General features: G+C 65.3%; 87 protein-coding genes and 4 pseudogenes. 55 read left to right on the top strand and 36 right to left on the bottom strand.

Features of this window, described 5'->3' with window-relative positions; translation table 11 throughout:
* Both A5686_RS19065 and A5686_RS19060 read right to left on the bottom strand, forming a co-directional pair.
* Positions 1-991: hypothetical protein (locus A5686_RS19065; protein WP_156750136.1), on the bottom strand; the 991-nt coding region annotated here is incomplete at its 3' end.
* Positions 992-1,221: 230 nt separating this feature from the next.
* A complete protein-coding gene (locus tag A5686_RS19060) occupies positions 1,222-2,628 on the bottom strand; it encodes an aldehyde dehydrogenase family protein (RefSeq protein ID WP_067937500.1) in 1,407 nt (468 codons plus the stop codon).
* A gap of 214 nt (positions 2,629-2,842) precedes the next feature.
* Between A5686_RS19060 and A5686_RS19055 the strand changes: the two genes are divergently transcribed.
* Complete coding sequence (locus tag A5686_RS19055; protein ID WP_067937498.1) at positions 2,843-3,763, top strand: YgcG family protein; 921 nt, start codon at positions 2,843-2,845, stop codon at positions 3,761-3,763.
* On the opposite strand, the gene A5686_RS19050 is transcribed toward A5686_RS19055, so the two are convergent.
* Both A5686_RS19050 and A5686_RS19045 read right to left on the bottom strand, forming a co-directional pair.
* A complete protein-coding gene (locus A5686_RS19050) occupies positions 3,753-4,454 on the bottom strand; it encodes a Type 1 glutamine amidotransferase-like domain-containing protein (RefSeq protein ID WP_067937495.1) in 702 nt (233 codons plus the stop codon). The genes A5686_RS19055 and A5686_RS19050 overlap by 11 nt on opposite strands.
* On the bottom strand, positions 4,451-13,555 hold the full coding sequence (locus tag A5686_RS19045; protein WP_067937527.1) for a BTAD domain-containing putative transcriptional regulator: 9,105 nt from the start codon (positions 13,553-13,555) through the stop codon (positions 4,451-4,453). Before A5686_RS19045 ends, A5686_RS19050 begins: the two co-directional genes overlap by 4 nt.
* Before the next feature lie 239 nt (positions 13,556-13,794).
* Here A5686_RS19045 and A5686_RS19040 point away from each other — a divergent pair, with 239 nt between their 5' ends.
* The 7 genes and pseudogenes from A5686_RS19040 (at position 13,795) to A5686_RS19015 (ending at position 19,395) form a co-directional block, all read left to right on the top strand.
* A complete protein-coding gene (locus A5686_RS19040; RefSeq protein ID WP_067937493.1) occupies positions 13,795-16,365 on the top strand; it encodes a SpoIIE family protein phosphatase in 2,571 nt (856 codons plus the stop codon).
* Positions 16,365-16,691, top strand: coding sequence for an STAS domain-containing protein (locus A5686_RS19035; protein ID WP_067937491.1), 327 nt, complete (start codon positions 16,365-16,367; stop codon positions 16,689-16,691). The genes A5686_RS19040 and A5686_RS19035 overlap by 1 nt, the downstream gene beginning before the upstream one ends.
* Positions 16,692-16,898: 207 nt before the next feature.
* Positions 16,899-17,390, top strand: coding sequence for a DUF3060 domain-containing protein (locus A5686_RS19030; protein WP_067937489.1), 492 nt, complete (start codon positions 16,899-16,901; stop codon positions 17,388-17,390).
* Between the two features lie 76 nt (positions 17,391-17,466).
* A complete protein-coding gene (locus A5686_RS19025; RefSeq protein WP_067937525.1) occupies positions 17,467-17,898 on the top strand; it encodes a nitroreductase family deazaflavin-dependent oxidoreductase in 432 nt (143 codons plus the stop codon).
* A gap of 131 nt (positions 17,899-18,029) precedes the next feature.
* Positions 18,030-18,311, top strand: coding sequence for a hypothetical protein (locus A5686_RS27695; protein WP_197520635.1), 282 nt, complete (start codon positions 18,030-18,032; stop codon positions 18,309-18,311).
* A 65-nt stretch (positions 18,312-18,376) separates the two neighbouring features.
* Positions 18,377-18,763: pseudogene (locus tag A5686_RS19020) on the top strand (SAM-dependent methyltransferase); the annotation flags it as partial.
* Positions 18,760-19,395: a class I SAM-dependent methyltransferase gene (locus tag A5686_RS19015; RefSeq protein ID WP_067937487.1), complete on the top strand. Its 636-nt coding sequence runs from the start codon at positions 18,760-18,762 to the stop codon at positions 19,393-19,395. The pseudogene A5686_RS19020 and the gene A5686_RS19015, both read left to right, overlap by 4 nt.
* A 95-nt stretch (positions 19,396-19,490) precedes the next feature.
* Here A5686_RS19015 and A5686_RS26845 read toward each other — a convergent pair whose 3' ends face one another.
* Positions 19,491-20,180: a chitin-binding protein gene (locus A5686_RS26845; protein WP_082947714.1), complete on the bottom strand. Its 690-nt coding sequence runs from the start codon at positions 20,178-20,180 to the stop codon at positions 19,491-19,493.
* 312 nt (positions 20,181-20,492) lie between these two features.
* Here A5686_RS26845 and A5686_RS19005 point away from each other — a divergent pair, with 312 nt between their 5' ends.
* The 3 genes from A5686_RS19005 (at position 20,493) to A5686_RS18995 (ending at position 23,705) form a co-directional block, all read left to right on the top strand.
* Positions 20,493-21,206, top strand: a complete 714-nt coding sequence (locus tag A5686_RS19005; RefSeq protein WP_067937523.1) for a VIT family protein — start codon at positions 20,493-20,495, stop codon at positions 21,204-21,206.
* Positions 21,207-21,317: 111 nt separating this feature from the next.
* Positions 21,318-22,160: a thioesterase family protein gene (locus A5686_RS19000; RefSeq protein ID WP_067937483.1), complete on the top strand. Its 843-nt coding sequence runs from the start codon at positions 21,318-21,320 to the stop codon at positions 22,158-22,160.
* A 12-nt stretch (positions 22,161-22,172) separates the two neighbouring features.
* The gene (locus A5686_RS18995; RefSeq protein WP_067937481.1) at positions 22,173-23,705 is read left to right on the top strand and encodes a class I adenylate-forming enzyme family protein; all 1,533 of its coding nucleotides are present in this window, start codon (positions 22,173-22,175) and stop codon (positions 23,703-23,705) included.
* An 88-nt stretch (positions 23,706-23,793) separates the two neighbouring features.
* Here the strand turns inward: A5686_RS18995 and A5686_RS18990 are convergent, their stop codons facing one another.
* The gene (locus tag A5686_RS18990) at positions 23,794-24,414 is read right to left on the bottom strand and encodes a TIGR03085 family metal-binding protein (protein ID WP_067937479.1); all 621 of its coding nucleotides are present in this window, start codon (positions 24,412-24,414) and stop codon (positions 23,794-23,796) included.
* A 103-nt stretch (positions 24,415-24,517) separates the two neighbouring features.
* Between A5686_RS18990 and htpG the strand changes: the two genes are divergently transcribed.
* Both htpG and A5686_RS18980 read left to right on the top strand, forming a co-directional pair.
* Complete coding sequence (gene htpG, locus A5686_RS18985; protein WP_067937477.1) at positions 24,518-26,464, top strand: molecular chaperone HtpG; 1,947 nt, start codon at positions 24,518-24,520, stop codon at positions 26,462-26,464.
* A 69-nt stretch (positions 26,465-26,533) separates the two neighbouring features.
* Positions 26,534-26,749 carry a hypothetical protein gene (locus A5686_RS18980; protein WP_067937476.1) on the top strand — a complete coding sequence of 72 codons (216 nt, stop codon included), beginning with the start codon at positions 26,534-26,536 and terminating at the stop codon, positions 26,747-26,749.
* Positions 26,750-26,788: 39 nt separating this feature from the next.
* On the opposite strand, the gene A5686_RS18975 is transcribed toward A5686_RS18980, so the two are convergent.
* Positions 26,789-27,250, bottom strand: coding sequence for a hypothetical protein (locus A5686_RS18975; protein ID WP_067937474.1), 462 nt, complete (start codon positions 27,248-27,250; stop codon positions 26,789-26,791).
* A 132-nt stretch (positions 27,251-27,382) separates the two neighbouring features.
* On the opposite strand from A5686_RS18975, the gene A5686_RS18970 reads away from it, so the two are divergent.
* The gene (locus A5686_RS18970) at positions 27,383-28,405 is read left to right on the top strand and encodes a TIGR03617 family F420-dependent LLM class oxidoreductase (protein WP_067937472.1); all 1,023 of its coding nucleotides are present in this window, start codon (positions 27,383-27,385) and stop codon (positions 28,403-28,405) included.
* On the opposite strand, the gene A5686_RS18965 is transcribed toward A5686_RS18970, so the two are convergent.
* The 3 genes and pseudogenes from A5686_RS18965 to A5686_RS18955 all read right to left on the bottom strand — a co-directional run bounded on the left by A5686_RS18965 (position 28,395) and on the right by A5686_RS18955 (position 32,096).
* Positions 28,395-30,080, bottom strand: a complete 1,686-nt coding sequence (locus tag A5686_RS18965) for an NRAMP family divalent metal transporter (RefSeq protein WP_067937470.1) — start codon at positions 30,078-30,080, stop codon at positions 28,395-28,397. The two genes, A5686_RS18970 and A5686_RS18965, sit on opposite strands and share 11 nt — an antisense overlap.
* The gene (locus A5686_RS18960; RefSeq protein WP_067937468.1) at positions 30,077-31,417 is read right to left on the bottom strand and encodes a magnesium transporter MgtE N-terminal domain-containing protein; all 1,341 of its coding nucleotides are present in this window, start codon (positions 31,415-31,417) and stop codon (positions 30,077-30,079) included. The genes A5686_RS18965 and A5686_RS18960 overlap by 4 nt, the downstream gene beginning before the upstream one ends.
* Positions 31,418-31,704: 287 nt before the next feature.
* Positions 31,705-32,096: pseudogene (locus A5686_RS18955) on the bottom strand (hypothetical protein).
* Between the two features lie 239 nt (positions 32,097-32,335).
* On the opposite strand from A5686_RS18955, the gene A5686_RS18950 reads away from it, so the two are divergent.
* Positions 32,336-33,511 carry a thiolase family protein gene (locus A5686_RS18950; protein ID WP_067937465.1) on the top strand — a complete coding sequence of 392 codons (1,176 nt, stop codon included), beginning with the start codon at positions 32,336-32,338 and terminating at the stop codon, positions 33,509-33,511.
* Between the two features lie 29 nt (positions 33,512-33,540).
* Here A5686_RS18950 and A5686_RS18945 read toward each other — a convergent pair whose 3' ends face one another.
* The gene (locus A5686_RS18945; RefSeq protein WP_067937521.1) at positions 33,541-34,131 is read right to left on the bottom strand and encodes a hypothetical protein; all 591 of its coding nucleotides are present in this window, start codon (positions 34,129-34,131) and stop codon (positions 33,541-33,543) included.
* 148 nt (positions 34,132-34,279) lie between these two features.
* On the opposite strand from A5686_RS18945, the gene A5686_RS18940 reads away from it, so the two are divergent.
* Both A5686_RS18940 and A5686_RS18935 read left to right on the top strand, forming a co-directional pair.
* Complete coding sequence (locus tag A5686_RS18940) at positions 34,280-35,008, top strand: 3'(2'),5'-bisphosphate nucleotidase CysQ (RefSeq protein ID WP_067937463.1); 729 nt, start codon at positions 34,280-34,282, stop codon at positions 35,006-35,008.
* A gap of 198 nt (positions 35,009-35,206) precedes the next feature.
* Positions 35,207-36,238, top strand: coding sequence for an amidohydrolase family protein (locus tag A5686_RS18935; RefSeq protein WP_067937519.1), 1,032 nt, complete (start codon positions 35,207-35,209; stop codon positions 36,236-36,238).
* Positions 36,239-36,245: 7 nt separating this feature from the next.
* Here the strand turns inward: A5686_RS18935 and A5686_RS18930 are convergent, their stop codons facing one another.
* Complete coding sequence (locus A5686_RS18930) at positions 36,246-37,151, bottom strand: haloalkane dehalogenase (RefSeq protein WP_067937461.1); 906 nt, start codon at positions 37,149-37,151, stop codon at positions 36,246-36,248.
* 111 nt (positions 37,152-37,262) lie between these two features.
* Between A5686_RS18930 and A5686_RS18925 the strand changes: the two genes are divergently transcribed.
* A complete protein-coding gene (locus A5686_RS18925) occupies positions 37,263-37,991 on the top strand; it encodes a DUF2652 domain-containing protein (RefSeq protein WP_067937460.1) in 729 nt (242 codons plus the stop codon).
* A gap of 30 nt (positions 37,992-38,021) precedes the next feature.
* On the opposite strand, the gene A5686_RS18920 is transcribed toward A5686_RS18925, so the two are convergent.
* Together A5686_RS18920 and A5686_RS18915 are read right to left on the bottom strand one after the other, a co-directional pair.
* A complete protein-coding gene (locus A5686_RS18920; RefSeq protein WP_067937456.1) occupies positions 38,022-39,227 on the bottom strand; it encodes a MalY/PatB family protein in 1,206 nt (401 codons plus the stop codon).
* A 23-nt stretch (positions 39,228-39,250) separates the two neighbouring features.
* Entirely contained in the window at positions 39,251-40,348 is a 1,098-nt protein-coding gene (locus tag A5686_RS18915; protein ID WP_067937454.1) for a dihydrodipicolinate reductase, read from the bottom strand.
* Between the two features lie 378 nt (positions 40,349-40,726).
* On the opposite strand from A5686_RS18915, the gene A5686_RS18910 reads away from it, so the two are divergent.
* Positions 40,727-41,701 (top strand): LLM class flavin-dependent oxidoreductase, encoded by a 975-nt coding sequence (locus tag A5686_RS18910; protein ID WP_067937452.1) that lies wholly within the window; start codon positions 40,727-40,729, stop codon positions 41,699-41,701.
* 30 nt (positions 41,702-41,731) lie between these two features.
* On the opposite strand, the gene A5686_RS18905 is transcribed toward A5686_RS18910, so the two are convergent.
* Complete coding sequence (locus tag A5686_RS18905; protein WP_067937450.1) at positions 41,732-42,517, bottom strand: spirocyclase AveC family protein; 786 nt, start codon at positions 42,515-42,517, stop codon at positions 41,732-41,734.
* A gap of 195 nt (positions 42,518-42,712) precedes the next feature.
* Here A5686_RS18905 and A5686_RS18900 point away from each other — a divergent pair, with 195 nt between their 5' ends.
* Complete coding sequence (locus A5686_RS18900) at positions 42,713-43,375, top strand: TetR/AcrR family transcriptional regulator (RefSeq protein ID WP_067937449.1); 663 nt, start codon at positions 42,713-42,715, stop codon at positions 43,373-43,375.
* Positions 43,376-43,401: 26 nt separating this feature from the next.
* Positions 43,402-44,598: a cytochrome P450 gene (locus A5686_RS18895; protein WP_067937447.1), complete on the top strand. Its 1,197-nt coding sequence runs from the start codon at positions 43,402-43,404 to the stop codon at positions 44,596-44,598.
* 53 nt (positions 44,599-44,651) lie between these two features.
* Here A5686_RS18895 and A5686_RS18890 read toward each other — a convergent pair whose 3' ends face one another.
* Both A5686_RS18890 and A5686_RS18885 read right to left on the bottom strand, forming a co-directional pair.
* A complete protein-coding gene (locus A5686_RS18890; RefSeq protein ID WP_067937517.1) occupies positions 44,652-45,641 on the bottom strand; it encodes an alpha/beta fold hydrolase in 990 nt (329 codons plus the stop codon).
* Positions 45,642-45,709: 68 nt separating this feature from the next.
* Positions 45,710-46,603 (bottom strand): alpha/beta hydrolase, encoded by an 894-nt coding sequence (locus A5686_RS18885; protein ID WP_082947713.1) that lies wholly within the window; start codon positions 46,601-46,603, stop codon positions 45,710-45,712.
* Positions 46,604-47,013: 410 nt separating this feature from the next.
* On the opposite strand from A5686_RS18885, the gene A5686_RS18880 reads away from it, so the two are divergent.
* The 4 genes from A5686_RS18880 (at position 47,014) to A5686_RS18865 (ending at position 51,555) form a co-directional block, all read left to right on the top strand.
* The gene (locus A5686_RS18880) at positions 47,014-48,339 is read left to right on the top strand and encodes an aromatic ring-hydroxylating dioxygenase subunit alpha (protein ID WP_197520634.1); all 1,326 of its coding nucleotides are present in this window, start codon (positions 47,014-47,016) and stop codon (positions 48,337-48,339) included.
* Positions 48,336-48,866 (top strand): 3-phenylpropionate/cinnamic acid dioxygenase subunit beta, encoded by a 531-nt coding sequence (locus tag A5686_RS18875; RefSeq protein WP_197520633.1) that lies wholly within the window; start codon positions 48,336-48,338, stop codon positions 48,864-48,866. Before A5686_RS18880 ends, A5686_RS18875 begins: the two co-directional genes overlap by 4 nt.
* Positions 48,867-49,474: 608 nt before the next feature.
* Positions 49,475-50,782 (top strand): lipase family protein, encoded by a 1,308-nt coding sequence (locus tag A5686_RS18870; protein ID WP_082947710.1) that lies wholly within the window; start codon positions 49,475-49,477, stop codon positions 50,780-50,782.
* A 5-nt stretch (positions 50,783-50,787) separates the two neighbouring features.
* Positions 50,788-51,555: an SDR family oxidoreductase gene (locus A5686_RS18865; protein WP_067937443.1), complete on the top strand. Its 768-nt coding sequence runs from the start codon at positions 50,788-50,790 to the stop codon at positions 51,553-51,555.
* On the opposite strand, the gene A5686_RS18860 is transcribed toward A5686_RS18865, so the two are convergent.
* Both A5686_RS18860 and A5686_RS18855 read right to left on the bottom strand, forming a co-directional pair.
* Positions 51,545-52,699, bottom strand: coding sequence for a S9 family peptidase (locus tag A5686_RS18860; protein WP_067937441.1), 1,155 nt, complete (start codon positions 52,697-52,699; stop codon positions 51,545-51,547). The two genes, A5686_RS18865 and A5686_RS18860, sit on opposite strands and share 11 nt — an antisense overlap.
* 190 nt (positions 52,700-52,889) lie before the next feature.
* Positions 52,890-53,951, bottom strand: a complete 1,062-nt coding sequence (locus A5686_RS18855) for a LuxR C-terminal-related transcriptional regulator (RefSeq protein WP_067937437.1) — start codon at positions 53,949-53,951, stop codon at positions 52,890-52,892.
* 240 nt (positions 53,952-54,191) lie between these two features.
* On the opposite strand from A5686_RS18855, the gene A5686_RS18850 reads away from it, so the two are divergent.
* The 9 genes from A5686_RS18850 (at position 54,192) to A5686_RS18810 (ending at position 62,044) form a co-directional block, all read left to right on the top strand.
* Positions 54,192-54,791 carry an amino acid synthesis family protein gene (locus tag A5686_RS18850; RefSeq protein ID WP_067937433.1) on the top strand — a complete coding sequence of 200 codons (600 nt, stop codon included), beginning with the start codon at positions 54,192-54,194 and terminating at the stop codon, positions 54,789-54,791.
* Positions 54,788-56,029, top strand: coding sequence for an amidohydrolase family protein (locus tag A5686_RS18845; protein WP_067937431.1), 1,242 nt, complete (start codon positions 54,788-54,790; stop codon positions 56,027-56,029). The genes A5686_RS18850 and A5686_RS18845 overlap by 4 nt, the downstream gene beginning before the upstream one ends.
* A gap of 6 nt (positions 56,030-56,035) precedes the next feature.
* Entirely contained in the window at positions 56,036-56,239 is a 204-nt protein-coding gene (locus A5686_RS18840; RefSeq protein ID WP_067937429.1) for a ferredoxin, read from the top strand.
* Between the two features lie 3 nt (positions 56,240-56,242).
* Entirely contained in the window at positions 56,243-57,418 is a 1,176-nt protein-coding gene (locus A5686_RS18835) for an NAD(P)/FAD-dependent oxidoreductase (protein WP_082947707.1), read from the top strand.
* Positions 57,419-57,522: 104 nt separating this feature from the next.
* Positions 57,523-57,774: a hypothetical protein gene (locus A5686_RS18830; RefSeq protein ID WP_197520632.1), complete on the top strand. Its 252-nt coding sequence runs from the start codon at positions 57,523-57,525 to the stop codon at positions 57,772-57,774.
* 11 nt (positions 57,775-57,785) lie between these two features.
* Positions 57,786-58,619, top strand: coding sequence for a hypothetical protein (locus A5686_RS18825; protein WP_067937424.1), 834 nt, complete (start codon positions 57,786-57,788; stop codon positions 58,617-58,619).
* A 25-nt stretch (positions 58,620-58,644) separates the two neighbouring features.
* The gene (locus A5686_RS18820) at positions 58,645-59,679 is read left to right on the top strand and encodes a dihydrodipicolinate synthase family protein (RefSeq protein WP_067937422.1); all 1,035 of its coding nucleotides are present in this window, start codon (positions 58,645-58,647) and stop codon (positions 59,677-59,679) included.
* A gap of 107 nt (positions 59,680-59,786) precedes the next feature.
* On the top strand, positions 59,787-60,566 hold the full coding sequence (locus A5686_RS18815; protein WP_067937420.1) for an SDR family NAD(P)-dependent oxidoreductase: 780 nt from the start codon (positions 59,787-59,789) through the stop codon (positions 60,564-60,566).
* Positions 60,563-62,044, top strand: coding sequence for an NAD-dependent succinate-semialdehyde dehydrogenase (locus tag A5686_RS18810; RefSeq protein ID WP_067937417.1), 1,482 nt, complete (start codon positions 60,563-60,565; stop codon positions 62,042-62,044). The genes A5686_RS18815 and A5686_RS18810 overlap by 4 nt, the downstream gene beginning before the upstream one ends.
* Before the next feature lie 60 nt (positions 62,045-62,104).
* Here A5686_RS18810 and A5686_RS18805 read toward each other — a convergent pair whose 3' ends face one another.
* Entirely contained in the window at positions 62,105-62,632 is a 528-nt protein-coding gene (locus A5686_RS18805) for a lipoprotein LpqH (protein WP_067937415.1), read from the bottom strand.
* A 127-nt stretch (positions 62,633-62,759) separates the two neighbouring features.
* Here A5686_RS18805 and A5686_RS18800 point away from each other — a divergent pair, with 127 nt between their 5' ends.
* From A5686_RS18800 to A5686_RS18790, 3 genes and pseudogenes are all read left to right on the top strand, one after another.
* A complete protein-coding gene (locus A5686_RS18800) occupies positions 62,760-63,113 on the top strand; it encodes a helix-turn-helix transcriptional regulator (protein ID WP_067937413.1) in 354 nt (117 codons plus the stop codon).
* Positions 63,101-64,150, top strand: a pseudogene (arsB, locus tag A5686_RS18795) (ACR3 family arsenite efflux transporter); the annotation flags it as partial. The gene A5686_RS18800 and the pseudogene arsB, both read left to right, overlap by 13 nt.
* 44 nt (positions 64,151-64,194) lie before the next feature.
* Positions 64,195-64,608 carry an ArsI/CadI family heavy metal resistance metalloenzyme gene (locus A5686_RS18790; protein ID WP_067937511.1) on the top strand — a complete coding sequence of 138 codons (414 nt, stop codon included), beginning with the start codon at positions 64,195-64,197 and terminating at the stop codon, positions 64,606-64,608.
* Between the two features lie 14 nt (positions 64,609-64,622).
* On the opposite strand, the gene A5686_RS18785 is transcribed toward A5686_RS18790, so the two are convergent.
* Genes A5686_RS18785 through A5686_RS18775 form a run of 3 tightly spaced genes read right to left on the bottom strand, consistent with a single transcriptional unit; the run spans position 64,623 to position 67,005 of the window.
* Positions 64,623-65,351: a hypothetical protein gene (locus A5686_RS18785; RefSeq protein ID WP_067937409.1), complete on the bottom strand. Its 729-nt coding sequence runs from the start codon at positions 65,349-65,351 to the stop codon at positions 64,623-64,625.
* Positions 65,348-66,226 carry an LLM class F420-dependent oxidoreductase gene (locus A5686_RS18780; RefSeq protein WP_067937407.1) on the bottom strand — a complete coding sequence of 293 codons (879 nt, stop codon included), beginning with the start codon at positions 66,224-66,226 and terminating at the stop codon, positions 65,348-65,350. Before A5686_RS18780 ends, A5686_RS18785 begins: the two co-directional genes overlap by 4 nt.
* Entirely contained in the window at positions 66,223-67,005 is a 783-nt protein-coding gene (locus A5686_RS18775; RefSeq protein ID WP_067937405.1) for an SDR family NAD(P)-dependent oxidoreductase, read from the bottom strand. Before A5686_RS18775 ends, A5686_RS18780 begins: the two co-directional genes overlap by 4 nt.
* A gap of 260 nt (positions 67,006-67,265) precedes the next feature.
* Here A5686_RS18775 and A5686_RS18770 point away from each other — a divergent pair, with 260 nt between their 5' ends.
* The gene (locus A5686_RS18770; protein ID WP_082947704.1) at positions 67,266-68,162 is read left to right on the top strand and encodes a hypothetical protein; all 897 of its coding nucleotides are present in this window, start codon (positions 67,266-67,268) and stop codon (positions 68,160-68,162) included.
* Between the two features lie 3 nt (positions 68,163-68,165).
* Here A5686_RS18770 and A5686_RS18760 read toward each other — a convergent pair whose 3' ends face one another.
* Positions 68,166-69,020, bottom strand: a complete 855-nt coding sequence (locus tag A5686_RS18760; RefSeq protein WP_067937401.1) for a sulfurtransferase — start codon at positions 69,018-69,020, stop codon at positions 68,166-68,168.
* A 111-nt stretch (positions 69,021-69,131) separates the two neighbouring features.
* Between A5686_RS18760 and A5686_RS18755 the strand changes: the two genes are divergently transcribed.
* A complete protein-coding gene (locus A5686_RS18755; protein WP_067937399.1) occupies positions 69,132-70,214 on the top strand; it encodes a hypothetical protein in 1,083 nt (360 codons plus the stop codon).
* A gap of 89 nt (positions 70,215-70,303) precedes the next feature.
* A complete protein-coding gene (locus A5686_RS18750) occupies positions 70,304-70,672 on the top strand; it encodes a hypothetical protein (protein ID WP_231986418.1) in 369 nt (122 codons plus the stop codon).
* 3 nt (positions 70,673-70,675) lie between these two features.
* Here A5686_RS18750 and A5686_RS18745 read toward each other — a convergent pair whose 3' ends face one another.
* The 3 genes from A5686_RS18745 to A5686_RS18735 all read right to left on the bottom strand — a co-directional run bounded on the left by A5686_RS18745 (position 70,676) and on the right by A5686_RS18735 (position 75,008).
* A complete protein-coding gene (locus A5686_RS18745) occupies positions 70,676-71,821 on the bottom strand; it encodes a glycosyltransferase (protein WP_067937397.1) in 1,146 nt (381 codons plus the stop codon).
* Between the two features lie 355 nt (positions 71,822-72,176).
* On the bottom strand, positions 72,177-73,367 hold the full coding sequence (locus A5686_RS18740) for an AAA family ATPase (RefSeq protein WP_067937395.1): 1,191 nt from the start codon (positions 73,365-73,367) through the stop codon (positions 72,177-72,179).
* A 33-nt stretch (positions 73,368-73,400) separates the two neighbouring features.
* Complete coding sequence (locus A5686_RS18735; RefSeq protein ID WP_067937394.1) at positions 73,401-75,008, bottom strand: Na+/H+ antiporter; 1,608 nt, start codon at positions 75,006-75,008, stop codon at positions 73,401-73,403.
* Between the two features lie 100 nt (positions 75,009-75,108).
* Here A5686_RS18735 and A5686_RS18730 point away from each other — a divergent pair, with 100 nt between their 5' ends.
* Positions 75,109-75,543, top strand: a complete 435-nt coding sequence (locus tag A5686_RS18730) for a protease inhibitor I42 family protein (RefSeq protein WP_067937392.1) — start codon at positions 75,109-75,111, stop codon at positions 75,541-75,543.
* Between the two features lie 38 nt (positions 75,544-75,581).
* A complete protein-coding gene (locus A5686_RS18725) occupies positions 75,582-76,061 on the top strand; it encodes a hypothetical protein (protein WP_067937390.1) in 480 nt (159 codons plus the stop codon).
* A gap of 3 nt (positions 76,062-76,064) precedes the next feature.
* Here A5686_RS18725 and A5686_RS18720 read toward each other — a convergent pair whose 3' ends face one another.
* A complete protein-coding gene (locus A5686_RS18720; protein WP_067937388.1) occupies positions 76,065-77,357 on the bottom strand; it encodes an alpha/beta hydrolase in 1,293 nt (430 codons plus the stop codon).
* 195 nt (positions 77,358-77,552) lie between these two features.
* Here A5686_RS18720 and A5686_RS18715 point away from each other — a divergent pair, with 195 nt between their 5' ends.
* Entirely contained in the window at positions 77,553-77,909 is a 357-nt protein-coding gene (locus tag A5686_RS18715) for a type II toxin-antitoxin system HicB family antitoxin (RefSeq protein ID WP_067937386.1), read from the top strand.
* Between the two features lie 8 nt (positions 77,910-77,917).
* Here the strand turns inward: A5686_RS18715 and fdxA are convergent, their stop codons facing one another.
* The gene (gene fdxA / locus A5686_RS18710) at positions 77,918-78,244 is read right to left on the bottom strand and encodes a ferredoxin (RefSeq protein ID WP_007770504.1); all 327 of its coding nucleotides are present in this window, start codon (positions 78,242-78,244) and stop codon (positions 77,918-77,920) included.
* A 276-nt stretch (positions 78,245-78,520) separates the two neighbouring features.
* Here fdxA and A5686_RS18705 point away from each other — a divergent pair, with 276 nt between their 5' ends.
* Complete coding sequence (locus tag A5686_RS18705) at positions 78,521-79,504, top strand: LysR family transcriptional regulator (protein ID WP_067937385.1); 984 nt, start codon at positions 78,521-78,523, stop codon at positions 79,502-79,504.
* Here the strand turns inward: A5686_RS18705 and A5686_RS18700 are convergent.
* The 3 genes from A5686_RS18700 to A5686_RS18690 form a co-directional block, all read right to left on the bottom strand.
* On the bottom strand, positions 79,468-80,184 hold the full coding sequence (locus A5686_RS18700) for a sirohydrochlorin chelatase (protein ID WP_067937383.1): 717 nt from the start codon (positions 80,182-80,184) through the stop codon (positions 79,468-79,470). The two genes, A5686_RS18705 and A5686_RS18700, sit on opposite strands and share 37 nt — an antisense overlap.
* A 7-nt stretch (positions 80,185-80,191) precedes the next feature.
* Positions 80,192-81,859 carry a nitrite/sulfite reductase gene (locus A5686_RS18695; RefSeq protein ID WP_067937381.1) on the bottom strand — a complete coding sequence of 556 codons (1,668 nt, stop codon included), beginning with the start codon at positions 81,857-81,859 and terminating at the stop codon, positions 80,192-80,194.
* A gap of 245 nt (positions 81,860-82,104) precedes the next feature.
* Complete coding sequence (locus tag A5686_RS18690; RefSeq protein WP_067937379.1) at positions 82,105-83,493, bottom strand: FAD-binding oxidoreductase; 1,389 nt, start codon at positions 83,491-83,493, stop codon at positions 82,105-82,107.
* A 247-nt stretch (positions 83,494-83,740) separates the two neighbouring features.
* Here A5686_RS18690 and A5686_RS18685 point away from each other — a divergent pair, with 247 nt between their 5' ends.
* Entirely contained in the window at positions 83,741-85,219 is a 1,479-nt protein-coding gene (locus A5686_RS18685; protein WP_067937377.1) for a protein kinase, read from the top strand.
* A 206-nt stretch (positions 85,220-85,425) separates the two neighbouring features.
* On the opposite strand, the gene A5686_RS18680 is transcribed toward A5686_RS18685, so the two are convergent.
* The gene (locus tag A5686_RS18680) at positions 85,426-85,872 is read right to left on the bottom strand and encodes a DUF1707 domain-containing protein (RefSeq protein WP_067937375.1); all 447 of its coding nucleotides are present in this window, start codon (positions 85,870-85,872) and stop codon (positions 85,426-85,428) included.
* Between the two features lie 63 nt (positions 85,873-85,935).
* Between A5686_RS18680 and A5686_RS18675 the strand changes: the two genes are divergently transcribed.
* Positions 85,936-86,544, top strand: coding sequence for a TetR/AcrR family transcriptional regulator (locus tag A5686_RS18675; protein ID WP_369829724.1), 609 nt, complete (start codon positions 85,936-85,938; stop codon positions 86,542-86,544).
* A 65-nt stretch (positions 86,545-86,609) separates the two neighbouring features.
* A complete protein-coding gene (locus A5686_RS18670; RefSeq protein WP_067937373.1) occupies positions 86,610-87,944 on the top strand; it encodes an adenylate/guanylate cyclase domain-containing protein in 1,335 nt (444 codons plus the stop codon).
* 7 nt (positions 87,945-87,951) lie between these two features.
* On the opposite strand, the gene A5686_RS18665 is transcribed toward A5686_RS18670, so the two are convergent.
* Positions 87,952-89,220, bottom strand: coding sequence for a cytochrome P450 (locus A5686_RS18665; protein WP_067937372.1), 1,269 nt, complete (start codon positions 89,218-89,220; stop codon positions 87,952-87,954).
* Between the two features lie 147 nt (positions 89,221-89,367).
* Between A5686_RS18665 and A5686_RS18660 the strand changes: the two genes are divergently transcribed.
* The 7 genes from A5686_RS18660 (at position 89,368) to A5686_RS18625 (ending at position 97,538) form a co-directional block, all read left to right on the top strand.
* Complete coding sequence (locus tag A5686_RS18660) at positions 89,368-89,820, top strand: VOC family protein (protein ID WP_067937370.1); 453 nt, start codon at positions 89,368-89,370, stop codon at positions 89,818-89,820.
* Positions 89,821-89,936: 116 nt separating this feature from the next.
* Positions 89,937-90,311, top strand: coding sequence for a hypothetical protein (locus tag A5686_RS18655; protein WP_067937369.1), 375 nt, complete (start codon positions 89,937-89,939; stop codon positions 90,309-90,311).
* Positions 90,312-90,674: 363 nt separating this feature from the next.
* A complete protein-coding gene (locus A5686_RS18650; protein ID WP_067937365.1) occupies positions 90,675-93,776 on the top strand; it encodes a DUF3427 domain-containing protein in 3,102 nt (1,033 codons plus the stop codon).
* A gap of 1,211 nt (positions 93,777-94,987) precedes the next feature.
* The gene (locus A5686_RS18640; RefSeq protein ID WP_067937363.1) at positions 94,988-95,662 is read left to right on the top strand and encodes a C39 family peptidase; all 675 of its coding nucleotides are present in this window, start codon (positions 94,988-94,990) and stop codon (positions 95,660-95,662) included.
* Between the two features lie 199 nt (positions 95,663-95,861).
* Positions 95,862-96,380 carry a carboxymuconolactone decarboxylase family protein gene (locus A5686_RS18635; protein ID WP_197520631.1) on the top strand — a complete coding sequence of 173 codons (519 nt, stop codon included), beginning with the start codon at positions 95,862-95,864 and terminating at the stop codon, positions 96,378-96,380.
* On the top strand, positions 96,377-96,937 hold the full coding sequence (locus A5686_RS18630; RefSeq protein ID WP_067937361.1) for a carboxymuconolactone decarboxylase family protein: 561 nt from the start codon (positions 96,377-96,379) through the stop codon (positions 96,935-96,937). Before A5686_RS18635 ends, A5686_RS18630 begins: the two co-directional genes overlap by 4 nt.
* 64 nt (positions 96,938-97,001) lie before the next feature.
* Positions 97,002-97,538, top strand: coding sequence for a TetR/AcrR family transcriptional regulator (locus A5686_RS18625; RefSeq protein ID WP_197520636.1), 537 nt, complete (start codon positions 97,002-97,004; stop codon positions 97,536-97,538).
* Here A5686_RS18625 and A5686_RS18620 read toward each other — a convergent pair.
* Entirely contained in the window at positions 97,518-98,687 is a 1,170-nt protein-coding gene (locus A5686_RS18620; RefSeq protein ID WP_067937357.1) for an acyl-CoA dehydrogenase, read from the bottom strand. The genes A5686_RS18625 and A5686_RS18620 overlap by 21 nt on opposite strands.
* 176 nt (positions 98,688-98,863) lie before the next feature.
* On the opposite strand from A5686_RS18620, the gene A5686_RS18615 reads away from it, so the two are divergent.
* The gene (locus A5686_RS18615) at positions 98,864-99,643 is read left to right on the top strand and encodes an Rv3717 family N-acetylmuramoyl-L-alanine amidase (protein WP_197520630.1); all 780 of its coding nucleotides are present in this window, start codon (positions 98,864-98,866) and stop codon (positions 99,641-99,643) included.
* A 7-nt stretch (positions 99,644-99,650) separates the two neighbouring features.
* Here A5686_RS18615 and A5686_RS18610 read toward each other — a convergent pair.
* Positions 99,651-99,770 (bottom strand): annotated as a pseudogene (locus A5686_RS18610) (cutinase family protein); the annotation flags it as partial.

The following is a 99,770-nucleotide window of genomic DNA, read 5'->3' as shown; positions in this document are numbered from 1 at the left end:
CGCCGCCGACAAACAATGCCAACACGCTCAGCGCCACCAAAAACGGTCGGGTTGCCCGCTGCTCACCCGGCGCAGCACCGAAGCCCGCCAGCGATTCGTCGTCGCCGAGAAACGGTGGATAGGCGCCGGTGGCGAACGCACCAGCGGGTTCGCCCGCCTCTGCGGGATCGGCGCTATAAGCCAACGCGGGCGCACCGCGTTCCACGGTGGCAACGCCGTCCGCGAAGCCGAGAGCCACCGCATGCGGAACGGGCGAGCCCGTCGCGGGATCCTGCGCGTAAGCGATCGCTGCGGTCGACGACGAAAACAGCGGCGGATGTGCCGATGCCAGCGCCGCGCCCCTGGCCAACGCCAGCTCCGGCTCTTCCGGTGTGCTCAAGACAAGGGAACTGGCTGCCTGCAATTGCTCCCGGATTGCGGCGATGTCAACACCGTCGCTGCCGACGACTAACAAACCGTCTGGCCGCTGTTCCATCGTCGCGGCATCCGCGGCCATCGCGGTTAAGGCGGTCAACGCTTCATATTCGTCGTCGGGGAGTTCCTGGCGGCGCACACCGGCGACCGAACCGTCGGCACTGTCGACCACAGCCATCGTCGCCGTGGATGGCTCAACAAACAACAACGCGGTGTGCGCGTATCCGGTCGCGCTGCCCACCGTCTGGGTCAACGCGGCCGCGGCCAGAAAGGCCGAGACGAGCATGACTTTCTCGAGCCGCTGACCAGACAGCAACTCTTGCAGGGCGGCGGCCTCGGTGGCGTCGGTCCACGTCACGCCGATCGAAGCCAGCTGGCAACCGCTATCAGCCGCTGCTTCCCGCGTTCCCAGAATCGCCGAGACAACCTGATGCGGCGCCGTCTGATTTGACCGATCTTGAACAGCGGGCACTTCGAACCCGTCGGTGTCGACCGTGGCGCCATCGGCGTTTTCCCCTTCGACCACGACCATATGGACCGCTGTGGGCGTCATCGACACACCGAGTACGGTTTCCACCGCCCCTCCCACCTGGCTTGAAGCGGACCCTGCTCGACATCCAGCGTATCCCTCGTTGCGCCATCCAAACCCAAGCGTCGTCGTCAAGGGTCGAGGCGATGGCCTGGAGGTGACCTCCGGACGCGGCCTCTCACCGTGCGCAACTGCGGTCGGGAAACGCCGCGCGGGTGGGGAGTCGGCTTGGTGGACAAGCGAAATGGTGCTTGCGGGATCCTGCGGCGTCGACCCCGTCAGAGGCCGATGTAGACGGCCTTGGTGTTGAAGTAGGCTTCGATGCCCTTACGGCCGCGCTCGCCGCCCCAACCCGACTGCTTGTGCCCGCTGATCGGCATCGACGGGTCGGCCGCGAGCGAGGAGTTCACCCAAATCTGGCCCGCGCGAAGCTCATTCACGACACGGTGGGCGCGAGACAGGTTCTCGGTCCAGATGGAGCCGGCGAGCCCGTAGTGCGTGTCGTTCGCGGCGGCGATCGCCTCGTCCTCGTCGTCGAACGGGATGACACAGCCGACCGGGCCGAATATCTCCTCTTTGATGAGCCGCATGTCCGGGGTGGTGTTGGTGATGATCGTCGCCTCGTAGAAGTAGCCCTTGCGGTCCAACGGCTTGCCACCGGTGATCACCTGCGCGCCGCCGGCCACGCCGTCGTTGACGATGCCTTCCACGCGTTTGCGCTGCTTCTCGCTGATCAGCGGTCCCAGCACCGAATCGGGGTCATCGCTGCCGCCCATCGGCAGCATCCGCGCGAGTCCGGCGAGGCCCTCGACCACCTGGTCATAGATGCCGCGCTGAACATACATACGCGAGGTGCAGGAGCAGTTCTGCCCCGAGCCGGCGAGCAGTCCCATGCCGGCCCCCATGATCGCCTTGTCCAAGTTGGCGTCGTCGAACATGATCAGCGGTGACTTGCCGCCGAGTTCGAGCGTCAGGCGCTTGAGGTTGCCCGCGGCCGCCTTGACGATCAGCCGCCCGACCTCCGTCGACCCGGTGAAGGAGATCTTGTCGACGTCCGGATGCGCGGTGAGCGCCGCACCGGTGGTCTCGCCGTAGCCGGTGATGACGTTCAGCACACCGTCGGGTAGGCCCGCCTCGCGGAAGATCTCTTCCAACTTCAGCGCGGTGAGCGGCGTTTCCTCGGCGGGCTTGAGAACCGCGCTGCATCCCGCGGCGAGTGCCGGCGCGACCTTGAGCATCGCGACGAAAAACGGCCCGTTCCAAGGGATGATCAGGCCGACGACTCCGACGGGCTCGAGCTGAGTGAAGGTGTGGTAGGTCTCCCACGTGCCGAGCAGGCCGTCGGAGACGAGATTGGCCGACTCACCGTGAATCTTGCCGACCCAGCCGGCGTAGTACTTCAGCATCTCCACCGACACCGGGATGATGTGACGCGCGGCGGTCGTGTTCATGCCGTTGTCTTGTGCCTCGAGCGCGGCGAGCTCCTCGGTACGGTCCTCGATGATGCGCGCGGCGCGGAAGAGGACGTTCGCGCGGTGCGACGCGGGCGCCTTGCGCCAGACCCCCGACTCGAAGGTCTCCCGTGCCCGGGCTACCGCCGCGTCGACCGCCGCCTGGTCGGAATCGGGGACTTCCGCGATCTGCTCCTCGGTAGACGGGTTGAAGACCGCAATGGTGTTACTCAATGTTCCTCATAGCCCTTCACTCGCGGAAATGCTGCCGTCGCGCGAGAGAGGTTACGCGCGTAACCAGAGGGTGTCCAGCACGCCCGGGGGCCCTGCCAGGGACGAGGCGGGGCGGATTCCGCTGGTCAACGAGGTGCTCGCAGCGAGTGCTCAACCCGCCGGGCGGACGCTAGCTACGTCCGCGCCGCCGTGAATTGGCGGCTAGATTACCCCTATGCGGGTTTTTCGCCTGTTCGGCGTAGTCCTGACGATCCTCACAGCGGCGTTGTTGTGGGCAACCCCTGCCGATGCGCAACCGCCGTCCAAGCTCACCGATCGCATCACTGACAGCACCGGGGTGTTGGCGGCGTCCGACCGGGCAGCGGTCAGCGCCGCCATCGACCGGCTCAACCGCGACCGTCACATTCAACTGTGGGTGGTCTACGTCGACAACTTCAACAGGTTCAAACCCGACAACTGGGCCGACCGGACCCGCAGTGCCAGCGCGATGGGCGACCATGACGCGCTGCTGGCCGTGGCCACGAACACCAAATCGTGCGCGTTCAGCGTGCCGCCACAGATCCTCACAGCGGCCGAGTCGAACAAACTGCGAACCACCCAGATTGAACCGGTACTGGGCGCTAAAGACTGGAGCGGTGCTGCGGTCGCCGCGGCCGACGGGTTGGACAAGTCGTCGAGCGCGTCTGAGCCGGCAAGCTCGTCGAAGCCGGTCTGGCCGCTGATCGCGATCGCCGTGATCGTGGTCGTGCTTATCCTCGCGTTCCTCCTGCTGCTGATACTGTTGCGCGCGCGCCGCCGCCGGCGCGCCGCCCGGGGCAGTGGCCAGTTGGACATTGGCGGGGGCGATCATTCGACGCAGCGGGCGTTGTCCACCGCGGAGGCCAGAGTGCGTCAAATCTCCGACTATGTCGCCAGGTATCGCTCCAACATCGGCAGTGAGGCCCAAGCCCGGTTGGACGAGGCGAAACGGCACTTGGCCGCTGCGCACGGCACGGAAACGGGAAACGACACCGATGCCATCGCGTACGCCAACAGGGCATCGACACTGGCCGCTCAAGCGCAGACGCTGGCGAATGCCGACGTCGTGGAAGCCCACCGCACGCCACGACGACGCGGCAAGGCGTCTACCCGCTGACCGGCAGGATCAATTCGGAGCGCACCCCGCCAGCGCTCTCGAACGTCAATCTATGTGCGGGACGGCGCAGGGCCTCGACGTTGCCATCCGGGTGGGCGATAACTCCGCCGCCGGTGGGAATTCCGAGCCCCGTGACAGATCCCTTCAGTGTCTGAATCGCCCGCGAGAGCTGCGCCCACGCGGTCCGCTCGTCGTGCGCGTCGATGACCAGGGGGACCAGATCGAACACGCCGAATAACTCCGTCCCGTCGGTGTCCGAAGTCTCAACGATTCCGTAACGCCCAAGCTGGACGGCACCGGCCGAAATGCCCGCTACGACGGCTCCTTTGGTGTGCCGGTCAAGGATCACCTCTGTCATGCCGGTTTCCTCGAACGTGTTCCAGCCGAGTCGCGCATCGCCGCCCGCGAGGACGATCAAGCGGGCTCGCTCCAGGAATGCGCGGTCGTCCGGGCCGAAGGACGAATCGATCATCCGACGCTCGGTGATTCCCACGGCATCGATTGCGGCTTCGAAGATTTCGTAGAACTCGGGACGATCCCCGTTGGAGGCGCCGATGTAGGCGGCGCTCAGCGGCGCGTCCTGAGCCAATCCATCGAGGGCGGTTTCGAGCAGCAGTCTGCCGTCACGCCTCCAGAACAGCAGCTGACTGTCCGCCAGCAGATAGAGCGGCTGCCGTTGTGGCGCCGTCACTTCGGTTGAGCTTCGCCGGTGAGTTCATCGAACCTCGCGAGCGCCGCGTCGAGGTCCGCCTCGTCGAAGACCTCGCAGCGGTTGATCAGGTCACCGTCCAGAGTCAGAACGTTAGCCTCGAGCCACTCGGCGTCGAAGCCGTCCGGCGACGTCCCATGCGTCGACTGGGTGACGACTGCTCCAAGGTTGCTCAGCCGATGCACCGCATCGACGTAGATCTTGGCTTGCGGCATCACCTGCCATGTGGCATGGATGTAGGGAACCAGGTCGCCGGGCGAAAACGCTCGCCCTCGCCGGTGGTCAACATTCACCCAGCCGGGTGTGGTCGCGGGAAGCTTGTGTTCGTTGAACGCGGCGAAACCCCGCAACAGAGTCGACCACGTATGCGCATAGGCGACCGCTTCTCCTGCCAGGTAACGTGTTTCGAGTTCAGCGAAGGCGGTTTCGAAGTCGTCGGGGTCGAAAATGACGACAGCCACACATTGGTTGCGGTCGTTGACCTGCACGACGGAAAGCGCCGCAGCTTGGAAGGCTGCGGGCAGCGAATCTTGGCTTACGAAGGTGAAACGGAAGAGCGCGAGGCGCTCTCCCCGGATCGCGACGACCGCCGCTCGCATATCAGAAGTCCAAACCTCGGCGGTGGCATGCCAATTCGCCATCTCGACCTCGCGACCGCGTCGGATTCCGGCGTTTATGCCCCGACGGCGGTCGTCCGAGCAAAAGTCTTCATCGATCAGCTCTGCCATGGCATCCCAGTCGCGAGCCGTAAAGTCCGCCAGGAACTGCTCGATCACCCGGGTCGCGGCATTGTCCAGCCGCGATGGCGGCCGGGTGAGCTCGTCGAGCCGCGCGTTCGCGGCGTCTAAATCGGTCTCGTCGAACACCTCACAGCGAGTGAGTCGGTCGCCATCGACAACGAGAAGCATGAGCATGCGCCATTCGACGCTTAAGCCGTCCGGCGAGGACCCGTGTGCGCAGTTGGTGATCACCGCGCCACAACTGTTGATTTGGTGAACGGTTTCGATGTGGACTTTGAAATCCGGGGTGAGATCGAAGAGGGTGTGAATGGCTGAAGTCATGTCGCCGGCGGCGAATGGTGTGCCTCGTCGATGGTCGATGGTCACCCAGTCCGCGGCGGGATATTCGTGCCGGTTGAACATCGCGTGTACGCCGGCAATCACCGACCACGTGTCTGAATGAGCGGCCGCTTCGCCAGCGATGTATCGGGCCTCCAGTTCGTCAAATGCCGCGTCAATGTCGTTCAGGTCGAACACGATGCGTGCTACGGCGCGGCCTTCGGTGTCGAGCTCCAGAATGTCCAAATCGATGGAGTGGAACCCATCGGGTCCTTGGCCGCGCGCGGTGGTTCGGAGGCGACTGAGGACAAGCCGCTCGCCGCGGGTCGCGACGATTTCTGATGTCAGGTCGATTCCGGCGTCATCCAGCCCCGCGATTTCGGCGATCACAGCGGCCGGCCCTTCTCGGACGCCGGAATTGATCACGTGACGACGGTCGTCACTCCAAACGTTGTCGCCCATCAGTTCGGTTACCGCGCGCCAGTCGCGAGCCGCATAGTACGACTTGAATTGCTCATACAGCCGGCTTGCCGCATTTTCCGGATGTCGTCGCGCCGGCGCCTGCATTGCCTCAAAGCGGTCAAGGGCAGCCGACAGGTCCGGCTCGTCGAAGACTTCCAGGCGGTCGATCAGGTCACCTTCGATCGTCAGCAGACTCACCACTCGCCACTCGGCGTGAAAGCCCTCATCCGAGGTTTCCTGTGACACAGAGGTGACCACAGCGCCGAGGTCATTCAGCCGGTGCACCGCCTCGACGGAATTGCTCAAGTCGGGTGTGGCATTCCAATTGGCCAGTAGCGCAGACCCCTCACCGGGCGCAAACGATATTCCTCGCCGGTGATCGACGTTCGACCAGTCGACTGTCGTCAGCGGATGCTCACGCCGATTGAGCGCGGCGTAGGCGCGAGTGATCACCGACCAGGTATGGGCATGAGGTGCGGCTTCGCCTGCGATGTAGCGTTTTTCGAGTTCCTCGGTGGCGTCGTCGATGTCATCGGTGTCGAACACGACCCGGGCTGCGATCCGGTTTTCGGCATCGACCTCGACGAGACCGAGCACCTCGCTGTGGAAAGCCTTCGGCCCGTGCTCGGGGCCCAAGAACCGGGTTCGTGCGAGCAGAAGGCGCTCACCTCGGATCGCGATGACGTCGGGCACCATGTTCCTGATGCCGACATCAGCCCACGCCCGCATATTTGCGATATCGACGTCTCGACCCACTTGGACTCCCGCGCCCACGACTCGACGACGATCGTCACTCGAAAAGTCGTCGGCGGTCATTTCGGCGATCGCGCCCCAGTCGCGTGCCGCGAAGTATGCCAGGAAGCGGTCGCTGATTTTGCTTGCTTGATTTTCCAGTCGTCGCGTTCGTGGCTGCAGCTGATCGAACCTAGCGAGGGCAGCCTCGAGATCTGACTCGTCGAAAAGCTCGCAGCGGTTGACCATGTCGCCTTCGAATGTGACCAAAATGAGTTCCCGCCACTCGGCGTTGAAACCCTCTTGCGAGCTTCCGCGCACCACGTGGGTGACGACGGCACCGAAGCTGTCCAGCCGATGCACCGCCTCGACGTAGCCCTTGACGTCGGGTGCGATTTCCCACGTGGCGTGCAAGTATGCAGTCAGTTCACCGGGGGCGAATGCTCTCGCTCGTCGGTGATCGACATTCGCGCAGTCGGACGTCAATCGGAGGTGTTGGCTGTTCGCTGCGGCATACGTCTCTACTACGACCGACCACGAATGTGAGTAAGGTGCGGCTTCGCCTGCACCATAACGAGAATCGAGTTCGGCGATGGCGGCATCGAAATCGTCAATGTCGAAGACGACGACTGCAGCGATTCTCTCGCCCGCGTCCATTTCGACAACCTGAAGGACGTCGACCTGAACCGCCTCGTCGTCGCTCGCCCCGTGGAAGCGCATCAAGATAAGGCGTTCACCCCGGGTGGCAATGCTTGTCGACGCGATCTTCGTCAGCAACCCGACGTCTGTGGCCGCCCGTAGGTCTTCGATCGCGGCCTTCCGACCGCGCCGGACCCCGGCATTCACCACCCGACGGCGATCGTCGTGGTGGTAATCCTCGGCGAACCAAATGCCTGCCGCGTCCCAATCGCGATCCGCGAATAGCGCCTGGACGCGCTTGTACACGCGGCTTACCGCGTTGTCCAGTTGCGGCGCCGGCCGGGTCAGTTGTTCGAATTTGGCGATCGCGGCGTCGAGATCCGATTCGTCGAAAACCTCTGTGCGGTTGATCATGTCGCCGCCGACCGTGAAAACGGCAATCCCGCGCCACTCTGCGAGCAAGCCCTCTTTCGAGGTCTCGTGCGCCGCATAGGTGACGACCGCGGCCACGTCGCTCAGCCGATGCACTTGCTCGACATAGACGTTGATTCTTTGCTCGGAATCCAATCCCGCGCTGATGTATGCGTTCACATCGCCGGGCCCGAACGCGGTCTCCCGTCGATGGTCGATGTTGACGCAGTCCGGCCTGGTCATCGGCAACTCGTGCTTGTTGAGCGCGGCATAACTAGCCGCGACGACGGACCACGTTTGCGCGTGGGTGGCCCCTTCGCCGCTGAGGTATTGAGCGTCCAGCTCGGCGATGGCGGCGTCGAAGTCCTCTGGGTCGTACGAGACGACGGTCGCGATTCGGTTGTCGGCGTCAACCTCCACGACGTGGAGGGCCTCGTTTCGGATCGACTCGGGGTCGGGGCCGGAGGCGCGACTTCGCGCGAGCACCAGACGTTCTCCGCGGATCGCAATCGCGTTCACCATCGAGATCGTGAATCCGACTTCCGCGGCCGCTCGAAGGTCTCTGATCACGTCATGTCGACCGTGCTGGGTTTCGGCGCCGACGATTCGTCGGTGATCGATTCCGACGTAGTTGTCGGCGACCGTCTGCGCCATGGTATCCCAGTCGCGAGCCGCGAAGTGCGACCACACGTGCTCGAATACGTGCGCGGCCGTGTTTTTTAATCGCGGTGCCGGCCGGCTGAGTTGTTCGAATCTTGCGATCGCGGAGTCGAGGTCGGCGTCGTCGAACATCTCGCAGCGGTTGACCATGTCGCCCTGGACCGTCGAAAGGGCAAGGTGCCGCCATTCGGCGTCGAAGCCCTCATGCGAAACGCCATGCGACGCAGCGCTGCAGACCGCTCCGAGATCGGTCAACCGGTGCACAACCGCGACGTACGGTCGGATCTCTTGCCCGATGTCCCACCCGGCACGGATGTATGCGGGAAGCTCACCGGGCGCAAACGCAGTGGTCCGTCGATGGTCCATAGTCACGCAATCAGATGTCAGCGCGGGGAATTCGTGCCGCCTGATCGAGGCGTAAGTTCCCGCGATCACCGACCACGTGTGCGCGTGCGGCCCCGCTTCGCCAGCGAGATACCGGGCATCGAGTTCGGCGATGGCAGCGTCGAAGTCGTCGAGGTCGAACGCGGCCATCGCCGCGATCCGGTCGTCGGCGTCGAGTTCGACGATTTGGAGGAAGTCGACGCGGAATGTCTCCGATTCCAAGGTGCTTCGCGCGTAGTGGGCACGGGTGAGGGCCAGGCGCGCCCCACGGGTTGCAATGGTCTCCGAACCCGCATCCGTCACGTGTATGTCGGCGGCCGACCGGTAGTCTTCGATCGCAGCATCCGGGCCGGGTCGGATCCCGGAACCTACCACCGAACGACGATCGTCGCCGCAGTAGTCGTCGGTGAGGAGCTGGGTTATCGCGTCCCAGTCGCGGGCTTTGAAATACGCGTGCAGGCGCTCGTATGCGCGCGTCGCGGCATTTTCCAGCTGAAGCGTTTGCGAATGCTCGTGCTCGAGTCGAGCGTAGGCCGCGTCGAGTTCGGCCATCGCGGCGTCCATGTCTTCGACGTCGAACCACACCTGTCGCACGACTTGGCCATTCTCGTCGATGGCGTATAGCTGCAGAAGCTCGTCGTGCGGCGCTCCGGGACTCTCGTCGACAGCGCTCGTGATCAATCGAGACAGAGCCAGCCGCTCGCCTCGCGCAGCGATCATGACATGGTCGATACGCGTGACGCCGGCTTCGAGATCACGCCTCATCTCACGTCGCACCGCGTCCGATGGGAGGGCCACGCCGACGATCTTCCGCCGATTCTCGATCGAGACATTTGGTGCGAACAGCCGCTCGAACTCATCCCAGTCCTTGCGACGAACAGCGGCCATGACGCGTTCACCCACTCGCACGCATTCGCTGTCCAGCTCGACAACGGGCGCAACGGGGGGAGCCGGGGTAGGCGGCTGAGCCGGCTCGCCGAGAATTTGCCGCGCCATGTCCACCAGCGCGGCAGCGCCTTTCCGCTCATACAAATCGATCGCTTGCTCGGCGGCGGCGCGCGCTCCCGCGACGTCACCGGCGGCGCCTAGAACCGTCGCCAGCGTCAGGCATGCGTCGCCGTGATCGACCAGTGCGTCGGTGCGTTCGGCCAGACTGACCGCTTCCTCGGCGACCCGTCGAGCCGCTTGGAAATCATCTTTGCGCGCCAGCAGGTGTGCCCGAAGCGTCCGCCAGGCGATCGACGCCTTGAGTGCGTGGCCGGCGAGACGCTCACTCTCCGCGCACAATTCGCCCGCCTCGTCCTCGCGGTCTAGAGCTAGACATGCGCGGCCCAACAGCGCGGCGGTTTCGGCGGTGTCGGCGTCCAGCCCCATCCGGCGAAAGCCGTTGCAGGCCTTGCGCAGATGCGGCTCCGCGGCGGCAGCATCGTTTCCGATGAGTTCGACGATGCCGGCGAATTGGTCAACTTCCAGCAGCGCGTGGCGCAGGCCGAGCTCGGTGAGGGTGCGGCGGGCCGAGTCGATCATGCGCCGGGCGGCAGGCGTACGGCCGCGGAACGCCTCCAACACGGCTTGGCACCGCGTGGAGGTGGCCTCCACGGCGGGGGAGTCGGTCGTGATACGCAGCAGCCGGACCACGTCAAGACACCTTCCACCCGCGCGCGGAACCGGATTGGGGCCCCACAGCGCCGCGAGCGGAGCACCGGCCAATACGGCGTTCACCCGGCGGTGTTCACGCGCCCGCCGCGCCGCCGTGAGGGCATCGTCCAGGGCAATTTCGCAATCGCCGATCCGCCCAAGACGGTTGAGGCAACCCGCGCGAACGGTGTGCGCCTTGGCTTCTCCTGCGGCGTCGTCCAGTTCGGCCAGCTTGGTGGCGGCCGCCCCCAAGGCGACTTCGACGTCGTCCAATCGCTCGGGGTGAATCAACATCGACAATTGGCCTTCGAAGCATGTCGCCCACGCTGCTAGCCGGGCCGAATCCGTTGCCGCGGCTTGTAATCGAGAGACCGCACCGACCGCGGAAACCACGTCGCCCGCGGCTAGCAAAGCCTCGCAGCGCGCAACCAATAGTTCAACGGTCTGGTCGTCGCGGTCGGGAAGCTCGTCGTCAATGTCCTCGAGCGCGTGCAGCGCGTGATCGTAAAGGTCGGCGGCACCCTCGTAGGCGAGTCGCGCCATCGCCTGGTCAGCGGCACGCCGGCAGTAGAAGGCGGCCTTGGCCGCGTTTCCCGCCCAAGCGCATTCGAAATAGTGGTGGGCCAGTTCGGCCAGCAGCTCATCGTCGGCGCCGGGCAGCGTCTCGAGTGTCGTGGCGATGCGCTGGTGCAGTCGCATGCGGCGCACGGACGCCAGCTCGGCGAGCAATGATTGGCGGACGATGGCGTGGTTGAACCGGAAGTACCCGCCGGGCTCTTCGATGACGATGCCGGCCTGGCGTGCTTCGTCGAACGCGTCGATGAGGTCACTTCCTACCACCCGCTCTACCAGCTCCAGAGCAAACCGGCTGCCGACGACCGCGGCCGCGGCAAGGGCCTTGTTGGTATCGGCGGGGAGTCGAGAAAGCCTGCGGCTCACTGCTTCCCGCACACCTTGGGGCAGGGTGCTCTGGTCCCACACGCCGCCACTCTCATCGACATGGCGCAAGGCCTCAATGAGGAAGAAGGGGTTACCGCCTGTGACAGAGGCCAATGCGTGGGCGAGTTCGTCGTCGTCGTATCCCGCCTCCGCGACATAGGCCGTCACGTCGTCTTCGCCGAGCCCGCTGAGCGTTAGCCGGTCGGCCGTCCCGTCGCGGTGCAGGTCGGCGAGCGTCGCGGCGAGGGGATGCGAGCGGTCGAGGTCGGTGCTGCGGTAGGTGCCGACGACTTGCACGCGGGCATGGTCGCCGAATCGCAGCAGATGCCGCAACAAGAGCAGCGTCGGTTTGGCTGCCCAGTGCAGATCGTCGACGATCATCACCACCGGCGCGCTCTCGGAAGCGGTTTCCAGCAGCGCGACGACGGCATCGAACAGGGCGTAGCGCTCGGTGTCGGGGTCGGCGTGTGCCGGGGACGTGAGGTCGGGGAGGATGTCGGCCAACCCGGGCACGATTGACAGCAACGCTTCGACGCCGCGCAGCCCTCTGAGCCGGTCAGCGCCCACGCACGGTGCTAGCGAACGCAGCGCTTCGGCGAACGGCTGATAAGGGGCCCCGAGATCTTCGTCGCACCGGCCGTACAGCACGACCGCTCCTTGCGCGTAAGCCTGTTGCGCCCATTCACCGGCCAGGCGCGTCTTGCCGACGCCGGGTTCGCCGGCGATCAATACCGCACGCACACCACCGGCGAGCGCCGTCTGCCACGCCGAAAGCAGCCCTTCGAGTTCGCGGCCACGACCTACGAATGGACCCGCGCCGACGAGTACGGCCGGGACGTTGGGCCGCTCCATCGGCGGTACGGGCGCCTGCGATTGCGGTTGGTCCGCACCGGTCTCCAATCGCAATTCGAAAACATGCTCGGGCCGCGCGAGGTTTTTCAGTTGACGCATCCCGAGGTCGGTGAGCATGACATCATCGGCCAGCGAGTCGATGACGAGCTCGGCGGTGGCACCGGAGCACAGGATTTGGCCGCCCTCGGCCAGGGACCTCAATCGCGCGACCCGGTTGACCGCTCGGCCGAAGTAATCGCCGTCGCGAAGCTCGACCTCGCCGGTGTGCAGCGCCATGCGGACACGGATGGGGTCCGGCGACCCCCACGGCTCGTGGGCAATCGCGTCCTGCAGCTCGATTGCCGCCGCGACGCCCGCGGAAGGTCGGTCGAAGACCGAAAATGTCGCGTCACCCTCCCCGCGGGTCTTTATCAGCCGACCGCCACGTGACGTGACGACCTGTTCGACCAGCTCATCGTGGCGTGCCAGCGCCACCGCCATGGCATCGGCATCCGCCTCCCACGCCGCCGTCGACCCCTCGATGTCCGTGAGCAAGAATGTGACGGCGCGCATCACCGACGGAACATGTTGTGTTACAGCGATATCCAGCGAGGCGTCCTGAGTGACGATCGCGGCCTCGAGCCGGCGAAGTTCTGGCCCAGGATCGACCCCCAGGTCGTCGGCGAGCAGCGATCGAGCCCGTTGATAGGCACCGAGGGCCTCACCTTGCCGGCCGGCGCGGTACAGGGCGAGCATCAGCTGACCCCATCGCCTCTCCCGCAGCGGAGCGTCAGCCACCGCTCCCTCGAGATCACCGATGACTTCCGCGGCGCGACCGGTATCCAGCAGCGCGTCGGCTCGCTCCTCGACCAGCGCGGCGTGGCTCTCGATCCATCGCGTCTTTTCAGACGTGCCGCGCCGACCGTCGGGCAGTTCGGGAATTCCGCGCCAGAGGGCAAGGGCCTCCTCGAACCGGGCCAACGCCTGGCTCGTGTCGCCCGCCGTGGCGGCCTCGCGTCCCAGCCGGGCCGCCGCCTTGTAGCGCGCGGCATCAACCTCGCTTTCGGCGAGAATCCAACCCGCCCCCTGGGTCACCACGAAGCCGTCGCCGAGGGTGCGACGCAGCGAAGAGATGTGGGTCTGCAGGGCCTTGGCGGCGGTGCGCGGCGGATCCTGGCCCCAGAGCAGCTCTACGAGCGTGTCCGCTGGCACGACGGAACCGCTGTGCAATCCGAGCATCGTGAGAATGGCGCGGGGTTTCGCGCCCGGTATGACGACGGACGCTCCGCCTCGCCGGACCTGGAGAGGTCCCAAAACGCCCAGTTCCACCGATGAAAGCGTACTCACGTCAGCTATCTTCGGCGGCACAATTCAATACCTGGTCAAGATCGGGTAAAGCCCCGCTGCCTGCAGTTCATTGAGTGCCAGCAACGCTGCATGACCTCGGTGGATGGCGGCCAGCTATTGAGCCGGTGCTCGCCCATCAGTGGCTGAAACGGCCGCCGTGGCGCTGGACCCATCCAGATACCGAACAGTCGCGTTCGCCCGACCGTTTACCGTTGGTATCTATGGACAGCGACCAGGGCGAGTCCGCTTTCACCTGGCAGGGCCGGCGCGACCTGGCGAGCCGGATGCATGATCAGCTCGACGAGCTGGTGGCGGCGCGCGACCAGATGGAACAACTCGTGCGGGTCATCGTCGAGATCGGCTCCGATCTGGACCTGGACGTGACGCTGCGTCGAGTCCTCGATGCCGCGATGGAGCTGACCGAAGCCCGCTACGCCGCCCTGGGTATCCGCGCCCCCGACGGGGCGCTCGTGTCTTTCGTGCATTCCGGAATCGACGTTGAGACCGCCCGGCGGCTTGGCGATCTTCCGGTGGGCGATGGCATGCGCATCGATGATCTGAGCACCCATCCGGCCACCGCCGACCTGGCCGGACACGAACCGCCGATGCATGCGCTGCTCGGCATCCCGATTACCGTGCGGGCGGCCAACTTCGGCAGCCTGTACCTGGCCGACGACCGGCCAGGCCGGGTCTTCTCCGACACGCAGGAAGGCGCCGTGCGCGCCATGGCCACGGCGGCGGCCGCCGCCATCGACAACGCGCGGCTCTTCGAGCGCGAACGCGAAGCGGCGAAATGGACTAGGGCCAGCCGCGAGATCACCACCGCGTTGCTGTCCGGTGACCCGCAGACCGGGCCGTTGCAGCTCATCGTCAACCGCGCGCTGGAGCTGGCCGGCGCTGAGCAGGCCATCCTGCTGGTGCCCAGGGAGGCCGATTTGCCCGTCGACCAGGTCGACACTCTGGTTGTCGCGGCGACCGCGGGCCGGTATTCCTCGGAGGTAATCGGACGACAAGTTCCGATGGACGGTTCGACCACCGGGGGCGTGGCCCGCCGCGGCATCCCGCTGATCACCGATTCCTTTCAATACCCGATCGAGGGCTTCACCGACGTCGGCGAACGCTCCGCGATCGTCATGCCGCTGATCGCGGACGAAGTCGTGCTCGGAGTCATCGCCGTCGCACGTGACCCGCACCAGCCCGCGTTCGGTAACGATTACCTCGACCTGGTCAGTGACTTCGCAAGGCACGCGGCGATCGCCTTGGCGTTGGCGGCGGGCCGCGAACACGCGCTCAACCAGGAATTGGCCCAAGCCGACACCGTCGATGACGCGGTGCGGGCCGCCGCCGAGGAACTGCGCCGGCTCTGGCGGGCGCGGCGCGTTCTGGCCGTCACCTTCCCGAGCCAAAGTCCCTCCACCGGAACCGTTTTCGGCGCACCGCGGGTGGTATCGGTGGGCGAGTCTGCGCAGTGGGACGATTTGCCGCCGCCCATGCAGGAGGTGCTCGGCGCTTTGCGCGACGGCGACCTGCTCACCCCCCATGCGGCGCAGCCCGGAACCGCGGGCATTGCGCTGCAGCACCCCGAAGGCGTGCTGGTCGTATGGATGGACCTGATCGCCCAGCGCCCATTCACCCTCGAGGACCAGACCTTGCTCACCGTCCTGGCCGCCCGCCTCGGCCAAGGTTTGCAGCGGGTGTACCAGGTAGATCAGCAGCGCGAGACCGCGCTGGCGCTGCAGCACGCGATCCTGGGCCCCTCCGATCTGCCCGACGGTTTCGCTGTGCGTTATCAGGCCGCGACTCGGCCCCTCCAGGTCGGCGGTGACTGGTACGACATCGTCGAGCTGGACGATGGACGCATCGCGTTGATCGTCGGCGACTGCGTCGGCCATGGCCTGGCCGCCGCCAGCGTGATGGGCCAGGTACGCAGTGCCTGCCGCGCGCTGCTGTTCGAAAACCCAAGTCCCGGTGCGGCTCTCGCGGGGATGGACCGCTTTGCCGCGCGGCTGCCCGGCGCGCAGTGCACCACCGCGGTGTGTGCGGTGCTTACCCCCGAGACGGGTGAATTGGTCTACTCGAGTGCCGGTCATCCGCCGCCCATCCTGGTACATGGAGACGGCAGCACCGAGATTCTCGACGATGGCCACACGATCGCCTTGGGGATACGAGGAAACTGGATTCGCCCGGAAGCCCGTGTCACCATCCCGGCACGTTCGACGCTGTTGCTCTACACCGACGGCCTAGTCGAACGTCGCCGGGTTCCGCTCGACCATGGCATCTCCCGCGTCGCGGCCGTCGCGCAGGATTCCCGCGCCTTGAGACTGGAGGACGTGGCGAACCAGGTCATGTCCCGTCTCGCGCCGCACAGCGGATACCAGGACGACGTTGTGCTGCTGCTCTACCGCCACCCGGCCCCGTTGGAGCTGACGTTTCCCGCAGACGTCAGCCAACTCGCGCCCACCCGTACTGCCCTGCGCAACTGGTTGACCCGGGCCCGGTTGGACCCCGATCAAGCCCTGAACGTGCTCGTCGCCGCCGGGGAAGCCGTCGCGAATGCCATCGAGCACGGTCATCGCCATAGACCGCAGGGCACAATTCGTCTGGGCGCGATCGCACTCGGTGACGAGCTCGAGTTGACCATCACCGACACCGGCTCGTGGAAGGCTCCGCAACCGGCTTCGTATCCTCATCGCGGCCGGGGCATCCCGCTGATGCGAAGCCTCATGCGCGATGTCGACATACGTCCGGATACCGATGGCACCACCGTCCATCTATCTACGAGGATCATCTGATGACCACCCCGCTCACGCTCGACACCGCGCGCGGCAGCGACGGGAAATTCGTGCTGGTCGCCGCAGGGGAAATCGACCTGAGCAATATCGACGCGTTCAGTCAGGCCTTGGCCAGCGCCGCGACCGAGGCCACCGGCGGCGACGGAGCGTTGCTCGTCGACCTCAGCGCGGTGGAGTACCTGGACAGCGCGGCCATCAATGCCTTGGCCGCTAACGCCGATCGGATCGAGCTGGTCGCGCACCCCGTCCTGATCCCAGTCCTCAAGGTCAGCGGCCTCACCGAACTGACCACCATCGAACCCGCAGCGCCGACAGCGGGGCAGTGACACACCGGCGAAAGTCATGTTCGCCGCTTGGTGATTTTTGCCCGTACGCGGAGTGCGTTGCCGGGATGCCGCGCTCACAGGCAGCGGTGACGCGTTGCGGCCAGCTGGCTGACCAGCTTTGGTGGATCGCTGTCGGGTTCACAAGCACGGCGGAGACGCGCTAGCGTTAACGCCTCACAGTGGGCCAATTCGAAGGACTGAATCTATATGTCCGCGATGATGATTCGGGCACCCTTCATTGCGGCGACGGTAATCCTCGGCGGGGCTGCCGGCGCGGCGCCGGGCGACCATGCGCCGATAGCGGGCATCGTGCTGATGGGGGGTGCCGCGACTTCGCCCGCGGGGGTGGTCGCTTCCCCGGTGGGACGCTGGCCTGCGCCCCTTGACGTCGCACCCGCAAAAATCGACAAGAGCGTCGCGACCGTCGCCTATGACTGCGGGAATCAGTCTCCGATCAATGTCGTGAGCATCGACTCCAACGTCACCTTGACCGGGTCGTGTGGCGAGGTCGATGTCAGCGGCTCTGCTAACACGGTGAACCTGCAGACGGTCGCCATCATCAAGGCCAGCGGTTCGGGCAACCACATCACCTGGCAGCAAGGGCCGGGTGGAGCGTTTCCGCAAATCAGCAACCCGAGCGGGAGCAACAGCATCGTGGGCCCCGCCGGCATACAAGCGCTGCCGGCCAGCGGCGGGTGAGAGTCGAATAATCTTGCCGCACAGCCTAAGTCCAGCGACGGTGGCGGACAGTCGCGCAGCGTGCCACGATGGCGAGATGGCTGACGACGCGTTGAGCCCGGAACGGGAGTTCAACGAGCAGAACATCGAAGAGTTCCGCCGCAATGGCGGAAAAGTCGGCGGGCAATTCGAGGGTTTCCCGCTGCTGCTGCTGACTTCGACTGGTGCGCGAAGCGGCGCCCAACGGGTCAACCCGGTCGCCTACTTCGATATCGACGGCAAAATTTATGTCGTCGGCTCCGCGGCGGGCCGGGACAACAACCCCAGCTGGGTACACAACATTCGCGCCAACCCTCGCGTGTCTGTCGAGATCGGCTCGGAACCCGCGAAGCCCGCGACCGCGCGCGAATTGTCGCGTGACCAACGGGATTCGATCTATCCGGTGGTGGTCGAGCGCGCCCCCGGGTTCGGCGAATATCAGCAACGCACCGATCGGCTCATCCCGGTCTTCGAATTGGTCACCGACTGAAGACACGGCACGCCAACGGCGTCCATGCCCGCCAATCGAGCACCTCAACGGGTTTATTGCCGCACAATGATGGGCGCGGGTGTTGGGCCGGATGCGACCATCACGCCCCGAACGATGAAGTGAGGTCGGCGATGAGACATTACCTGCGGAGTTGTGTGATCGGCGCGGTGGCTTTCGCGTTGGCCGGGTTGCCGGTGACGGTGCTCACCACGTCGGCGATCAGCCGCGCCGACGGCGAATGCGCCCCCGGTTGGGGCTGGAGCGTCGATCTGAATGAGTGTGTGTTCTTGGCCCCGCTCGCTAACGGCCCGGGCGGACCCGGGGGCCCGGGTGGACCCGGGGGACCGGGTGGACCTGGTGGGCCCGGGGGACCGGCGGGACCGGCGGGCCCCGGACACCCCGGACCGCGCTAGGAATCCGCCATCCGGCGGCAACGCGACATTCGGCCGGCGAACCAGCTGGGCGCCGGCACATGGGAACCGCGGAGGGACTCTTCGGGTATTTGCCGCCGGAGGCGCAAGATCGTCTGTTGGACAACATCACCGCACTCAGCGCGGACGGCAGCAGGCTGGCGTGCGAAGCTATTCCGGACATGTCAGAGGTAGACACCGAGAAAGCCCACGAGATGATGAGCAGGGCCACCGCGAAGTGGCGAGAGCACGGCTTCGACCTGGAATTCGGCGAGCTCGGCTACCAGGGCGAGCGCAACGACGTCGCCGTCTATCTGGACAACCTGGGTTGGCGTTCGGACAGCATCCGGATGAGTGAGCTGTTGGCCGAATCCGGTCTCGATGCGATTCCGCAGACCAACGACTCCGTATCGGTGGCCGACACCATCTACTACGCCTCGGTGCTGAGCAGATGACCGCCCCGCAGCGACGAGGGCTCAACAACGCCGTCACGCGGATGTGGAGTTTCCTCGCGCCGGCTTACGATCTGCCCTTCTTGCAACGGTGGGTATACCGACCGCCGCACAACGAGGTGATTGCCCAGCTGCGCAACCATGGCGCCCGCAAGATCGCTGATATAGCCTGCGGCACAGGCATCTTGACCGACCGAATCGAGCGTGAACTACACCCCGACGAGATCTACGGCGTCGACATGTCCGACGGCATGCTCGGCCAGGCTCGTGCCCGATCGGATCGGGTGCACTGGATGCGCGGTCCGGCCGAGCGGCTTCCGTTCGACGACGGCGCCCTCGATGCGGTCGTGACGACCTCGGCCTTCCACTTCTTCGATCAACCGGCGGCGTTGCGTGAATTCCACCGTGTGCTGGCTCCGGGCGGTCTGGTGGCCGTCTCGGCGCTGAGCACGAGGCAACCGCGGCTGCAGTCATCCGCGAACTCTCGATGGAAGCCCCAGCACAACACGTCCGCGCCCGAGATGCGGACGTTGTTCGAGGAGGCCGGCTTCGTCATCACGGACCAATATCGGATCCCGCGACCTGTGTGGACGGCGCTGGTGTCCGACTTGCTGACGGTCGGCACCAAAAGTTAGAGCCGGCATGGGGCGTGAAGCCGCTCGGCGCCATCGCATATAGCGACAACGCCCGCTTCGCCGATTGGCGAAGCGGGCGTCTTGTCAGCTATCGATCACAGCGGGATCCACACTCCGAAGAGCCAGAAGCCCCACTGGTTGAACCCAGGATCCCAGATTGGGGTTTCCTGGTAGCCCCAGTAGTTGATCGGGCCGTAGTCCCAGTGCCCACCGGGTGGCGGTAGCGGTCGATCCCACGCCGGCCGGGGCGGCGCACCCGGCCCCCACGGGCCGGGCCCCTCGCCCCACGGCGCCCCGTGGAAGTAACCACGCTGGGCATCTCCGTGCCACGGACCGCCAGGGTGAGGATCGGGTCCACCGAATCCGTTGGGGGCACCGGGGTGATCGCCCGGACCGCTCGGGCCGCCGGGGCGATCAGCGGGTCCACCGGGGCCGCCGGGGTGCTCCGCGGGACCGCCGGGACCACCTGGCTGTTCCGCGGGACCGCCAGGACCACCTGGGCCACCGGGGTGCTCCGCGGGACCGCCGGGTCCACCTGGGCCGCCATGCGGTCCACCAGGACCACCCGGACCACCGGGCCCGCCGGGACCGCCGGGATCATTGGGACCGGCAGGAGCCGGCCCGCCATGGTTACCGCCAGGACCACCCGCAGGCGAGGCGCCGTGACCACCCGGAGGCTGTGGTGCACCGGGAGCAGCGTTGGCGAACCCGGCGCCCATTCCCAAGGCCGCAGCGCTGAGCGCTCCGGCGATGGTCACCCCTCCGACAAGTTGCTTCAACTTCATAATTCTTCACCTATCCACTAGGGATTACGTACAAGGAAGTTCCTTGGAACACCCCCCTTACAATCCCGACGCTAAATAGGCTTTCTATGGATCAGCTGTGACTCGCCCGTGCAGAACTTTTGGCGGCCGTCCAACGAACGTTGCAATGTCGTGCATGTCGCAGCCAAGCTCGTCCAGACGCCCCGTGGCCGCCCCAGCTTCATTACCAGCTTCTTGACGGCGGATCGACGCTGTCGTCGGGCGGCACGCGGACGTGTTTGGCAAGGCTTCGTTGGCTAGTCCGGCGGGGTTTTCCTCTATATGGTTGCGGCCGTGTCGACTGCGTCACATCCGCACGAACCCCACGTCGGTTCGGTGTCGTCGAAGCTGAATTGGTTGCGCGCGGGCGTCCTGGGCGCCAATGACGGGATCGTCTCAACCGCGGGCATCGTCGTGGGGGTCGCGGCGGCCACCGTCGATCGTGCCCCGATACTCACCGCCGGCAGCGCCGGACTGGTCGCGGGCGCAGTGTCGATGGCGCTGGGCGAGTACGTCTCCGTCAGCACCCAGCGCGACACGGAGAAGGCCCTCTTGCGCCAGGAGCGCCGCGAATTGCGCGAGGATCCCGTCGCCGAATTGGACGAGCTCGCCACGCTCTACGAGGGGAAAGGCCTGACGCCGGCCACCGCTCGCACCGTGGCCGAGGAACTCACCGACCACAATCCGCTGCTCGCCCATGCCGAGGTCGAACTGGGCATCAACCCCGAGGAGTTGACGAATCCCTGGCAGGCGGCATCGTCGTCGGCGCTCTCGTTCGCGATTGGGGCACTGTTGCCGTTGATCGCAATCCTGGTCCCGCCGACGACGTGGCGAGTCCCGGTCACCGTCGTCGCGGTACTCACGGCGCTGGTGATCACCGGGGCGGTCTCGGCCGGACTGGGCGGCGCGCCGAAGGGCCGTGCGGTGCTGCGCAACGCCATAGGCGGCAGTCTTGCGTTGGCGATCACCTACCTGATCGGCCATCTGGTGGGCGCCGCAATCGGCTGAGCGTCGGGGGTGTCGCGACGGTGCGTACCCAGCGACTGGAAGCGCAACTGTAACATTCACAGTTGCGGTCCTCAGCAGAGCCCGCAATCCCATCACACGGAGGGGCATGCAGTGGCCGAGCCCGATATCGTGCCGGATGAAGCTCAATGGGCGGAACCGATGCCGTACTTCGTGCGCGACGAAAATCATTTCCTGCCAACCAGAATCGCGCGCGGGGGATGGGGTCCATCGCTGAGCGGCCACGTGGTCGGCGGACTGTTGGCGTGGGCGGTCGAGGACGCTGCTCACGATGCGCAACTGCAACCGGCGCGGTTGACGGTCGACCTGCCACGCCCAACCGCACTGGCGCCCCTCGAGGTGCACACCCAGGTGGTGCAGGACCGGCGCCGATTACGGCTGATCGAAGCCGTGATCATCCAGGACGGCGCCCCGGTCGCACAGGCGAGCGCATTGTTTTTGCGCCGCGGCAGGCAGCCCGAGGGGCACATCTGGTCACCGCCGGTGCAGATGCCACCGATCCCGCTGGACGAGACCTATTCCACGCTGTTCATGCGGACCTACAACTGGGGTTCCGAGGCACAGAACCCCGATCCGGACTGGCCTCAGACGGACGGCCCGAAATACACATGGATACACGAGACACGCCCATTGATCGACGAGGAACCACTCACCGCCTTCACTCGCGCGGCGATGGCTGGTGACATCACGGCTTCGATTGCCAACTGGGGCACCAACTCCCTGCAATTCATCAACGTCGACTACACCCTTACGCTCACCCGACCGCCCGCGGGCGACCACATCGGGCTGGCCTCGCTGACGCACCACAGTCACGACGGGGTGGCCAGCGGCTCGGCGGTCGTGGTGGACGCGAACGGGCCGATCGGTACCGGGGTGTCCGTCGCGATCGCGCATTCGGGGTTTCGTCCGCGGTCCACTGATCCATCGGCCGGCTGAGGGAGGCGCGCAGTGACGTTCTGGGCGTTGATCGGCGATGCGGCGCAGCGGGGATCGAGCCGAACGCTTCTGGCCGACGAGTACGGTCGCAGCCTGACGGCTCGTCAGCTGCACGACGCGGCGTGCTCGACCGCCGCCGCCCTCGCCGAACGGGGAATCCGCGCGGGAAACGTCGTGTCCTGGCAGCTGCCCACCACGCTGGAGACCATGGTGGTGATGGCCGCACTGGCCCGACTCGGTGCGGTGCAGAATCCGATCATCCCGATTCTGCGCGAAAGCGAAGTCGGTTTCATCACTGGCCAGCTGGATACCGAATTTTTTGTGGTGCCCGAGTTTTGGCGCGGTTTCGATCACGGCGGCTTGGCCCGGGAATTGTCCGGGGACAAGGGCTTTGAAGTCATCACCCTTGAACTGGCAACACCCCCAGCCGCCGGTGAGCTGCGGCTGCCCGGCGCCGCCGTCGACGCCCTTCCGGCCCCGCCAAGTTCCGCCGACGACGCTCGCTGGGTCTTCTACTCCTCGGGGACCACCGCGGCCCCCAAGGGGATCCGTCATACCGACACGTCGGTCATCGCCGGGTCGGCCGGAGTGGTGGGCATGGTGGGAGCCAACAGCAGCGACGTGGATCCGGTCGCGTTCCCGGTCGCCCACATCGGTGGGGCCGCGATGCTGGCCACCGCGCTGCTGACCGGCATGCGGTTGGCGCTTTTCGAGGCGTTCGATCCGGCCACCACCCCATGGGCCATCGCCGCGCACAACCCGACATTCCTGGGCACCGCGACCCCATTCTTCGTTGCCTTCCTCGAAGCCCAACGGGCGCAAGCCGATGGGCCGCTGTTTCCGTTGGTCCGGGGCTGCCTCGCCGGGGGTGCGCCCGTCACCGCCGAACTGGGACGCCAGGTCCGCGAAACCTTCGGCCTGGCCGGAATCGCGAACGCCTGGGGGATGACCGAGTTTCCGTGCGCCACCTCGCCACCACTGACCGCTGCACCCGAAGTGCTCGACCATACCGTCGGCCCGCCAGTGCCCGGGGTCAAGGTACGCGTGGTCGACGGCCACGGCGTCGAAGCGGGCACCGGACAGGAAGGGGAGCTGCGGCTCAAGGGGCCCCAGTGCTTCCTCGGCTACGCCGACCCGACGCTTGACGCCGACGCGTTCGATAGCGACGGCTGGTTGCGCACAGGCGATCTCGGCCTGATCGATGCCGACGGCAATGTCCGCGTCACGGGCCGTACCAAGGACGCGATCGTCCGCAATGCGGAGAACATCTCGGCCCTGGAAATCGAGAATGCGCTGGCCACCCACCCCGCCGTCGCCGAAGTCGCCGTCATCGGAATTCCCGACCCGCGCACCGGCGAACGCGTCTGCGCCGTCGTGGTCCCTGCGACGGCCGGTGGTGTTTCCTTGGAATCCCTTGTGCGGCATTGCCAATCACGGGGTCTCAGCCGGCACAAACATCCCGAGCACCTGGTTGTCGTCGAAACGTTGCCGCGCAATCAAATCGGCAAGGTGATCAAGAAGGACCTGCGCGCGGCCTTTGGGTGACGCGTGCGGCGCACTCGATAGCGCATGCCCTAGCGGGTCTTAAAATGCGGTGACGATGCCTGCACACCGCGCGCCCTACAGCGGACGCCTAGAGCCCCTTGGGCGCATCGCGGACGGCCTGCACCGCGGCGGCGTCGCCGTCGAATTCGACCCGGGCCTGTCGTCCGACCGCGAACAGCAGCAGCTCCTCGGGCGCACCGGTCACGGTCACCGCCGGCCCCTGACCCACGGTGAGCAGCGTCTTGCCCTCCGGGGTGCGCAGCGCCACGCGGCCGGGCGTCTTGGCGAGTGTGACCCGGGCCATCAGCGGCAGGGTGCGCCTCAACGACTTGCTCAGCGCGGGCTCCAACGAGCGCGGCTGCCAGCCCGGCTGCGCGCGGCGCACATCCTCGTGGTGGATGAACATCTCGGCCACATTGGCCACCGGGTCGAGCAGTCTGAGTGGCGAGTAGACCGGCGGGCCGGCGGTCAGCTTGCCCACCAGCTCGTCCCAACCGTTTCGCTCGGCCACCTGGTTCTGCACCTTCTCCGTGTGAGAGGCGAAGAAGGGGAACAGGATGCCGGGCGCCGCGTCGGGTCGGTATTCACGGATTACCAGGTGGGCGGCCAAGTCCCGCGTCTTCCATCCCTCGCACAGGGTGGGCGCATCCGGCCCAACGCCGCGCATGGTTTCCACCAGGGCGGCACGTTCGCGTCGAGCAACAGACATCCGTTCAGCCTAGAGCGATCGCCCCCGGACAGCACGGGTCCACCGCACACCACTCGCCGGCGGCTCGGTAAATTTGGTTTGTCATGTTGTCGAAAGGAATCGCATGAGCGCGCAAGTTGAGCAGTTGGAGTTTCAGGCAGAGGCTCGCCAGCTGCTGGATTTGATGGTCCACTCCGTCTACTCCAACAAGGACTCGTTCCTGCGGGAGCTGATCTCCAACGCCTCCGATGCTCTGGACAAGCTGCGGCTTGAGGCGTTCCGGAACAAGGACCTCGACGTCGACACCTCCGACCTGCACATCGAGATCGACGTCGACAAGGACGCGCGCACGCTGACCGTCCGCGACAACGGCATCGGGATGACGCGCGCCGAAGTGGTCGATCTGATCGGCACGCTGGCCAAGTCCGGCACCGCCGAGCTGCGCAAACAACTGCGCGAGGCCAAGAACGCCGCGGCCTCCGAGGAACTCATCGGCCAGTTCGGAATCGGTTTCTATTCGAGCTTCATGGTCGCCGACAAGGTGGAACTGCTCACCCGCAAGGCCGGGGAGAGCGAGGCCACCAAGTGGGAATCGAGCGGCGAGGGCACCTACACCATCGAATCGGTCGACGACGCCCCACAGGGAACGTCGGTCACCCTGCACCTCAAGCCCGAGGACGCCGAGGACGAACTGCACGACTACACGGCGGAGTTCAAGATCAGGAGCCTGGTCAAGAAGTACTCCGACTTCATCGCGTGGCCGATCCGGATGGAGGTCGTGCGACGGGAACCGGCCGCCTCGGACGAAGAAGGAGAGAGCGGCGAGGAGACGGTCACCATCGAGACCGAGACCCTCAACTCGATGAAGGCCCTGTGGGCCAGGCCCAAAGAAGAGGTCTCCGAGGAGGAGTACAAGGAGTTTTACAAGCACATCGCGCACGCCTGGGACGACCCGCTCGAGGTCATCTCGATGCGGGCCGAAGGCACGTTCGAGTATCAGGCACTGCTGTTCATCCCGTCGCACGCCCCGTTCGATCTGTTCAACCGGGACGCCCACACCGGGATCCAGCTGTATGTCAAACGTGTGTTCATCATGGGCGATTGCGACGAGCTCATGCCCGAATACCTGCGCTTCATCAAGGGGGTCGTTGATGCGCAGGACATGTCGCTCAACGTGTCGCGCGAGATTCTGCAACAGGATCGGCAGATCAAGGCCATCCGGCGCCGGTTGACCAAGAAGCTCCTCTCCACGATCAAGGATCTGCAGTCCGAGCGCCCGGACGACTATCGCACCTTCTGGACCCAATTCGGCCGGGTCGTCAAGGAGGGCCTGCTGAACGACTTCGACAACCGGGAGACGCTGTTGGCGCTCTCCTCATTCGCCTCGACGCACAACGAGGAGGAAGCCACCACGCTCGCCCAGTACGTGGAGCGCATGAAGGAGGGCCAGACGCAGATCTTCTACGCCACGGGGGAGTCGCGTCAGCAGATCCTGAAGTCGCCGCACCTGGAGGCCTTCAAAGCCAAGGGCTACGAGGTGCTCCTGCTCACCGACCCGGTCGACGAGGTCTGGGTGGGAAGCGTGACCGAGTTCGACGGCAAGCCGCTGCAGTCCATCGCCAAGGGCGAGGTGGACCTCAGCGCCGACGATGACGAGAGCGAGGCCGAGCGCGAGGAGCAGCAGAAGGAATTCGCCGACCTGCTGACCTGGCTGAAGGAGACCCTCACGGATCACGTCAAGGAAGTTCGGCTGTCCAACCGCTTGACGGACTCGCCCGCTTGCTTGATCACCGACGCCTTCGGGATCACACCGGCCCTCGCGCGCATGTACCGCGCTTCCGGGCAGGCCATTCCCGTGGGGAAGCGGATACTCGAACTCAACCCCAACCACCCGCTCGTCACCGGCCTGCGGCAAGCGCAAAAGAACGCGGACGACGACGCTGCGCTCGCCGAGGTCGCGGAAACCGCGGAATTGCTCTACGGCACAGCACTTCTGGCCGAAGGCGGTGCACTCGACGATCCGGCGAGGTTTGCCGAGCTGCTCGCAGGCCGGTTGGCCCGCACGGTGTAACGCAGGGTTTACCGGGCAAATAGGCGATTTCTGCGATTGAAAACTCGCTGGCAGGGATACTTGGATCCCATGCCCGCGTTTCGCGTCATCGACCCCGGTGGCCGGGTCGTCGCGACGAAGAGTTTTGCCAATGCGGACGCCGCGCACGCCTGGTTCGTCAACTCGGTTAGCGGCGATACCGAGCTGGGTTGGCGTATGGAGGTCAACGACGACGGGCAATGGGCGTTCTTCGATGACACCGAAGGCTTCACCGCCCCGGTGAGCCGGCGACCGGAACGGCACTGATCGCGCGGGCACATTCGCCGTACCGCGCCGGCTTCCCGCTTATGGTCCGATCACAAAACAGCGGCCGGCGCCGCTGACGAACAGGACTTCATCAACCGCGGATTGCGCGATGGCCGGGAATTCGAAGCGGTGCACCTGTTGGCCGCGCTCGATGCCAGCGTCCTGCGACTCTCTGGTGCCGTCCTTCTTGCGGACCAGCGCCGTCACTTTCTCCGGTTGGGACGGACTCTTGGGGTCCTGGAAGTACCACACCTCGATCCCGGCGCCAGAGTCATTGGCGCGCCAGCCGTCGGCGTAATAGCAAGGCGGGTTGCCCTGGGCGTCCGGCGGTGGTGGTGTGCATATCGATAACCCCACGCACGGCTGCGCACCGCTGGGGCCGGGGGCGGCGCCGCCACCACTCGTCGGTGACGGCGGCGTCGTCGAGGGATCGGCCAGGGCGATGGGCATCGCCGCAATTCCCATGGCGATTGCTCCAGCGGTGAACAATCCACGAAGCACGTTCGGGGGCCTCCTGTTAGGCGAAAGAACGATGGTTGCTGACAACTACAGAGCTAACACCCTGGGTCGGTCGTCGAGCAAGGGGCTAACGCGGCTCGCGACGCGGCTCATCGCTCGACGTACGCTCCCACCATGCATGTCGACGCGATGACGATTCCCCAGCCGCTCGGCCAAATCGGTGACCTTGCCCGGCGGACCCAATCGGCCGGGTTCTCCGGTCTGTTGTTCACCGAGACCGGCCGCACCGCGTACTTGAACGCCGCCGTCGCGTCGCAGGCCGCGCCCGGCCTCGAACTGTCGACGGGCGTCGCGGTGGCCTTTCCGCGCAGTCCGTTTGTTACCGCCGCCGCGGCCTGGGAGCTGCAGGAGGCCACCAAGGGCAAGTTCCGTCTGGGCCTCGGAACGCAGGTACGCACCCATGTGGTGCGGCGCTACGGCACGGCCTTCGAGCGGCCCGGGCCGCGGCTGCGCGACTACCTGCTCGCCGTGAAGGCGTGCTTCGCGGCGTTTCGCTCCGGGACGCTCGACCACCACGGCGACTTCTACGATCTCGACTTCATCACCCCGCAGTGGAGCCCGGGGCCCATCGACGCCGCGGACCCCAAAGTCGATATCGCAGCGGTCAATCCATGGATGCTGCGGATGGCGGGCGAAGTGGCCGACGGGTTGCACGTCCACCCGATCGGCGAACCGGGCTACCTGGCCCGGCACGTCGTGCCGACGATTGCCGAAGGGGCGGCGAAAGCGGGACGTTCACCGTCGGACATCGCGATCATCGTGCCCGTCATGACGATCGTCGGAGACACCGACGAAGAGCTCGACACGCAACGCGAAGCCGTGCGCGCCAGCATGGCCTTCTACGGCAGTACGCCCAACTACGCATTCATCTGGGATGAGGCGGGTTTCGAGGGCACGACCGCCCGGATCCGGGAAAAGCAGAAGGCCGGCGACTTCGCCGGGATGGCGGCCCAGGTCAGCGACGATCACATCGCGGTCTTCGCGACCGAGTCGACCTGGGACGGGCTGGCCGACGCGTTGATCGAGAAATACGCCGGAACGGCAACGCGATTGGTGATGTACAACGCTGTTGCCGATCAGGAGCGCTTCGAGCGGTACGGCGAGGTGGCTCGCCGGCTGCAGACGATCAGCGGCTGAGCTGAATGGCTTTGACCACGAGTAGCAGCGCGCCGGCGACCAGATAGGTGCGCAGGGCGATCATGCCCAGCCGGGTGCCGGGCGACCAGACGACCGGTTCGAGCAGCGCTAGCGGTGGCATGCGCCAGGTGCTGCGGTCGACGCCCCGGACCGGAAGCTGTGCGACGGGCCGCGGGGGTTGGCGGCGGGCCATCCAGCGCAGCGCGGGCGCGCCCGCGGCGGCGAAGACGATCATGGCCACTACCAGGTAGCCGCAAACCTTCAGGACATCGATGTTGGGAAACAGCGTGGTGGCCATCAAGATCCCCGACAGCAGCAGCAGCGTGCCGACGATCAGCCCGGCGACCCAGTTCAGCCAGGACCGATTCACCCAGGGGCCCAATACTTCTCGATCATTGCACAACAGCAGCAAAAACACGCTGGCGCTGGGCAGCAGTAAACCGGCGAGGGCCTGCACGGCGGTGGTGATCAGCCCGAGCGGGGCACCCGGGATCAGCACGACGGCCGCGGCCACTACCACCATTGCGGTGTAGGACAGGTAGAACTGCTTGGCGTCGGAGAAGCCGCGGTGCAGCGAGTGCTTCAGCCCGAAGACGTCTCCGAAGGCGTAGCTGGTGGCCAGCGTGACGGCGGCGGCGCCGATGATCGAGGCGTCCATCAGCACGATCGCGAAGATCCAGCCGAGCGGCTCGTGGCGTTGGCCGAGCAGGTGGGCGACGGCCCCGGCGTCGGTGAAGCCGCCCACGGTCTGGGTGGAGCGGGCGGCCCAGTCGCCGGTCATCACCAGCGCGGCGGCGCCGACCACCACTACGAAGGCGCCCAGCACGGTGTCCGCGCGTTCGTAGGCCATGAACCGGGGTGTGATGCGCTTGTCAACGACGTTGGACTGCTGGAAAAACAGCTGCCACGGCGCCACGGTGGTGCCGACGATGGCGATGATCAGCAGCACCGCGTCCGAACTGATCCCGCCCGAAATGCTGGGCACGACAAAAGACTTCGCCGCATGCACCCACTGTGGATGTGACATCAACAGCATCGGGATCTGCAGCAGCGTGACGGCGATGAACACGAACATGGCCCGCTCCCAGCGCCGGAAGCTGCCGCTGGCCATGATCGCCACCAGCGCCACCGCCGAGATCGGCACGACCACGTATTTGGAGATGCCGATGTACTCGGCGGCCAGGCTGATGCCGATGAACTCGGTGACGATCGTCAAGAAGTTGAGCAAGAACAGGTCGCCGACCGAAAACCAGCCCCAGCCGCGGCCGAAGCGTTCGTTGATCAGGCGGGCGTGCCCGACCCCGGTGACCGCGCCGAGCCGGACCACCATTTCCTGGTTGACGATCAGCACGGGGATCAGCAGCAGCAACACCCACAGCAGCGAGTAGCCGTAGTTCTGGCCGGCTTGGGCGTAGGTGGCCACCCCGCCCGCGTCGTTGTCGCCGACCATCACGATGATTCCGGGTCCCACGATCGCGAGCAGGGTCAGCAGCCGCGTCCGCCAGGTCCGGGCATGCTCGGTCTCCGCAATGCTGATGCGCCCGAACGCACCCTCGATATCACCCACGTGCGCGCTGTCCAGCACGGCCGTGCGCCGCGCCTGCGCCCGCTGGGAGCGCTGCACGTCGACACCGCGCGCGTCGGCCTGGGTGGTGTCCTCGCCGCCGGAACTCACTGCGGGGTGCCTCCCGCTGGCGGGGTGGTGTCACGCTCATCGTCGCCGGCGATTTCGCGGATGGGGCGCGGCGCGGGCTCCCGGCGGCGCCAGTCCTCGGGGATGGTCGCCTCCAGCACGTCGTCGACGGTGACCACTCCGAGCAGACGGTCCTGCTCGTCGACGACGGGTATGGAATAGAGATTGAAATCGGCCATCAGCAGCGCGATATCGGTCAGGTCCGCGTCGGCATTCACCCGTACCGGGTCGGAATCCATTAGCGCTCCGAGGGTTTCGGCGGGATCGACCTGCAACAGGGTGATCACGGAGACAACGCCGTCAAGGCGTTTGTCATCGTCGAGCACGTGCACCTTGATCAGCGCTTCCGGCTGGATGCTGCGCGAGGCGGCGATCAACGCCAACGCCTCGCCCGCGGTTGTGGCCGGCGAGCATGTCACGGAGTCGACATTCATCAACCCGCCGGCGCTTTCGGGGTTGAATCCCATCAGGGTGATGACCTTGGTGCGTTGCGGGGCGGGCATCAGCTCGAGCACGCGCCGGCGGCGGGACTGGCGCAGATCGGCGATGGCGTCGGCGGCGTCGTCGGCGCGCATCCGGCCCAGCAGCGCGGCGACCTCGTTGTCCGGCATGTTGTCGAGCAACCGGCTGGCCTTGTCGGGGTCCAGTTCTTCGAAGACGTCGGCTTCCAATTCCGGGTCGCTGTGCACGCGGTCGAGAATCTCGCCGCCCTCGGCCTTGTCCGCTTCCTCGAGAAGATCGGCGATCTCGGCGGCCTTGAGCTCGCCGAACCGGTCCGAAAGACGCCGGACCGCGTCCGAGCGGGCGTGCCCGATCAGCGGCTCGAATGCCTTCCAATCGCGAGACGCATGCCCGCCCGAGTGCTTGATCAGCCCGAACAATCGCGGCGGACGGCGGGTGTCCAGGCGGGTGACCATCCAGCCTTCGCCGCTCTGCTCCAGCTCGACGTCGTAGGCGCGCACCAGCTCGACGGTGGCCACGTCGATCAACCGGTGGCCCAACACGTCGGCGCGCAACAGCACCTCCCCTTCGCGGCGTTCGAAGCTGCGAAGGTCAACCTTGTTCTTGGTCAACAGAACTCGGTCCGCGGAGTACGCGTCGATGGTTTTGTCACCGATGAAGACACGGCGTCCGCCGACTCCCGCCACGATCCCGGCCACCAGGGGGTACTCCTCGGCCCCGCGCAGTCGCACGATGACGTCCTCGACCCGGCCGACCGTTTCGCCGGAACGCGCCAGCACTGGCGCACGCAACAGCTGGGAGAGGTGGATGATCGGCTGCCCGGCGCGAGCCGTGGACGGCTTCTCCGATGTGCTCACGTATCCCTCCTCAAGGCGGTACGACCGAACCCGCGGCCAACCTACCCCGAAACGAAGGGTCGCGGCGCCATGCGGATTGAAATCGATCGTCGGACCGTCTCGGCGGCCACAGCATACGCACGCCTCGCCGGGGATGGCTACCGTCAACAGGTAAACGGCAGAAGGCTATTGGGGTTTCGCGCCGCGGCTGAGTTGCCGCGCACCGGATCGGGTCACTCCTGGGCTGAGCGGAGCCGTTTTCCGTTGCGGAAGAATATCTTTCGTGCCACTATTGCCGGCGCAGCGCGTCAGCTGTTGCGCCGGATCTTGAGCGCGGTGGTGATCATCGGGATCTGCAGCGGCAGCCGGGCCAGGGCGATGATGCGCATGGGCCACGGCTTGCCCCACCACAACCGGCACATGTTGACATTGCCCGGGAAGACGCCGATGAACAGCGCAACGGCGGCCAGCGCGGCGGATCGCCGGGTGCGCTGCGGCACCAGCAGCGCCCCGATCGCCAACTCGGCCACGCCGGACCCGTAGGTGTACAGCCGCGGGTTTCCCGGCAGCTCGACCGGAATGATGGCGTCGAACGGTTTGGGCGCAACGAAGTGCAGGGTGCCGATGCCGAGCAGCATCGCCGCGACGCGGTAGGCGAGTTGCAGTTGGCGTCCCGGGTGGCGAGCGGCCGGGTTGTCATGAAGTCATTGTGCCCGTGCGGCCTCCTGCTTGGGCGCGGTCGATATAGCGGATGATGCCGCGCACGTTGCTGGCCTTCCAGCACGTCGCGGCGACTTGGCCCGCGTGTTTACCCGAACCGCTTAATTGTTAGCGCCGTCACAGCAGCCCGGCCGATCGAATTTAGACCATTACTATTGCCTATACAGTATTTGATACGATTCGCGGCGTCTGACCGCCCACAACAACGAGGTTGAAAACATGGGAACACCCGTCATTGTCGGAGCCGTCCGGACCGCGATCGGCCGTTCGTTCAAGGGGACCCTGGTCAACACGCCTCCCGAGACCCTGATCACCGCCGTGCTTCCCGAGGTGGTCCGCAGGTCGGGTGTCGACCCCGCACACATCGACGACATCATCTTCGCCGAATCACATTACGGCGGTGGTGATTTGGCGCGCTACGCGGCGACCGCAACGGGCCTGGAGCACGTTCCCGGACAGTCGGTCAACCGGCACTGCGCGGGCAGCCTCACCGCAATCGGCAATGCGGCGGCGCAGATCGGCTCAGGCATGGAGCGCGTGCTCATCGCGGGCGGTGTGCAGTCGCTGTCGATGACGCCGCTGACCAACTGGCGGATCCCCGGCCCCGAGCTGAAGTTCGAGGAGCGCTGGATGCCGCCGACGCACGTGGAGACGCCGGATGCGCCGGCCAGGGACATGTCCATCACCGTGGGTTGGAACACCGCGCAGGCGGTCGGCATCACCCGCGAGGAGATGGACGCCTGGGCGGCCCGCTCGCATCAGCGCGCCGTCGCGGCCCAGGACGCCGGCAAGTTCGCCGACGAGATCCTGCCGCTGAAGATCACCCAGTTCGATGGCTCGGTCACCGAGTTCGCCGTGGACGAGCACCCGCGTCGGGACACCACCGTCGAAAAGCTGGCCGGCCTGAAGGTCCTGCACCCCGAGATCGAGGGCTTCTCGATCACGGCGGGCAATAGCAGTGGCACCAACGACGCCGCGGCCGCCGTCGCCCTCGTCGACAGCGATTACGCCCAGGCCGAGAAGCTCAACGTGCTGGGCACGGTCAGGGCCTGGGCCGCCGCGGGCGTACCGGCCCGCGACTGCGGTCTTGGCGCCGTCAAGGTCATCGGGAAGGTCTTGCAGCGGGCCGGCCTGACGCCAGGCGACGTCGCGCTGTGGGAGATCAACGAGGCGTTCGCCTCGGTGCCGATCGCGGCGTGCCGCGAATACGGCCTCGACGAGGAGAAGGTGAACTTCTCCGGTAGCGGCTGCAGCCTCGGCCACCCGATCGCGGCCTCCGGTGCACGCATGGTGACGACCTTGGCCTACGAGCTCGCGCGTCGGGGTGGTGGCGTCGGCGTCGCCGCGATGTGTGCCGGCGGCGGCCAGGGTGGCGCAGTCGTCATCGAGGTCTAGCGGCGTTCGCGAGCGCTGACCCGCGCCGGCTAGTTACAGAATGTGTAGCCGATGAATTGGGTGCCACGCGTGTCGCCGCTTGAGTAGTTGGCAAAATGCACGGCCGGCTTCCCGTTGTACTGGGTGTTCATCTTCTGGACGTTCGGTGGTGGAACGCCTTGGGGGAAGGCCAGGATCATGTCGGCGAAAATCTTCAAGCCGGCCTGGCAGATGGCCTCGCGCCGCGGCGGCTGTGGATTCCACGCGTGCACGATCACCGGCTCGGTCAGCTGAGATCCCGCCGCACAATTCGGATCACAGAGCTTGAACAACGCCGTGCCTGTCCCGTCGGCGCCTTGCGGGCCCCACGAACTCCACGACATGTCCTGCAGCGCAACGGCCACGCTGGCGCAGCCCAACACGTTGAGCTTCTTGGGGCGCGCGACCGGCGGAACGGACGGGTTGTAACACCCCGGGATGGCGTAGCTCTCCGGCGGTGCCGGCGACGGCGGAGTGCTGGGCGCCGTCGCGCTCTGCTGGCTTCTGGTCAGCTGCACGCCCACCACGACGAGGACCCCGACCAGCACCACGGCCGCCACGATGCCGGCCCCGATCCAGCGCCCCCGCGAGGTGTGCCGCAACCGCCTCACTAAAGATGCGTTGGCGTTGCCGCTCACGGTCACCAGATTACGGGTGAAACTTCTTCGCCGGGGTGGTGACCGCGGAACAGGATGACAAGGTAAAGTCGGCCATTGCAACCAATATATAAAGGATTCCCCGGGGCTCCCGATGAATGACCATGATCTGGCCGCACGGCTGGCCACCGAGGCCGGTCGGCTACTGCTCGGGGTCCGAGAAGAATTCGCCGACGCGGAAGCGGCTGACCGGAAAGCCGCGGGGGACAAGCGATCCCACGATTTCCTGATGGAGACGCTGGCCGCAGAGCGTCCCGGTGACGCGGTGCTGTCCGAAGAGGGCGCCGATGACCCGATTCGATTGCGTTCGGACCGCGTCTGGATCGTCGATCCGCTGGATGGCACGCGGGAATTTGCCGAGCTCGGGCGCGACGACTGGGCGGTGCACGTCGCACTCTGGCAGTCCGGCGAGCTCGTCGCGGGCGCCGTGGCGCTACCGGCCCAGGGCCTCACGCTGGCGACTCCCGACGTGGATTCGCCGCCTGCCGTGCCGGGCAAGCCGCGCATCGTGGTGTCGCGCACCCGTCCCCCCGCCGTCGCCTTGAGCGTGCGAGATGCGCTGGACGGAGTCCTGGTGGAAATGGGTTCCGCAGGAGCCAAGGTCGCCTCGATCGTCCAGGGGCTGTCCGATGTGTACGTGCATGCCGGCGGGCAATTCGAATGGGACTCCGCCGCGCCGGTGGCGGTGGCAGGCGCGGCGGGGCTGCACACCTCTCGCATTGACGGGTCCGCGCTGGCATACAACCAGCCCGACCCGAAGTTGCCCGATCTTGTGGTCTGCCGCCCCGAATTGGCGGAAGCCGTACTCGCGGTTACCCGCTGAGGTCACCGCCACGTTGGGCGGGGCGAATCTCAATCGCCAAGGGCGAGCGGTACTTCGTGGCGCCGACGGCCGCCGGGTCGGTCCATGTGCCCGACGATGAGGTGTTGACTCGCCGCTCGTGAAATCCGAAAACCGCCAAACCACCACATTTTAGTGCGGGCATTGCGGACGATTGATGACTACCGCCAAGGAGCAATGATGCTACGAATCGATACGCACCACCACGCCGTCCCGGCCGACTACCGAACGTTCCTGCGCAAGGCGGGAATTGACGAGGCCGGCGGACGCGCCGTGCCGGAATGGAGTGCGGAGGGGTCGCTGGAGGTCATGTCCGAGGTGGGCATTGGAACGGCGATCCTGTCAGTGTCGGCTCCCGGCACCACGTTCATGCCAAACCCCGGCGATGCCACCGCGCTGGCCCGCGACCTCAACGACGAACTGGCCAGTGTCGTTGCCGCACAACCGGATCGGTTCGGCTTATTCGCAACCGTGCCCATGCCGCACGTCGACGAGTCCGTCGACGAGGTAGTCAGGGCACTGGACGAATTGCACGCGGATGGCGTCGTGCTGCTGGCCAACCATGCGGGGACGTACCTCGGCCAGGACGGTCAGGACGACCTTTTCGCCGTGCTCGACGCGCGTTCGGCCGTGGTGTTCATCCATCCCGCCGAGCTACCCGGCCCCGCCGTGGACGGCGCCGTACCGTTCGCGGCAGATTTCCTGCTCGACACCACCAGGGCGGCGTATCTTCTTGTCCGCAACGGGATTCGGCGCAAGTACCCCAACATTCGGTTCATCCTCAGTCATGCGGGCGGATTCGTGCCATACGCCTCGCATCGATTGGCGATGGCCATCGTGGGCGACACCGGCGGCAGCCCGCTCGACATCCTGGACGACTTCGCGGGCTTCTATTTCGACACCGCTTTGTCCGCGAGCGCCGCCGCACTGCCCAGCCTGCTCGCGTTCGCCAAGCCCGGACACGTCACCTTCGGCTCTGACTCTCCGTTTGCTCCGCTGGCGGTCGCAAAGATGTTCGCCGCCGGCCTGGAAACCTACCCCGGCCTCGACCCGGGCGCCCGGGCGGCGATCGATCGCACCAACGCGCTCTCGCTGTTCCCGCGGCTGGGGGCGGCGCCCCCCGCGGACGCAGGTTCGACCCTGGATCAGGTGCGCCACGCGGCCAGCAGGGCGGCCATGCGCGGCTTCGTACGGCTGATCAACACCCGCTGACCTCCGCTCAGAGCCAGGCCTGCTGCCAAGACTGGATGCGTTCGGCCAGTTCGGGGCCGCGGTCCTCTTGAATGAAGTGGCTGGCGTCGATGCGGGCATGCGGCTGGCCCGCGGCGCCGGGAATGTGTTTGATCAGGGCACTGTCCGCCCGGCCGAGGATCGGATCGCGGGCTCCGAAGATGGCCAGGAACGGCTTTTCCCAGCGGCCGAGGGCATCCCATGCCTTCCTGTTGGCCGGGATCGCCGGGTCGGCGGGTGAGGTGGGCACCAACTGGGGGAACGCGCGCGCCCCGGCTTGATACGTCTTATCGGGGAAGGGTGCGTCGTAGCCGGCCCGCACTTTCGACGGCACTCGGCGAACGGTGCCGACGCTGACGATGCGGCCGGCGGGCAGGACGGGGGAGTAGCGAGCGAACGCACGCCAGGCGTAGAAGGCGGGCGGGGTGCGCCGCTGCGCCGTGGGCAGGAAACCGTTGGCCACCACCAGCCGCGCGACCCGGTCGGACTGCTCGGCGGCGATGCGCAGGCCGATCAGCGATCCCCAGTCCTGCACAAACAGCGTGACATCCCTGAGGTTCAGATGCTCGAACCACGAGATCACCCACTCCACGTGGCGTTGGTAGGTGTAATCCTCGACCCGGCTGGGCTTATCCGAGCGGCCGAAACCGATCAGGTCGGGCGCGAGCACGCGGTTCCCGGCGTCGGTCAGGGGCGGGATCATCGTCCGGTAGAGGTAGCTCCACGTCGGCTCGCCATGCAGCAGAACGATCGGCGGCCCTTCGATCGTGCCCTCGTCCAGGTAGTGCATGCGAAGCGGCCGGGTGTCGCTTGCGGTTACGTCAAGGTAGTGCCCAACGAACGGGTAGTCCTCCAAGTTCTCGAATCGGGAGTCCGGGGTTCGCAGCACATGCATATCAGCTCCTGAAGTGAACCGGCACCTCTGTAAGCCTCTCGCGCCGACGCTCATTCGTCTAGTGGCAGATTCATTGAGTCGGGCACCAAGGCAGATTAGACTCGTTTTTTCATGGCAATTCGGCGCGCGGTTCTGCTCATAGCCGACATCGGCGGGTACACGCATTACATGCAGTGGAACCGGACGCACCTCGCCCATGCCCAACTTACGGTTGCCGGCTTGTTGGAATCGGTGATCAACGCGGGCAAGGGTTTGAAGCTGGCCAAGCTCGAGGGCGACGCCGCGTTCTTCTGGGCTCCGGACAGCGACGCCAAAGTAGTGGTGTGCGAGCGCCTGTCACGGATGCGCGCGTCGTTCCTGCAGCGGCGCGAGCAGATGAAAAATGACATCGCCTGCGAGTGTGCGAGTTGCGAACAGCTCGAGAAGTTGTCGCTCAAGTTCGTCGTACACGTGGGCGAGGTGGCGGATCAGAAGGTGAAGCGCCACGTCGAGCTGGCCGGCTTCGATGTCATTTTGGTGCACCGGATGCTGAAAAACATGGTGCCGGTTGCCGAGTACGTACTGATGACCGATCCCGTCGCGGCATGCCTCGATCAACCGATGCGCGAGCTCTGCATGCCGTTGGTGCACGTTTTCGAGGGAATCGGAGAAACGTCGACACACTACATCGACCTTGCGGCGTTGCAGGTTCCCGTCGCGCCGCCGCGGCGCAGCCTTTTCCGCCGGCTGGGCGCGACGACGAAGTTCGAGTTCGACACCCTGCCCTTCACACTCGGCATGAAGGAGCCCGCCCAAGGGTTCCGCAACTTGGGCCGGGGAGCCGAGGAGATCTCCGCATAGCCGAAAACAATTGTGCCGGAAGTTTATTCATTATCGCGCGGCGGCCAGGGCCCGGCCCATTCGCGACACCGCCTCGGTGAGAATGGCCTGCGACGTGGCGAAGTTCAAGCGCACGTGTCCGGATCCGCCGGTGCCGAACACGTGACCGGAGCTCAGCGCCACTCGCGCGTGATCAAGAAACCAGCGGGCCGGCCCCGACAGATCGGCAACCACCGCAAGACCATTGGTGACTTCTTCGTCGAAACCGAGCTCCCGGCAATCAAGCCACGCCAGGTAAGTGCCTTGCGGCCATAGATATTTCACGCCGGGAAGGTGCGCGGCGACCAACTCACCAAGCAACGTCCGGTTCTCGCCCAGGCCCTGCAGGGTCGCGTCCAGCCAGTCGCCGCCGCTGCGAAACGCCTCCGCGTGCGCGATGACGCCGAGGTGACTGGGTCCGTGACTGACCTCCTCCGGCATCCGGTCCAGGTCAGCCGTGGCCTCCGGTCCGGCGATGGCCAGCGCCGCCTTCAAGCCGGACAGATTCCAGGCCTTCGACCCCGAGGTCACGGCGAAGGCGTTCTCCGCCCCCGGGACGGCGAGAAAGGGGGTGAACCGCGATCCCGGCAGGATGACGGGGGCGTGGATCTCGTCGGACACCACCCGCACGCCGAATCGCCGGGCGAGCTCGGCGACCGCACGCAGTTCGTCGGCGGTGTGGACCGATCCGGTCGGGTTGTGCGGATTGCACAACAGATAGGCGACCTTTGTGTCCTTTTTGCCTTCCGCGCGAGCCCGAACGAAGGCATTCTCCAAGGCGTTCAGATCAATTCGGCCTTCCGCAAGCGGTGCCTCGATGACGCGCCGGCCGTCGTGGGACACAAATGCGTAGAACGGCGCATAGACCGGCGGGTTGACGACGACGGCGTCACCGCGATCGGTGAGCAGGCGCAACACCTCGACGATACCGAGCATGACGTCGGGGACCAGCGCAGTGCGGCTGACGTCCAGGTCATGCCACTGCCAGTGTTGCGCCGCGAAGTGGCTGACGGCTTCGGCCAGCGCGGTTCCGTAGGGATATCCGGTATCGCCGTTGTCAATGGCCTTACGCAGCGCTTCGGCCACCGTCGGCGCCAGGTTGACATCCATCTCGGCGACCCACAGTGGCAGGACATCGGCGGGGTGCGCGCGCCATTTCATGCTGGTGCGAAGCCGGAGCTGCTGCAGCCTCAATTCCTCGAGCGGATTAACCGTCACGCCCGCAGACTAACCGGCGCGACCTACCCCCCGACAAACGCGTTTTGCGGGATCGTCAACGGAAGGTCCACCGAACTCAGCAATCCCGGCTGCGCGGCAACGACGTACGGCACGGCGTTGACGACGCGCATTGCGGTGGCGACCATGGCGCCCGCCCCGGAGGTCATCCCGCCGATGCCGGCCTTGGCGGGATCCTTCAGGGTCGCGGCCATGGTGCAGTCGATGTCCGGATCGCCGGAAATCAGGACGCGGTAGGACAGGTCGCCGATCCCGGTGGGCCAGTCGGGGGCGACGTCGTGCGCGAGCCGAGTGACGTGCTCGATGACGATGGCTTCCCGACCGTCGACCACGCCGATCGCCTGCATCCGCAGCGCGCCGCAGGTTCCTGCCTCGACGGTGCCCATCGCGACCTCCAGCGTCCGGTTAATGACGGCGCGGTCGAAACCTTCGCGGACTTCCTGGACTTCGACCCCCAACGCGTCGGCGATCAAGCGGATCTGGCCCTGCCATTCGCCGGCGATGGCACCGGGAAAGCCGATCCAGGGCTGGTAGTCGAGCGGGCGGCCGAAGCCCAGCGCGTCACTCATGATGTCGGGAACCCCGTAGTCGTCGTACAGGCCGATCTCGAAAGAGTGGATTTTGTCGATCGACGACGATTGCGTGGACAGCACCAGCGGCAGATAGTCGGCGGCGAATCCCGGCTCGATCCCCGACGCGTACAGCGACACCTGGCCCTGCTTGGCGGCGGCGACCAGCTGGTCGCGCCACTGGGCGGGCTCGTAGGCGTGCGGGTTGACCAATCGCGTGGTGCTGGTGGTCACGACGTTGACCCCGGCTTCGAGCAGTTTGACGTAATCCGGGATGGCCAGCGCGTCCCGCTCCGGACCGCTGGCCGCATAGATGACGCAGTCGGGTTTGAGCGAGACCAGCGCGTCGGCGTCGTTGGTCGCTTTCAGACCGATCGGCTCACCGCCGGCCAGTTCGCCCGCGTCCTTGCCGATCTTGTCGTCCGAGTGCACCCACACGCCGACCAGCTCCAGATTGGGGCGCCGCGAAATAGCGCGGATGGCGATCGAGCCAATGCCACCCGTCGCCCACACCACCACACGATGAGCCGTCATCTTGTTCCTCCTCAGGCGCGTGCGCGCGCACGACGAAAGCCGGGTCGGCCGTTGCCCTTACGTAACCGGCGGGTTTTAGCCCAGCATCCGACTTGGAAACTACAGCCGCCCATCCGCGCGGTCAAGGATTTAAGAAAGCAGACACTATCTTAACGAACAAATTTTAGGTTGGTCTGCAGCTGTGCGGGCTAACCAGCGTTTTGTCCGCCTTCGAGCGACATTCGGGACCGTGTTTGTCGTTCAGAGGCGGGCGTCTCGCCGTCGACGCGCCCCCGGGCCTGCTGAGCTCGCTGGACATCCCGACCACGCTGCCGCTTTACGCATTCGACTAAAGGTGTAACGTACGTCGCAAAGATTAGGTCGGCTAGGAGTTTGCCTGTGTACACATTGCGCTTCGACATGCGCGATCCCGAATGGGCAGCGTCCCCAGCCGAGCTGTACGCCGCGGCGCCCGAAATGTCTTCGTGGGCCGAAGAACACGGTGGGCTGGCCGCCGTCCTGTGTGAACACCACGGGTCCGAGGACGGATACCTGCCGTCGCCGTTTTTGTTGGCCTCGGCGGTGGCCGCACGCACGCAGCGGCTGGCGCTGAGTCTGATCCTGATCCTTCCCTTCTACGAAACCGTGCGACTCGCCGAGGACATGGCGGTGCTCGACATCATCAGCGACGGGCGCGCCTCCTACATCCTGGCCCTGGGCTACCGGCCCGAGGAGTTCGAGCACTTCGGCGTGCCGATCAAGAAGCGTGGCCGGCTCTGCGACGAGAAGCTCGCGCTGTTACGGCGGCTGCTCGCCGGAGAGACCGTTGTCGAAGACGGACGGCGGATCACCGTGACACCGCGCCCGCTGACCCCCGGCGGCCCAGGCCTGATGTGGGGTGGGGGGACGGTCGCCGCGGCCCGCCGGGCCGGCAGGTACGGGCTGGGCATGCTGGGCAACGCCAACGCACCGGGCATGCAAAAGGCCTACGAAGAGGCGTGTCGCGAGCACGGCCATACGCCCGGGCCGACGATGTTTCCCGACCGCAATACCGCCTCGGTCGTGTTCGTCGCCGACGACGTGGATCAGGCGTGGAAGGAGGTCGGCGAGCATCTGCTGCACGACGTGCGCAGCTACGCCGCGTGGAACCCCGGGGACGAGACCACGGCGGGCTTCAGCCACGTCAACACCGTCGACGAACTGCGTGAGACCGGGACGTCGCACGTGATTATCTCTGTCCCCGAAGCGATCTCGCGCGTCAAAGCCGGCCAGGTGCTCAACCTGTCGCCGCTGTGCGGCGGGCTACCACCCGACATCGCATGGCCCTACCTCAGGCGCGTCGGCGAGATTGTGCTGCCCGAGGCTCTCGGCTGAGCGCTACTCCTCGCCGAGTTTTGCCGGCCACTACTTCGGCTGGTTCGGTACGCCGGGGAACAGTTCGCCCGGCGGTGCCGTGGTCACCCAGCCGCCCAGCTTCGTGGCCAGGTGGGGCGCGAAAACCGCGCCGTAGAGGACGTTTCCGACGACGATCACCGCGACGACGGACAGGATCGACGCGCCCGCACGGCTCTTCGACCGGTTGTCGGCCCACATCTCGATGACATTGCGTCCTTGTGCGTCGGTGCGACCCAGCAGGTAGGTGAAGACCATCATCTGGATGGCCATCGCGAGCGAATCGTAGAGCGGGTACTGGTGCAGTGTTCCCTCGCGGATCGCCAGCCCGGGAATCACCCGGCCGTAGTAGAACACTCCGAGCTTGGCGCCCAGGAATCCGTTGAAGAACAGCGCCCAGCAGAAGCCGACGATGAGGCCGACCACCAAAAGCGTTTGGGGCCTTCGCCAACCGAAGCGTGCGCTCAACCATCGGCCGAGCGCCGTGCCCGTCACGGCCGGCAGCACGAAATACGAGATGTAGCCGACGGGAACGAACAACGGCAACCCGCCCCACGTCATGTTCAGCGGCCACCACGACGGCATGCGCGGGATGGCGGTCGGGAATTGCGCGTACATCGCCCAGTCGTAGGGCGCCTCGATCCAGGAGAAGGAGATCGCCGAGATGCACAGCAGCAGGAGCGGGTGCAGGCGGTGCTGCCGAACGCTGAGGTAGATCCCCAGGGCGGTGAACCCGGTGCCACCGATGAGCGCGAAGTCACTGGCCGCCTGCATCACCGGTGTCATCTGCGAGCTCATTGGTTCTCTTCTTGAGTCCGGCGTGCTTGCGGGTCAAAACGCAGGACCAGACCGAATATCAGCACGAGCAGTCCGAACAACGTGCCAAGCATGATGACGGCGCCCACGGTCGCACCCCTTTCGAATCCGAGCTCGACTCGTTAGATAGTGCACACTATCCTAAGGGCAGTCAACCATCGGTGAGGAGACAACGACGTGGCCCAGCGGCCGTCTACCACCAAGCGCAGCATGGCGGAGGCGCCGGCCTCCGTTCGCCGGCCTCGGGGTGCGCCACGCAAGTTGTTGCTCGATACCGCCCGGGCGCGCTTCGCGCGACAGGACTACCGCAGCACGACGACGCGCGAAATCGCGCAGGCCGCAGGCGTCACCGAGCACTTGTTGTTTCGCCACTTCGGTTCCAAGGCCGCGCTGTTCCGCGAGGCGCTCGTACTGCCGTTCACCGACTTCGTCGAGGAGTTCCGCCGGACCTGGCAGTCGGTCGTCCCGGAGGAGACGGACGAGGAAGAGCTGGCACGGCGATTCGTCGGGCAGCTCTACGACGTGTTCGTCCAAAACCAGGGCCTGCTATTGACCCTGATGACGTCGGAAACGCTGAGCGAGGAGGAAAAGGGCGACGCCGGCATCGCCGAGATCAGGCAGGCCATCACCTCGCTCGGACAGATCAGCGCCGAGGGGATGCACCTGCGGGGGCTGCGGTCGGACCACCCCGACCTGCCCGCCCACTCGACGGTGGCGATGATCGCCGGCATGGCGGCGTTGCGGTCCGCATACTTCGGCACCGAGCCGCCGTCGCGGGAGACCATCGTCGACGAACTCATCCAGGCAATCCTGCACGGCTTCCTGCACCGGAACGGCTGAGCCGTTCTTTACCAGAGGAATTGGAAATGACAGACACCATCGAGTTGTATTACGACCCGTTCGACGTCGAGATCGACTTGGACCCGTATCCGGTATGGAAGCGGATGCGCGAAGAAGCACCGCTGTACTACAACGAGAAGTACAACTTCTACGCGCTCAGTCGATACGACGACGTGGTGCGCGAACTGCCGAACTGGGAAACGTATCGTTCCGGCCGAGGCACGACCGCCGACATCTTGTTCGCGAACATCGAAGTGCCCCCGGGCATCCTGCTGTTCGAGGATCCTCCGCTGCACGACCTGCACCGCAAACTGCTGTCCCGTGTCTTCACGCCCAGGCGCATGCTCGCTGTGGAGGATCTGGTGCGGGGGTTCTGTGTCCGCGAGCTCGACCCGCTGGTCGGCGGGAGTGGCTTCGATTTCATCGCGGACCTCGGCGCGATGATGCCGATGCGGACCATCGGTTACCTCCTGGGCATTCCAGAGGCGGACCAAGAAAAGATCCGCGACCGCAGCGTCGCCAACATCGCCTTGTCCAGGGAGAGCGACCCCGCCGCGGTCGATGCGAATGTCTTCGCGAATTCTATTGCCCTGTTTGCCGAATATATCGAGTGGCGGGCCAATCATCCATCCGACGACCTCATGACCGAACTCTTGCGGGCCGAAATCGATGAGCCGGACGGCACGCGGCGGCCGCTGTCGCGGACCGAGGTGCTCGCCTACACCGCGATGATCGCCGGTGCCGGCAACGAGACCACCGCTCGGCTGATCGGTTTCATGGGTCAACTGTTGTCCGATCACCCCGATCAACGCCGCGAACTGGTCGCGGACCCGTCGCTGATCCCCGGCGCGATCGAGGAGACGCTGCGCTACGAGCCGCCATCACCGGTGCAGGCCCGCTACGTCGCGCGAGACGCCGAGCACTATGGTCGCAAGGTTCCCGAGGGGTCGTTCATGCTGCTGCTGAACGCCTCGGCCAACCGCGACGAAAGCCACTTCCCGGATGCGGATCGCTACGACATCCACCGTCGGGGAAGCCATCTCAGCTTTGGGCAGGGCCTGCATTTCTGCTTGGGTTCGGCGCTGGCCCGGCTTGAAGCGCGGGTGGCCTTCGAAGAGGTGCTGAAGCGTTGGCCGGACTGGGAAGTCGACTATGCGAACGCCCAACGGGCGCATACCGCGAGCGTGCGTGGGTGGGCCCGCTTGCCCGTCGTCACCCGTTAGGCAGGGGCCGGCCCTTTTAGCCGAGCGTGAAGTTAGTTTCAGGCTCGGCGGGGCTAGGCGTCGCTTTGATCCACCAACACCGCGCCGTCGGGCTGATTCCCCAACGTCTGCAACGCAATATCCTCACCCTGGGCGGTGAGCCGCACGATCTGGGCTAATTGCCCGGGTGCGTCGCACTGCAGATAGTGGTCGGCGCTGGGGAGCACCCAGTAGCGGTTGCGGCCCGGCTTCTTCTTCAGGTACGTCTGCCAGACGCGGTTGGGGACTCGCAACGGTGCGATGTTGTCGTGGAGGCCCCACACCACCGTCGTGTTGACGTCACTAGTGGAAAGCATTTCCAGCCAACCGGTTTCGTCGCCGGCACGCTCGTGGAGATATTGGATGGTGTCGGGCAGCACGCGGATTCCGTCGTTATAGGCAAAGCATTTGGCCAATGCGGCGATCTCCGGGTCTTCCAGCGTCCGCCGCGGCATGAACGTGCTCGCGCCCATGCCGGCTGCCAGCATCTCCGGCGTCGTGGCCGCCGCGGTGGCCCGCGCCGTCGTTGGGTCGAGTAGCGCGATCTGAAAGGCCGTGAGGTTGGACAGCGGCAGATAGATGTTGGCGTTGGTCAAGATCAAGTCGACGGGTACCGCCGGCGGATCGTGTGCGGCCAGCATGCCCACCGCGATCATGCCGACGCTGCTCCCGCGGTCGTGGGTGAGCATCCGGTAATCGGTAAGTCCCCATTCCTGAGTGATCGCGTAGACGAGCAGGCGCGCGTCGTCGTACAGCGAGTACACATAGGGCGCGCGTGGTTTGTCGGAGAGCCCGTAGCCCGGGAAGTCCAGCAGATAGATGTCGAAGTCAGCGCTCAGTTCGCCTGCCAGCGCGAAATAGTCGATGCTGCTGGTCGGAAAGCCGTGCACCAACACCAATGCGGGCGCGCCGGCAGTGCCGCACCGGCGACTGAACACGGCGACCTCTCGGCCATCGTTAGCGGCGGTCGTCGAGCGCCAACGAAGCTCGGTGCCGCCGTCTTGCCACTGGTCAAAGATATCCAAGCTGTCAGCATCGCAGAGGTGGTCGTGGCAGACAACCACTGTCTATGTTGGAATCTCTTCGAGAGGCCTCAGAGATGGTCTGCTACCGAGGTTATCGCCTCGAGCGAGCGGGCATCGTTAGTCAGTAGCGACGGGTCGGGGCGAATCGAAGCACTGCTTACGACGTCCAACCCGACGACATGTGTGGTGAGCCATTGGTGAATGGCCTGCGCGATGTGCTTCCAGTCTTGGGCCATCATAACGCCATGGCCCAAGCCGGAGGCGTAGCGGTAATCCGCGCCAAGCAAGTTGGCGAGACGCTTAACCTCTTCTGGCGGGCACAAGACGTCCTTTTCCGCCGCGACCACCAGAACCGGTCCGGAGATCTTCACCGGGTCGATGCTTACCCGCTTGCCGGTGACGGCTTGCTCGACAGCCCGGGCCGACTCCGACACCAGCATGCTGTGATAGCGGCGCGCGTCGTCTTCGCTTGCGGCGGTGAAGAACAGATGTTTGGCGAGGTCCAAAGGCGGTGGTCCCCAAAGCTCCCGAGGATCGACCACGAGGTCGATCGGCGCGGGCGAGACTTCGCCGGGTAGGACGGGAGTTATCAGCACTAAGCCCGAATACACGTTGGTTTCGGCGAACTTGAGGGTGACGAGTCCCCCCATGCTGTGCGCAACTACTACCGGCGGAACGGCGAAGGTTTCCGCTACAGTAGCGATGTCCTCTGCAACATGCTCCAGCGGCCGTGATATCGCTTCCGTCTCGGCCAGCTGCGCTGAGCCCCCGCGCCCCCGCCAATTGAGTGCGTGACAGTCCCAACCCTTTGATGCGAAGTACGGCAGGTATTTGTCCCAGCACCATGCACCGTGGCATCCACCGTGTACGAGAAGTAATGAAGCGGTGCGAGCAAATTGTAGTGGCGCCGTGCGCAACACACGAATGCCGTCGACGTCGTACTCGTCGGTCTGAATCGTCATCCTTACACCTTTCTGGTGGAACGCAAGGCCTCTGCAGACGAACGGTTGATTTCCGGGAGTCCGCGTACACCCCGGGGCGATTCATCGGCGATGTCACTTTCGCCGTATTGCGAATGTGTCGAGCAGCGTAAATCCGGGCAACAAGGGCGATCAGCACCCTAAGGGGTACTTTTCGCGGTAATCAACGACCGTCAGACCGTGCGTTGGTCCTAGTCCCAGACCGCAGCCGGACCCTGTTGAGTTGATCGGTGGCGGGGCAAGACGCAAACGCCAGCCGTGGCCATGTGGCGGGCTCGCAATGTACCCGTTCGGGCCCAGCGCCGGGGCGACTTGCGGAGCCATAATGAAGCCGAGTCGGTGGCTCATTAATCGAAGAGTCATTCGGCGAATCAATGATTAGGAGAAGGACTTTGACCACCTTCGCCGATCGCGGGGCGATGCAACTCGTCGAAAAACTGCGCGCGGGCGTCTCGGACGGCATCGTGCCGGCAAAAATCTTCAACGATCCCGAGATATATCAGTTGGAGGTCGAGCGGCTGTTCGGGCGCACTTGGAACTTCGTCGCCCACGAAAGCGAGATTCCCGAACCTGGCGACTACGTCGTTCGCACCATCGCCGACAACTCGGTGCTCGTCGCGCGCGACGAGCACCGGCGGATCCACGTGCACCTCAACCTTTGCCGGCATCGCGGAAACCAAATGTGCAAATCGGACCTGGGCAATTCGTCACATTTTCGCTGCTCTTACCACGGTTGGGTGTACAAGAACAGCGGCGAACTGGTCGCTGTCCCGTATCACAGGCAAGCCTTCGGCGGTAACCTGGACAAACGGAACTGGGGTTTGGTCCCGGTCCGGAATGACAGCTACGAGGGCCTCATTTTCGGGTCGCTCAACCCCGACGTCGAACCATTGGAAGACTTCTTGGGTGGTTACCAGTTTTATCTAGATTACTTCTTGAAGACGAGCGAGACCGGCGTGGAGGTCTACGGGCCGCCAGACATCTGGGAGTCGAACTGCGACTGGAAGTTGTACACCGAGAATGGCTCTGGCGACGGTTACCATACCCCCGTCACCCACCAGTTCGGTTTCCACCTGGGCTATTTCGCCTCGTCGGGAAGCACACACAGCATTGGTCACAGCGTTCACATCCCGGGCAAGGGCCACGGGATCGGGCTGGGTGAAACCCCGGGAACTCCACCATTTTTCGCATACCCGCCCGAGATCGTCGATTGCCTCGAGCGGCGTCTCACAGCCGACCAAATCGAGGTTTTCGCGCCGGTGCGCACGGCGGTCGGGATCGTGTTCCCGAACCTGTCGTTTTTGAGTCAGCCGTTCAGCCTGGTCCCGGGTGAACCGGGTGTTCGGTTCACCACCCTGCGCCACGTGCGACCGTTGTCGGCTGGCCGAATGCAGATGTCGTCGTGGTGCCTGGTGCCCAAGGCCGCCTCCGATGAGTACAAACAGGAGGTCTACCGCGCCTATACCTTGGCCTTCGGTCCCGGTGGAATGTTCGAGCAGGACGACATGGAGAACTGGACCAACATCACCCGGCAGCTCAGGGGGTCTGTCGTGCGTGAGCTCGACTTCCCGTACGTCATGGGCCTCGATCAACAGCCCGTTGCGGGCTTCCCCGGTCCGGGGTGCGCGTACCAGCCATACATGAATGATTCGAACTTCCGGAACCTTTGGTCCACGTGGGCCGCGTATCTGTCCGGCGATGAGGAACGGGGCAAATGACGACCGCACCCGCGGATTCTCTGGGCGCAATCATCCCGATGGAGACGCACTACGAGATAGAGCAATTCCTTTATCGCGAGGCGCGACTGCTCGACGAGCGGCGTTTTGGCGAATGGATTGAGCTCTTCGCCGAGGACGCCCGCTATGTGATGCCGGTGCGGTTGAACCGGGAGGACGGCGCTGCCTGGGAGTCGCACTCGAAGTCGTTTGACGACACGCGCCAGACGCTCGCCATCCGAGTAAACCGGCTGAGCACCGAATACGCCTGGGCTGAGCAGCCGCCATCACGAGTGCGCCACTTCATCACCAACGTCATCACCGAGACGACGCCGGAGTCGGGGGAGTTGATCGCACGGTCCAATGAATTGATCTACCGCAGCCGGGGGGATGTCACGGATTTCAACATCATCTCCGCCCAGCGGGTCGATCGGGTGCGGCGCGCGGATGCCGGCTGGAAGATCGCGCATCGCTGGGTCGCTTTGGACCAGAGCACTCTGTCCACACACAACCTTTCGATGTTCTTCTAGGTGAGGCCGGCGTTATGACCCAGCATCATGAAGATTGTGACTCGCACAGCCTCCGCCTAACGAATGAATTTGCAGAAGTCGTCGTCCGGGCGGCCGTTCGGGGCAATGGGTCGCGGCTGCACATTAAGTCACTACGCAGAGGAACCGAGGCATTTGTCGATCCTGTCGTTTTGGAGGCATTGACGGCAGTTGATTCCGACGTGCTCACATCAATACTCGCGGCGGCCGTCCCGGGCAATTAAAATAACGACTCAGACCGGCACAAAGAATAGCGCCGTAATCGTAAATCAGCCGTCAGCAGGCTGGACCATACCGGGTGTCCCGGCATAAGGGGTCCGGTCGATTTACATTGCGCACCAGCGGGATCGGGCCGCGCATCCTCGAACATCCTCTTGCGGCATCGCTAATTTTCTCCGTACCGCGGCAATCGCGCGCCGGGCAACGATGCATTAATAAATGTACGTAACTGGGTGACAAATGGAGTCGTCTGGACCAATAAGATTTGGCCTGAATCACATATGCCGCTCAAAGGAGACCGGAATCACATGCATGCCCAAGTTGCGATGACAATTTACCGTCCGCGACGCACAATAAAGTGGTGTAGTCCAATGCTAACGTCAATTGGACTGGGCGTGACCAAGCGGTGTGCTGTCGTTGCGGTCGTGCTGGCCGCGCTACTGTGCCTGATAGCCGCACCCGCCACGGCTCACGCCGATGAGAGCCAGTACACCGAGTTTTACACGATTCCCGATCCGTTGCCCGACGGCGTGCCGGGCGATCTGATTCGGTCCGAGCCGTCGCGGTTGGTGCTGGAGCCATCCGGTCAGCTCGGCGCATATGTGGCGCGCGGAACGCGAATCATGTACCGCAGCACCGATAATCGTGGCGTACCGATCGCGGTCACCGGTACCTACTACGAACCCGACAATCCGTGGCCCGGCACTGGGCCGCGCCCCCTTATCGCCTACGGGCCAAACCTGCCCGGTCTGGGTGACCAGTGTGCGCCGTCCCGGCTTGCCAATCAGGGCATCCATTATGGCGGCGGCACGGACATCACCATGTGGTACGAGGAGGGGTTCATCGCGACCATGGTGGCGCGCGGATTCGCCATCGTGGTCACCGACTACGACGGGGTGGGCACCGGTCTCCCGTCCCCGGCGTTCATGCGGCTTCCCCAGGGCTATGCGCTGATCGATGCGGCACGAGCCGCGATGCGTCTGCCGGACACCTCACTGAATCCAGATGGCCCGGTGGCTTTTTGGGGATATGGACAGGGCGGCGGTGCGTCAGCTTCAGCTGTGGAGCTGGCCCCAAGCTACGCTCCGGAGCTGCATGTCGTCGGGGCATGGGCCGGTGCGCCGGCCACTGACCCCGTCCTCATCCCAGCATTTGCCGACGGCGGATTGCTCGAGGGCGGACTGGGTTACCTGGTCAACGGCGTTCTCGCCGCCTATCCCGAACTCAGGCCCGGCCTGATGGAGACCCTCACGCCCAGGGGGGCGCAACTTGTTGACCAGACCCGGCTGGAGTGTTTTGGCCAAACCGTCATCCGATACGAATTCCGGCATTCTCAGCCCTACTTCAACACCGACTATCAGCAGATGCTCGAGTCCGATCCACTCAAAACCGTCTTCGCCGCGCAGCGGGTAGGCACGTTGAGTCCGAAAGCGCCGGTCTTCATCGATATCAATCGATACGACCCGTTGATACCGTGGGGCGCCGCCCACCAAACGGCGTTGGACTGGTGCGCCAAGGGCGCCGACGTTCAATTCTGGACCAACGAAGAACCCCCGATCTTCAACAAGCTGGCAATCAACGATTTACTGACGTATTTCGTCGACGGCGAGCGTGGGATGCAGTGGGTCGCGGGCCGATTCAACGGAGTACCCACGACTCCCAACTGTGGGGAGATCTGACCGATATGACGGATACCTCGAAGATTGCGCAACGGGTGGCGGTGGTCACAGGCGCCAGCTCGGGCATCGGCGAAGCCACCGCTGAAGAGTTGGCAGAGCGGGGATTTCACGTCTACGTCGGTGCTCGACGGATTGACCGGCTGCGTCGATTGGCTAAGCGCATAGATGCGACCGCACTGCCGTTGGATGTGACGTCAGAGGACTCCGTCCGAGAATTCGCCGACGCGGTCGAACGAGTCGATGTGTTGGTGAACAACGCGGGCGGCGCGAAAGGTTTGGCTTCCGTGGCCGACGCGAACCTCGACGATTGGCGATGGATGTGGGAAACCAACGTGTTGGGCACCTTGCGTCTTACCAAAGCTCTGCTGCCCAAGCTGGTCGGCTCCGGCGACGGACTGATCGTGACTGTCACATCCGTTGCGGCGCTGAGCGTTTACGATAACGGATCGGGTTACACGTCCGCCAAGCACGCCCAGGCCGCGCTGCACCGCACGTTACGTGGCGAGTTGCTCGGCCTGCCCGTGCGTTTGACCGAGATCGCGCCGGGCCGGGTGAAGACCGAATTCTCGATGGTTCGCTTCGGTGGTGACGAGCAGCGTGCCGCCGGCGTATACGAGGACATCGAGCCACTGCTCGCACGAGACGTCGCGCAAGTCATCGGGTTCGTCGCCAGCCGCCCAGCACACGTCAACCTCGACCAGATCGTCGTCAAACCGAGGGATCAGGCGGCCTCCGGTGTCTTTGCCCGCCGCGACGGCAAGCTCATTCGATGAGACGGTGGACGAACCAGTCGGCCAGGCGCGAGGCGGCGACCACAAGATAGTCATAGCTGCAGTGCAGTGAGCCGGCCTCGTCATAGATGTCGACGGTGACATCCCTCGTGGTTAGCGCGTCGACGAACCTCCGGGCGCCGGCGACGTCCATGATGATGTCACGAGTGCCGTGCATGACGTAGACGGGAACGGTGATTCGGTCCGCGACACCTTCGAGGGTGAACGCGGCCAATTTGCGGCGGGCCTCGGCGTCATCCTTCGATCCGCTCAGCCATTGCAGCTGATCTTGCAGCGCGGGATAGAACTCGTAAAAATCGGTGAGGATGCTCCATGTGCCACACCACGCGGCCACCGCTTTGATCCGGGGCTCGAAGGCCGCCGCACGCGGGGCGTAGTAACCGCCGAAACTGACTCCGGCCAAACCAAAGCGCTCGGAATCGACGTCGCCACGATGTTCGAGGTGATCGAGGACAGCCTGCACGGGCACCTCATAGTCTGGGCGGCTGTACATTTGCTTGAATCGCAGTGAGCTGCCGCGGCCGGGGGTGTCGACCATGACAACGTTCATCCCGCGGGCGGGGAACTCCGAGCCGCCGAGGAAATACAGCTCTTCCGCCCATGAGTCGGCGCCTCCTAGAAAGAGCACCGTTGGCCGAGCGGCCCCGGACCCGTCCGGACGCACAATGTACCCCTCCATCGTCTGGCCTTCGAAGGGCACTTCGATCCGCTCGATCAATCCACCCGTCAATTCGGCTGCGCGCCGAAAGTTGTTGCGGCCGTCGGTGTATGCCTGAGTGCGGCGCGGATCATCGGAGCTAAGGAAGAACTCGGAGTGACGATGGTAGCTGCACGATCGGAAGAAGGCGCGACGAGCGGTCATCCGCTCGCCCCGCGCCAACGCCTCTTCCCCTTGGGCAGCAACGTCATTGGCTGTCTTGTGCCATTCGCGGTACCAGATTTCCGTGTCGGTGGTTTTGGTGCCGATGCGCGCCGCGGTACGGCTACACTCGAAAAGGTCGGCACCTCCAACCGACACCTGGGCCAGCAGACGCATGGTCTGTATCGACCAATCCTCGTCTTGCGGAAACAGTTCGATGAGCGAAAGCGCGTCCTGGTTCGACACGGCTGAACCGCTGGTGGTCATGTGGCCCTCTTTCTCTTGCATCGATACGAGTCGTCGACCTGCGGGCGCGGCGAACCCGGTTGAATATCGTGCAGCCTCTCGCGATGCGGATGCCGGCCTCGGCCTACGTCACCAATCTAAAAGTGCGCAGACGGCCGCCGCGAACCCCGAACGGGTACCTTTGCCGGCGGATTCCGAGGTGGCAAAAGCCTTATCGTTCTGGTTTGTCTCCGTGTGACCAAATCAACTGGACAAGCTCCGCGCGATTGTGGACGTCGGCCTTGGCGAAGATCCGCTTGAGATGCTGCTTCACCGTGTTCTCGCTGACGAAAGCCTGCCCGGCGATCTGCTTGGTAGTCAGTCCCCGCGCGACCAGTTCGGCGATCTCCTGTTCGCGGCGCGACAAGACATTCCAGACGGGCAGGGTTTTCGCCGCTTCACGGTCGGCCTGGTAGGCCAACGTCATTGCGGCGTTTTGGGAGTCGGGCAGACGGAACGACTTCGTGATGAGATCTTGGCCGGCCGAGCTCTTCACGCTGCGGGTGTGAACACGCTTGTCTTCGGTACGGAAGACGCGCATCGCATCCGCGATCGCATCGGAGACCGATTGGCCCGTCGATGACTGTCGCGAAGAGATCAGGGTGCTCGCGGCGCGGTTTTGAAAGAGAATCCGCGATTCCAGGTCGGTGATGAAGACAGCTTGGGGCATGCGGTCGAAAGCGTCTTCCAGAACGTTTGCCTTGCGGCCGATACCTTCGAACCGCAGCGCTCGTTCGGCCGCAAGGCCGAGTTGTTCGGAAGCGAACTGGGCCAGGATCAGGTCATCCTCGGTGAATTCCGACCGATCCGTGCGACGGGCGAAGTTGATGGTTCCGAAAACGTTGCCCCCGACGATCACCGGTGCCTCCAGCGAGTGGCAGTAGCCTTCGATCGCCAATACCGCGCGGGCAGCCGAGCTTTCCCACATCGAGGGAGAACTAAGCCGCGACGAATCGATCGGCGTTTTGCGGTTGACGGCGAAGTTCAACACGGGGTCGTCCGCACGACCGAAGCGTTCGTACGCGTCCAGAAAGTGCGACGAAGTCGACGCGTGGCACGACGCCACCTCGTAGACACTCGAGCTGAACCGATAGACACCGAAGGCATCGGAGCCAATCAGGGCGTCGGCCACTGTCATGAAGGCTGCGGTTACCTCGTCGAGGGTGAGGGCCGCTTGCAACGCGCTCGCGTAGGAGCCGCGAATGTCTGAGCTTTCGAGGTCTATCGACTGCATGGTTCTGCACCTTCTGACGTCGACGCGTTGCCAGGGACGGTGAGCCGAATCAGGCCCATGGTTGTGTCAACCCTCACATTAGACGTTGGGCATGAAACAACTCACGCCCAGTCTGACCCCAGGGCGTCGTCGGGTGGCGCGAAGCCCTCGAATTTACCCAGTTGGGGCAAGAAATCGATGTCCTGCGCTCCATACGCTCGCATACGAGTTAACGACCGAAATGAGACTTGGAGGCGACCGGTGGAACAACGACCCGGGCTGATCGTTCGTAAATCCTTTGCTGTGGTCGACGAGACCCGGCTCGTTGCAGGGCGCTCTGATGGCGCGCCGTTACGCAAGGTGGCCGTGTGTGCGATCGTCAAAAATCCATTCGCCGGGCAAGGATTCGTCGAAGACCTGTCTTCGCTTGTCGAGGCATCCCAGCAGCTGGGGACATGGCTCGGAGTCGAGGCGGCGCGGCTACTGGGTGAGCCGGTCGAAAGCTACGGCAAGGGCGGGTTGGTCGGCGTCGACGGAGAGCAGGAACACATCAACGCGGCGTTGACGACGATCTTCGGCAACGCGTTGCGCGACGCCGTGGGTGGCGGCAATGCGTGGATCACCTCGGTCACCAAGGTCGGTGCGCCAGGGGTAGTGATCGACATTCCGCTGGCTTACAAAGACGAGATTTGGGTGCGCAGCCACTACGACGCGGTCGCGGTACACCTTCCCGATGCCCCCCATCCCGACGAACTGGTGGTGATCGCCGCTGTCGCCAACCGCGGCCGCATCAACGCGCGGGTCGGTGGGATGACAGTCGAGGAGGCCCGGGAACAGGCGCGGGAAAAGGCATCGGTGTGAGCACCCTCGCCATCACCGGCGCCGGCGCCGTTCTCTCCGGTGATCTGGACGAGCCCGTTCTCGCTGACGCAGACAGCGTCGTCTGCCGCGAGGGCGTAATTATCGCGGTCGGTCACCACGCCGACGTGATCGACGAAATCGACAGTGCGGATTCAGTTCTCGATGCACAGGGCAGCACGGTCGCGCCCGGGCTGATCGACTCGCACTGTCACGTAGTGCTCGGTGACTACACGCCCCGACAGAAGACGGTCGACTTTTTGGCCAGCTACGTCCACGGGGGAATCACCCGGGTCATCTCTCCCGGCGAAATCCATGCGCAGGGGCGGCCACACACCGCGTTGGGTGTAAAGGCGTTGGCGATCGCGGCGAAGGAGTGCTTCGACAATTTCCGGCCAGGGGGAATGACCGTTCACGCGGGCGCGGTGGTGTTGGAACCGACGCTTCAGGAGGAGGATTTCGCCGAGCTGCAGCGCGCGGGAATTCATCTGGCCAAATTCGGCTTTGGCGCCTACGCTGACCCGGCCGATGGTGCGGATCAAGTCCGGTGGGCGCAACAGCATGGGATCACCGTGATGTGTCATTCGGGCGGGGCGAGCATCCCCGGCAGCAAACCGATATCGCCGGAGCACCTGATGACCCTGCGGCCCGACGTGTGCGGGCACATCAACGGCGGGCCCACCGCCCTGGCGGAATCTGGGGTCGACCAGGTCATCGAGCAGACCGCGATGGCGCTGCAGCTGGTGCAGGCCGGCAACTTGAAGTCGGCGGTTCGCATCCTGCGCAAGGCCGAAGACTGCGGACAGCTGCGCCGCGTCGTCATCGGTTCCGACACGCCCACCGGCACTGGCGTGATGCCCTTGGGAGTGATCAAAACAATCGCCGAGCTGTCCTCGCTGTCGGGGATGGATCCCGCTCGGGTGTGGGCAATGGCGACTGGCAACAACGCTCGCGTCTGGGGGTTGGAAGCTGGGTTGATCTACGAAGGGGCCGCCGCCGATTTCGTCATCATGGACGCGCCGTGGGGTTCTACCGCACCCGACGCGCGGGGAGCACTGGCGATCGGCGATATCCCGGGCATCAGTGCCGTGGTGTGCGGCGGCGAGGTGACCGCCCTGCGCAGCCGTAATACGCCGCGGGCGGCACGGCTCGCAACCATCGAGCCGGAGCTGCGGCACCTCGAGGATGCGCAGGCAATCCCTGCCGCGTTAACCCCGAAACTTGTTGCTGGGAGGAGATAAACACAGATGGGCTTGAAGGTGCGAATCGATCTGACGGCGTGCCAGGGCTATGCCTGCTGCATGATGGAAGCGCCCGAACTGTTCGACCTCGACGACGTCTCCGGAAAGGCCGTACTGTTCACGGACGATCCGCCGGAAGAGCAGCGGGCGCGTGCTGCGGACGCGGCCCGCGCCTGCCCCGCCCGCGCCATCACCGTCGAGAACGGCTAGCTGGTGCGCCAGGTCGTCATCGTGGGCGCTTCGCTGGCCGCAGTGCACGCGATCGAAAGCCTCCGCGAGAACGGATACCAAGACCGGATCACGCTTGTCGGGGCCGAACGCCATCTCCCGTATGACCGCCCGCCTCTGTCGAAAGACGCTTTGCGCCTTGGTCCCGACGTCGACAAACTGTTGCTCAAGCAACCAGCCTGGTATGCATCGCACAACGTCGATCTACGTCTTGGCCGACCCGCCGTGGGCCTGGACGCGCGCCGCCGCAGGGTGCAACTGGCCGGCGGTGCGCACCTCGACTACGACGGGCTGATTCTGGCCACGGGGTCGCGTGCGCGCCGGTTTCCCCTCTTCGATAGCGACGCACACGCTTACACGGTGCGCACCCTCGACGATGCGACAGCGCTGCATACGCAATTTGACGCGGGCAGCCACCTCGCGGTGATCGGTGCGGGGTTCATCGGACTCGAGGTCGCCGCGACCGCGTCCGCGCTCGGAATGGACGTATCAGTGGTCGAAGCGGCACCAACTCCGTTGACCCGGGTGCTGGGTAGCGAGGCGGGTCACTGGTTCAAGCGTCGGCATGAGAGTCATGGCGTAACTATGTACTGCGAAAACATGATCACGCAGGTCGAGACCAACGGATGCGGCTACAAGCTGCACTTGCGGGACGGAACGGTGCTTGCCGCCGATGTGGTCTTGGCGGGAGTGGGCGCGACGCCCGCGACGGACTGGCTACGGGGTAGTGGCGTCGCTGTGTCCGATGGCGTGGTCTGTGATTCGCAACTGCGCACGAGTGCTCCCGGTGTCGTCGCCGCCGGCGATATCGCGCGTTGGTACAACCCGTTATTCGGCGAACAGATGCGCGTCGAACAGTGGAGCAACGCGGTCGAGCAGGGCCGAAAAGCAGCCCGCACGTTACTCGGACACGCGGGTCCCCTTGCGTCGATTCCCTACTTCTGGTCCGACCAGTTCGATGCCAAGATCCGTTTTGCCGGACGCACCGACGGCGCTGAACATATTCACATGCGGCAAGACAACGACACATCGATGGTTGTCCTCTTCGGAGCCGGTGGGCTGATCCGCGGCGCGCTGTGTGTGAATGAGCCGCGAAAACTAGCGCGCTACCGTGCCGCGATCGCCAGGCGGACCCCATGGAACGACGTGATCGCCGAGTAGGGGGCGTCCACAAGCGGTTTCACCCCAAAGGGTGACGCGAAACCCGGTGCGCCTGCGTACCGTTTCGACTGGGACCACGGCGCCGGAAGGAAGACCGAGAGCAGGTGTACGCGCTTCAGAGATTGTTGTGGGATGTGCGGAAGAATCCCACCCTCGCCGAAAGGTTCAGGGCTGATCCGAATGGCGTTCTCGACGAATACCACATCGACGGAGAGGAACGCGTTGCCATGGCTTCCCTGGATCTGAAAGCCCTGTACGACGGTGGCGTCAATCCATATCTGCTCTACTTCTGCGCGCTGCAGATTGGCGTCGATCGGGCCGAATATTACGGCCGCATACGTGGAGAGATCGGCTGAGGAAGCATCAGATGGGAAAAATTGTCGGTGCATTCACCGCCTCGCATGCCCCGGGCCTCACGGGTTTTCCCGACCGGGCACAACCAAGCGAGCGCGCGGCCGTCCAGGATGCCTTCGCCGAAGTGCGACGGCGGGTGGAACAGCTCGATCCCGATGCGGTGATCGCTGTGTCCGTCGAACATTTCACCAATTTCTTCCTCAGTAACCTGCCGGCGTTCGCGATCGCCACTGCTGAGTCCTACCTCGGCCCGGTGACCCCGGAGATGGCCGCGTTCTTGCGGGTCGAACAACGGCAATACCGCGGTTGCCCGGCTCTGGGCGAGCACCTCTATCGATTCGCGCTGGAGTCGGACTTCGACCCCGCGATGGTCGGCGGAGAGCTCGAATTCGACGAAAACTTCTGCGTGCCACTGGAGTACATCGACCCACAGTCACGGCTGCCGTTGGTGCCGGTGATCGTCAACGGTGTCAACCCGCCGTGCCCCACGATGGGACGTTGCTATGACTTCGGAACCATGATCAGGGCCGCGGTGGAGGCGCAGAGCATCGCCGAGCGGGTCGTCGTCCTGGGGACGGGCGGGCTGTCGCACTGGGTCGGCATGGCCGAATCCGGCCGGGTGAATGAGCGGTTCGACCGTGATTTTCTCGACCGGATGGAAAGCGGCGATCGTCATCGCCTGATCGATTACAGCCAGGCCCAGATCGAAGCGGCGGGCAACGGGGCGCACGAGGTGCGCACCTGGCTCGTCGCCGCCGGCGCCGCGGGGGCGGCGTTCGAAACACTTACTTATCAACCAGTTTCGGCATGGCTGACCGGGACGGCGATCGCCGCCGCCCGACTGTAGCAATGAAAGAAGGAGCGCAGAAAGAATGAACAAGCTGCCAAAAGTGACCGGACGCGAGATGCGCGGAGTCATGGCGTATCCGCCGACACCGGCGCTTCCCGGTGCCGAACGTGTCGATGCCACCGACACCGTCGACCTGGCCGAGACCGAGCGGATGATCCGCATTCTGATCGAAGACGGTGTGGACGCCATCGCGCTCAACGGCACCCTCGGCGAATGCGCCACACTGACTTTGGACGAATGGAAGAGTTTCGCCGGCTGCGTTGCCGAGACCGTCAACGCGGTCAACCCGGACTTTCCGGTGTTCATCGGGACGACAACGCTGAACACCCGTGACACGGTGGCCCGGATGAAGTACCTGGCCGATCTTGGCATCACCGGCACTCTCCTGGGGCGGCCGATGTGGGGGAGCATGGTCGCTCCGGTCATGGAACGCTTTTATCGCGATGTGGCCGAGGCGGTTCCAGAACTGGCGATCGTCGTCTACGACAACACCGCTGCCTTCGGCGGTGTGATCCCACGGGTTGTGTACCGCACGCTGGTGGAACTGCCCCAGGTTGTCGCGGTGAAGTACGCCGGTGGGGCATCGACGGGTTTTCGCTACCACAACGACATGGCCCACACCGGTACGTGCTTTCCTTTGATGCCGATCGAAACCGATTGGCTACCCGCATGGGAGATGTACGGCGAGGATCTGGTGGGCATGGCGTGGTCGTCGACGACCGCGTGCGGTCCGGCGCCGGTCTTGGCCCTGCGCGACGCCCTGCGGGAGGGCAGGATCGACGATGCTCGGTGGCTGAACGAGCGGCTGCGCTGGGCGCACGAGCCGTTTCTGGTCGGCCAGGACTTCATGGAGTTCTCGAAGTACAACGTTCCCTTGGAGAAGATACGCGTGAACGAAGCGGGCTATATCCATGTCGGCAAGTGCCGGCCACCCTACACCGAGGACTTGGTGCCGGAGGTGCACGTCCGGGACACCAAGGAACACATCGGACGCTACCAGCAGGTGATCAAGGAGGTTGGCGACAGGTTCGGTGTCACGCACACCGTCGAGAAGTAGGCCGGGCACCTTTAGTGGATCACGTGGCGCCGTCGGAGCGCGGCCACGCGCTCCGACGGCCTGGCCAATGCTGCTGTGGCGGAGGCGGAAAGGAAGAGGTCAGTTCAGTGACCGGTGGATTGTCCGGGGCGTCGATGCTGGTGTGTGGCGGGGGCTCCGGCATCGGCCGCGGCGTCGTCGACGCGTATGTCGCAGAGGGTGCCCGGATCACGATCATCGAGCGCTCCACAGAGGCGGCCGCGCGGGTACGTCGTGATCATGGCAGCGCCGTACGGCTCATGGTCGGCGACGCTACCGATGCGGCAACGCTGACCGAGGCGGTCGACACCGCGGTGAGCGGCTTCGGCGGGCTGGACAATGTGACCTGCTGCGTCGGCGTGTTCGACTTTTACGCATCGCTGCGAGACATGAGCTTGTCCGAATTGGCAGTCGCTGCCGAAGAGTCCTGGCGGGCAAACGTTCTCAGCGCCTTGCTGGCGGTAAGTATCGCCTACCCGCATCTGCGGCGCCGGCGTGGCTCGGTCACGCTGACGCTGTCCGAGTCGGCCTTTCATCCCGTCGGCGGTGGTGTCCTGTACGGAAGCGCGAAATGGGCCCTGCGCGGGCTGGTCTCGCATCTGGCTCGGGACCTCGCCCCGGAGGTCCGCGTCAATGGTGTAGCGCCAGGCGGCACGACCGGTACAAACTTCGGGGGATTGCGGGCGCTCGGACAGACGGAGACCGCCGGCACCGTCGACGGCCGCGACGAACGCATACGGGCGAACACCCTTCTGGGGGTCCTGCCCACCCCGTCCGACCACGCCTGCGCCTACGTGTACTTGGCGGATACGTGCAAGTCCCGCGTGCTCACCGGGGTGGTCATCAATACCGATGGCGGTAAGGCATGACCGCGGGGGTGACCGGTCTCGTACCGCCGAGCAACGCTGCGGAAGTGATCGACTCGGTCCCCACAAATCTGTGGATCGGCAACCGACAGGCGGAACCCTGCAGCGCTCGTCGGTTTGACGTCGTCGATCCCGCTACCGGCGCACTGCTGGCCCGAGTAGCCGATGCAGGCCCGACCGACGCGATGCGCGCGTTAGACGTCGCCAGTAGGGTTCAGCCGATGTGGGCGGCGACCCCGGCCCGGCAGCGCAGCGAAATCATCTGGCGAGTCTTCGAATCGGTGATCAGTCGCGCGGAACAGTTCGCCGCCGTGATGACGCTCGAAATGGGCAAGCCCCTCGCGGAGAGCCGCAAGGAGGTCGTCTACGGCGCGGAGTTCTTACGCTGGTTCGCCGAGGAAGCGGTCAGGATCGGAGGGCGCACGGCAGCCGCGGTCGCCGGACCGGGCCAGATCGTCGTGACCAAGGAACCGGTGGGACCGGTGCTGGCGATCACGCCGTGGAACTTTCCACTGGCGATGGGCACTCGCAAGATCGCACCGGCGCTGGCGGCGGGCTGCACCATCATCGTCAAGCCCGCCCCGGAAACCCCTCTGACGATGCAGTTACTCGGTCAGGTCTTCGCCGACGCGGGACTTCCCGAGGGGGTGTTGTCGATCTTGCCCACGTCGTCGGCCGCAGCGTTGTCCGAACCCCTGATCCGGGATCCGCGATTGCGGAAGCTGACGTTTACCGGTTCCACACCGGTGGGCAAGCACTTGGTCAAGTTGTCGGCCAACCGCCTGCTGCGGACGTCGATGGAGCTTGGCGGCAACGCTCCGCTTCTGGTCTTCGAGGACGCGGATCTCGACACCGCAGTGCAGGAAGCCGTCGCCGCGAAGTTCCGCAATGGAGGGCAGGCCTGTACCGCCGCGAATCGCTTCTACGTCGCGCAGCAAGTGGTCGAGGAGTTCGTCGATCGACTGGTGAGCTGCGTGTCGTCGCTGCGGCTCGGGCCGGGAACCGCACCCTCGACGGACATCGGCCCGTTGATCAGTGCGCGGCAGGTCACTGCGGTCGCCGCGCTCGTCGATGACGCCACGGCTCGTGGCGCGCGCATCAGGGCTGGCGGCAAGGCGCCGGCCTGCACGGGGTACTACTACGAGCCAACGGTGTTGGACACGGTATCGAGTAACGCCCGTCTGCTACGCGAGGAGATTTTCGGCCCGGTTGCCCCAGTGGTCTCCTTTGTAGACGAGGATGAGGCGATCGCGGCGGCGAACGATACGGAATACGGGCTCGCGGCTTACGTTTTCAGCCGCGATGTGCGGCGGATCGCACGGGTCAGTCGCGCGCTGAAGGTGGGGATGATCGGGGTGAACCGCGGGGTCATCTCCGATGCCGCCGCACCGTTCGGCGGAGTCAAAGAATCCGGATACGGGCGGGAAGGGGGTCTAGAGGGCATCGATGAGTATTTGGACGTCAAGTACATCGCTCAGTGACCGTCGCGCCGGCACCGAGAAGTGACTTGCCATCCACGGGCGCTCGGGCTCGGGGCAAACCTACGGGCACGTCACGTGGATCCCGAAGGTCACGTCCCGCAAACCGCTTTGGCCGGGCACGGTCGCCTGGCCCGTTCCGGTAACCGTATAGCCCTTGCCGACCTTGGTTGCTTGGACCTGGGTGGGTGATTTGGTTCCCGGGTAAGGCAATTGGTATCGGCCGTCGTCCAGCTTGAGCGAAATGGCGAAGCCGTCGACGCTGGGCGGCTGCTCATCGGAGATGGCCAGCGACACCGATGCGGCATCGTCGTGCACGCTGATCCGGGTGGTGAGGTCACCGGATTCCGGGGGCGACGCGCTCGGCTGCGCCGCCGATCGCGTGCAGTCCACCGCGGCGATGATCGTGTGCCTGTTTCCATCGATCATTACCGTTGTGCTTGCCAACGGCGGACCCGAACTCGTTGCGGTGGCTCGGTGATCCTCCTTGCCGGAACAGGCCGGCAGGCCGGCCGCCAACGCCGCCAGGCCGAGCGCAGCGGCCGCGCGAACGACCGACCGCTGGCTGCGCCGATTGTCGGCATTGGTCATGGCACTCCCTTGGACTAGGACGTCACGAGGACTATAGGACGGCTTCGGTTCCCCCGCCTGACTAGAACCGGGGTACTGGAGAAACTCCACTGTGGCGTTTTGATTCGATATGTGTTTATATAGATGAATGTCAAATCAATCGGGCTGTTGCCCCGCGTTGGGGACGGCGGCGTTGGCCGAGCCGCAGGCCGCGGAGCTGGCCGCGATGTTCAAAGCGCTGAGCGATCCCGTGCGGCTGCGATTGTTGAGCCTGGTCGCCAGCCACCCCGGTGGCCAGGCCTGCGTCTGCGAGATCTCCCAGACATTCGACGTATCGCAGCCGACGATCTCCCATCACCTCAAGACGCTACGGTCGGCGGGGCTTTTGGACTGCGAACGGCGCGGCACCTGGGTGTACTACTGGGTGGTTCCCGCTGCATTGCAACAGCTTTCGTCGGTGTTGAGCGTCGACGTACGGTCGGCCGCGGAATGCGGGATATGAGCTCGACCGGCACGGCGATGGGCGCCCGGCTGTCGACATTGGATCGGTTCCTGCCGGGATGGATCGCGATCGCCATGGTCGCGGGGCTGTTGCTCGGCCGGCTCGTCCCCGGCCTGGGCCGGGCCGTCGGCGCCGTTGCAGTCGACGGTATCTCGTTGCCCATCGCAATAGGCCTGCTGGTGATGATGTACCCGGTGCTGGCCAAGGTGCGCTACGACAAGCTCGAAGGCGTCACCGCTGACCGCAGGCTCATGATGGCCTCGGCGGCGCTGAACTGGCTGATCGGACCCGCCGTGATGTTCGCTCTGGCCTGGCTGATGCTGCCGGATCTGCCGGAATACCGTACCGGGCTGATCATCGTGGGTTTGGCGCGCTGCATCGCCATGGTCATCATCTGGAACGACCTCGCGAGCGGCGACCGCGAGGCCGCCGCGGTTCTGGTCGCGCTGAACTCGATCTTCCAGGTCGTCATGTTCGCCGCCCTGGGCTGGTTCTATCTGTCGGTGCTGCCGGGCTGGCTGGGGCTGAGCACAACTGATATCGACGTATCCGCTTGGCAGATAGCGAAATCCGTACTTATCTTCCTGGGTGTGCCACTGCTGGCCGGATACCTGTCGCGACGTCTCGGTGAACGCGCAAAAGGCAGCAACTGGTATGAGAGTCGCTTCCTGCCCCGGATCGCTCCGTGGGCACTGTATGGGTTGTTGTTCACCATCGTCATCCTCTTCGCGCTGCAAGGACGACAAATCACGTCCCGGCCGGGGGATGTAGCGCGGATCGCGTTGCCGCTGCTGGCGTACTTCGCGATCATGTGGGCCGGGGGATATGCGCTTGGAGTCTTGCTGCGATTGGGATACGCCCGCACCACCACGCTGGCATTCACCGCCGCCGGCAACAACTTTGAACTCGCGATCGCGGTGGCGATCGCCACCTACGGCGCTGCGTCGGGCCAGGCTCTGGCCGGTGTGGTCGGACCGCTCATCGAAGTCCCTGTCTTGGTCGCCCTCGTCTATGTCTCGCTGGCCCTGCGACCGAGATTCGTTGCTGAGATTCCCGAATGGCCGGCGAAAGGAAGGTAATCATGTCACGTGTTCAACTGGCCCTCAACGTCGACAATCTCGACGAGGCAATCACGTTCTACACCAAACTTTTCGGAGTCGACCCGGCCAAGGTCAAACCCGGTTATGCCAATTTCGCCGTCGCCGAGCCACCGCTGAAATTGGTGTTGCTGGAGAACCCCGGCCACGGCGGCACGCTGAACCACCTCGGCGTCGAGGTTGGTTCCAGCGACAGCGTGTATAGCGAATCCCAACGGCTCGCCAGCTGCGGGCTGCTGACCGACGAAGAGACCGACACAACGTGTTGCTTCGCCACGCAGGACAAGGTGTGGGTCAGTGGCCCGAGCGGTGAACGGTGGGAAATCTACACGGTGAAGGCCGACTCCGAGACCTTCGGGCCCGCCGACCAAACGGAGCGCACCTGCTGCGCCTCATAGGCAGCGGTCGCGGCCTACGGCCAGGCTTCCCAGCTGACCATGCTGCGCAGCGGGCCGGCGAATATTGGATGCACCGCCGTTGAACGCCAACGCTCTTCGATGACGGGCGCCAGCGCACCGACGATGGTCAGCGGATCCTCGTCGAGGTAGACCACGGTGATGTACTGGTGATCGGTCCGCCAGCCGCGGGGCAGGTGGCCCCACCCGGCGCTGGAACCGAAGGTCCAGGCGCCGGCCGTGCCCGGCCTCGCGAGCAGGGCCGGGTAGTGCTCGGCATGCAGCCACTGCAGCCAGTCGTCCGGCCGGCCCTCGGCGGGTTCCTCGACGATCAGCACGACGCCGCGATGCGGCCGAAACGGCACCACCTCGGGGGACACCAACGCGTGCGGCGACGAATGCCACTGCAGCAGGCGCAGGCCGGCCACCTGCAGCGACGGTCGCACCACCGGAAAGCGACCGTTCTCGCGCAAGGTGCGGCCGAGCGTGACGAAGTCGTCGAAGGTCTGCTCGACGGGATCGCCGACCAGGTAGTGCACCGCGTTGCCGATCTCACCGAGCGGTCCGTCTGCGGCCAGGCGGTGGTTGGGGTAATCGCCATCGGCGATCCACCGCAACCCATGCACGATGCCGGGCAGCTGATATTGCTCGGGCATGTGGTCCAGCAGGTGCCAACGCAGATAACTGCCGTCGTCCTCGGGTGCTGCGGCGGTGAGGCTGAATATTCCTGCCCTGACCCGCGTCACGCCGAGCCACCGGTCGTGGGATGGAGTTCGGCGAGGGCCTGCAGGCTCTCCAGGTAGTGCTGCAACGAGGTGTGGCGGAAGGCTGCGTTGACGATGGTCGCGCCAGCCGCGATGGTCTCGTCCAACAGGTCGCGGGTCTTCTCCGGCTTGCCGATCGGGTCGAGCAATGCGGGAGCGGATAAGACGATATCGAATCCGGAATGAAAGTCAAAGCGGCCCAGCCAATCCCGGACCTGCTGCAGGCTCACGTTGAAGGGGGCCCAGCCGTCGGCCAGCGTTGCGGCGCGGCGCAGGGATCGCAGCGTGCGCCCGCCGATCCAGATGGGTACGTGCTCCTGGACCGCGCAGGGATCGACGACCATCCCGCCGAACGAATAGAACTCGCCATCGTAGGCCGGTTCGTCGACCGACAGCGAGGCGCGCAGGGCCCGCAGCGCGTCGTCCGCGCGGGGGCCACGGTCGTCGAAGGGCGCGCCGATGAGCTCAAATTCTTCTTCGAGGCTCCCGACGCCGACCCCAAGAATCAGCCTGCCGCCGCTGATCTGGTCCAGGGTGCCGTAGCGCTTGGCGATTTCGAGCGGATGGTGATAGCCGAGCACCAGCACGTTGGTGGCCAACCGAATTCGTTGGGTGCGGGCGGCCAGGTAGCCGAAGGTGGCAAGCGGATCCCAATAGCGGGTACCGCGGCGGGCCCGCCCGGCCGCGGGCAGCGCGATGTGTTCGCTGCAGGTCAGGTGGTGGTAGCCGAGCCGGTCTGCGGCCTCGGCGATGCGCGCCAGATCCTCGATGGTCGCCGTCTTTTCCCACTCACCGCTGCTGCCTGGAAACATCGTCACCACCGGGGTCGCCACCGACAGTTTGGCGGGTCCGCTCATCCCTGCATGTACCCTCCGGCGTCGACGGGAATCGATTGGCCTGTGATGGTGCGGCTTTCGTCGCTGGCGAGGAATAACGCGAGGTTGGCGACGTCCTCGGGCGAGGAGATATCCTGCAACGCAACGCCTTTGAGCTGCCTGGCACGGATGGTTTCGGCGTCCACGCCCTGCTCGTCCGCGGTGCGTTGCACCCATTTGCGCCACAGTTCGGTGTCGATGGCCCCCGGCACGATGCAATTGCACCGGATGCCGTGCGGGCCGACCTCGATCGCGACGGCCTTGGTGAACGCGCGCAGTGACGCCTTGGCGGTGACGTAGTGCGTTTTGCGGACCATCCCCGCGTAGCTGGCTGTGGAGGAGAAGTTCAGGATGACGCCGCGGCGGCGCTGCAGCATCGACCGGTTGAGAACCTCGCGGGTGCACAACATCGCGGCCGTGACGTCGATGGCGATGGTGGCGTTCCAGTTGTCCAGCGTCTGCTCCCAGATCCAGTGGTCCTGTCCGGGTGCGGCGGCGTTGTTGCACAAGATGTCGACGTGGCCGAACTCGTCGACCGCGTGCCCCACCATGGCGGCGACGTCGTTTTCATCGGTCACATCGGCGCGCATCGCGATGGCGCCGGGACCGGCCGCCTGCGCAGCAGCCTGGACCAGCTCTGTACGCCGCGCGGCCAGCAACACCTTGGCGCCTTCTCGGACGAACAGCGACCCCAGCACCGGTCCCAGGCCGCTGCTGGCGCCGGTGATGATCGCGACCTTGCCGTCGAGCCGGCCGGTCATGACGCAGTCAGTTTGCGGGCAGGCATAGTTCGAGCCACGCGTGGATTAGTTCGGCGACCGCCGGCCGCCCAGGGTCGCGCATCATGTCACGGCTCATCATCATGTTGCATGAAACAAATGTCATCTTCGGCTCCCGAGCCCAGATTCCTGTGTGTGCCGTGCTCCCGGCTTCGCGGCGACGCCGCTGAGACTAACCGCTGGCCAGACGTAGAGGGCCGGAATCGGCAAAGCGGCGTGAGCCCTTCCGCGTCATCCGCGTCGTGGCGTTTACTGTGTCGGTGGGTGGTGGCGCGGATCGCGGCGAACGGCGCACGCTGGTGTTGTCCGCCTTTCCGGGTGAAGCCGACGCGGTGCTGTCGCACACCACGCTCGATCCCGATCCGGTGGTCGTCGCCGACCGTCGGCGCTTTTACCTTGGATCGATAAGCGGCAAGAAGGTGATCGTGGCGATGACCGGCATCGGCCTGACGAACGCCACCGACACCACCGAGACCGCCTTCGTCCGCTTCGCTGGTGGGTCCGCCATTACGATTGGTGCAGTGGTGTTTTCGGGCGTCGCCGGAGGGGGCGGCCGCACCAGCATCGCGGATGTGGCGGTACCGGCGCGGTGGACATCAGACGGCGGCAAGACATTTCATTCGGTTGACCCCGGAATGCTGGCCACGGCAGCCAGACTGTCCGTCACTTTGGACAACGCTGCCGGGCTCATCAAACTGCGGCACCGGCCGCAGGTTTTCGCCGGCGGCGACGGGTGCAGCTGGGACAACAACAAAGGGGTGGCGTTCCCGTGCATCCCGCACGGCGGCAGCGTTTTCGGCTGCCAGCCCCGCAGCACGCCCGGTCATTCATTGCTGTATTCCGGCAACTTCTTTCGGGCGACGGGCCCCTGGCTGAGACGCGCCCTGATCAGCAACCTGAATATCGTATCGGCGGCAGACCCGGCCTTCGACGCGACGGACATGGAGACCGCGGCCGCGCAGGCCGTGGTCGACACGCATGGTGTCCCGTTCCTTGGCATCCGGGCCATTACCGACGGGCCCGGCGATCCGCTGCAGCTGCCGGGTTTTCCGTTCCAGTTCTTCTGCTACATGCGGATCGCGGCGAAGAACGCCGCCCGGGTAACCGCGGCTTTCCTGCAGAGTTGGACCGGCTGCTGACCGCTACCCGGCGCCGCGTTCCACCGGATGGTCGGGATTTGAGCTCCACTCCGACCACGATCCCGGATACAGCGCGGCCTCCCGGCCCACCGCGGCGAGCGCGGCGATGGTGACCGTGGCGGTGACGCCCGAGCCGCAGTAGGCGGCCACCGCGTCGTGACGCTCGATTCCGCGATCGGACAACAGTTGTGCCAGTGAGTCGTCGTCGAAAAAGGTGCCGCCGGCCGTCAGCACCGAGCCGCTGGGGAGATTTCTCGCGCCGGGAATGTGGCCGGCGACGGGGTCGAGCGGTTCGATGTCGCCGCGGTAGCGTTCCGGTGCGCGCGCATCAAGCAGCGTCACAGTGTCTTCGGCGACTTGTTCGGCCGTCAGCGTGCGCCGCCCTCCGGCATACAGATCATCGTGCGGCACAGTCACATTCCCGGGCGTTGGGTTGACCGGCCCGGTCTCGAGGCTGTGTCCGGCCGATCGCCACGCGGCCAGGCCGCCGTCCAGAATGCGCACGTTGTCCAGCCCGGCCGCGGTCAACACCCACCACGCTCGTGCCGAACCCGCGCGATTCCAGTCGTCGTACACCACGACCAGGGCGTCCTGCCGGATTCCCCAGCTACGCGCGGCGGCCTCCACACTGCGTCCCGACGGCAGCGGATGACGGCCCCTGCCGGAGATCGTCTGGTCGCTGAGGTCGTCGTCGAGCGAGACGTACACGGCGCCCGGAATGTGCCCCTCGAGGTAGGCCGGCCGCCCGTCCGGAGCATCGACTCTCCACCGCACGTCCAGGATGGTCACCGGATCGCCGGCCCGGATGATGTCCGCCAGCCCGGCGGCGGTGATCAATACCTGACTGCGTGCTCCCACCTGATCCTCCTCGTCGGTTTGCAGCGAGCCTAGCCGCCTGGTTGAAAGCGTCCCCTTCCAGCAAAGTGTGACGTAGTGTGCTGGTGAGCAGCAGAGCAAACAGGAGCCGCAGTGGGCGAAAAATATCGCGTGGCGCATGTGGGCACCGGTTATACCGGGTCGATCGCGCTGCGAAAGATCCTGCGGTCGCCCCATTTCGACCTCGTCGCGCACCTAGTGCACAGCCGGGACAAGGTCGGCCGGGATTCGGGCGACCTGGTCGGGCAGAGCGCCGTCGGCGTCGAGGCGGTCGGCAGTGTAGAGGACTTTCTCGCGGTCGACGCCGACTGCGTGACCTATTTCGCCACGGTCTCCGGTCGTGACAGCAACGAAGTCGTAGACCACCTGTGCGCGTTCCTGGCAAGCCGGAAGAATGTCGTGACGCCCTCGTTCTTCGCGCTGTTTCATCCGCCGTCACTAGAGGACTCAGCGCGTGAGCGGCTCGAAGATGCGTGCCGCCGAGGCAATAGCTCATTGTTCGCTACCGGCATTGCGCCGGGCTTTACCAGCGACGTCCTCGCCGTACACGCGGCGAGCATGACCGATCGACCGACGAAAGTGATTATCCAAGAACGCATTCCCTGCGGCGCGTACCGTGTACCGGGGTTCTTCGCGGGGCTGGGGTTTGGCCGTACACCAGAACAGGACGCTGAGATTTACCGCGCGGGGGCGATGATCGGCCATATCGGGCCGCCATTGCGGCTCGTAGCGCAGGGGCTCGGGTGGACTGTGGACGACGTCCTTGAGTATCGCGATGTCGCCGTTTCCGAGCGTTCCTATAGCTTTGCGGCGGGGGAGATTCCGGCCGGCACGATCGCCAGCGTGCGGATGCGGTTCGATGCAATCGTGAACGGGCAACCGCGCGTGCAATTCTCGTCGATCTGGTCGATGCCCGACGAGCCGGTAGAAGACTGGCAGCCCGCGATCGCGGCGGGTAGCGCCGTTCGCCGGCTGACTCGGATCACGATCGACGGTGAGCCCCCCGTGCAGGTCGATTTCGCCCTCAACGGCGGAGATCTGCCCGGCTCGACGGCCACCGCTGCCCGCGTGCTGAACGCGATCCCTGCGGTCTGCGCGGCGAAACCCGGGATTCTCAGCGCGCTCGACATCGTCGTCGGGGCGGACGTGTCCTCTCGCGTGGACGGCACGTCGTGACCCGGGCTTGCATCTTGATCCTCATGGGCGCCGCATCCGCTGTCGCATTGGCGACCCCAGCGTTCGCGATGCCAAACACCCAGTGCGCCTTGACGACCCCCGTGCAGGAGGTGCGGCACCTCGCGCAAGTGCCGCCGGAGCTCACCAAACTCCTGCCGCCCATGGCCGACATAGGGGCTCCGTTCAATTCGACCGATTCGATCAGCGATCCAAACGCGCCGTTTCGCCGCCTGATTCGCGCCGGCAATCGCGGCAGCGACTGGTTCATCTGGTACGAACAAGGGGGCATCGGATCCTCTTGGCACGCGGTGATCGCCCACGTCGAACCGGGCGCCCGGCCGAAGGTCATCGCGAACGCCGGGACGATCTCCGACACCCTGTGCAAGCTCACCGACGGCGCCTTCGCCGGACGAGTTCCGCCCTACCCGCCGGGGACGTGGGCGGCCTCGGACTTCTGACCGTTAATCGGTCTGTTCGGCCTCGCCGCGCGGGTCGTTGAATGTCGGTGCGCCCAACGACGCCAGCATGCCGGTCGCGGCGCGGTGCCAGGTGAAGTCCTCGGCGCGGCGCCGGGCGGAAACGCGTCGCCGGCACTCAGGCCGACTGACGATGGCACTGATCGCTTTTGCGATGGCGGCCGGGTCGTTGTCGGCCGACGCGCCACTGTCCGCGGTGATGATCTCGTTGAGCGCCGACGTGCGGGAGACCACGGCCGGGGTTCCGCACGCCAGCGATTCCAGCGCGGCCAGCCCGAATGTCTCATGCGGCCCTGGCGCGAGCGTCACATCGGCCGACGCGAGCAGCTGTGCCACGGTGTTGCGGTCGGAGATGAAACCGGTGAAGTCGATCGGTAGTCGCGCGGCCTGTCGCTCTAGCCTGGGCCGCAATGGGCCCGCGCCCACGACCACCAACTTCGCGTCGACACCGGCGTGGCGCAGCGCGCCCAGCGCGTCGATGCTGCGGTCGACACGCTTTTCCACCGACAGCCGCCCGCAGTAGACCAGCAGCATCTGCGGTGGCGCGGCCCACTTTTCGCGCACTAGGTAGGAGTGGCGGCGAGGATGAAACGTCTGCAGGTCCACACCAAGCGGAACCGTGACGGTGTTCTCGGCACCGATCCGGTCGAATTCCTCGCGCGCGAAACCGGTGGTGCACACGACGGTGTCGTAGTTCGCGGCGGTGCGCGCGTTGGCCACGTCGGCGAACTTTTGTGCGACCCGACGCGGGAGTAGCTGTCCGACAAGGCGATCCAAGCGCTCGTGGGAGATCATCACCGTCGTGGCGCCGTAGTCGCGGCCCCAAAGCCCCAGCGATCGCAGGGTGAGCCGGTCCGACACCTCCAGCGCGTCGGGACGCAGCGCGGCCAGTAGCGCCTTGACCGGGCCCGGCATCACCGCTCGGTAGCCACCGGTGTAGGGAATCAGGCGGGCCGGCAAGGTGATTCGCACGACGCCGGTATACAGCTCGGCTCGTTCGGTGCGTTGGCCGGGGACGATCAAGAAGACTTCGTGCCCGCTGGCGCAGTATTCCGCGCCCAGCCGGTCGATTGCCGTGCGAAGGCCGCCGGAGCGGGGGCCATAGAAATTGGCGACCTGTACGACACGCACAACGTGAGGACACGCGGTTCTCGTGTGCACTCATCAATGCTGAACCGACGCGTGCCTGAACTCTGTATGAACTTCGCTAGCCGGGCGACGTTGACTGCCCGTTGGCGGCCCGAACCAGCGCTGTAGCGGGGCACGCAGGCCCGCTTCCTGTGCCGCGCCGAATTCGTCGGCTGAGTGTGCGTCCAAGGCTTTGAGTGTGAAGCCACGGCGGCGACACGCCGGGCGGCCCCGCCCAGGTTTCACACTCGGCGCCCAGGTTTCACACTCGACGCCCAGGTTTCACACTCGGCCCCGCCGACGGCGACGGGGAAGGGGCGACGGCGAAGGCGCCCGACGCGGCGAACGCACCCCGCGGCTAGCGAGTGCCCCAATCCCACCGGGGCGTCGTCAACAAGCTCTGACCGCTGATAAGCGTTTCGCCCCAGTCCTTGTAAAGCTCGATCTCGACGGCTTGGCCCTCGGCGATGGCCTCGATGTCTGCGACCGGCGTCGTGTCGAGAAAATCGAGCAGCGAGCGGGAATGAGTGACCACCACGACTTGCGTCTTCGCGGCGGTGGTGCGGATCAGCGAGGCCAGCGGGGCAACCAGGTCAGGGTGCAGCGAGGTTTCCGGCTCGTTGAGCACCATCAGCGAGGGCGGTTGCGGGCTCAGCAGGGCGGCGGCCCAAAGCAGGAAACGCAGTGTGCCATCGGATAATTCGGCCGCTCGTAACGCGCGCAGCATGCCGCGCTGGCGCAGTTGGAGATCGAACAGCCCGTCGTGGATGGCGACCGAGAGGGTGGCGCCGTCGAATGCCGCGGCGACGGCGCGGTTGAGGTCCTCGAACCCCGACTCGAGGATCGTCTGGATCGCGGCGGCCAGATCGCTGCCGTCGTCGGAGAGCACGGGGGTGCGGGTGCCCACCTGCGGGCGCCGCGCGGGCGCTCCCGCGTCGACTCGGAAGCCGTCGTAGAACCGCCAGCCGCGCAACCGTTCTCGCACCGCCGCGAGCTCGGGGAGCGCATGCGGGTGGGCGTATTCGGCGAGCACGCTGTGATACGACGGCAGGGATCGGGACAGCTCGTCGAAACCGCTGCCGGACTCCGCGCTGGCCTCGGCGAACACTCGGGACCGGCGCACCAGCGTCGTACTGGGCCGCAGCACGGGGCCGGCGAACAACACTTCCCGCTTGATCTCCGGATCGCGGGCGAACACCGATTTGCCGGCCGACTGCGGGATACCCAAATCCACCAGGTAGCCGAAATCATCGGCGGCGAAGCCCAATTCGAGTGACACGGGCCGGGTACGCACGGTGCCCTCGGTCTTCCCGGAGCGTCGAGCGCCGGCCGGCTGCTCGGGACCGGCCCACAGCACCGATTGCAGCCCGCCCTCCCGGGCGAGCGACCCGATGACCTCGCCGCGGCCGCAGTCCGCCAGCAGGCGCAGGGCGCGATACAGCGAGGATTTGCCGGCGCCGTTGGCGCCGGTGATCACCGATAGACGACCCAGGGGCAGTATGACCTCGCGCAGCGAGCGATACCCGCGAATCGCGACGGTGTGCAGCATGGGGCCGACTGTACGATCGGCCACCGACGGGCCCTACTCGTCCTCGTCGTCGTCGTCGGCAGCGGCGGCGAGCAGCTGCACTTCCTCCAGATCCATCTCGTTCTGCAACTCGCGCAGCACGATGTCGTCGATGAGGTTCTGGTTGCGCAGCGCGGTGATTTCCCGGCGCTTGTGTTCGAGCACGCCCAGGCGCACCCGCCGGAGCTTCTCCCGGCCCTTGACGATGCGGGTGTTTGGCGAACCGTCCTCGGTGGCCAACACCAGCGCCGCCTTTTCCTCGTACTCCTTTTGCAGCCGCCGCCTCAAGTCATCGCCGATGCCGACCTCGTCGGCCACCGTGGGCAGCGCGGCGAGGGCGGCCCGGGCTCCCCGACAACGAGCCAGATGCAATTCCTCGGCGTGGGTGACATCTTGGGGCATCTTCGCCCACCGAACCACCGCGGGCAGCGTGCTGCCCTGGACCAGGACGGTCACCAGGATGACGACGGTCACGATGAAGATCAGCATGCTGCGGTCCGGGAAGGGTGCGCCGCTCAGGGTTGTCATCGGCACGGCCAGCGCCGCCGCCAGCGACACGGCGCCACGGAATCCCGCCCAGGCGGTGACGAAACGCTGACGCCAATTGACCCGGCGTTCGCGCTGCGCCTGGCGGCGGTCGATGAGCCGGATCAGCAGCGTGGTGATTTCGCCCCAGAATATGCGAGACACGATCACCACGCCCGTGATCACCAGCGCCACGAACAGGGCGTGCCGGACTCCGCCGTCGACGCCCACGATGCCGCGCAGCGCTCCCGGGATCTGGACACCGACGAACACCCACAACGAGCCGTTGAGCAGGAAGGTCGCGATGTCCCAGAAGGCAAAGGACTGCAGCCGGGAACGGGCCCGGATCACCAATGGGCTGGCGTAGGCGAGGACGAGCGCCGACACCATCACCGCGACCACGCCGCTGCAGTCCATCGATTGCGCCAGCAGGAAGGCGGCGAACGGCGTCAGCAGGCTCAACGCCCCTTCCTCCTGGGGCGCATCGATTCGCTTGCGCAGCAACGTCACCGCGCCACCGACCAGCAGCCCGGCGGCGATCCCGCCCAGATAGGAGCCGATGAACCGGGCGGTCACCTCGGGCGGGGTGATCGACGACCCACCGATCGCGACGTTGACGCTGACGGCGAACAGCACCAGGGCGGTGCCGTCGTTGATGAGACTCTCGGCCTTGAGCACGGTCAGCGACCGGCGTGGCAGCTTCTTCGCGAGACCAGCCACCGCGGCCGCGTCGGTGGGCGACAGCACCGCGCCCAAAACGCCGGCGGCGTGCGGATTCATGCCCAGCGCTCGCGCCGTCCAGGACACCGCGACCGCGGTGGCGATCACCAGGACGATGCTGAGGAACACGATGATGCGTGCGTTGGCCCGGATCTCGCGGAAGCTGGTGTTTAGGCCCTCCCAGTAAAGAATCGCCGGCAGAAACAGCAGCAGCAATATCTCGCCGTTCACCTTGATGTGCGCAAAGTGGGGGATCAGCCCCAGCAGGACGCCTAGCAAGATCAGCAACACCGGGGGCCCGACGCGATAGCGCCGGCCGATGACCGTCCCGACGATGACGGTGGAGACCAGGGCAACGATCAGTTCGAGGCCAAACACCAGCCCATCCTGCCGGACGCGCTGAAGGGCGGCGTCGTCGCCTATCTTCGGTCTGGATCAGACCTATTAGGCTCCGGGGCGGAAATCAAAGGGGGATTTGGTGAAGCTCAGGCTACTGGTAACAGTCGCCATGCTGACGTTGTCGACGGTGGTGGGCTGCCACTTCGCGTCCCGAAACCCGCCATCGACCAGAACGCTCCAGGTTCCCATGAAGGATGTGCTGACGCAGAGCGAGATCGCCCAGAACACCACCCTCTCCGTCGGCAACACCCTGGTGGTGGAGTTGGGCTCGAACTACACCACCCCGTACCGGTGGACGCCCGATACCAAGATCGGCGACGCATCGATCGTCAAGCAAGTCAGCCACCAGTTCGTCCAGCCGACCTCTGACGCGCTGGGGGCGCCCGGCAAAGAAGAGTGGACGTTCGCCGCGCTGAGACCGGGAACCACCACCGTCAGCACGTCGTACACCAGCTTCGTGGACAAGGACGCCAAACCGGCGTGCACCTACACGCTGACCGTGACGGTCCAATAAGCCTGCGGACCGGCCGCACGCGGGGCTACGGTTCGGACGTGTTCGCGTTCCTCCGCAATCTGTCCCAGATCGGCCAGTTGCCCGCGGCGCTGCGTGAGGCACTCGAAGCCGAGGGCACCATCTTCAGCGCCGGCCGGGTGGGGGTGGTCCGGCACTTCAATGGCCATGTGCCCGGGGTGTATTCGGCCGGTGGCGTCTCGCGGTATACGGGCGGGTTCGCGTTCAGCGCCGCCCGAGTCGTCGCCACCTTTCCCGCGCGCGGCGACGCCAACCTACGGTCCATCGACTGCGCGTGGGACACCGACTCTGGGCCGGGCCGGGCCACCATCACCGACAAGGGCCTCGGCATCGACATCGACCTTCGTGGAGTCGACCCGGCCTTCAGCGGCTCGATGAGGCTCAACTACAAGAAGCGAATTCCCGACGAGGTGCTGACAGCCCTACCCAGGACGACGCTGCGCTTTCCGGTGGAACCGGTGTTCGTGTACCGCGCCGCCGGGGTGCGTCCGAAGCCCTAGCGGTTACGACACCTCGGGAGCCGCGACGACGTCGGCCCGCAGGTGCGCGGCGTAGATCTCGGCGAGGAATTGCTCGATGGCCACCGCGGTGTGGACGGCGCGGATTGAGCCGAAGATGTCGAAAGCGTGTTGGGTGAGCGGTAATTCGGCGTACACCACCGGCTGCGCGCTGACTTGCCGAAGTTTCTCGACGAACGTGCGGGCTTGCTCGACGTAGGCCAGCGAGTCGTTGGTTCCGTGCAGGACGAAAAACGGGGGAGCGTCGGCGTGCACGTGGTTGACCGGCGACGCGGACTCGAACGTCTGCAGGTGTGTCGACGGCTTCTGCTTGATGATCGACTTGATCAGCAGCCCCGGCATCATCGGATGCAGCGTCTTGTCGAACCGGGTGAAGTCGTAGATGCCGTAGAGCGGCACCGCAGCCTGCACGCGTGTGTCGGCGTCTTCGAATCCCGGCTGAAACTGCGGGTCATTCTGCGTCAGCGCGGCCAGCGCCGACAGGTGGCCGCCGGCCGAACCCCCGGTGATGACGACGAAGTCGGGATCGCCGCCGTATTCGGCGATGTGCTCCTTGACCCAGGCGAGGGCGCGCTTGACGTCGACGATGTGGTCGGGCCAGGTGTTGCGTGGGCTGTGCCGGTAGTTGACCGCCACGCAGATCCAACCCAGCTCGGCGAGATGGCTCATCAGCGGATGGGCTTGTCCGCGTTTGTTTCCCGTCGTCCATGCGCCGCCGGGGACCTGGAAGAGCACCGGCGCCTTGCCCGCCGGGTCGAGGTCGGGACGCCGCCAGATGTCCAGGTGGTTGGCGCTGCCGTATTCGCCGTAGCTGATGTCGGAGTCGTGGGCGTAGTCGCGGTAGATCCGCAGCATGCGCAGCACCCCGGGGGTCTTGGCGGTGCCGCCGCCGGACGGCCGTCTCCACAGGCTTGCCGACTCGGTGAACCGGTCGGTCCCCAGCCCGCTGTCCAGCGCCTCGGTCAGGGGCACATTGGCCCGATGCCCTGCGCGGCTGAAGTTCAGCAGGCCCACCGCCGAGAGGCAGGCGACAATCCAGGCGGTTATTCGCACGGGCCGAGTCAGGCGACGACCGGTCAACGCCAGTCCGCCGAGCTGGCTCACCAGCGTTTGCAGCGGGAATTCGGTGACGACCAGCCCGAACATCCACGAAAACAGCGAGGCGTATCCGCTGCGCGCCAACGGCCGGTAGGCGTTGAGGGTGGACGCCGCGGTCACGGTGGTGACCCCCAACGACCCAAGTTGCCGGATGACGTGGACTATTCGGGCTATCCGCATTTCCCCACCTTACGAAACTGGTAGCGGACTCTCTGAAGTGATAGCGCCCGCGCTAGCTGATTCGGGACGGCCCGCATGGCTCCCGACGAGGCGCCGACGCCCCGGGTGTGGCGGCACAACGCTCCGCGGCCGTCACCGCTCCGCTGGGGATAAGTGACTCGCGAATCCGCTAGCACCCGTGCTATCAACCCCGGCGTGAACCACTACACCTACCGCGTCGCATGGTCGCCGTACCACGGCGAATACGTGGGCTCGTGTCTCGAATTGCCGTTCATGCGCCGCGAAGCGCCGACCGCGCAAGAGGCGATCGAGGCCGTCGAGACGGCCGTCGACCGCCACATCGAAATCATGCTGAACACCGGCGAAACGCCGCCGACGCCCATGGCGGACCGCAGCTACAGCGGCACGATCGTGATCAGGACGTCCCCGGAGTTGCATAGCCGCCTGGCCGTCGAAGCCGCCGAACAACAGGTCTCGATGAACCAGTGGGTGGTTCAGAAACTCTCCGGGCGCAGACCGAGCGACACCTTCGGGCTCTCCGGCTGGGACTAGCGCGGAGGCTATGACGCCTCGGCTCTGCTCTCCAGTGCCTTGACCGGGGCCGGGTCGTTTTCGGTCAGCCCGACCTTCGCGGCGCCGCCGGGCGAGCCGAGCTCGGTGAAGAAATCGGCGTTGATCTGCAGGTATTGGCTGTGCTCGTCCGGCAGATCGTCTTCGTAAAAGATGGACTCGACCGGGCAAACCGGCTCGCAGGCACCGCAGTCGACACACTCGTCGGGATGGATGTAGAGCATCCGGGCGCCCTCGTAGATGCAGTCGACGGGGCATTCCTCGATGCATGCTTTGTCTTTGATGTCGACACAGGGTTCGGCGATCACGTAGGCCACGAGTGATGTCCTTCCTTTGGCCAGCGGGGTTGCCGGCTGCGAGCCGTCAAAACACAGTCTGGCTGGCTAATTTAGCGCGACAGCGCGCGCGGGGGCTACCGGCCTCTTGGTTTGAAGCGATCGGTAATCCGCAAAACGGCGGGCCCGGGCTGGGGGGTCTGAACCTCTTGGGCCGCGCGAGTCATGTCGCCCATCGTTCCGGGCGGGACGGGAGGCTTGGCGTTGTGGTGTCACAAGCTATAGTTGTGTCACACCATTTGATTGTGAGCTACCGCCATGCCGCTGAGCCCTCGGTTGCCCGACCTCGCCGCGTTCGAGGCGTTTTTGGCGATAGCCGAGACCGGCAGCCTCGGCCGCGCCGCGCGCGAACTCGGGCTGACCCAGCAGGCCATATCCCGGCGGCTTGCCACCATGGAGGCCCAGATCGGCGTCACCCTGGCCGTTCGGACCACGCGCGGTTCGCAACTGACGCCCGCGGGCCTGATCGTCGCGGACTGGGCGACCCGCCTGCTCGAGGTCGCCGGCGAGATCGATGCGGGCCTGGGTTCGCTGCGAAAGGAAGGCCGCGGACGGATCAGGGTGGCGGCCAGCCAGACGATCTCCGAACAACTCATGCCGCACTGGCTGCTGTCCCTGCAGGCCGAGGCGGCGCGGCGCGGCGATACCGCGCCTCAGGTGATTCTGACCGCCACCAACAGCGACCACGCGATCGCCGCGGTCCGCGACGGCAGCGCCGACCTTGGATTCGTCGAAAACCCGGGCACGCCAAAGGGTTTAGGTAGTTGTGTGGTGGGAGGGGACGAGTTGGTGATCGTCGTTGCGCCCGAACACAAGTGGGCGCGACGCGGGCGGGTGGTGACCGCGCGCGAACTCGCGCAGACACCGCTGGTGGCCCGCGAAATGCATTCGGGCATCCGCGATTCGCTGACAGTGGCGTTGCGCAGGGTGCTCGGCGAGGACATGGAACAGGCCGCGCCCGTGCTGGAATTGACCTCGGCGGCGGCGATGCGCGCCGCGGTGCTCGCCGGCGCGGGACCGGCGACCATGAGCCGGCTGGCCGTCGCCGACGATTTGGCGGTCGGCCGCCTGCACGCCGTGCACATCCCGAAGTTGGATCTGCGCCGCAAGTTTCGGGCCATTTGGATCGGCGGGCGCACCCCGCCGGCCGGAGCGATCCGCGACCTGCTCAGCCACATCACCAGCCGCACGGCGGCGTCGAAAGCTCAGGCCGCGGCGTCCTCGGCCAGCGCCTCGTCGTAGCGGTCGAGCACAGTCTCGGCCACCAGCCGGTGCGCCCCCAGCGGCGCCGCCATGAGAATGCCGTTGTCGCGGGCAAAGTTTGACACCCCGTCGGTGATGAGGCCCGGCGCCAAGAACCATGGTGCGATGACCAGCCGGCGCGCGCCCCGACGGCGGAGCTGGTCTGCGGCGCGGGCCACCGACGCCTCGGGCCGGGTGGCGAACGCCGTTGTGGCCCCGGCCCATTGGGTACTGGCAGCCAGCCTGGCCGCCACCTTGGAGGTGCGTGCATTGGCAGCGAGGTTCGACGAACCGATCGCGACGACCATGAGCCCGAGATCGTCGTCCAGCGGGGAAACCCCGATCTCGACGAGTCGCTCGCGCAGCACTGCGACCAGCCGCTCGTCCTCGCCGAGCACGTCGGCCTGCCGGATGCCATGGGCGCCGGCCTCGGCGATCTGCTTGGGGATGTCCAAACGCGCGTGATAGGCGCTGGCCAGGAGTAATGGGGCGACCACCGCGCGGCGACTGTCCGGCAACCCGGCCAGCACGTCGGCGAAGCTCGGCGTGTTCAGCTCGAGGAACGCCAGCCGCACGTCGAGGCCGGGCCGCATCATCGCCAGGCGGTCGGCCACGGCCTCGGCATTGGCGCCCGACCGGGGGTCGCGGCTGCCGTGTGCGGTGAGTACCAGTGTGTTCACTACGGCCTCAGCGCAATTCGTCCTCGTCGGCACGCAGCGCCCAGGACGCGAACGTCTCCCCGTCCTGGCGCCCGTCGAGGTATTTGCGTGTCACCCGGTCGATGTAGTCGCCCAGTTCGGCGCTGGTGACCTTATGCTGGCGCAGTTTTCGGCCGAAGCCGCTCTGCTCGCCCAGGCCGCCGCCGAGGTGCACCTGGAAACCCTCGACCGAGTTGCCCTCGCCGTCGTCGATCCACTGGCCCTTGAACCCGATGTCGGCGACCTGAATTCGTGCACACGAGTTCGGGCACCCGTTGAGATGCACGCTGATCGGCAGGTTGAGCCTGGAATCGACGTCGGCCAGGCGCTGTTCCAGCTCGGGCACCAAAGTCTGTGCCCGCACCCGGGTTTCGGCGAACGACAGCTTGCAGTACTCGATTCCCGTGCACGCCATGGTGTTCTTGCGCCACGACGACGGCCGCGACGGCAGTCCGAGCGCCTCCAGCCCCGCGACCAGCTCGTCGACCTTGTCGTCGGCGACGTCGAGGATCACCAGCTTCTGGAACGGGGTCCACCGCGCCCGGTCGGAGCCGGCCTTCTCCATGAGGTCGGCCACGGCCGACAGGGTGCTGCCCGATACCCGCCCGACGATCGGCGCGACGCCGACCGCGTTGAGCCCGTTCTTGATCCGCTGCACCCCGACGTGGTCGATGGTGTGCTTGACCGGCGCGGGCGCCGGTCCATCGATCAGCCGGCGGTTCATGTACTCCTGTTCGAGAACATCACGAAATTTCTCCACGCCCCAGTCCTTGACCAGGAACTTCAGCCGGGCCTTGGCCCGCAGCCGCCGGTAGCCGTAGTCGCGGAACAGCCGGGTCACGCCCTCCCAGACGTCGGCGACCTCGTCCAGCGGCACCCACACGCCCAGCCGCTGGGCCAGCATCGGGTTGGTCGACAGGCCGCCGCCCACCCACAGGTCCAGGCCGGGGCCGTGTTCGGGGTGGTTGACGCCGACGAACGCGATGTCGTGCGTCTCGTGCGAGACGTCCTGCAGGCCGGAGACCGCGGTCTTGTACTTGCGGGGCAGGTTGGCGTACTCGGGGTTGTTCAGCGAGCGCCGGACGATCTCGTCGATCGCGGGCGACGGGTCGAGGATTTCGTCGAGCGAGTCGCCGGCCAACGGCGAGCCGTGGATGCCGCGGGGGCAGTCGCCGCAGGCCTCGGTGGTCTGCAGGCCCACGGAGTCGAGCCGACGCCAGATCTCGGGCACGTCCTCGATCCGGACCCAGTGCAGCTGCAGGTTTTCCCGGTCGCTGATGTCGGCGGTGTCGCGGGCGAACTCGGTCGAGATCTGCCCCAGCGTGCGCATCGTGTGCGCGGTCATCGCCTTGCCGTCGGAGCGGACCCGCATCATGAAGTACTTGGCTTCGATCTTCTCGGTGTTGTCGTCGCCGGTCCAGCTGCCGTCGTAGCCCTGCTCACGCTGGGTGTAGAGGCCCATCCAGCGGAACCGGCCGCGCAGGTCGTCCTTGGCGATGCTGTCGAAGCCCTGCTTGGAATAGATGTTGATGATGCGCTCGCGCACGTTGAGCGGCGCGTCGTCGTTTTTGAACTGCTCGGTGTGGTTGAGCGGTTCGCGATCGCCCAGCGCCCACTGACCGTCGTTGCGGGTCTTGACGGGACGTGCGGTGGTCATGTGGCGTTCTCGTTCCTTATGGCGCGTCTGGCCTCGGATCGGGCCGTCTGCGGTCGCGGAGCGGGCGTATCGTGCCGCGTCATCGCGATGAAGTTGGGTCTGTGGGCACCCGTAAGTTCGTCGTTGGACCCACGGGTCGCGATTTCCATGGTGCACTACCTACGAGGGCTTCAGTAGAGGTCATATGTTGTGAAGGCACAACTGCGCGTTGTGTGTGCTGGTTCACTTCGGGCGGCGGCGAGGGCTCACACCTCGTCGCCCGCAGCGAACGCGACGTCGGGGTTGAGGATGCCCGCCGGGTCGAAGCTCGCCTTGATCCGGCGCATCAGGTCGACCTTGACCGGATCCTCGAGCTCCACGAAGTACGGGGCTTTGGCCCGGCCCAGGCCGTGTTCGCCGGAGATCGCGCCGCCCAATTCCATTGCGAGCGCGAAGATGTCGGTCAACAGTTTCTTTCGAATCGCCGCGTCCGGGCAGAAGATGGCCAGGTGCACGTTGCCGTCACCGGCATGCCCACAGCCCGCCGCCGCGCCGCCGGCGCCCGCCGCCAGGCCGCGCGCACCGGAAAGGAACTTCGGCATCGCGCCGCGCGGCACCACTGCGTCGATGAGGTCGTCGGCGTTGAGCGCCTTGAGCGTCCAGAACGCCTTCTCCCGCGCCTCGATGAGCTTGCGCGCCGAGCCGCCTTCGAGCACGTAGGCGTCCACCGCACCCAGCTCGGCGAGCAGTTCGCCGGTTCTCTCGACGTCCTCGTCCAGCCGGTCAGTGGTCCGATTCTCTAGCGCCACAACCAGATAGGCCTGACAGCTGTCCCGGATGTTATCGGGCACGCCCAGCTCGAGATTCTGGGTATGGACCAGCGCGGCCATCGTCACGTTGTCGACGTACTCCAGGATGTAAGGCGCCAGACCGCTGGCGAGGATCTTGGGCACCGCTGCCATGACTTGGTCAAAGTCGGCGAACGGGGCGAGGACGGTGGCGCTGTGGTCCAGCCGCGGATGCAGCTTGACGGTCACCTCGGTGGCCAGGGCCAGGGTGCCTTCGGAGCCGACGATGAGCTGGGTCAGGTCGTAGCCGGTGGAGACCTTCGCGATCTTGCCGCCGGTGCGGATGAGCTCGCCGGTGGGCAGCGCGGCCTGCAGCCCGAGCACGTTGTGGCGGGCGATGCCGTACTTGACCGCGCGCATGCCGCCGGCGTTGGTGCCGACGTTGCCGCCGACGCTGGACGACAGCTCGCCCGGGTGCACCATGTACCGCAGCCCTGTGCCGGCGGTCGCGTCGTCCAGTTCGGTGAGCGTCACCCCGGGCTGGACGACGGCGACCTGGTTGGTGACGTCGACCTCCAGCACGGCGTTCATGCGCTCGAAGGAGATCAGCAGCCCGTCCGCCCGGGGGATCGCCGCGCCCGACAAGCCCGTGCCCGAACCACGGGCCGTCACCGCCACGCGGGTTTCCGTGGCGAGCTTGAGCAACCGCGCGACCTCGTCGGCGGTCGCGGGTTTGGCCAGGTATGCCGGTTTTTGCGGCGGCTTGGTCAGCACCTCGTCGTGCGCATAGTCCTCGAGGATGGCGTCGCCCGTGAGCAGGTTGTGCTCGCCGACGATCCCCGCGAACTGCGCCGTCATGTCGGTCATCGAAGGCCTCACCGTCTTACGTGCCGGACACTTAGTCACTGTATCGGGGCGTGCGGCTCGAGACTGGACGGTGCCGCTGCCGCTAGGGTGGCACTGGCGCCGTGTCGCTGTTGGTCATCCCGGCCGGCGAACGATAGCGGCCCTCGGCGATGTCTCGGAGTAGCGACACGCGTGAGGCTGCGCACGTTATGTCGGCGCCCAATTCGGGAACTCGCGACCTGGACTGTCTTGAGAAAGGAGTGCGGCAGTGACCTCCTCGTCCCGCGGTTCGCGGCTCGGTACCCGGTTCGGGCCGTACGAGCTGCGCTCACTGATCGGCACCGGGGCCATGGGCGAGGTCTACCGCGCGTACGACACGGTTAAAGACCGGATGGTCGCGCTCAAGCTCTTACGTGGCGAGACGGCAGCGGACCCTGGCTTCCAGCAACGTCTTTGGCGCGAGTGCCGAAAGGTGACGCGGCTGCAGGAGCCACATGTCCTGCCGCTGCATGACTTCGGCGAGATCGAAGGCGTGCCGTTCATCGATATGCTCCTGGTCGATGACGGCGGCAGCCTCAAGGACCTGCTGCGCGAGCAGGGCGGGCTGGAACCGTCGCGTGCCGCGTCGATCACCGCGCAAGTGGCGCGTGCGCTGGACGCCGCGCATGCCGGTGGGTTGCTGCACCTCGACGTCAAGCCTGAGAACATCCTGCTCACCCACGACCACTTCACCTACCTTGCCGACTTCGGCACCGCCCAGGCCGCCGGCGACGAGAAAATCTCGCGGACCTACATGGCGCCCGAGCGATTCACCACCGGACGCGTGGGACCGCAGACCGACGTCTACTCGTTGACGTGTGTGCTTTACGAATGCCTCACCGGCCAACCGCCGTTCGAAAGCGAGGACGCGGGGGAGCTGAAGCGCGCGCACATATTGGCGCCGGCGCCCCGGCCGAGCATCATGCGCCGCGGCGTCGGCCGGGAGTACGACGACATCATCACCCGGGGCATGGCCAAGCAGGGCGCGGCGCGGTTCGCTTCCGCGGGTGAGCTTGCCCGGGCCGCCAGTGAGGCGGTGTTCGCCGCCTACGAACCCGTGGGTGCCGCGGCCGGGCGAAGCGGTCCCCCGAAGACGCATCCATTGCCGACCGCCCCCCTTGCGGAGCTCGATGCGCCCGCTGACCGCCCCGAGCCGCCCGCCGCCTCCAGGTCGGCGTGGCATTGGCCGGCGATCGGCCGCACACCCGTCGTGGTGGCGGCGGTGGCGGCAGTCATGTTGATCGCCGGGCTGCTGTTATCGGTGAATCTGGTTGGTGCAACTCATCACAACGGTTCGGCCTCGCCGCCGTCGCAAACGGTTGAGGCGGCGCCTCCGGCCCCGACGACCTCCGTGCCACCGCTGACGCCGACACTGTCGCGTCCGGTGAAGGGCGCCGATGGGTTGGGGTTCGTGGGCGAGACCGCCCGCTGCGATCCGGGTAATCCGCCGGCCGCCGTGGTGCGAACGAGCAAGTCGTTGGCAGTGGTGTGTCAAAACCTCAGTGGGACTTATTATTATCGCGGCGAGCGGATTCGCGACGGTGCCCACATCGAGCTTTCCAATGCCGAGCGGGTCGAGGACGGGTTCGACGTCACCAATCCGGTCGACGGCGTGGTTTACGAGGTACGCCCGAACCGGCTGCGGATCATCAGCTACGGCCACGTCGATTCGTCGGAGCCCGTGCTGCAGTACGCTACCGCGTCGTAATCACCACGAGCGCTTTGTCTCTCGGCGCAGCGTCCATAGTGTAGGCCCCGTGACTAACCGCCTTCCGGCCATGACACGTTTCTCGAACGTGCTGGCGGATGTGCTAGCCCTTTTGAAAGTCGCCTATCGGTCCGAGGGCCCGTCGCACCAGCTGCTGTGCGAAGATCGCGCCAGTTCCCAAGTGGCGCCACTGATTTCTGCATGATCTAATGAGTTATTCCGTTTTCCAATGACTTTGGGCGACGCGGTACCGATAAAGCGTGGCTGACCAGCCCGATGCCCGCACCGAGGATGGGCCAGATGGGCCAGAAGTAGGTCGCGTCGGTTGTCATGGCGACGGCTGCCCAGACGGTGAGCACGATGACGCACATGGCGAGGTACGCGTAAAGGTGGGCGCGCAGTCCGCGACGCGCCGCGGCGATGCGAGCGGCACGCCGGCGGGGATCGTGACGCCGGATGCGATCGACCGGGAGGCCCGCGGTGAGTTCGCGCAGTTCTTCGGCCGTGTGCGTCTGGAACACCGATTGCAGCCGTTGGTCGTACTCGTCGACCTGCAGGTAGCCCTGGGCGAGCGCCTGACCGAGTAGGTCGGCCGTCTTCTCACGGTCCCGGGTGCCAGCGAGCGTGGATGTGGTTTCGAGCGGATTCGACATGTCGCCTCCTGGGTCGCCGATGTGAATAGCATTAACATAGACATTAATGTTAATATCGTCAACATGGCAGTGCAGCGGGCGGCCGTCAGGCGGCGCCAGAGCTACCACCACGGCGACCTCAAACGCGCGCTGACCAGCGCCGCGCTCTCGCTGGTGGCCGAGAAGGGGCCGAAGGGATTCACCCTGACCGAGGCGGCGCGACGAGCCGGGGTCAGCGCCGCGGCCCCGTACCGGCACTTCGCCGATAAGGCCGAGCTGCTGGCCGCCGTCGCCGAACAGGGATTTCACGCGTTGCACGCCGACCTCGCTGCGGCCGCCGAGCGCGTCTTGGATCCGAAGGAGCGGGTGGTCGAGCTCGGCCGGGCGTATGTGCAATGGGCGATTGCCCATCCCGACCACTATCAGGTGATGTTCGGCGCGGAGTCGCTGAAGGCCGAGCAGCCGGGCCTGGCGGTCGCCGGTGAGCAGGCGTTCGGCGACCTGCTCGACGCGATCGCCAAGTGCCAGGAGGCGGGGATCGTCGGGGCTCAGGACCCGCGAGACGTGGCCGCGCCGCTCTGGTCGCTGGTGCACGGCATCGCGTCGCTTGCCATCGGTGGCCAACTGAGCGCTGTCGGGATTGTTCAAGCCCCCGACGAATTGATCGCGGGCGTTGTGGCGCAAGTGCTTTGAGCGATTCGGGCGCTTTGCTGCGCATGATGCCTCACTGAGCGGGTGTGAAGTGGCATGCTTCTACCATGGCGGCCGTCCCCCAAACGGTCTATGCGCGAGATGGCGATGTCCACCTCGCTTATCAACTGGTCTCTGACAACGGATCCGACCTGCTTTTCGTCCCCACCGCGACGTTCCCCATCGACTTGCTGTGGGACGACCCGACGGTCGCGGGCCACCTGCGCCACCTGGCGTCGTTCAGCCGGCTGATCATTTCCGACCTGCTCGGGATGGGAAGTTCGGATGCCGTGCCGATCCATAACCTTCCGGCGATGCAGGCTTGGACGGACGGGCTGGTCGCGGTGCTCGACGCCGTCGGCAGCGAGTGCGCGTCGGTGTTCGGGATGTCGGAGTCGGCGCTTCCTGTCCTGCTTTTGGCGGCGACCCATCCGCAGCGCGTCCGCTCGCTGGTGCTCTTCAGCCCTTACGCGCGGTTTTTGCGGGCCGCCGATTATCCGCAGGGGATGCCCGAACCGGCGTTTAGCCGATACGTCGACTCGTTCGGCGACACCGTCGGCACCGGTGCCGTCGCTGATCTTTTGGCCCCAAGTTGGAGCGGTGATGCCGGCAAGCAGCGCTGGTTTGCTCGCGGCGAGCGCCTGGCCGGCGGGCCCGGCTACTTCAAAGCCATCTTTAACCTGTTCCTGCGCACCGACATTCGGGCCGTGCTCGACAGCGTCCAGGCGCCGACGCTGGTGCTCCATCGCCGCGATGACCGCCACGTGACCGGCGCGCACGCTCACTTTGTCGCCGAGCGGATTCCGAATGCTCGACTGATCGAGCTCGATGGGGAAGACAATGTGTGGTTCGCCGGCGACTGCGACCGGGTGCTCGACGAGATCGAATCGTTTGTCACCGGCTCGCGTGCGGCCGCGGCGACCAACCGGGTGCTGTCGACGGTGTTGTTCACCGACATCGTGGGATCGACCGAACGCGCCGAAGCGCTCGGTGATGAGGCCTGGGCCGCGGCCCTCGCCGCGCACAACGAGATCGTGGAGAAATATGTGTTGGGCGCACGGGGCGAAGTCATCAAGTTCACCGGCGACGGTGCACTGGCGACGTTCGACGGCCCGGCCCGAGCGATCAACTGTGCGTGCGCCATTCGAGATGCGGTGCAGGATTTAGGGCTCAACATCCGGGCCGGTCTGCATACCGGCGAGGTGGAGATGATCGACCACGATGTGCATGGCATCGCGGTCCATATCGCTGCGCGCATCATGGCGCTCGCCGGGCCCGACGAGGTGCTGGTGTCCGGGGCGGTTCCGCCGCTGGTCCTCGGGTCACGGATTGCCTTCGAAGACCGCGGTCGCCACGAACTCAAAGGTGTGCGGCACCGATGGCCGGTCTTGGCCGTGCGTTAAGGGTGGGTCACCATGGGCGTGGCGTTTCCCGGGTCTGCCCCGGTGTGAACGTGACCGGGAGCTTGCCCAGGCCGGTCATGCTCGGGTTGCCCAGGTATTGGTGGACGTTCTCGACGTCGACCTGGTAGTCGGGGAGGCGATCGAGGACGGCCTTGACCAGCACGCCGGACATCAACCGGGCCAGGTGCGAGCCGATGCAGCGGTGTGGGCCCAGCCCGAAGGCGACGTGGCGGTTGGGTGTGCGGTCGAGGATGATCTGATCGGGGCGGTCGAATTCGTTTTCGTCGTGGTTGGCCGAGAGCCAGCTGATGACGACGCGGTCGTTCTTGCGCAGGCGTTGGCCGGCGAGGACGACGTCGTGAGTGACTGTGCGGCTGAGGGTTTGGTTGACCGAAAAGTAGCGCAGGAACTCGTCGGTGGCGGTGCGGTACAGCTCGGGGTGGTCGATGAGTTGCTGTCGGGTCTCCGGGTGGGTGCCCAGGTGCAGCAGGGTCAGCGCGGTCTGGGAGGTGGTGGTGTCGACACCGCCGCCGATGAGGTTCCACAGGATGTTGAGCAGCTGCTCGTCGGTGAGGCGGTGGCCGTCGAATTCGAAGTGAATGAGGAAGCTGGTCAAGTCTTCTCGGGCATCGGCCCGTCGGTTGGCGGCGAACTCGAGGACCTCTTCCATCATGGCGGGCACTTTGGCGATCGCGTTGGCGTACTCGTCGCTGTCCTGGGGGACGGCCATGACGGAGTGAAAGAGGTTGGCGTACAGGTGCCAGTTGTCGTAGGGCAGGCCCATCAGCTTCATCGTGAGGATCGCCGGGACCGGGCTGGCATAGTCGAGCACCAGGTCCATGTGCCCTTTAGTTACTTGTTGATCGAGGAACCAGTGCGCGGATTGCTCCATGAAGGGCTTGAGCTTCTCGACGGCGCCGGGGGAGAAGAACGGCGCCAGAGCGTGCCGTAGCGCTTGGTGGTAGGGGCCATCGACCTCGCCGATGCCGAGGGCCGGCTGGCCTTCGGGGCGGGGGACGCCCATCTCGCCCTGATAGTCGACGCCGTCTTCGGCGTTGGGCTCGTATTTGTGGGCGAAAGTGCCTCCGTTGCGGGCGGTTTGGCTGACGGCGTCGTAGCTGCTGAGGAACCAGAACCCGCCGTAGTTCTCGTTCCACGCCACCGGACATCGCTGCCGCAGGTCGGCGTTGACGGCGAGCTCGTTGAGGTTGAAGGCGTCGGAATGATGGTCGAAGTCAACGATTGCGTCGGCACTGACGTTCGGACGTGTGGCCATCGAAAAGCCCTCCAACGGAAGGTGATCTGCCTGCTCGGCGGTGCGCTTATTATCTTTGCATTATTACGCGTTTGGGCTGGGTGGTGGAAGCGGCTTCGAGGCCGGCCGGCGTGACCGCTTGGGTCGATTTGCTGCGGAAAGGGTGTCATGACGAGCCATCGGACGGTTTTCAATCACGTTGGGTTATGCGTCACGGACCGCGAGCGGTCGCGCCGCTTCTACGAGGGGTTGCTGGGGTTCCAGTTCTGGTGGGAACTCGACCCGCCCGACGGCCCGACCTCCCAGCTGGTAGGACTGCCCGAGCCGCTCGGCGTGCACGCGACGTATCTGGTGCGCGACGGCTTGGTGCTGGAGCTGATGGACTACTCGAAGCGGCAGGTTCACGCCGGCTCGGAGCGGGTGATGGATCAAATCGGGCTGACGCACATCTCGTTCTCGGTGTCCGACCTTCCTGGGGTGTTGGGGAAGGTTGCGGAGTTCGGGGGAACGGTGGTCGACGCGACCGTGGGTGAGGCGATGGCGATGATCCGGGACCCGGATGGGCAATTGCTGGAGTTGCTTTCGGATGGGTGGTTGGCGGCGTTGCCGGCGCAGCCGTAGCAAATGCACCTGTCCGACAGCTGTCCAAACAATTTGAGCTGTCAGTCGGACACCAGCCAAAGACACTGTATCGGGTGCGCAGTTGGCCTGTCAGTCGTTCGTGCCAGCTATGCGGCGTGGACGAACACCAGGATGCTGAGCTGGCTGAACTAGCAGTGCTACTTCGGGAGCGCAATGCTCTCGACACGCGGTTGGGTCGCCTATTGGATCGCCCGGTCAATACCGGAAGCATCGGTGAGTGGATTGCAGCTCGAGTCTTCGGCATCAAGCTGGAGGCTGCGGCAAACGCTGCCGGCTACGACGGCCATTTCACCGGCGGGGTTCTCGGCGGCCGAACCGTGAATGTAAAGGCTTACACGAAACTGGAGGGCGTGCTCGACATCAATCCAAATGCGCCGTTGGACTACTACCTTGTCTTTACCGGCACTAAAGGAGCACCCGTGTCGTCTCGCGGCACTCTCAGGCCCTTCTGTATTGACGCTGTCTTCTAGTTCGACGCCCAGCGCCTTCACCGTGAGCTTATGGAGCGCGGTGTGAAAATCGGCATCGCAACCAGCGTGCGTAGGGCACAGTGGGATCAGGCCCAGATTTACCCAGCTGCGAACAACCCGCTGTTAGTAGTCAGCGAAGCGCAACGCAGTCAGCTTGCGATGTTTGCTTGCGGCTAAAAGTGGGTTGTCGCCACGGTCTTGAGAAGAGTGCGGGACAGTGGGGGCGTGATAGAGAGCACCGTATCGCCGTGAGTCTCTATTGGATCTGAAGTGACCATGGCTGAGTGCATTCGCCGAATGTTGGCCGTGCGGGGCAGACCAATTTCGGCTTCTTTGTCGGGTTGATCCGCTACGCTCCCCGACGTGCATGAGGGCCTCTACGAATGGTTATTGACAGAACGGTTGAATCGAGAACTCGCCGGGCGGTCTGACCTTCATTCGGAAATAAGCCCGGTCGATGACGGCGAGCAGCCGCTGGCTATCGCACGACATCTCACGCCGCTCATCGAGCGCTCGCTTCGCGCAGCTGCAACAGCAGAAGACCGAGTCGAACTGGCGCACCGGATACTGGCGGCGCTGCCTAACCAAGATGTGATCTCCGAGGCGATGTATCAACGCGAGCCCGGGAGGATCGAGCGACTCGACGAGGTCATGAGAGTGGACCGGCTCGGTGCCGTCCCTTTACTTCGGCCCGTCACTCCGTTGTCGGACACAGCGTTGATGACCAACGCGCACAACGAGCCGACGTTGGCTGCCGAGTTGCGCGCCGAACTTGCCAGCGCCGATCAGGTGGATCTGCTATGCGCGTTCGTTAAGTGGCAGGGTTTGCGGTTGTTAGCAGATGAACTGAATGACCTGCGACTGCGTAACGTTCCCGTGCGGGTCATTACGACGACCTACCTCGGCGCCACCGACGCGCGCGCCCTTGACGCTTTAGTCGAGGAGTTCGGTGCCGAGGTGCGGGTCAACTACGAAACACAGCGCACACGACTGCATGCCAAGGCGTGGTTGCTGCGCCGCAACACTGGCTTCCACACCGCGTATGTAGGGTCGAGCAACCTGTCGCACGCCGCACTAGTCGATGGGCTGGAGTGGAATGTGCGACTCTCGGCGGTGTCGACGCCGCATCTGCTGGATAAGTTTCGCGCGACCTTCGAATCATACTGGGAAAACACGGAATTCAACCCTTATGAGCCGTCGTCGGATGGCGAACGGTTGCGGGCGGCCCTTGACATCGCCGCCGGTGGACGCCAAAGGGACGGTCTCGCAGTTACCCTTTCCGGTCTCGAGGTGCACCCGAAGCCGTTCCAGGCAGAGATGCTCGAGGAACTTGACGCAGAGCGGACGCTGCATGATCGGCATCGCAACCTGATCGTGGCCGCCACCGGGACAGGGAAGACTGTGGTCGCCGCACTGGATTATCGCCGGCTCGTGAAAGAACGGCACGGGCGCGACTTGACGCTGCTCTTCGTGGCTCACCGCAAGGAAATCCTCACGCAGGCACGGCGGATGTATCAGGAGGTGCTGACCGAGTCGACCTTCGGTGAACTGCTTGTAGGCGGAGACCTGCCGAATCGCTGGCGCCATGTCTTCGCCAGCATCCAGTCATTGTCCGCTGAACGACTCGCCGCCATCGAGTCCGACCACTTCGACGTGGTGGTGATCGATGAGTTCCACCACGCGGAGGCCGCGTCATATCGGCGGCTGCTGAATCATGTCCGGCCCCTTGAACTTTTGGGCCTGACCGCAACGCCCGAACGCGGCGACGGGGTGGACGTGCGAGAGCTCTTTGACTGGCGAGTGGCCGCCGAACTTCGACTCTGGGATGCGCTTGAGCAGCACCTGTTGTGCCCGTTCCACTACTTCGGGATTCATGACGGTGTCGACCTGGATGACTTGCAATGGAGGCGCGGCGGATACGAGCTATCGGCACTTAGCAATCTCTACACGGGCAACGATGCCCGGACGCGGATTGTGCTCAAGGAACTTCGGGACAAGGTGCCCGATGTGGCCGCGACGCGTGCTCTAGGTTTCTGCGTGAGCGTCGAGCACGCCCGCTACATGGCGGATCGATTCGTCGCCGCGGGGGTACCGGCCCGAGCGGTGTCAGCGGACACTGCGACCGCCGAACGGCAGGCGGCACTAAAAGACTTACGCGAGCGAAGGATTAACGTTCTCTTCGCCGTTGACCTGTTCAACGAAGGGCTCGACATTCCTGAGGTCGACACAGTGTTGTTTCTCCGACCCACCGAGAGTGCCACCGTCTTCCTACAGCAACTTGGCCGTGGTCTGCGGTTGACGGAGGGCAAAACAGTGCTCACCGCCTTGGATTTCGTTGGGCACCAACGTCGTGAGTTCCGCTTTGACCAACGCTTTCGCGCGTTGACAGGGCTGGGCCGCAAACAGCTGATGCGGCAAGTGGAGCAGGGTTTCCCATTCCTGCCATCAGGGAGCCAGATCGTGCTGGACTCGGTGTCGCAGGAGCTGGTCCTGCAAAACATCCGCCAGCAGTTAGCGCCGCGGTGGGCGGCACTGGTCTCCGAGGTGCGCGCGCACCCCAATGACGAACTTGGCTCTTACCTCGATGATTCTGGCCGCGGCCTGGAAGATGTGCTGCGCACCGGTAGGTCGTGGACGACGTTGTGCCGCGACGCCGGCAAGCCTATTGGCGCGCCCGGTCCGCGCGAACGTGAGTTAATTAAGCGTGTCCGCGCGCTCGCGCACGTCGATGACCGGCGTCGTCGTGCTGCTTACCTCGCAATCCTGAATGGAGACGCTCGGCGCGACAATAGATCTGACGAGCGGCTGGCCGAGATGCTTTTCTTCTCACTGTTTCCCGACGGCGGCCGGTTCGACAGCGTGGCAGCAGGCCTCGCAGCGTTGAAGAACGAGCCTGTGGTCGACGAGATGCGTCAGGTCATCGACCTTGCTTTCGACGCCGCGCGGCGCAGCACCTACCCCTTAGGGGAGCTCATTACGTCGTTGGCCGATGTGCCGCTGGGAGTACACGCAAGCTACTCACGCGAAGAGATCCTAGCTGCTCTTGAATTTGCTTCGCTGCGGCGTACACCGAGCACCATGCGTGAGGGTGTGGCATGGTGTGAATCGACAAACACTGATGCCTTCCTGATCACCCTGAGGAAGACTTCAACCGATTACTCACCAACGACGATGTATCGCGACTTCGCGCTTAGCTCCAACCTTTTCCATTGGGAATCGCAGTCGACCACCTCTGCAATGTCGAAGACGGGGCAGCGCTACATCAATCACCGACAAGGTGGCTCGCACGTACTCTTGTTCGTCCGGGAGACCAAGACCGACGCCTTAGGCACGGCGCCGTATGTGTTCCTCGGCCCTGCTGACTACGTTTCGCACGAAGGTGACCGGCCAATGGCGATTACCTGGCGGCTGCGTCAGCCTATGCCGACCGAAGTGTTCATGGCGTCGCGGGCGGTTGTGGCGTGATAATTATGTACATCGCAGCGCCAGTCGGTTAAAGATCTGAAGCACAGATGGCCGACGGTGGTCGAAGCAATCCCCGATGACGAGGCCGCCGCCTCGATGCCGAATCCGATAGCCATAACCCTTGGCATGCCCCCGACGGGGGTGTGGCGGTCCCCCCGACGGGGGTAACACACGAATCCGGTATCTACCGGCCAGACAAGTGGTTCATCGATCGGCGTCAGTGCGGGACTCGACGCGCCGCCGCCCGCGGACCGGTTGGCTGTGGTTGAAGTAATTCGGCGCCCCCGTCGGTCGTCGCCGAACAAGCATCCAAGTTGGCAGGCGGCGCCGTCGATAAGTTGCGTGCGCAGTACCCCGACGCAGCTGACGAGGTTCGGATCAAAAAGCTCGAAACCTTATTCTCAACGACTGTAACAACCACGGGCGCCGCAACAGGTGGTGTCGCAGCCGCACCTGGGGCCGGCACTGTCGCTGCGCTTGCCAGCGGAGTTGGTGACGGAGGCTTCTTCCTTACGGCTAGCGCCGCGCACGTGCTGGCTGTGGCGAGTATCTATGGGATACGCGTCGAAAATTATGAGCGGCAACATGCCCTGCTCCTGATGGTCCTAACGGGCGGCGGGATGGCGGGGGGTGTCTCCAAAGCTGCCGGACGAACGGGATCTCACCTTGGCGCGCGCAGCGTGCGGGCGGTGCCGATGGAGACCATCAATCGGATCAACCGTGTTCTTGGTAGGCACTTCATCACCAAGTACGGGACGAAGCGTGGAATCATCGTGCTTGGGTGCGCGGCGCCGTTCGGTCTTGGAGTTGCCATTGGCGGTGGCGGAAACTTTCTAATGGCACGAGGCGTCATCAAAGCAACGCGGAAGGCGTTTGACAGCGCTCTAGAGTACTAACGCGACCTCCTGCGCATACCGCAATACCTAAGGTCGTAGCCGTGACGCGGTTGCCTCTCGCGAGCGCAGACAGCAACTCAGCACGACTTCCACGACCGGAAGCCAATGCGCCCCAAGCCGTCTGAGCTCGCACTGGCCGCCGGGGTGCTCGTCGTGCGCCGCGCACTCTGGGGCCTTACGGCTACCCGATTGATAACTACCTGCGTGTCGGTGGGGTATTTGCGCCAACTTTCTGTCAATCTCCGTCCAGGGCCACAACCTGCACCTCTTTCGTCACATTTACACGCCGTCGCGGCGGCCCCGGAGCGGACACCCATGACGAGCACTACGCGGGCAAAGGTCGCCGGCGCCGCACGAACGGTCGGCCGGGTCGCTTTGTTGTCCGCCACGATTGCTGCGGCGCCGGTGATTCTGGCCGCTGGGGTGCACGCCAACCCGGGCGCTCCCGTCCCCGACGCCGACCATGAGTTGGGAATGTATGGCGATCCCGTCGCCGCCGCGCCCTACTGGCGCGAGCAACGCGGTTCCGACTGTGGGGAAATGGCGGTGGCCGATGTGGTCGGCCAGATTACGGGACGCGAACCAACAGAGCAGCAGATGATCACTTTGGCCGAAAACACACCCAGCACAGCGGGTCACGGGCCGATTTGGAAGCCAGCGGGCACAACCAATATCGCCGACCTTCCGGTACTGCTGTGGCACTACTGGATCAGAGCCGACAACATTCAGACCGATACCGACGCTGTGGCGCGCAAGTTGGGCGGGAACCACAAGGTCATCGTCATCCTCAATGCCGAAACAATTTGGAACCGGCCCGGGAAGCGAAACTCTGCGAACCACTTCGTGGTGGTCACCGGCATTGACAGCAAGGCTGGTGTGGTGCATCTCAACGACAGCGGCATCAGTACAGGCCGCGACGAGCAGGTTCCCATCGCGGTCTTCGATCAGGCGTGGGCCCCTAACTACAACTCGGCTATCGTGACCAAATGACGGTCGGCGACGGCGCGAAAGCGAAATAACTCGCAATCAAACGCAATCGAAGTGGCCGTGCAGTGGGCGCCGGGTCCGCGGGTAGAGCCCGAAAGCGATAGCACATGAGCTAGCAGTTTTCGGCAACGCTCTATACATCCGAACCGAGGTGTTCACTACAGTCGAGGGATCCTTCCTGGACGAGAAAGGGCCTCGGCGGATGACGCGAATGTCTCTGGCCAGCGCGGACGGACAACCGGAACAAATCCGGGAGCTGCTGACGCGTCCCGACACCCTCAACGTCCTACGACTGCTGGCCAACGCCCCCAACGTGTTTGACGGATGGGCACAGATGGCCGGCCAGCTTTTCGAGAGCCCCACCTTCACCCCACGGATGCGCGAAGTCATTATTCTGCGGGTGGCGCATCTGCAGGACTCGCCCTATGAACTCGCCCAGCACGTGATCTTCGCCCGCAGGGCGGGACTCAACGACCAACAAATCGACGCCCTACAAAACAACGCGGACCTGGACGCGGCCGGATTCAGCGACGACGAACGCACCGTCATCGACACCGTCACAGAATTGTGCACCACCCGCCGGCTCAGCGACGACACCTTCGCCACTGCCCACACCCTGCTTGGCGACGAGGCGCTCACCGAATTGCTGATGATCGTCAGCTGTTACTACGGCCTGGCGCTGGTGCTCAACGCCGTCGACCTCGACATCGACGCGAAATGACCCGCGTCCCTTATCGCCGGCCCGAAGACATGACCGAACTCGCCCGCGAATTGACCGTGCGGCGGGGCAATCTCAACGTCTACCGCGCACTGGCCAACGCCGAGAAGGTGTTCACCGGCTGGATGGTGGCCGGCGACGCCGCCCTGACCAGCCCAGTGTTGCCGAGAAGGCTTCGCGAACTGATCGTGCTGCGCACCGCCTATCTCATGGAGTGCGCATACGAACTGGGACAACACCGAGACGTCGCGCAAACGGTCGGAGTAGACACCGCCACCATCGACGCTGTCACCTCCGAGTCCGATTGGCAAACGGGACAATTCGACTCCACCGAGCTGGCGGTGCTGCGCCTGACGACCGAGCTGGTGACTTCCCGCCGCGTCGCGGCCCCGCTGTTCGACCAGGTGCACACTGCCCTCGGCTCGGAGGCCACCATGGAAGCGTTGATGGTCATCAGCCGATATGCCGGCCTGGCGCTGATGCTCAACGCGCTCGACGTCGACCTCGACGACACCGCCCGACTCCCGGTTCCGCCGACGAGCCAGGAACGCCTCCCGTAACCTGCATGGTGTGGTGGTGCGAAAGCAGCCTTCGACCCGCCTGTCCGCAGAAGACTGGCTCGAGGTGGGTTATACCGTTCTCGCCGAGGAGGGGGTGCGCGCACTCAAAGTCGAGCGCCTCTGCCAGCAGGCGGGCGTCACGCGCGGCAGCTTCTACTGGCACTTCGAGGACATCGAGCAGTATCGGGCCGCGCTGGTCGAGTCGTGGAACAAGTTCCTCGAACGGGACCGCCAAGCGCTGTGCGAGCTCGACGGGCTGCCACCCCGGGAACGGCTGTCGGCCCTGACCCGAACCCTGGTCAGCCCGCAGTACTGGATGCTCGAGCGGGCGATGCGCGAGTGGGCCCGCGTGGACCCGGTGGCCGCCGAAAGCATCCGCGCCACCGACCGGCTCCTGCTGCGCACCGTGATAAAGGCCTATAGCGACTACGGTTTCAGCCTCGAGGACGCCCGGCTGCGCGCTGAACTGACCTTCGCGGCCGGAATCGGACTGCTGCATCTCACCAGCTCGGCCGAGCAGGCCCAGTCGGTGTCGCAGCGCGAACGGTTCCTGGCCCTGATGCTGGGCGAGACGGACAACTCAAATCATGGCGATGGGTGAAATCTTCGCACCGATCGCCAACGCCCCGGCCAACTCCCGGCTGGTGTCGTAATCGAACACGACGTGCCCCGCGGCGATGTCCACGTCGCGCTTGGCGCGCTGCATGGGGTTCGACAGGAAGTGCACGCTGGCGCCGGAGGCCTCCATGAGATCGGCGATGATCGCGCGACTTTCGTGCACGGTGCGCGCGGCCGCCAGCCGGGCGTCGGCCCGCACCGATCGGCTCACCCGTTCCCCGCTGACCACAATCGCCTCGATGTCGTCGGCGGTCTTGGCCACCAATGCCCGCAGCGAATTCAGCCGTACCCGGGCCTCGCCCAGCCGGATCTGCGCAGCCGGCTGATCCTTTTGCGCCACCCCGCTGTAGGCCAGCACGCGCCCGCTGAGCCGTTCAGCGAACAGTTCGGTCACCCGCTCCGCGGCCCCGAGCACCGGCATGGATGCCGTCAGCGCCAGCGCCGGAACCATCGGCCACCGATACGTCGGGACGCCGTGCTCGCGCGCGCCCGGTGCCGTTCCGGCGTAGATGTCGGCCACGGCGACCAATCGATGCTCGGGCACCAGCGCGTCGGTGATGACGAGATCGTGCGAGCCCGTACCGCGCATGCCGGCCGTGTGCCAGGTGTCGACGACCTCGGCCTGCTCGGCGGGCAGCACGGCCAACGCCGGATCGATCCGGTCTTGCCTTTCGATGAGCACGCCGACGATCACCCAATCGGCATCCATCGCGCCCGTCGCCCACGACCACCTGCCGGTCAGGCGGACTCCGCCGTCGGCCGGGACGCCGCGGCCGGTGGGAGCCAGGGGAGCCGGCGCCAGCACCGGGCCCGACGCGAAAACCTCGTCCTGAGCGCGCGGATCGAACAGTGACAGCATCCAGTTGTGCAGCGCGTAGAAACCGAGCGTCCAGGCGCTCGATGCGCAGCCATGCGCCATCCGCCGAATCGGTTGCAGGAGTTCGGGAAACGAGGCCTGGATGCCGCCGAACCGGGCGGGCAGCAGCAACCGAAACAGGTCGGTCTGCCTGAAGTCGCTGATGGTCGGAGCGGGTAGGCGCCGCAATCGCTCGGCCTCGTCGGCGCGATCGGCCAGCCGTGCGACGAACTCGTCGGTGACGCCGTGCAGAGGGCGGCTTTCGACCACGGACATGCCGCCGACCGTAACATACCTTTTAGTACGTCGACATCCGGCGGCGAGAATGACTCCGAGGTTTGCTCGCCCGCGCGGGGCGCGGCTGATCGCGATGCCATTGCACGCCAGTACATTTCGACCAGCACCATCAACCGCCGCGGCTCGGCCGAAGGGCGAATTGCTACCATCGCGCGGTGAGTGATCGCCTAAGTGGGCTGCGATCCGTTGCCCGCCGCGACGTCCTGAAGGTCGCCGGTGTGATGCCGGTGATCGCCGCCGCCGGCGCACTGCTGCCGACCCCGCGGGCAAAGGCCGGGGTGGCCGGGATGTCGGTGTTTCTCGACCCGGGTCACAACGCCGTCAATGACGCGTCGATCAACCAGCAGGTCACCAATGGGCGCGGCGGCACCAAGCCGTGTCAAACGTCGGGCGCCGCTGCCGACGATGGCTATCCCGAGCACGCGTTCACCTGGGCGGTGGTGGGATTGATCAACGATGCACTGAACCAGATGGGCGTTCGAACCCAGCTGTCGCGCGACAGCGACGGCGGCGTCGGTCCCTGCATCGACCAGCGCGCCGCGGCGGCCAACGCCATGCACCCGGACGCCATCGTGAGCATCCATGCCGACGGTGGGCCTGCGTCCGGCAGCGGATTCCACGTGAACTACTCCAGCCCGCCGCTCAACGACGTCCAATCCGGACCCGCCGTGCAGCTGGCGCATGCGATGCGGGATGCCTTGGTCCAGTCCGGTTTACAGCCGGCCAACTACATCGGCTCGGACGGCCTGTACGGTCGCGACGACCTCGCGGGACTGAACCTGGCCCGGTACCCGGCGGTCCTGGTCGAACTGGGCAACATGAAAAACGCCGCTGACCTGGCCCGAATGGAAAGTCCGGACGGCCGGGCGAAATATGCCGACGCCGTCACCCAGGGGATAGTCGCCTTCCTGAACTCCAAAGCCCCGACCGGCTAGGGACGCCTCAGCTGCCAAACCCGCCCACCGGCGCCGCGACCGGAGCCTGCCCGCCCAGTGCCAGGTGGCTGGAGGCGAAGGCGACGCCCTTGTCGATCATGGCGCCGTCGTCGGCGTAGGTGTCGTG

It is taken from the genome of Mycobacterium sp. E2479, assembly GCF_001667925.1.
GTDB lineage: Bacteria > Actinomycetota > Actinomycetes > Mycobacteriales > Mycobacteriaceae > Mycobacterium.
The sequence above is the reverse complement of the archived record's forward strand: the minus strand, read 5'-3'. Positions and strand labels throughout refer to the sequence as shown.

Excerpts from the sequence above, each read along its gene's own strand:
- A5686_RS19055 (WP_067937498.1), top strand. The coding sequence starts at position 2,843 with ATGCGGGTTTTTCGCCTGTTCGGCGTAGTCCTGACGATCCTCACAGCG.
- A5686_RS19040 (WP_067937493.1), top strand. The coding sequence starts at position 13,795 with ATGGACAGCGACCAGGGCGAGTCCGCTTTCACCTGGCAGGGCCGGCGC.
- A5686_RS19035 (WP_067937491.1), top strand. The coding sequence starts at position 16,365 with ATGACCACCCCGCTCACGCTCGACACCGCGCGCGGCAGCGACGGGAAA.
- A5686_RS19030 (WP_067937489.1), top strand. The coding sequence starts at position 16,899 with ATGTCCGCGATGATGATTCGGGCACCCTTCATTGCGGCGACGGTAATC.
- A5686_RS19025 (WP_067937525.1), top strand. The coding sequence starts at position 17,467 with ATGGCTGACGACGCGTTGAGCCCGGAACGGGAGTTCAACGAGCAGAAC.
- A5686_RS27695 (WP_197520635.1), top strand. The coding sequence starts at position 18,030 with ATGAGACATTACCTGCGGAGTTGTGTGATCGGCGCGGTGGCTTTCGCG.
- A5686_RS19015 (WP_067937487.1), top strand. The coding sequence starts at position 18,760 with ATGACCGCCCCGCAGCGACGAGGGCTCAACAACGCCGTCACGCGGATG.
- A5686_RS26845 (WP_082947714.1), bottom strand. The coding sequence starts at position 20,180 with ATGAAGTTGAAGCAACTTGTCGGAGGGGTGACCATCGCCGGAGCGCTC.
- A5686_RS18990 (WP_067937479.1), bottom strand. The coding sequence starts at position 24,414 with ATGTCTGTTGCTCGACGCGAACGTGCCGCCCTGGTGGAAACCATGCGC.
- htpG (WP_067937477.1), top strand. The coding sequence starts at position 24,518 with ATGAGCGCGCAAGTTGAGCAGTTGGAGTTTCAGGCAGAGGCTCGCCAG.
- A5686_RS18980 (WP_067937476.1), top strand. The coding sequence starts at position 26,534 with ATGCCCGCGTTTCGCGTCATCGACCCCGGTGGCCGGGTCGTCGCGACG.
- A5686_RS18970 (WP_067937472.1), top strand. The coding sequence starts at position 27,383 with ATGCATGTCGACGCGATGACGATTCCCCAGCCGCTCGGCCAAATCGGT.
- A5686_RS18950 (WP_067937465.1), top strand. The coding sequence starts at position 32,336 with ATGGGAACACCCGTCATTGTCGGAGCCGTCCGGACCGCGATCGGCCGT.
- A5686_RS18940 (WP_067937463.1), top strand. The coding sequence starts at position 34,280 with ATGAATGACCATGATCTGGCCGCACGGCTGGCCACCGAGGCCGGTCGG.
- A5686_RS18935 (WP_067937519.1), top strand. The coding sequence starts at position 35,207 with ATGCTACGAATCGATACGCACCACCACGCCGTCCCGGCCGACTACCGA.
- A5686_RS18930 (WP_067937461.1), bottom strand. The coding sequence starts at position 37,151 with ATGCATGTGCTGCGAACCCCGGACTCCCGATTCGAGAACTTGGAGGAC.
- A5686_RS18925 (WP_067937460.1), top strand. The coding sequence starts at position 37,263 with ATGGCAATTCGGCGCGCGGTTCTGCTCATAGCCGACATCGGCGGGTAC.
- A5686_RS18915 (WP_067937454.1), bottom strand. The coding sequence starts at position 40,348 with ATGACGGCTCATCGTGTGGTGGTGTGGGCGACGGGTGGCATTGGCTCG.
- A5686_RS18905 (WP_067937450.1), bottom strand. The coding sequence starts at position 42,517 with ATGAGCTCGCAGATGACACCGGTGATGCAGGCGGCCAGTGACTTCGCG.
- A5686_RS18895 (WP_067937447.1), top strand. The coding sequence starts at position 43,402 with ATGACAGACACCATCGAGTTGTATTACGACCCGTTCGACGTCGAGATC.
- A5686_RS18885 (WP_082947713.1), bottom strand. The coding sequence starts at position 46,603 with ATGACGATTCAGACCGACGAGTACGACGTCGACGGCATTCGTGTGTTG.
- A5686_RS18875 (WP_197520633.1), top strand. The coding sequence starts at position 48,336 with ATGACGACCGCACCCGCGGATTCTCTGGGCGCAATCATCCCGATGGAG.
- A5686_RS18870 (WP_082947710.1), top strand. The coding sequence starts at position 49,475 with ATGCTAACGTCAATTGGACTGGGCGTGACCAAGCGGTGTGCTGTCGTT.
- A5686_RS18865 (WP_067937443.1), top strand. The coding sequence starts at position 50,788 with ATGACGGATACCTCGAAGATTGCGCAACGGGTGGCGGTGGTCACAGGC.
- A5686_RS18860 (WP_067937441.1), bottom strand. The coding sequence starts at position 52,699 with ATGACCACCAGCGGTTCAGCCGTGTCGAACCAGGACGCGCTTTCGCTC.
- A5686_RS18855 (WP_067937437.1), bottom strand. The coding sequence starts at position 53,951 with ATGCAGTCGATAGACCTCGAAAGCTCAGACATTCGCGGCTCCTACGCG.
- A5686_RS18840 (WP_067937429.1), top strand. The coding sequence starts at position 56,036 with ATGGGCTTGAAGGTGCGAATCGATCTGACGGCGTGCCAGGGCTATGCC.
- A5686_RS18825 (WP_067937424.1), top strand. The coding sequence starts at position 57,786 with ATGGGAAAAATTGTCGGTGCATTCACCGCCTCGCATGCCCCGGGCCTC.
- A5686_RS18820 (WP_067937422.1), top strand. The coding sequence starts at position 58,645 with ATGAACAAGCTGCCAAAAGTGACCGGACGCGAGATGCGCGGAGTCATG.
- A5686_RS18810 (WP_067937417.1), top strand. The coding sequence starts at position 60,563 with ATGACCGCGGGGGTGACCGGTCTCGTACCGCCGAGCAACGCTGCGGAA.
- A5686_RS18805 (WP_067937415.1), bottom strand. The coding sequence starts at position 62,632 with ATGACCAATGCCGACAATCGGCGCAGCCAGCGGTCGGTCGTTCGCGCG.
- A5686_RS18800 (WP_067937413.1), top strand. The coding sequence starts at position 62,760 with ATGTCAAATCAATCGGGCTGTTGCCCCGCGTTGGGGACGGCGGCGTTG.
- A5686_RS18790 (WP_067937511.1), top strand. The coding sequence starts at position 64,195 with ATGTCACGTGTTCAACTGGCCCTCAACGTCGACAATCTCGACGAGGCA.
- A5686_RS18780 (WP_067937407.1), bottom strand. The coding sequence starts at position 66,226 with ATGAGCGGACCCGCCAAACTGTCGGTGGCGACCCCGGTGGTGACGATG.
- A5686_RS18775 (WP_067937405.1), bottom strand. The coding sequence starts at position 67,005 with ATGACCGGCCGGCTCGACGGCAAGGTCGCGATCATCACCGGCGCCAGC.
- A5686_RS18740 (WP_067937395.1), bottom strand. The coding sequence starts at position 73,367 with ATGCTGCACACCGTCGCGATTCGCGGGTATCGCTCGCTGCGCGAGGTC.
- A5686_RS18720 (WP_067937388.1), bottom strand. The coding sequence starts at position 77,357 with ATGCGGATAGCCCGAATAGTCCACGTCATCCGGCAACTTGGGTCGTTG.
- A5686_RS18705 (WP_067937385.1), top strand. The coding sequence starts at position 78,521 with ATGCCGCTGAGCCCTCGGTTGCCCGACCTCGCCGCGTTCGAGGCGTTT.
- A5686_RS18695 (WP_067937381.1), bottom strand. The coding sequence starts at position 81,859 with ATGACCACCGCACGTCCCGTCAAGACCCGCAACGACGGTCAGTGGGCG.
- A5686_RS18690 (WP_067937379.1), bottom strand. The coding sequence starts at position 83,493 with ATGACCGACATGACGGCGCAGTTCGCGGGGATCGTCGGCGAGCACAAC.
- A5686_RS18680 (WP_067937375.1), bottom strand. The coding sequence starts at position 85,872 with ATGTCGAATCCGCTCGAAACCACATCCACGCTCGCTGGCACCCGGGAC.
- A5686_RS18675 (WP_369829724.1), top strand. The coding sequence starts at position 85,936 with ATGGCAGTGCAGCGGGCGGCCGTCAGGCGGCGCCAGAGCTACCACCAC.
- A5686_RS18670 (WP_067937373.1), top strand. The coding sequence starts at position 86,610 with ATGGCGGCCGTCCCCCAAACGGTCTATGCGCGAGATGGCGATGTCCAC.
- A5686_RS18665 (WP_067937372.1), bottom strand. The coding sequence starts at position 89,220 with ATGGCCACACGTCCGAACGTCAGTGCCGACGCAATCGTTGACTTCGAC.
- A5686_RS18660 (WP_067937370.1), top strand. The coding sequence starts at position 89,368 with ATGACGAGCCATCGGACGGTTTTCAATCACGTTGGGTTATGCGTCACG.
- A5686_RS18640 (WP_067937363.1), top strand. The coding sequence starts at position 94,988 with ATGACGAGCACTACGCGGGCAAAGGTCGCCGGCGCCGCACGAACGGTC.
- A5686_RS18635 (WP_197520631.1), top strand. The coding sequence starts at position 95,862 with ATGACGCGAATGTCTCTGGCCAGCGCGGACGGACAACCGGAACAAATC.
- A5686_RS18630 (WP_067937361.1), top strand. The coding sequence starts at position 96,377 with ATGACCCGCGTCCCTTATCGCCGGCCCGAAGACATGACCGAACTCGCC.
- A5686_RS18620 (WP_067937357.1), bottom strand. The coding sequence starts at position 98,687 with ATGTCCGTGGTCGAAAGCCGCCCTCTGCACGGCGTCACCGACGAGTTC.